The sequence below is a fragment of the Streptomyces sp. NPDC088915 genome (assembly GCF_044749825.1).
Taxonomy (GTDB): Bacteria; Actinomycetota; Actinomycetes; order Streptomycetales; family Streptomycetaceae; genus Streptomyces.
This window is the reverse complement of sequence record NZ_JBIVIR010000013.1, coordinates 173,014-288,356: the sequence shown is the minus strand read 5'-3', so window position 1 is coordinate 288,356 and position 115,343 is coordinate 173,014. Positions and strand designations below refer to the sequence as shown.

The following is a 115,343-nucleotide window of genomic DNA, read 5'->3' as shown; positions in this document are numbered from 1 at the left end:
GGGGAGGACCGGGCCGGCGGAGCGGGTGCCGACGGGGCGCTGCGGGAGGTCGAGGTGGAACCAGACGTGCTTGCGCGTGGGGGAGTAGTCGACGCCCCAGCGGTGGGCGAGGGCGGCGCAGAGCAGCAGGCCGCGGCCGTTCTCGCGGTCGGGGGAGGCGAGGGTGCGGCCGCTCTGGACCGGGATCTCGCGCTCGGGGTAGCGGTCGGAGACCTCGACGCGGATGCTGTCGTCGGAGCGCAGGCAGAGCACGTCGGCGGCGGTGCCGGCGTGGATGACGGCGTTGGTGACGAGCTCGCTGGTGAGGACGACGGCGTCGTCGACCAGCTCGGGGTGCCCCCAGCCCTGGAGGGTGTCCCGGACGAAGGCCCGTGCGGCCGCGACGGACCGCCCGACGGGCTCGAAGCTGGCAGTCGCCCGCGCGGTGATCACAGCACTCCTCGTACGCGTCTCGACGCCCGGCTCTGCCATGCTCGGTCTGTCCTTCCCGCTGCCCGGTGGTCGTGCGCGCACCACACCGTCCCCGCCGGGCGGACCGGGGCGGCTGGACAGCCGGATGCCAGGTTACTTACCTTCGCTGTCCGGGCGGATGCCGGTCGCCGCTGTTCCGCCCCTCCGGGGGTAGGGACGCCGTCGAAGCTGCCGAACTGTTATCGCCTGGTTCGGTCACGGTGAAACACTGGGCAGGCTACCGGCAGAGCCGGAGCGGTACGGTCGACCCCTTTCGGGAGGGACACGGTGGAGTCTGGCACGGCGGCGCGTCGCGGCGGAGGCAACGGTACGCGCGCGAGGGGCGGACGTTCCCGTGGGGGGACGGTCCAGGTGGACGCCGCGGCGCTGGAGCGGTTGCTCTCCGCGCTGGTGTCGATGCGGGACGGGAACTTCCGCAGGCGGCTCACGGTGTCCGGCGACGGGGTCATGGCGGAGATCTCCGCCGTGTTCAACGAGGTCGCGGACCGGCAGCTGCACGTGACCGGGGAGCTGTCGCGGGTCCGGCGGGTCGTCGGGCGCGAGGGCAAGCTGTCCGAGCGCCTGGAGGCCGGGGCCAGCGAGGGGGCCTGGGCGGCGGCGATCGAGGCCGCGAACGCGCTCGTCGACGACCTGGCCCGGCCGGTGTCCGAGGTGGGGCGGGTGCTCTCGGCGGTGGCCGAGGGCGACCTGGAGCAGCGGATGGACCTGCGGTCGGAGGGTTCCGACGGGACGGTCCGGCCGCTGCGGGGCGAGTTCCTGAAGGTGGCGCGTACCGCCAACAACCTCGTCGACCAGCTGTCGGTGTTCGCCTCCGAGGTGACCCGGGTCGCCGTCGAGGTCGGGACCGAGGGCAAGCTGGGCGGTCAGGCGCAGGTGCGCGGGGTGTCCGGTTCGTGGAAGGACCTCACGGACTCCGTCAACACCATGGCGAACCAGCTGACGGCCCAGGTGCGGGACATCGCCCTGGTGACGACGGCGGTCGCCAACGGCGATCTGTCGCAGAAGGTCACGGCGAACGTGGCCGGCGAGATGCTGGAGCTGAAGAACACCGTCAACCGGATGGTGGACCAGCTGTCGTCGTTCTCCTCCGAGGTGACCCGCGTCGCGCGCGAGGTGGGCACCGAGGGCGAGCTGGGCGGCCAGGCCGAGGTTGCCGGGGTCGCCGGCGTGTGGAAGGACCTCACCGATTCCGTCAACACGATGGCGGGCAACCTCACCAATCAGGTGAGGGGGATCGCCGAGGTGACGACCGCCGTCGCCAACGGCGACCTGTCGCAGAAGGTGCGGGTCTCGGCGCGCGGCGAGATCGCGCAGCTCGCGGACACGATCAACCAGATGACCGAGACGCTGCGGACGTTCGCCGACGAGGTGACCCGTGTCTCGGGCGAGGTCGGGGCGCAGGGTCTGCTCGGCGGTCAGGCGCAGGTGCCGGGTGCGGCGGGCACGTGGAAGGACCTCACCGACTCCGTCAACACGGTCTTCCGGAACATCACCACGCAGGTGCGTGACATCGCGCAGGTGACGACGGCGGTGGCCAACGGTGACCTGTCGCAGAAGGTCACGGTGGACGTGGCCGGCGAGATGCTGGAGCTGAAGAACACCGTCAACACGATGGTCGACCAGCTCTCCGCCTTCGGTTCCGAGGTGACCCGGGTGGCCCGGGAGGTCGGCGTCGAGGGCCTGCTCGGCGGTCAGGCGCAGGTGCCGGGCGCGGCGGGCACGTGGAAGGACCTCACCGACTCGGTGAACACGGCCTTCCGCAACCTGACCGGCCAGGTGCGGGACATCGCGCAGGTGACGACGGCGGTCGCCAACGGTGACCTGTCGCAGAAGGTCACGGTGGACGTGGCCGGCGAGATGCTGGAGCTGAAGAACACCGTCAACACGATGGTGTCGCAGCTGTCGTCCTTCGCGGACCAGGTGACCCGGATGGCCCGGGACGTGGGCACCGAGGGCCGGCTCGGCGGTCAGGCGCGCGTGGACGGCGTCTCCGGGCGCTGGCGGGAGCTCACCGACTCGGTGAACTTCATGGCCGGCAACCTGACCTCGCAGGTGCGGCAGATCGCCCAGGTGACGACGGCCGTGGCGCGCGGCGACCTGTCGCAGAAGATCGACGTGGACGCGCGCGGCGAGATCCTGGAGCTGAAGAACACCATCAACACGATGGTCGACCAGCTCTCCGCGTTCGCCGACCAGGTGACCCGGGTGGCCCGCGAGGTGGGCACCGACGGGCGGCTCGGCGGTCAGGCGCAGGTGCCCGGCGTGGCCGGCGTGTGGCGCGACCTGACCGACTCGGTGAACGGCATGGCCGGCAACCTCACCACCCAGGTCCGCAACATCGCGCAGGTCGCCACGGCAGTCGCGCGCGGCGACCTGTCGCAGAAGATCGACGTGGACGCGCGCGGCGAGATCCTGGAGCTGAAGAACACCCTCAACACGATGGTGGACCAGCTCTCGAACTTCGCCGAGCAGGTGACCCGGGTGGCCCGCGAGGTGGGCACCGAGGGCATCCTGGGCGGTCAGGCCGAGGTGCAGGGCGTCTCCGGCACCTGGAAGGACCTCACCCAGTCGGTGAACGGCATGGCGAACAACCTCACCATCCAGGTGCGGAACATCGCCGAGGTCACGACCGCGGTCGCCATGGGCGACCTGTCGAAGAAGATCACGGTCGACGCCCGGGGCGAGATCCTGGAGCTGGTGACGACCGTCAACACGATGGTCGACCAGCTGTCGAACTTCGCGGACGAGGTCACGCGCGTGGCCCGCGAGGTGGGCACGGAGGGCATCCTCGGCGGCCAGGCACGCGTGCGCGGGGTCACCGGCACCTGGAAGGACCTCAGCGACAACGTCAACCTGATGGCCAACAACCTGACCAGCCAGGTGCGGAACATCTCCCGGGTGTCGGCGGCCGTCGCCAACGGCGACCTGACGAAGAAGGTGACGGTCGAGGCGCGCGGCGAGGTCGCCGAACTCGCCGAGACCGTCAACACGATGGTGACGACCCTGTCGTCCTTCGCGGACGAGGTCACGCGCGTGGCCCGCGAGGTGGGCACGGAGGGCGAGCTGGGCGGCCAGGCCCGGGTGCCGGGGGTCTCCGGCACCTGGAAGGACCTGACCGAGTCGGTGAACTCGATGGCCTCCAACCTGACCGGCCAGGTGCGCCAGATCGCGGCCGTCACGACCGCCATCGCCAAGGGCGACCTCACCAAGAAGATCGACATCGACGCGCGCGGCGAGATCCAGCAGCTGAAGAACACCATCAACACGATGGTCGACCAGCTGTCGAACTTCGCCGAGGAGGTCACGCGCGTGGCCCGCGAGGTGGGTACGGAGGGCATCCTCGGCGGCCAGGCGCGCGTGCGGGACGTCGACGGCACCTGGCGCGACCTGACCGAGTCCGTGAACGAGATGGCCGGGAACCTGACCCGGCAGGTGCGGGCCATCGCGGCCGTCGCCACGGCGGTCACCCGGGGCGACCTCAACCTCAAGATCGACGGCGTGGACGCGGCGGGCGAGATCCAGGCGCTCCAGGACAACATCAACACGATGATCACCAACCTGCGCGACACCACCCTCGCCAACGAGGAGCAGGACTGGCTGAAGGGCAACCTGGCCCGGATCTCCGGTCTCATGCAGGGCCGGCGGGACCTGGACGACGTGGCCTCGCTCATCATGAGCGAGCTGACGCCGGTGGTCTCGGCCCAGCACGGCGCCTTCTTCGTGGCGATGCCGACCGGCTCCGCCCACGGCGACGCCGAACTGGTCGGCGAGGGCGACGGCTCGTACGAGCTGCGGATGCGGGGGAGTTACGGGTACTCCGCCGGTTCCATGCCGACCTCGTTCCGGCCCGGCGAGACCCTCATCGGGACGGCGGCCGAGGAGAAGCGGACCATCCAGGTCAACGTGCCGCCGGGCTACCTGAAGATCTCCTCCGGGCTCGGGGAGGCCGCGCCCGCGCACGTGATCGTGCTGCCGGTCCTCTTCGAGGGCAAGGTCCTCGGCGTGATCGAGCTGGCCTCCTTCCAGCCGTTCACCCAGATCCAGCGCGACTTCCTCAACCAGCTCGCGGAGCTGATCGCCACCACCGTCAACACCATCAGCGTCAACACCAAGACGGAGGTGCTGCTCCAGCAGTCGCAGGAGCTCACCGAGCAGCTCAGGGAGCGCTCGGCCGAGCTGGAGCACCGGCAGAAGGAGCTCCAGGGCTCCAACCTGGAGCTGGAGGAGAAGGCCGAGCTGCTCGCCCGGCAGAACCGCGACATCGAGGTGAAGAACACCGAGATCGAGGAGGCCCGGCAGGTCCTGGAGGAGCGGGCCGAACAGCTCGCCGTCTCCATGCGGTACAAGTCCGAGTTCCTGGCGAACATGTCGCACGAGCTGCGCACCCCGCTCAACTCGCTGCTCATCCTGGCCAAGTTGCTCGCGGACAACGCCGAGACGAACCTGACGCCCAAGCAGGTCGAGTTCGCGGAGACCATCCACGGGGCCGGTTCGGACCTGCTCCAGCTGATCAACGACATCCTGGACCTGTCCAAGGTCGAGGCGGGCAAGATGGACGTCTCGCCGACCCGGATCGCGCTCGTGCAGCTCGTCGACTACGTGGAGGCGACCTTCCGGCCGCTCACGGCGGAGAAGGGGCTCGACTTCTCGGTGCGGGTCTCGCCGGAGCTGCCAGCCACGCTCCACACCGACGAGCAGCGCCTGCTCCAGGTGCTGCGCAACCTGCTCTCCAACGCGGTGAAGTTCACCGACACGGGCGCGGTGGAGCTGGTGATCCGGCCGGCCGGCGCGGACGTGCCGCAGTCGATCCGCGAGCAGCTCCTGGAGGCCGGTTCGCTGCGCGACCCGGACGCCGACCTGATCGCGTTCTCGGTCACCGACACCGGGATCGGGATCGCGGCGAGCAAGATGCGGGTCATCTTCGAGGCGTTCAAGCAGGCCGACGGCACGACCAGCCGGAAGTACGGCGGTACGGGTCTGGGGCTCTCGATCAGCCGGGAGATCGCGCGGCTGCTCGGCGGCGAGATCTTCGCCGTGAGCGAGCCGGGGCGCGGTTCGACGTTCACCCTGTACCTGCCGCTGAACCCGACCGAGCTGCCCGCGCCGGGCTACGGCCAGGGCGCGCAGGACGGCGAGGACCCGCAGCAGGGTGCCGAGGAGGGGGCGGCCGGGGCGGTGCACCCGTTCCCGCACTTCCCGCCGGCGCCGGTGCGGACGGAGGCGCGCTCCGGGGCCGGGGCGCTGTTCCGGCACCGCCGGAAGGCGGCCGCGGAGGCGACCGGGGCGCGGGGCGCGGTGCCGGGACAGTCCGGGCAGCAGCAGCCCGTACCGGAGCGGGAGGAGCCCGAGGAGCCGGCGCCGCGCCGCACCTTCGGCTTCTCCGGCGAGAAGGTGCTCATCGTGGACGACGACATCCGCAACGTCTTCGCGCTCACCAGCGTCCTGGAGCAGCACGGGCTCGCGGTGCTGTACGCGGAGAACGGGCGGGAGGGCATCGAGGTCCTGGAGCAGCACGACGACGCGGCGGTCGTCCTGATGGACATCATGATGCCGGAGATGGACGGGTACGCGACGACGACCGCGATCCGGCGGATGCCGCAGTTCGCCGGTCTTCCGATCATCGCCCTGACGGCGAAGGCGATGAAGGGCGACCGGGAGAAGGCGATCGAGTCGGGCGCCTCGGACTACGTGACCAAGCCGGTCGACCCCGACCACCTGCTGTCCGTCATGGAGGAGTGGATGCGGCGGAAGTGACCCGGCCCGGGGCCGCGCGGTCCCGGGCCCTCCGGGGCCCCGCCCTCCCCGGGCGCGCCCCGGAAAGATCTCTGGCGGGCTGTCGCCATGGGCGTGTGAGATGCGGGGATACGGGGAACCTTCTGGTCTCCCACCGCGTTTTCCCTCCGTGCACAGTGACATCGCGGTGACAGGGTGTGGCGACGGGCGGGGTGCGGCTACGATGACCGGCACAAGGACGGACGGCGCTAGGGAGTCGTCTTCTGGGGCGGCGCCCGGCGCCTCCCCCGGTTCGGGGGACCGGGCAGAGCCGTTGCCGGGACGAGGAGGACGGGGCATGGTGCAGAAGGCCAAGATCCTCCTGGTCGATGACCGGCCGGAGAATCTGCTGGCGCTGGAGGCCATTCTCTCCGCGCTCGATCAGACGCTGGTGCGGGCATCGTCCGGGGAGGAAGCGCTCAAGGCGCTGTTGACGGACGACTTCGCGGTCATCCTGCTCGACGTCCAGATGCCGGGAATGGACGGTTTCGAGACCGCCGCCCACATCAAGCGGCGCGAGCGGACCCGGGACATCCCGATCATCTTCCTCACCGCCATCAACCACGGCCCCCACCACACCTTCCGGGGGTACGCGGCGGGGGCGGTCGACTACATCTCGAAGCCCTTCGACCCGTGGGTGCTGCGCGCCAAGGTCTCGGTCTTCGTCGAGCTCTACATGAAGAACTGCAAGCTGCGCGAGCAGGCCGCCCTGCTGCGGCTCCAGTTGGAGGGCGGCGGCGAGACCGGTCACGGCAAGGAGTCCGCCGGTCTGCTTGCCGAGCTCTCCGCCCGCCTCGCGGCCGTCGAGGAGCAGGCGGAGGCGCTGTCGAAGCAGCTCGACGACGACTCGGCCGACGCGGCCGCCGTCGCCACCGCCGCGCACCTGGAGCGCAAGCTCACCGGGCTGCGGCGGGCGCTGGACGCCCTGGAGCCGGGCGCCGGCGCCGCGCCGACCCTGCCCAGCCAGAGCTGACGCCTCGTCACGAAGCGCCCCGGTCCGACACGGTCCGGGGCGCTTCGCCGTGATGCGGCGTCAGCACCGCGCCTCCGCACGGACGACACGAACGGGTGAGGCGGACAGCCGGTTCCCACACGGGTAACCTCGGCACCATGGCTTCACGTACGTCCGGCAAGACCCAGGGCACGGCGGGCACCGCAAAGCCGCGCGCCGGCCGTACGGCGGGCGCCGCGAAGAAGGCGGCGCCCGCGAAGTCCCCCGTCAAACAGCCCGCGAAGAGTGCTGCGAAGAACGCGCCCGCGAAGAGGGCTCCGGCCAGGAAGGCCGCGCCCGCCAAGCGCGCGCCCGCGCGCAGGACGGCGGCGAAGAAGGCCCCGCCCCGCCCGGCGCCGTCCCCGACCGGGGGCGTCTACCGGCTCGTGCGCGGCGCCTGGCTCGGACTCGCCCACGCGGTCGGGGCGCTCTTCCGGAGCATAGGACGCGGCGCCAAGGGCCTCGACCCCGTCCACCGCAAGGACGGCCTCGCACTGCTCCTCCTCGGCCTCGCGCTGATCGTCGCCGTGGGCACCTGGTCCAATCTGCGCGGCCCGGTCGGCGACCTCGTCGAGCTGCTCGTCACCGGGGCCTTCGGCCGGCTCGACCTGCTGGTGCCGCTGCTGGTCGGCGGGATCGGCGTGCGGCTGATCCTCTATCCGGAGCGGCCCGAGGCCAACGGCCGGATCGTCATCGGCCTCTCCGCCCTCGCCCTCGGCGTCCTGGGCCAGGTGCACATCGCGTGCGGCTCGCCGGGCCGCGGCGACGGCGCCGAGGCCGTGCAGGACGCGGGCGGCCTCATCGGCTGGGCCGCGTCCCAGCCCCTCGTCTTCATGATGGGCGAGCTCCTCGCCGTACCGATGCTGGTGCTGCTCACCGTCTTCGGCCTGCTCGTCGTCACCGCCACCCCGGTCAACGCGATCCCGCAGCGCCTGCGTGCCCTCGGCGTCAGGCTCGGGGTCGTGGAGGCGCCGTACGACCCGGCGGAGGTCGAGGAGTACGCGCGCGGGGAGTACGACGAGGAGTGGCGGGGCGCGGAGCCCGGGCCCGTGCGGCCCGTCCGGCGGCGCGCCCCCGGCCCGGCGGAGCCGTACGACGTGGACCGGGCCGAGGCGGAGGTACTGGAGCGGCGCGGCCGCCCGGCGCGCCGCCCCTCCCGGCGGACCGGCTCCGAGGCCGGTCTCGACCCGGTGGACGTCGCCGCGGCTGCGGCCGCCGCCCTGGACGGCGCGGTCCTGAACGGCATGCCGCCGTCCCCGATCGTCGCCGACCTGACCAAGGACGTCACCAAGGACGTCACCGCCGGGCGGAGCGCCGCCGCGGCCGCCACCGGCGCCGGCGCCGCGGAGAAGGCGACCGCGCCCGTGCCGCCCGCCCGGGGCGGGGACCCGCGCGGGGGCGGGGACGTACCCGATCTGACCAAGCCCGCGCCCGAGCCGGGCGATCTGCCGACGCGGGCCGAGCAGCTCCAGCTGTCGGGTGACATCACGTACTCCCTGCCGTCGATGGACCTGCTGGAGCGCGGCGGGCCGGGCAAGACGCGCAGTGCGGCGAACGACGCCGTGGTGGCGGCGTTGTCGAACGTGTTCGCCGAGTTCAAGGTCGACGCGGCGGTCACCGGTTTCACCCGGGGGCCGACGGTCACCCGCTACGAGGTGGAGCTCGGGCCGGCGGTGAAGGTCGAGAAGATCACGGCCCTGGCCAAGAACATCGCCTACGCGGTGGCCTCTCCGGACGTGCGGATCATCTCGCCGATCCCCGGCAAGTCCGCGGTCGGCATCGAGATCCCCAACAGCGACCGCGAGATGGTCAACCTCGGGGACGTGCTGCGGCTCGCGGACGCGGCCGGTGACGAGCATCCGATGCTGGTCGCGCTCGGCAAGGACGTCGAGGGCGGCTACGTGATGGCCAACCTGGCGAAGATGCCGCACATCCTGGTCGCCGGCGCCACCGGCTCCGGCAAGTCCTCGTGCATCAACTGCCTCATCACCTCGGTGATGATAAGGGCGACCCCCGAGGACGTCCGGATGGTGCTCGTCGACCCCAAGCGGGTCGAGCTGACCGCCTACGAGGGCATCCCGCACCTGATCACCCCGATCATCACCAACCCCAAGAAGGCCGCCGAGGCCCTGCAGTGGGTGGTGCGCGAGATGGACCTGCGCTACGACGACCTGGCGGCCTTCGGCTTCCGGCACATCGACGACTTCAACGAGGCCATCCGGGCCGGCAAGGTCCAGCTCCCGCCGGGCAGCGAGCGCGAGCTCAGCCCCTACCCGTACCTCCTGGTGATCGTCGACGAGCTGGCCGACCTGATGATGGTCGCGCCCCGGGACGTGGAGGACGCGATCGTCCGCATCACCCAGTTGGCCCGCGCCGCCGGCATCCATCTGGTGCTGGCCACGCAGCGTCCGTCCGTGGACGTGGTCACCGGTCTGATCAAGGCGAACGTGCCCTCCCGGCTGGCCTTCGCGACCTCCTCGCTCGCCGACAGCCGGGTCATCCTCGACCAGCCCGGCGCCGAGAAGCTGATCGGCAAGGGCGACGGGCTGTTCCTGCCGATGGGGGCCAACAAACCCGTCCGCATGCAGGGCGCGTTCGTCACCGAGGCCGAGGTCGCGGCCGTCGTGCGGCACTGCAAGGACCAGATGACGCCCGTCTTCCGGGACGACGTCACCGTGGGCACCCAGCAGAAGAAGGAGATCGACGAGGAGATCGGCGACGACCTCGACCTGCTGTGCCAGGCCGCCGAGCTGGTCGTCTCCACCCAGTTCGGCTCCACCTCGATGCTCCAGCGCAAACTGCGCGTCGGCTTCGCCAAGGCCGGCCGGCTGATGGACCTCATGGAGTCGCGGAACATCGTCGGCCCCAGCGAGGGCTCCAAGGCGCGCGACGTCCTCGTCAAACCCGACGAACTCGACGGCGTCCTCGCCGTGATCCGGGGCGAGTCGGCCGGGTAGCGCAGGGCCGGGTGTGGGCTCGGGAAGGCGGGGTACCCGTTCGAGATCCGGCCGAGACTCATCCGTAAGAAAAGGCTGGGCAACCGTTTCCCCTGGCCGTACGTCAAGTTGGACGGAGGGACAGAAGGATGTCCCAGCCTCATGGCGTACAAACAGCACCCGCCCGGTTGCCCCACCCTTTCGTACCACCCATAGACTGAACGTCCAGCAGGTGGCTACACGCTCGAAAGGCGCTCTCGTGTCCATCGGCAACTCCCCCGAAGACGACCGGACCTTCCCGGCAGACGACCGGGACTCGATCGGTCGCGCTCTCCGGCAGGCCCGCATCGCCGCCGGTCTCACCGTCGAAGAGGTCAGTGCCTCCACCCGTGTCCGGACCCCGATCGTGCACGCGATCGAGGAGGACGACTTCTCGCGCTGTGGCGGCGACGTCTACGCCCGCGGCCACATCCGTACCCTCGCGCGCGTCGTCGGCCTCGACCCGGCTCCGCTGGTCGAACAGTTCGACGCCGAGCACGGCGGCCGTCCCGCACCCACCCCCGCCGCTCCGCTGTTCGAGGCGGAACGCATCCGCCCCGAGCCGCGCCGGCCCAACTGGACCGCCGCGATGGTCGCGGCCATCGTCGCCGTCGTCGGGTTCGTCGGCTTCACGATGTTCAACGGCGAGGAGACCCCGAAGGGGACCACCGCGGCCGACGGCGGCCCGGCGCCCGCCCCCGAGAAGGCGACCTCCGCCGCCAAGCCCAAGCCGGTCAAGCCCGTCGCGCCCAAGCCCACCGAGAGCGCGATCGCCGCGGTCCCGCAGGACAAGGTCACGATCAAGCTCTCCGCCACCGACGGCAAGAGCTGGATCTCGGCCAAGGCCCACGACGGCAAGATCCTCTTCGACGGACTGCTCATGGAGGGCCAGTCCAAGACCTTCCAGGACGACGAGCGCGTCGACCTGGTCCTCGGCAACGCCGGCGCCATCGAGCTCTACGTCAACGGCAAGAAGGTCGCCGACAAGTTCGAATCCGGCCAGGTCGAGCGGCTCACGTACACCAAGGGCGACCCCCAGGCCGGCTGAGCCGGTCCGGTCGCCGTGATGTGACCTCCGTCGCGCAGGTGAACCCTGCGCGACGGGGGAACGGCCGGGACGAAGTAGTCTTGAGCCCATGCCCGAACGCCGTACCGTCGCCCTTGTCACTCTTGGCTGCGCCCGTAACGAGGTGGACTCGGAGGAGCTCGCAGGCCGCTTGGCAGCGGACGGCTGGGAGCTCGTCGAGAACGCCGAGCAAGCGGACGTCGCCGTCGTCAACACCTGCGGATTCGTCGAGGCCGCCAAGAAGGACTCCGTCGACGCCCTGCTCGAAGCCAATGACCTGAAGGACCACGGCCGGACCCAGGCCGTCGTCGCCGTCGGCTGCATGGCCGAGCGGTACGGCAAGGAGCTTGCCGAGGCCCTCCCGGAGGCCGACGGCGTCCTCGGCTTCGACGACTACGCCGACATCTCCAACCGCCTCCAGACCATCCTCAGCGGTGGCAGCGTCGAGGCCCACACCCCGCGCGACCGGCGCAAGCTGCTGCCGCTCTCGCCCGTGGAGCGCCAGGAGGCCGCGGCCGCCGTGGCCCTGCCCGGGCACGGCGACGGCGCCGAGGCGCCCACCGGCGCCCCGGCCGACCTGCCCGAGGGCCTCGCGCCCGCCTCCGGGCCGCGCGCGCCGCTCCGCCGGCGCCTGGACACCAGCCCCGTCGCCTCCGTGAAGCTGGCCTCCGGCTGCGACCGCCGCTGCACCTTCTGCGCCATCCCCTCCTTCCGCGGCTCCTTCGTCTCGCGCCGTCCCTCGGACGTGCTGAACGAGACGCGCTGGCTCGCCGAGCAGGGCGTGAAGGAGATCATGCTGGTCTCCGAGAACAACACCTCCTACGGCAAGGACCTCGGCGACATCCGGCTCCTGGAGGGCCTGCTGCCCGAGCTGGCGGCCGTGGACGGCATCGAGCGCGTCCGCGTCAGCTACCTCCAGCCCGCCGAGATGCGCCCCGGCCTGATCGACGTCCTCACCTCCACCGAGAAGGTCGTGCCGTACTTCGACCTCTCCTTCCAGCACAGCGCCCCCGACGTGCTGCGGTCCATGCGCCGCTTCGGCGACACCGACCGCTTCCTGGAGCTCCTGGAGACCATCCGCTCCAAGGCCCCCACGGCCGGTGCCCGCTCCAACTTCATCGTCGGCTTCCCCGGCGAGACCGAGGCGGACTTCGCCGAGCTGGAACGCTTCATCACCCACGCGCGCCTCGACGCCATCGGCGTCTTCGGCTACTCCGACGAGGACGGCACCGAGGCCGCCACGTACGAGCACAAGCTCGACCAGGACGTGGTCGACAAGCGGCTCGCCCACCTCTCCCGGCTCGCCGAGGAGCTCACCGCGCAGCGCGCGGAGGAGCGGATCGGAGAGACCCTGGAGGTACTCGTCGAGTCCCTGGACGAGGAGGACGGCTGGATCGGCCGCGCCGCCCACCAGGCCCCCGAGACCGACGGACAGGTGGTCCTCGTCACGGCCGACGGCACGGACCCCGATCTGGCCCCGGGCCGTATGGTCAGGGCGAAGGTCGTCGGGACGGAGGGCGTCGACCTGGTGGCCGAGTGTCTTTTCGAGGAGGCGGGCAGATGACCGGAGTCCCGGCATCCGCGACGGGCGGGACCGGTAGGCCGACGCCCCGCGGCAAGCTGGGCGCGGCGGCCGTCAACCAGGCCAGCCTGTGGAACATCGCGAACATCCTCACCATGATCCGGCTGGTGCTCGTGCCGGGCTTCGTGGTGCTGCTGCTCCAGGACGGCGGGCACGATCCCGCGTGGCGGGCCTGGGCCTGGGCGGCGTTCGCGGTGGCCATGATCACGGACGTCTTCGACGGGCACCTCGCCCGTACGTACAACCTGGTCACCGACTTCGGGAAGATCGCCGACCCGATCGCGGACAAGGCGATCATGGCGGCCGGCCTGATCTCCCTGTCCGCCCTCGGGGACCTCCCCTGGTGGGTGACCGCGGTCATCCTGGCCCGGGAGCTGGGGATCACCCTGATGCGGTTCTGGGTCATCCGGCACGGGGTCATCCCCGCCAGCCGGGGCGGCAAGATGAAGACCCTGGCCCAGGGCACGGCCGTGGGCATGTACGTGCTCGTGCTCACCGGACCGCTGGCCACCCTCCGCTTCTGGGTGATGGCGGTGGCCGTCGTGCTGACGGTCCTCACCGGTCTCGACTACGTGCGGCAGGCCGTCGTGCTGCGGCGCCGGGGCCTCGCCGCCGAGCGGGCCGCCGCCGAGCGGTCGGAGGCGGCGGCACGGTGACAGGGGCCGCCCGGGTGCTCGCGCTGCTCGCCGAGCGCGGCCAGACACTGGCCGTCGCGGAGTCGCTCACGGGCGGCCTGGTGGCCGCCGAGCTCACCGGCGTCCCCGGCGCCTCGGCGGCCTTCCGGGGGTCCGTCACCGCCTACGCCACCGCCCTCAAGCACGAGCTCCTCGGCGTCGACGGGGACCTGCTCGCGGAGCGCGGCGCGGTGGATCCCGAGGTCGCGTCGCAGATGGCGGCCGGTGTACGGGCCCGGCTCGGCGCCGACTGGGGCATCGCGACGACCGGGGTCGCGGGCCCCGACCCGCAGGACGGGCAGCCCGTCGGAACCGTCTACGTGGCGGTCGCGGGGCCGGGCGGGGAGACGGCCCGGACGGGGGTCCCGGTGGGGAAAGTGGTCCCGTTGAGGTTGAACGGCGATCGTGGGGAAATCCGTAGGGAGAGCGTACGGATCGTGCTCGCACTGCTCCGCGAGGAACTCTCGGGAAATGGCCGGGCACAGGATACGGAACAGAACGGGGGGAATTGATGTTTGCAGCCCTGAGTGAACACGACATCGCTCCCCGCACGGCCGCGGCGCGAGGCGGTACGGTGGGGCGTGAAGGATGCGGCTACGCGGTCCGAGGAGGGAGCCACCGATGATTCTGCTCCGTCGCCTGCTGGGTGACGTGCTGCGTCGGCAGCGCCAGCGCCAGGGCCGTACTCTGCGCGAAGTCTCCTCGTCCGCCCGAGTCTCGCTCGGCTATCTCTCCGAGGTGGAGCGGGGGCAGAAGGAGGCTTCCTCCGAGCTGCTCTCCGCGATCTGCGACGCGTTGGACGTACGGATGTCCGAGCTCATGCGCGAAGTGAGCGACGAGCTGTCGCTGGCCGAACTGGCCGAGTCGGCGGCAGCGAGCGAACAGGTGCCGACGCCGGTTCGTCCGATGCTCAATTCGGTGTCGGTGACGTCGGTGGCGGGTGTGTCCACCGAGCGGGTGACCATCAAGGCGCCCGCGGAGGCGGTCGACGTCGTCGCCGCCTGAACCGAAACGAGGGTGAAGCCCCGGTTCCGTGTCCTGTGAGGGGCACCGGCCGGGGCTTCGCCCTTTTCCGGGTTTTCTTTGGGCGGGTTTGTTTGAGATGCCGGGTGCCGGTGAGGCGTGCCATGGTGGGGGAACGTTCGACTGGTTGGAGATTCCGCATGTCTGTCGTGAAGAGCACGCTGTCCGAGACCGACCTCAAGACCGTCGGCGACGCGCTCCAGGGGGCCCTCGTCGACCTGGTCGACCTCTCCCTGGTGGCCAAGCAGGTGCACTGGAACGTCGTCGGACCGCGCTTCCGCTCCGTCCACCTGCAGCTGGACGAGGTGGTCACCACCGCCCGGACGCACTCGGACACCGTGGCCGAGCGTGCGTCCGCCCTGGGCGTCAACCCGGACGGGCGAGCGTCGACCGTGGCGTCGTCGAGCGCGATCGGAACGGTGCCGGAAGGCTGGATCAAGGACGAGGAGGCGGTGCAGATCCTCGTCACCGCCCTCGGTGCCGTCACCAGCCGGATGCGGGAGCGGATCGACGCGACCGGTGACCCCGACCCGGTCACCCAGGACATCCTCATCACCCTGACGGGCGAGCTGGAGAAGCACGCGTGGATGTTCCAGGCGGAGAGCGTCTGAGGAGGACCGGGGCGTGCTGATACGTACGGTGCGCGCCGGGGCGGGCCCCGGTGCGCCCTCCCACAGGGTGATCCTGCCGGTCTAACGTCGACCGCAGGAGGCGGCCATGGTACGGCGACGGTTTCCGCCGGTGACGCCCGCGCTGATCGCGGTCGGACTGGTGGCCGGGGGACTCTGGTGGTGGGCGGTGCTGCGCCTGCTGCTCGTACCGGGCGAGGCCGGACCGGTCGAGGGAGTGATGGTCGCGGGCGGCTGGGGACTGAGCCTGCTGCCCGTGCACGTGGCCGCCTCGTCGGGGCAGCCGGGCGCACTGGTCCGGCGCATCGGCAGGACGCCGTGGCGCCGGAGGTGGGGCGCGGGCTCCGGCTCGGCGTGAGGGACGTGCTCGTCATGTGGGACGTATTCGGCGTGTGGGACGTATGTGGCGCGAGGGGTGTGACGAAGACGTGAGGCCGCCGCAGTTGTGGGGCTGCGGCGGACGGACGGTCAGACCGACGGGCTCGTATCGGCTTCCTGCCGGTGCGGGCCCCGCTGGCATTCCGGGCACCAGTACGTGACCCGGTCCCCGAGCTCCGCCTTGTGGATCCGGGCGCCGCAGCGCAGACAGGGGCGGCCCGCGCGGCCGTAGACGTGGAGCGGGGTGCCGGGGCGGCGGACGGTGGTGATCCGCTGGTCCGGGTGGTCCTTGTTGAGGTCGAGCAGGCGGTGCGCGGTCGCCACCAGACGGGCGGGGACGTCCGGCTCCAGCTCGCCCACGGGGACCCAGGGGGTGACGGCGGCCAGGAACGCCAGCTCCGACTTGTAGATGTTGCCGATGCCGGCCAGGTTGCGCTGGTCGAGGAGGGCCTCGCCGAGCGTCCTCGCCGGGTCGGACGCCAGCCTGCGCACGGCCTCCTCCGGATCCCAGTCCGGGCCGAGCAGGTCCGGACCGAGGTGGCCCACGATCCGGGACTCCTCGTCGGTGCGGACGAGCTCCAGGACCGGGAGCCGGTAGCCGTACGCGGTGGACTCCGCGTTCCCCAGGACGGCCCGGATCTGGTGGTCGGGGCCGCCGCGGGGCCGCTCCCCGGTGGCGTACACCCGCCAGGCGCCGTCCATCCGCAGATGGGAGTGGAGGGTGAGCCCGCCCTCGATCCGGGCGAGCAGGTGCTTGCCGCGCGGAGTCACGTCGAGGAGCGTGCGGCCGGTGAGATCGGCGGTGGCGAACCGGGGCACCCGGAGGTCCGAACGGGTGATCACCCGCCCCGCGAGCGCGGCGTGCAGGCGGCGGGCCACCTGCCAGACGGTGTCTCCTTCGGGCACGGTCCTCCTCGGGTCGCGGTCTTTCGGGCCACGGGCTTTCGGGTGCGGGCCCTTTTGGGCTCCTTCCGGGCCTTTCTTCGAGCTTCTTCCCGGGTGCGCGTCGGCTAGGCGCGCAGGCGCAGGCCTCTGGGGGTGGCCAGGAAGCCCGCCGCCTCCAGGGGGCGGGCCAGTGGGGAGGTCAGGGCCGCCACGCCGTTGAGCCGCTCCACCGTGACCGTGCCCAGGGAGCCCGCGCGCGCGGACGCCGCCAGGGCCTCGGCCGCCGCCGTCAGGGCGGGATCGTCCGGATCGGTCGGCCAGGACAGGAGCGTCTTGCCGCCGCGCTCCATGTAGAGCGTCAGCTCGCCGTCGACCAGGACGACCATCGCGCCCGCCTTGCGTCCCGGCTTGTGCCCGGCGCCGGTCGGCGGCTCGGGCCAGGACAGGGCGGCCCCGTACGCGTTCGCCGGGTCGGCCGCCGCGAGGACCAGGGCGCGGGGACCGGCCGCCGCCTCGACCCCCCGGTCGCGCGCGGTCGCCGCGGCCCGCAGCCGGTCCACCGCGCCGTCCATCGCGAACTGGGCCGCGCCGAGCCCCTCCACGACGTAGCCCCTGCGGGCCTGGCCGCTGTCCTCGAAGGCGGCCAGGATCCGGTACACGGCCGAGAAGCCGCCCTCCACGCCCTCGGCGGCCACCGCGCCCCGGGTGACCACGCCGTGCCGGTCCAGGAGGGTGCGGGCCAGGGCATGCGCCCGGTGCGTCGGCTCCGGTTCGAGCGGGGGCAGCAGCGACCAGCGGCCGGAGACCGTGGGCGGACCCGTGCGGAACACCGGCCGGGCGGACGCGGTCAGGGTGCCGTACCGGCCGCGGGGGACCGTGCGGCGCGCGCGGTGCGCGGTGGAGCCGGCCGTGCGGCCCGAGCCGAGCAGCGCGCGCAGCGGGGCGAGGGTGTCGTTGGTGAGCCGGCCCGACCAGGCCAGGTCCCAGAGCGCGTCGGCGAGCTGGGGATCGGTGGCGTCCGGGTGGGTGGTCGCCCGGATCTGGTCGGCGATCTGACGGAAGAACAGGCCGTACCCGCCGGAGAGGACGGTGAGCACCGACTCGTGCAGCGCGGACAGCTCCAGCGGGTGCGGCGGAGCGAGGAGCAGCGGGGCCGCGTCCGCGAGGTACAGGGAGACCCAGCCGTCCTTGCCGGGCAGCGAGCCCGCGCCCGCCCACACCACCTCACCGGTGGTCGTCAGCTCGTCCAGCATCGCCGGGGAGTAGTCCCGGACCCGGGAGGGCAGGACCAGCTTCTCCAGGGCCGAGGCCGGGACGGGGGCGCCCTGGAGCTGCTCGACCGCCCGGGCCAGACCGTCGATGCCGCGCAGACCGTGGCTCCCCAGGTGCTGCCACTGCGGCAGGAAGGAGGCGAGGGCCGCCGGGGGCACCGGCTCCAGCTCGTGCCGCAGGGCGGCGAGGGAGCGTCGGCGCAGCCGGCGCAGGACGGTGGCGTCGCACCACTCCTGGCCGATGCCGGACGGGTGGAACTCGCCCTGGACGACCCGGCCGGACGCGGCGAGCCGCTGGAGGGCGCCGTCGGTGACGGCCGTGCCCAGGCCGAAGCGCTCGCCCGCCCGGGAGGAGGTGAACGGGCCGTGCGTGCGGGCGTACCGGGCGAGGAGGTCGCCCAGCGGGTCCTTGACCGGCTCGGTGAAGGCCTCGGGGACGCCGACCGGCAGGGCCGTGCCCAGGGCGTCCCGGAGACGGCCCGCGTCCTCGATCGCCGCCCAGTGCTCCCGGCCCCCGATCCGCACCCGGATCGCGCGCCGTGCCGCCTCCAGCTCGCCCGCCCAGTCCGCCTCGGCGCCCCGCTCGGCCAGCTCGGCGTCGGTGAGCGGGCCCAGGACCCGCAGCAGGTCGGCGACGCCCTCCACGTCCTTGATCCGCCGGTCCTCCGTCAGCCACTGGAGCTCCCGCTCCAGCTCCGTCAGGACGTCCGCGTCGAGCAGCTCGCGCAGCTCCGCCTGGCCGAGCAGCTCCGCGAGCAGCCGGGAGTCCAGGGAGAGCGCGGCGGCCCGCCGCTCCGCGAGCGGCGAGTCCCCCTCGTACAGGAACTGCGCCACGTAGCCGAAGAGCAGCGAGCGGGCGAAGGGGGACGGCTCGGGGGTGGTGACCTCGACGAGGCGGACCCGGCGGGCCTCGATGTCACCCATCAGCTCCGTCAGACCGGGCAGGTCGAAGACGTCCTGGAGGCACTCGCGGACGGCCTCCAGGACGATCGGGAACGAGCCGAACTCGCTCGCCACCTGGAGGAGCTGGGACGCGCGCTGCCGCTGCTGCCACAGCGGGGTGCGCTTGCCCGGGTTCCGCTTCGGCAGCAGCAGGGCGCGGGCGGCGCACTCGCGGAAGCGGGAGGCGAACAGCGCGGAGCCGCCCACCTGGTCGGTGACGACCTGACCGATCTCGCCCTTGTCGAAGAGGGCGTCGGCCGCGCCGACGGGCGCCTTGTCCGCGTCGTACACGGCGTCCATGTGACGGCCCGGGTCGACCGGTTCGTGGTCGAGGAGGTCCAGGCCCATGTCCAGGCCCATCAGGTCGGCGTCCGGCAGGCGCAGCACGATGCCGTCGTCCGCGTGCATCACCTGCGCGTCCATGCCGTACCGCTCGGCGAGCCGGGCGCCGAGCGCCAGCGCCCACGGGGCGTGCACCTGCGCCCCGAACGGGGAGTGGATGACGACCCGCCAGTCCCCGAGCTCGTCCCGGAAGCGCTCGACCAGGATCGTCCGGTCGTCCGGCACGTGCCCGCAGGCCTCGCGCTGCTCCTTGAGGTACGCCAGGACGTTCTCGGCGGCCCACGCGTCGAGCCCGGCGGCGAGCAGCCGCAGCCGCGCGTCCTCGTCCCCGAGGGCGCCGATCTCGCGGAGGAACGCGCCCACCGCCCGCCCCAGTTCGAGCGGGCGGCCCAGCTGGTCGCCCTTCCAGAACGGCAGCCGGCCCGGCGCGCCGGGCGCGGGGGTGACCAGGACCCGGTCCCGGGTGATGTCCTCGATCCGCCACGAGGTGGTGCCGAGCGTGAACACGTCGCCCACGCGCGACTCGTAGACCATCTCCTCGTCGAGCTCCCCGACCCGGCCCCCGCCCTTCTTGGGGTCGGAGCCCGCCAGGAACACGCCGAACAGGCCCCGGTCGGGGATCGTGCCGCCCGAGGTGACGGCGAGCCGCTGTGCGCCCGGCCGGCCCGTGACCGTCCCGGTCACCCGGTCCCAGACCACGCGCGGGCGCAGCTCGGCGAAGGCGTCCGAGGGATACCGCCCCGCCAGCATGTCGAGGACGCCGGTGAACGCCGACTCGGGCAGCGAGGCGAACGGTGCCGCCCTGCGCACCATCGCGAGCAGGTCGTCCACCTGCCAGGTGTCGAGCGCGACCATCGCGACCAGCTGCTGCGCGAGCACGTCCAGCGGATTGGCGGGGATCCGCAGGGACTCGATGGCCCCCGAACGCATCCGCTCGGTGACCACGGCCGCCTGCACCAGGTCCCCCCGGTACTTGGGGAATACCACGCCCGTGGAGACCGCGCCGACCTGGTGGCCGGCGCGGCCCACCCGCTGGAGCCCGGAGGCCACCGAGGGCGGCGACTCGACCTGCACGACCAGGTCCACCGCGCCCATGTCGATGCCCAGCTCCAGGCTGGAGGTGGCCACCACGGCGGGCAGCCGGCCCGCCTTCAGGTCCTCCTCGACCTGGGCGCGCTGCTCCTTCGACACCGAACCGTGGTGGGCCCGGGCGAGCAGCGGCGGGGCGCCCTGCGCCGCCCCCGACTGGGCCATGACCTCGGCCGGGGGAGCCCCCTCGGGCAGGGGCTCGCCGGTCGCCCGCTCGTACGCGATCTCGTTGAGCCGGTTGCACAGGCGCTCGGCCAGACGGCGGGAGTTGGCGAAGACGATCGTGGAGCGGTGGGACTGCACGAGGTCGGCGATCCGCTCCTCGACGTGCGGCCAGATCGACGGCCTGTCGCCGCCCTCCTTGCCCTCCGAGGCCGGGGAGCCGCCCAGCTCGCCCATGTCCTCGACGGGGACGACGACGGAGAGGTCGAACTCCTTGCCCGACGGCGGCTGCACGATCTCCACGGCACGCCCCGGCGACAGGTAGCGGGCCACCTCGTCCACCGGCCGGACCGTGGCCGACAGGCCGATCCGGCGAGCGGGCCGGGGGAGCAGCTCGTCGAGCCGCTCCAGGGAGAGCGCCAGGTGCGCGCCCCGCTTCGTGCCCGCGACCGCGTGGACCTCGTCCAGGATGACCGTCTCCACGCCCGCGAGGGCCTCGCGGGCGGCGGAGGTCAGCATCAGGAACAGCGACTCGGGGGTGGTGATCAGGATGTCCGGCGGCTTGGTCGCGAGCGTGCGGCGCTCGGCGGCCGGGGTGTCGCCGGAGCGGATCCCGACCCGGATGTCCGGCTCGGGCAGCCCGAGCCGCACCGATTCCTGGCGGATGCCGGTCAGCGGGGAGCGCAGGTTCCGCTCGACGTCCACCGCGAGGGCCTTCAGCGGGGACACGTACAGCACGCGGCAGCGCTTGCGGGCCTCCGCCGGCGGGGGCACGGACGCCAGTCGGTCCAGGGAGGCGAGGAAGGCCGCCAGCGTCTTGCCCGAACCGGTCGGGGCGACGACCAGCACGTCGGAGCCCGCCCCGATGGCGGTCCAGGCGCCCTCCTGCGCCGCCGTGGGCGCGGTGAAGGCCCCGGTGAACCAACCACGGGTCGCGGGGGAGAACGAGTCGAGCGCGGACCTGACCATGCCCCCCATCGTGCACCCGGGCACTGACAACCGCCGGGACCTGTGGAAAACCGCCCGCGCAGCGCGGCGCCCGTCCCTCTTCCGAGTGGGTGTGTCCGGGAGGGTGCGGGCCGGGGCCCGGAGCGGCGGCCTTCCGTACGGGCCGGGGCCCGGGGCGGCGGCCTTCCGTACGGGCCGGGGCCCGGGGCGGCGGCCTTCCGTACGGGCCGGCGGCCCCGGTGCGGACCGGAGCAGTGGTCCCGTTCAGCCCCGGCGTTCGGCCCTGGCGCAGAATGGAGGCATGGCGAGCGGGGAACGGGCACGGTACTGGCAGTACCCCGAGCTGCCCGGGGTCGACCTGCTGCACGCCCGCTACATCCGCAAGGCCTTCTCCCGCCACACCCACGAGACCTTCGTCTTCGCCGCGATCACCGAGGGCGTCGAGGCCTTCCACCACCACGACGAGCTGGTCCACGCCGGGCCCGGACAGATCGCCCTGGTCAACCCCGACACCCCGCACACCGGGCACGCCGGGGTCCCCGAGGGCTGGACCTACCGGACGATCTACCCCGACGCGGAGATCGTCCGGTCGATCGCCGCCGACACCCTCGCCCTGCGCGGCTCGGTCGGCTTCACCGCGCCCGTCGTCGACGACCCGTACGCCGCACGGCTCGTCGTCGGCGTCCACCGGGCCGCCGAGGAGGGCAACGCGCTCGCCGCCGACAGCCTGCTCCGGCTCGTCACGGCCCGGCTGCTGCGCAGCCACGGCGGTCCGATCACCCCGCTCCCGCCGCGCTCGGCGGGCGCCCGGAACGCGGCACGCGCGCGTGAGGTCCTGGAGGGCCGGATGGCCGGGCCGCCGACCCTGGAGCGCCTCGCCGCCGAGCTGGACACCAGCCCCTTCGCCCTGCTGCGGGCCTTCCGCGAGGCGTACGGGATGCCGCCGCACACCTGGCTCACCGACGCGCGCGTGCGCCGGGCCCGGCAACTGCTCGACACCGGCGTTCCCCCGGCGGAGGCGGCCGCCGTCGTCGGCTTCACCGACCAGTCGCACCTCAACCGGCACTTCACCCGCAGCGTGGGAGTGCCGCCGGGGGCTTATCAGCGCGCGCGTGGCGGGGGAAAACCCGCGAGGCCCGCCGGATCCGGTAGATCCGGCTGATGCGACGGGTCTGGCTGATCCGGTCGCCCGCCGGGCCCTGCCGACCCGTCCGACCTGGTGCAAGAACGTACAAGACCCGGGGTACCCGGCAGCCGTAGCGTCCCCGGTGTGGCAGAACAGACAGCACCCCCCGTGATACGCGACGACGCCCCGGCCAAGCCCGACGCCGCCGTCGTCCGCGACGCCCTCGGCGTCGGCGTCGCCGTCGGGCTCTCCGGCTTCGCCTTCGGCGTGACCTCGGCGGGCTCCGGGCTCAGCCTCCTCCAGACCTGCGTCCTCAGCCTGCTCGTCTTCACCGGCGCCTCGCAGTTCGCCCTCGTCGGCGCGCTCGCCGCGGGCGGCAACCCCTTCACGGCCGCCGCCGGAGCGTTCTTCCTGGGCACCCGCAACGCCTTCTACGGGCTGCGGCTCTCCCAGCTCCTCGCCCTGCCGAAGGCCGTCAGGCCCCTCGCCGCGCACTGGGTGATCGACGAGACCACGGCGGTCGCGCTCGCCCAGCCGTCCCGCCGGGCCGCGCGCATCGGCTTCACCGTCACCGGGCTCACGCTGTACGTCCTGTGGAACGTCACCACGCTCCTCGGGGCGCTCGGCGCCGAGGCGATCGGGGACACCGCCGCCTGGGGACTCGACGCGGCCGGGCCCGCCGTCTTCCTGGCCCTGCTCGCCCCCATGCTCACGTCCGCGACCGAGCGGGCCACCGCGGGCCTCGCGGTCCTGCTCGGCCTCGGCCTGCTTCCCGTGCTCCCCGCCGGGGTGCCGGTCCTCGCGGCCGCCCTCGCCGCACCCGTGGTGCTCTGGGCGAAGGGCCGGCGCACCGCACGTACGCCCCGCCCCACGGCCCGACGAGAGAAGGACTCCCGATGAACGTCTGGATCGCGATCGCCCTCACCGTCGCCGGGTGCTACCTGGTCAAGCTGGTCGGCCTGCTCGTCCCCGCCGGAGCGCTGGAACGCCCGCTCGTCCAGCGGCTCGCGGCGCTGCTCCCCGTCGCCCTGCTCGCCGCGCTCACCGCGCAGCAGACGTTCAGCACAGGCGCCGACCTCGTCCTGGACGCCCGGGCCGCCGGGCTCGCCGCGGCCGCCGTCGCGCTCGTCCTGCGGGCGCCGTTCCTGGTCGTCGTGGGCGCCGCCGTCGCCGTCACGGCGGGGGTGCGGGCCCTGGGCTGGTGAGACCGCCCCGTACACCAGGCCCGTACATCCGGTCTTCTCAGCCGACGGGGCGGCCGTGCGCGCGGAGGGTGCGCAGGGCCTCGACGGTGACGATCGGGCGCCACTCCAGGGCCGAGCCGGGGGCCCAGGCGCGCCGGCGGATCGGCCAGCCGCCGTCCTCCTCCTGGTCGGCGGCGAGCCGGTCGAGCGAGCGGGCCATCTCCTCCTCCGTGAACCAGCGCGCGGCCAGCGAGTCCGGCACGCGCGCGTAGTCGTGCGGGAAGTGGTGCTCACCGGGCGCGTACCCGTCCGCCACCGGCCGGTCCTCCGACCGGTCCGGGTCGAGGACGGCGAGCCCCTGCTCCCGGACGAGCCGGCCGAGGCGGTCGGCGGCCGCCTCCGCGCGGGGGCGGTCCGGGGCCCCGTCGAGGAAGGCGACGGCCGCCTGGACCTCGTAGGGGTGGGACTTCTCCAGGGTCTCCACGGCCGACCAGCAGAACTCGGTGGCCCGGAACAGCCACGCGTGCCACACCTGGTTGCGGTGGAGCAGCCCGACCACCGGACCGGTCGAGAGCAGCGCGCCCGGCGGGGAGTCGACGACCGGGACGAACGGCGCCGAGGGGTAGTCGCGTTGGGAGGGGTGGATCGCCGGGAGGGCCCCGTCGTGCGTGGACACCGCCGTGAGGTAGCGGCAGATCCGCTCGATCCGCGGTCCGCCGCAGCGGCCGATGGAGTCCAGGACCCGCAGCGCGTGCGCGGTGTGCAGCGGCTGGCTGACCGGTCCGCGCAGGTCCGGTTCGAGCGCGTGACCGTAACCGCCGTCCTCGTTGAGGTACGCCGTGAGCGCCGTCTCGACCTGATCCGCGCCACCGCGCTGGAAGTGGTAGGCGAACCGGCGCTGTTCGAGGACGCGGGCCGTCAGCCAGATGAAACGCTCGGCGCGGGCCAGGGGGGTCGAGGACGCGGAGGGGAGGGGTTCTTCGGCCATGCTCCGACCGTAGGGCGGAAAGCCGCGGTGACAAGGCCCGCGGGGCGGGCTGCACTCTTGGGAGCGGGATACTGGGGGCATGCGGTTGACGATTTTCTGGGAACGGATGGCCGAACACTTCGGTGCGTCGTACGCCGAGTCCTTCGCGAGCGACCATGTGATGGCGGAACTCGGGGGCCGGACCGTACGGGAGGCGCTGGACGCCGGCTGGGAGGCGAAGGACGTGTGGCGCGCCGTCTGCGCCGCCGTCGACGTGCCCGCCGACAAGCGCTGACCGGTCCGTCCACCGGTCTGGTGGACGGACCGGTGGACGGACCGTCGTACGGGGACGGGCGGGGGCCGGGAGGAATGTCCGCGCGGTGCGCGAGACTGGCGGGGTGGCCCCGACTGACGACAGCGACGACACCGACAAGACCCCCGGCACCGACGAGATCCACGAAAGTCGTGGTGCCGACGAGGCCCACGGCTCCGACGAGACCGACGGCCCCGGCGAGATCACCGGCGCCCCCGGCAGGACCGGCAGGACCGGTTCGACCGACGTGACGGCTTCCGCGTCCCCGGCTCCGGCCTCTGACACCGCCACCGGCGCCGGGGGAGGTGCCGCCGTGGACACGCCTCCCGCCCCGGAGACCGGGTCCCCGGCGGGCGTCGCGCGGATGCCGCGCTGGCTGCCCCGCGCCCTCGTCCTGGCCCTCGCGCTCTACTCCTGCTTCCTGCTGGGCAACTGGGCCTTCCACCAGCTCGTCGGCCTCCTCGTCAACATCCTCCTCGCCTTCTTCCTCGCCCTCGCCATCGAACCGGCGGTCGGGCGCATGGCGGCGCGCGGTATGCGCCGGGGCCTCGCCACCTTCCTCGTCTTCCTCGCCGTCCTCGTCTTCGGCGTCGGCTTCGTCGTCCTCCTGGGGTCGATGCTCGCCGGGCAGATCGTCGACATGGTCGAGAACTTCCCCAAGTACCTCGACTCGCTGATCAAATGGATCAACGACAGCTTCCACACGGACCTGTCGCGGGTCGAGGTCCAGGACAGCCTGCTCAAGTCCGACTGGCTGCAGAGGTACGTGCAGAACAGCGCGTCCGGCGTCCTCGACGTCTCCGCCACCGTCCTCGGCGGTCTGTTCCGGCTCCTCACGATCTTCCTGTTCTCGTTCTACTTCGCGGCCGACGGGCCCCGGTTGCGGCGCGCGCTCTGCTCCGTGCTGCCGCCCGCCCGGCAGGCCGAGGTGCTGCGGGCGTGGGAGATCGCGGTCGACAAGACCGGCGGCTATCTGTATTCGCGCGGCCTGATGGCCCTCATCTCGGGCATCGCGCACTTCGTGCTCTTCGAGATCCTGGGGGTGCCGTACGCCCCGGCGCTCGCCGTCTGGGTCGGTCTGGTCTCGCAGTTCATCCCGACCATCGGCACCTATCTGGCCGGCGCCCTGCCGATGCTGATCGCCTTCACCGTCAACCCCTGGTACGCGGTGTGGGTGCTCGGCTTCGTCGTGGTCTACCAGCAGTTCGAGAACTACGTCCTCCAGCCGAAGCTGACCTCGAAGACCGTGGACATCCATCCGGCGGTGGCCTTCGGTTCGGTCATCGCGGGGACGGCGCTGCTCGGGGCCGTCGGCGCGCTGATCGCGATCCCCGCCGTCGCCACCCTGCAGGCCTTCCTCGGGGCCTACGTGAAGCGGTACGACGTGACGGACGACCCGCGCGTCCACGGGTACCGCAGGTACGGCGAGGCGGTGGTCGCCCGGCTGCAGAAGGCCCTGCACCACAAGAAGGAGTCGGCGCCGGAGGGAGAGTCCGCGTCGGGGGAGTGAGCCGTACCGGAGGCGCGTTCCGCACTGGAAAACAGGGCGAGGGAGGGATTCATTGATACTCACTTAGTTGGCTAGTGGAGAAAGTGAGTATGGTGGTGGGTGGGTGACGAGCGCGGCTCATGGGGCTGCTCGCTCGCCGGTCATCCGGTCGGTCATCCGGTCGGTCACTCGGTCGGTCGGTCGGTCGTGAGGCAAGGCGGGGGTCCGATGGCGGACAGCACGGTTCTGCGGTACGTCGCGCTGGGGGACAGTCAGACGGAGGGCGTCGGCGACGGCGACGACACCGGCGGCCTGCGCGGCTGGGCGGACCGGCTCGCCGAGCTGCTCGCCCACGACCGTCCGGGCGCGCTCTACGCCAACCTGGCCGTGCGGGGCCGCCTCGCCGGGCAGGTGCGCGCCGAACAGCTCGCCCCCGCCCTCGCGCTCCGGCCGGACCTCGCCACGGTCGTCGCCGGCTTCAACGACCTGCTGCGGCCCGGTTTCGACGCGGACGAGACGGCCGGGCACCTGGAGGAGATGTTCGCGGCGCTCACCGGACAGGGCGCGCGCGTGGCGACCCTCACCTTCCCGGACGTCGGCCGCATCACCCCGCTGGCCCGGCCGCTCGCCCCGCGCGTCCGGGCCCTCAACGCGCGCGTCCGCGAGGCCTCGCGCCGGCACGGCGTCATCGTCGTCGAGACCGGCCACCACCCGGTCGTCACCGACCCCCGGCTGTGGAGCCCCGACCGGCTGCACGCCGGACCGCTGGGCCACGCGCGCATCGCCGCCGCCGTCGCCCAGGCCCTCGATCTGCCCGGCGCCGACGACTCCTGGACCCACCCGCTGCCGCCACCGGACGTCCCCCTGCCCGCGGGCCTCCGCGCCGAGCTGCGCTGGGCCGGCTCCTTCCTGGGGCCCTGGCTGGGCCGACGGCTGCGCGGCCGGTCGTCCGGTGACGGCCGCGGGGCCAAGCGCCCGGAGCTGCTACCGGTGGGCGGGGGATGACGGAGCCGTACCGCCGCTCCGGCAGCCTGGACGCCGCACGGCGACCGTATCGGGGCGGCCGGCCGGTGTCCTCAGTGCCGGACCAGGCCGCCGACCGGGACCGGGGCGGTGTGGCCGGTCGGCGGCAGGCTCCGGGCCAGGGACAGGCCGACGTCGACCAGTGACGACCGGCGCAGGGCGGAGACGTCCGGGAGCGGTGTCCAGACCGATTCCGCGGTCTCGCCGTTCGGCTCGGGGCGGAGGCGGCCGGCGGTGAGGCGGACCCGGTAGAAGACCCCCACGTTCTGGTGCTCGACGCCGGCCCGGGCCTTGGCGGCGGGGATCGTCCGAGAGTCCACGCCCAGCAGGCGCTCGACCACCGCGTCGCGGCCCGTCTCCTCGGCGACCTCCCGGACCACCGCGTCGTACGGGTCCTCCCCGTGCTCCACCCCGCCGCCCGGGAGCGTCCAGGTGGACGTGCCCTCCGGCGACACGTGGCGGGCGAGCAGCACCCGCCCCTCCTCGACGCACACGGCGTACGCCGCCAAGCGGAAACTCACTTCTCTGCCTCCTGGAGGGCTCGGGACGGCCGCCGCGAGGGCCTCTCGACACGGTGGTCCGGGACCGCGTGGCACGCTTGACACTGAAATCGAACATCCATTCTCATGGAGGTCCGGCCCTGGGAATCGCGGGGTTGCCGCGGGGTTTTCCACAGGGCGGGCGGGACGCCGGGGCCCATTGTCAGTGGCAGGGGTTAGCGTCTTTCACATGAAGCGATCGACTCAAGCAAACCGGGTGGAACCCATGGCAGGAACCGACCGCGAGAAGGCGCTCGACGCCGCGCTCGCACAGATTGAACGCCAATTCGGCAAGGGCGCCGTGATGCGCATGGGCGACCGCACCCAGGAGCCGATCGAGGTGATCTCCACCGGCTCGACCGCCCTGGACGTCGCCCTCGGCGTCGGCGGCCTGCCGCGCGGCCGTGTCGTGGAGATCTACGGACCGGAGTCCTCCGGCAAGACGACCCTGACCCTGCACGCCGTCGCCAACGCGCAGAAGGCCGGCGGCCAGGTCGCCTTCGTCGACGCCGAGCACGCCCTCGACCCCGAGTACGCCAAGAAGCTCGGCGTCGACATCGACAACCTCATCCTGTCCCAGCCGGACAACGGCGAGCAGGCCCTCGAGATCGTCGACATGCTGGTCCGCTCCGGCGCCCTCGACCTGATCGTCATCGACTCCGTCGCCGCGCTCGTCCCGCGCGCGGAGATCGAGGGCGAGATGGGCGACTCGCACGTGGGTCTCCAGGCCCGCCTGATGAGCCAGGCCCTCCGGAAGATCACCAGCGCGCTCAACCAGTCCAAGACCACCGCGATCTTCATCAACCAGCTCCGCGAGAAGATCGGCGTGATGTTCGGCTCGCCGGAGACCACGACCGGTGGCCGCGCCCTCAAGTTCTACGCCTCGGTGCGCCTCGACATCCGCCGCATCGAGACCCTCAAGGACGGCACGGACGCGGTCGGCAACCGCACCCGCGTCAAGGTCGTCAAGAACAAGGTCGCGCCCCCCTTCAAGCAGGCGGAGTTCGACATCCTCTACGGCCAGGGCATCAGCCGCGAGGGCGGTCTGATCGACATGGGCGTGGAGCACGGCTTCGTCCGCAAGGCGGGTGCCTGGTACACCTACGAGGGCGACCAGCTCGGCCAGGGCAAGGAGAACGCCCGCAACTTCCTGAAGGACAACCCCGACCTCGCCGACGAGATCGAGAAGAAGATCAAGGAGAAGCTGGGCGTCGGCGTCCGTCCCGAGGCCCTGTCGGCCGAGCCGAGCGCGGACGCGGCGGCCACGGACGCGGCCGGCGCGACCGGTGCGGACGACGCCAAGAGCGTCCCGGCAGCCGCGGCCAAGACCGCGAAGGCGACCAAGGCCACCGCGGTCAAGAGCTGAACCGGTGACCGGTCGTACCGAATGGCCGGGTGACGGCCCCGACTCGTCGAGGGCCGAGAAGGAGCCGTCACCCCAGGATCCGGCTGAGCGGGCGCGCGCGATCTGCCTGCGCCTGCTCACCGGGACCCCCCGCACGCGCAAGCAACTGGCCGACGCGCTGCGCAAGCGGGAGATCCCTGACGAGGTGGCGGAGGAGGTCCTCTCCCGCTTCGAGGACGTCGGGCTCATCGACGACGCCGCCTTCGCGGGGGCCTGGGTGGAGTCCCGCCACCACGGCCGGGGCCTCGCCCGCCGTGCCCTCGCCCGGGAGCTGCGCACCAAGGGCGTCGAGCCCGCCCTCATCCAGGAGGCGGTGGAGCAGCTCGACTCCGAGCGGGAGGAGGCCACGGCGCGCGAACTCGTGGCCCGCAAGCTGCGTGCCACCCGCGGCCTGGAGCGCGACCGGCGGCTGCGGCGGCTCGCCGGCATGCTCGCCCGCAAGGGATACCCCGAGGGCATGGCCCTCCGCGTCGTCCGCCAGGCGCTGGAGGCGGAGGGCGAGGACACGGACGGGCTGGACGAGTCCTTCTGATCCTTCCGGCACGGGAACGTCTTCTGTCACGGGGGGCAGAAGGATCTGTCCGGTTCGGCAGGCGGGGGGGGGGCCTGGCCGGCCGTGTCAGTCCCGGGTCGCGGGGAGGAGGACCGGGAGGCCGGCGGCCTTCCAGGCCTGGAAGCCGCCGATGAGGTCGGTCGCCCGATGCAGGCCCAGGCGGCGCAGGGACTCGGCCGCGAGCGAGGAGGCGTAGCCCTCGTTGCAGAGGACCACCACCCGCAGGTCGTGGCTGTCGGCCTCCGCCGCGCGGTGGCTGCCCAGGGGGTCCAGCCGCCATTCCAGTTCGTTGCGCTCCACGATCAGCGCGCCCGGGACCAGCCCGTCCCGTTCCCGCAGGGCCGCGTAGCGCGTGTCCACCAGGAGCGCGTCACCCGCCTCGTACGCCTCGTAGGCGGCCCGGGGCTCGATCCGGTCGAGGCCCGACCTGACCTGCTCCAGGAGTTCGTCGATGCCCATCCGCGTCTCCCTCTCCACCCGTTCCCGTCGCTCCTCGCTCACTGCCAGTCCTCCGGGCGCTCGACCTGCTCCAGGCGGAGCACCGCGCCCGTCCGGCTGAAGCGCCGGATCAACGGGAGCGGCGGATGGTAGGCGTGCACCGACACCGCGTGGGTGTCCGGGGACTCGTTGAGCACCTCGTGCACGTGGTGGCGGCCGAAGGCCCGGCCCGCGCCCTCTCCCAGACGGCGGGAGCGGTCCACCCCGTCGGCCAGTTCCAGGGTCTTCCAGCCGCTCGCCGGCAGCCGGACCGCGAGCGCGTTCTCGGTCAGCGTCCCGCGCGCGGTCGCGAAGGCGCCCTGCGACTCGGCGTGGTCGTGCCAGCCGGTGCCGGTGCCGGGCGGCCAGCCGATGAGCCAGGCCTCGCTGCCGCCGGGGCCGTCGAGCCGTACCCAGGTGCGGCCCTCGGGGTCGAGCGGGAGGGAGGCGATCAGCTCCCGGTCGGCGGCCGTGCGCCGGACGAAGTCGAGCAGCTCGGTCGCCGTCGGAGCGGACGGAGAGGCGGAAGAGGCCGAAGAGATCGGAGCGGCCTGAGCGGTCGGGGCGGTGGTGGTGGGCGGAAGTGGGGTGGCGTGCTGGGACACGGGTGACCGTCCTGGGGTTCGCGAAGGGCGCGCGACGGCACACGGCACACGGCGCACACGGACCCGCGTCGGCGGACGACGTGGTGGGGTGCGGCGGGAGTGCGGCGGGGCGCGCGGGAAAGGGGCGAGATCAGCAGGACGGGCGACACACGCAGCCCGCATAGCGGAGGAGGTCCATGTGGACCCTCCGCCACAGGCGCACATCGGTGTCGGTCACGCTCCGGAGTACACCACGCGTCCCCGGCGGAATCAATGCATGTCCGCCGTGCGGTCACTCTTCGCGGACGTCTCGCAGGACGTTCCGGCGGACGCCTCGGCGGGTTCCCGGTCGGTGAGGGGGCCGCCGCGGACCGCGTCCGCCGCCGCGTACAGCTCCTCGGGGCGCACCCCGGAGAAGGCGGCGACGAGGTGCCCGTCGGGCCGTACGAGGAGGACGGCGTGGGCCGGAGCCCCTGGATAGGCCTCCGACACGAGGACCTCGGCCTTCACCGGCAGGGCGTCCACGGCCTCTTCGAGGCGGGGCATCACCCCGGCGGTCCGCCAGTGACGCCGGTCCCACACCCCCGTGCCGGGCGCGATCAGGAGGACCAGGAGGCGGCCCTGCCCGAGCCGGTCCCGGAGTCGTACGGTCGTGCCGTCGGGAGCGGTCACGCGGACGTCCTCGACGGGAGCGCCCGGCGGGGTGCCGACCGGGATCTGCCCGTCGGCGTACGGAGGCGCGAGGGGGGAGTGCGGGTACGCGGGGGGCGCGCCCAGCGGGCCGCGCCCCACGTGGCCGTCGGTCAGGAGCGCGTCGTGGCCGCGCGCGGCCCCTGGCAGGTACGTCCGCAGGCCCCCGCCGCCGCGCAGCACCGGCAGCGACTGGTCCGCCGCCCGCAGCCGGGTGGCCACGGCCGCCCGCCGCTCGCTCTGGTAGCTGTCGAGCAGCCGGTCCGAACCGCCGTGGTGCCAGGTGAGGGCGAGTTTCCAGGCGAGGTTGTCCACGTCCCGCAGGCCCTCGTCGAGCCCCTGGGTGCCGACCGCGCCGAGCAGGTGCGCCGCGTCCCCGGCGAGGAGGACCCGGTCGACCCGCCAGCGCCGGGCGAGCCGGTGGTGCACGGTGTGCACGCCGGTGTCGATGAGCTCGTACGGGGGCGTCACCCCGTCGCACCAGCCGGCCAGGGTCTCGCGGATGCGGGCGATCAGCGCGTCCGGGGTGACCAGGTCGCCGCGCGGCGGCAGCAGCCAGTCGATCCGCCACACGCCGTCGGGCAGCGGGCGCGCGCCGATCTCCTCGGCGGCGCCGCGCCACGGCGGCTGACGGTGCAGCAGGGCCTCGCCGGGCCAGGGGAGTTCGGTGCGCAGCGCGGCGACGGCGTGCCGTTCCACCGCCGTGCGGCCGGGGAAGCGGATCCCGAGCAGCTTGCGCACCGTCGAGCGGGCGCCGTCGCAGCCCACGAGGTGGCTGCCGCGCCACCAGGTGCCCGCCGGGCCCCGGGTGTGGGCGACGACCCCGTCCCGGTCCTGCTCGACGGTGTCGAGCCGGGCCTCGGGGACGAGTTCGATCAGCTTCTGCCGGGCGATGGCGTCGCGCAGGCCGCGGGCCAGGGCGTGCTGGGGGATGTGCAGCGGGGCGGCCGGGGCTGCGGGCGCGGCGGGGTCCTCGGACCACTCCTCCGTACCGCCGAGGCCCAGGTCGAGGTCCAGGTGACGCACCACCTGGCGGCGGCGCATGCCGCGCCAGCCGACCCAGCGGACGCCTTCGTCACGGAGGGTGGTGCAGCCGAGGCGCTCGACCATCGCCGCCATGTCGGCGCGCAGGACGACGCTGCGGGCCGGCCGTGGCTCCTCCTTGCCGGAGCCCTCGTCGAGGACGACGCTGGGCACGTCCTGCGCGGCGAGCGCGAGGGAGAGCGCGAGACCGACCGGTCCCGCGCCCACGATGATCACCGGGTCCACGGCGCGGCTCCTGAAGGCCGGACGGTCATGAGGGCAGCACGGTCGAGTGTGGCACGGGCCCGGTGGTTGATCACAGACCGTATGCAACCCACTGGGGGTGCTTGCGTCAAGCGACGGGGTGGGCGCGGTGCGGCCGACCTGAAGTCGGTGCCGCGAACGGCGGGATCGGGGGCGTGCCGCCGATCCCGGGGCGGTGCAGCGAACGGCTGCGGCAGGGCGCGGCACCGGGTCCGTGCCGCCGACTCCGTGCCGCCGACTCCGTACCGCCGGATCCGTGCCGTCGAATGTGGGACGGGGGCACGCGCGAAGGGGCGGGCGGGAGCGGCACCTCGTGTCGGTGCCGTTCCCGCCCGCCCCTGTCGTTCCGGGCACTGTGGCCAACCCGGTCGTTCCGGGCCCCCGTGGTCGGCCCCGTCGTTCCGGAGCCCCGCGGGGTCACGCGCCGCTGACGGCCTCCGCCGGGGTCTCGCCGGTCTTCGTGACGGCGCTCTCGGTGACGCCGGCCGTCTTCCGGCCCCGCCGCAGCCGCTGCTCCAGCCAACCGGCCAGGGTGGTCAGGGCGAAGTTGAGGGCGATGAAGATCAACGCGATGACTGCGAAGGTGGCGATCGTGTTGGCGCCGTAGTTGGCCGTGATCTGCCGGTTCTGGCTGAGCAGCTCGGGGAAGCCGAGCAGGGCGCCGCCGAGCGCGGTGTCCTTGACGATCACGACGAGCTGGCTGACCAGGGCCGGGAGCATGACGGTCACGGCCTGCGGGAGGAGCACGTACAGCATGGTCTGGCCCTTGCGCATGCCGAGCGCGACGGCCGCGTCGCCCTGGCCCCGGGGCAGCGAGAGGACGCCGGCCCGGACGACCTCGGCGATGACCGAGGCGTTGTAGAGGACCAGGCCGGTGACGACCGCGTACAGCGGGCGGAAGTCGGAGCTGACGGGCGTGAACTGCGCGTACACGGCGCTCGCGAACATCATCAGGAGCAGGACCGGGATGGCGCGGAAGAACTCCACGACCGTGCCGACGGGCACCCGCACCCAGCGGTGGTCCGAGAGCCGGCCGATGCCGAGGAGGGCGCCGAGCGGCAGCGCGATCAGGATGGAGAGCGCGGCGGCCTTGAGGGTCTCGACCAGACCCGGCAGCAGGTACGTCGTCCAGACCCGGGAGTCGGTGACGAACGGGCTCCACTTGTCGGCCGAGAGCTGGCCCTTGTCGCCCAGGGCGGAGAGGACCCACCAGGCCAGCACGGCGAGGACCGCGAGGAAGCCGACCGTGTAGAGGACGTTGCGCCGTTTGGCGCGCGGGCCGGGGGTGTCGTACAGGACGGAGCTCATCGCTTCACCGCCAGTCGCTTGGCCGCCCAGCCCAGGACGAGGCCGGTGGGGAGGGTCAGGACGATGAAGCCGAAGGCGAAGACCGCGAAGACCGCGAAGAGCGCGTCGGCCTCGTTCTCGATCATCTTCTTCATCAGGAGCGCCGCCTCGGCGGCGCTGATGGCCGCCGCCACGGTGGTGTTCTTGGTGAGGGCGATCAGGACGTTGGCGAGCGGGGTCACCGCGGCGCGGAAGGCCTGCGGGAGCACCACCAGGGTCAGCACCTGGAAGAAGCTCAGGCCCAGCGCGCGGGCCGCCTCGGCCTGGCCCGGCGGCACCGTGTTGATGCCGGAGCGCAGCGCCTCGCAGACGAACGTGCCGGTGTACGCGACCAGTCCGAGGATCGCGAGGCGGAAGCCGATCGTCTCGGAGTCGTCGGCGCCGAGCGTGATCCCGAGGGTCTGGTCGAGGACGAGCGAGCAGGCCACGATGACCACGGTCAGCGGGGTGTTCCGGACGAAGTTGACGTACGCGGTGCCGAAGGACCGCATGAGCTGGACCGGGCTGACCCGCATGGCGGCCAGGGCGGTGCCCCAGACCAGCGAGCCGATCGCCGAGTAGAGGGCGAGTTGCGCCGTCACCCAGAAGGCGCCGAGCAGGTCGTACTGCCCGGAATCAAGAAAGTCGAACACGATGCCCCGCGCTCTCCCCTGGTGGTCGGTCGGTGTGGAGGCCGCCGTGCGGACGGCGGCCGGTGCCGGCGTGACGGCCGCCCTCGTGCGGGGCGGCCGTCACGCCGGAGGCGGGGTCGGTCAGCCCGCGACCTTGGGCGCGGGCTCGGACTTGTAGCCGGAGGGGCCGAAGTGCTGGTCGACGAGCTTCTTCCAGGTGCCGTCGGAGACCATCTTCTCCAGCGCCTTGTTGATCTTGCCGCGCAGCTCGTCGTCGCCCTTCTTGAGGCCGATGCCGTAGTTCTCGTCGCTCATCCGCAGACCGACCAGCTTGAACTTGCCCTGGTTCTCCTTCTGCGCGGCGTAGCCCGCGAGGATGGAGTCGTCGGTGGTGAGGGCGTCGACGCGCTTGTTCTCCAGGCCGGTCAGGCACTCGGAGTAGCCGCCGAGCTGGCGCAGGTCGGCCTTGGGGGCGAGCTTGTCGTGGACGTTCTGCGCGGACGTCGAGCCCGTGACCGAGCAGAGCTTCTTGGAGTTGAGGTCCTCGACCTTGGTGATCGAGGCGTCGTCGGCGCGCACGAGCAGGTCCTGGTGGGCCAGGAAGTACGGACCGGCGAAGTCGACCTCCTTCTTGCGCTTGTCGTTGATCGAGTAGCTGGCGACGATGAACTTCACGTCGCCGTTCTTGATCAGGTTCTCGCGCTCGGCGCTCGGCGCCTGCTTGAAGTTGATCTTGTCCTCGGCGTAGCCGAGTTCCTTGGCCACGTAACGGGCGACGTCGACGTCGAAGCCGGCGTGCTTGCCGTCCGGGGTCTTCAGGCCCAGGCCGGGCTGGTCGAACTTGATGCCGATGGTGATCTTGTCACCGTTGCTCCCGGAGTCGGACCCGCCACCACAGGCCGTCGCGGTCAGCGCGAGCAGGACGACGGCAGCGGCGGCGGCGGAGGTGTTGCGAAGCTTCATCGAGGAAAGTCCCTTGCGTAGGCGTGAGTTGGGAAGAGTAAATCCGAACTCGCTCAGTGGTGAAGGATCTTGGAGAGGAAGTCCTTGGCGCGGTCGCTGCGCGGGTTGCTGAAGAACTCCTCGGGGGAGGCCTGTTCGACGATCTTCCCGTCCGCCATGAAGACGACCCGGTTGGCGGCGGAGCGCGCGAAGCCCATCTCGTGGGTGACGACCACCATCGTCATGCCCTCCTGGGCCAACTGCTGCATGACCTCCAGGACCTCGTTGATCATCTCGGGGTCGAGGGCCGAGGTCGGCTCGTCGAAGAGCATGACCTTCGGGCCCATCGCGAGCGCGCGGGCGATGGCCACGCGCTGCTGCTGGCCGCCGGAGAGCTGGGCCGGGTACTTGTCCGCCTGCGTGCCCACGCCCACCCGGTCGAGCAGCGCGCGGGCCTTCGCCTCGGCGTCCTTCTTCTCCGCCTTGCGGACCTTGATCTGCCCCAGCATCACGTTCTCGAGCACCGTCTTGTGCGAGAACAGGTTGAACGACTGGAAGACCATGCCGACGTCGGACCGCAGCCGGGCGAGCTCCTTGCCCTCCTCCGGCAGCGGCTTGCCGTCGATGGTGATGGTGCCGGAGTCGATGCTCTCCAGCCGGTTGATCGTGCGGCACAGCGTCGACTTGCCGGACCCCGAAGGTCCGATGACGACCACGACCTCGCCGCGGGTGATCGTCAGATCGATGTCCTGGAGGACATGCAGTGCGCCGAAGTGCTTGTTCACGCCGGACAGTACGACCAGATCGTCCGCGGCACGCGGGGTGTCCTCCGAAACCTTGGACACTGACTCTCCGCTCATCGGCCTCTTGCTCCGTCCTCCTCGGTTGGGGAGGAGACTAGAGACCCGATGTGACGAGCGTCATCACATCTGAGCGGAAATTGAGGATAACGATCCGGCCGCAACCGGACACACCGCGTGAAGGCGACACCGGCCGCCGTACCAGGTGCATCACGGAAACGCCCACGTGACGGGGGGACACTTGACTGTGACGCCGGTGTTCGGTGTTCATGCTCCGGTACCACCTGGTACACAGAGACCCGGCAACCGGCGCGCGACACCGGGAACGGCGCGAAGCTGCGGAAGAGACCACGGAAGATCACGGAGGAGGTACGCATGCGACTGCTGCTCGTGGAGGACGACGACCACGTCGCCGCCGCCCTCTCCGCGATCCTCGCGAAGCACGGCTTCGCCGTCACCCACGCCCGCAACGGCGAGGAGGCGCTCCAGGCCGTCCTGCCCACCGCGCACGGCGAGCGCCCCTCGTACGGGGTGATCCTGCTCGACCTCGGCCTGCCCGACCAGGACGGCTACCAGGTCTGCGGCCGCATCCGGAAGCTCACCACCACCCCGGTGATCATGGTGACCGCGCGCGGGGACGTGCGCTCCCGGATCCACGGGCTCAACCTCGGCGCCGACGACTACGTCGTCAAGCCCTACGACCCCGGCGAGCTCCTCGCCCGCATCCACGCCGTCAGCCGCCGCAGCCCCGGCCCCGAGGAGACCGGCACGGCCGCCGGGACCACCGACGGGACCCGGCTGCGGCTCGGCTCCGTCACCATCGAGCTGCCCACCCGCCGGGTCAGCGTCGAGGGTGAGAGCGTCCAGCTGACCCGCAAGGAGTTCGACCTCCTCGCCCTCCTCGCCCAGCGGCCCGGCGTCGTCTTCCGCCGCGAGCAGATCATCAGCGAGGTCTGGCACACCAGTTGGGAGGGGACCGGCCGCACCCTGGAGGTGCACGTGGCCTCCCTGCGCTCCAAGCTGCGGATGCCCGCCCTGATCGAGACCGTGCGGGGCGTCGGCTACCGCCTGGTCGCCCCCGCCGCGTAACCCCCCGGCGGCTCCTCCGTGCGCACCCGACTCCTCCCGCTGCTCATCGTCCTCATGGCCGGCGTGCTGCTCGCCCTGGGCTTCCCGCTCGCCGCCAGCCTCGCCGCCTCCGAGCAGCAGCGGGTCGTCGTCGACCGGCTCGACGACGCCGCGCGCTTCGCCGCCCTCGCCCAGTTCGTCGGCGAGAACAGCTTCGGCACCGACGAGCGGCACGCCACGCTCGGCGGCGAACTCGCCAGCTACCACGACGTGTACGGCATCCGGGCCGGGATCTTCTACCGGAACAACCGCGCCATGGCCGCCGCCCCCGAGGACTGGGTCGTCCCGTACGACGGGGAGGGCCGGCGCGCCTTCAACGAGGCGCTGCTCGGGCGGCGCAGCCACGATCCGCCCCAGGTGTGGCCCTGGCAGCGCGGCGCGCGGCTCACCATCGCCTCCCCGGTCGTCCGGGACGGCGACGTCGTCGCCGTCGTCGTCACCGACTCGCCCACCGGCCGGCTCCGCTCCCGCATCCTGCACGGCTGGCTGCTGATCTTCGCGGGCGAGGCCGCCGCGATGCTGCTCGCCGTCGGCGCGGCCTTCCGGCTCACCGGCTGGGTGCTGCGGCCCGTCCGCGTCCTCGACGCCGTCACCCACGACATCGCCACCGGCCGGATGAACTCCCGGGTCGCCGCCGCCGGGGGACCGCCCGAGCTGCGGCGCCTCGCCCGCTCCTTCAACGAGATGGCCGACCACGTCGAGGAGGCCCTCGAACAGCAGCGGGCCTTCGTCGCCGACGCCTCCCACCAGCTGCGCAACCCGCTCGCCGCGCTCCTCCTGCGGATCGAGCTGCTCGCCCTGGAGCTGCCCGAGGGGAACGAGGAGATCGCCTCCGTACGGACCGAGGGCAAGCGCCTCGCCCGCGTCCTCGACGACCTCCTCGACCTGGCGCTCGCCGAGCACGCGGCGGCCGAGCCGCAGCTCACCGACGTCGGCGCGCTCACCGCCGAGCGGGTCGCGTCCTGGCGGCCGGTCGCCGAGGACAAGGGGGTCGTCCTGGCGGAGGAGTGCGGGGCGGTCACGGCCTGGGCGGACCCGGTGGCCCTCTCCAGCGCCCTCGACGCGGTGATCGACAACGCGCTGAAGTTCACCCCGGCCGGGGAGGAGGTCACGGTCACGGTCGCCCCGGAGGGGGCGCACGTCGCCGTCGTCGTCGCCGACCGCGGGCCCGGCCTCACGGAGGAGGAGCTCGGCCGGATCGGGGACCGCTTCTGGCGCTCGGGCCGGCACCAGAACGTCAAGGGCTCGGGCCTCGGCCTCTCCATCGCCCGCGTCCTGCTGACGGCGGGCGGCGGCGGGGTGGCCTTCACCCCGAACGCGCCCCACGGCCTGCGGGTGACGGTCACCGTCCCCCGGCACGCCCCCGCGGAACGGCAGGACCAGGGCTTCACGGGGCGGTAGGGCGGGGTCAAAGCCTCACTTCGCCGAGCGGTGGCGCGGGATCGGGGCTTTCGCCGAGCGGCCGTACGAGGTCAGGGCTTCACCGAGCGGTAGTAGCGGCTGGCGCCCTCGTGGAGCTCCAGGGGGTCCGTGTAGACGGCCGTGCGCAGGTCCACCAGCTGGGCCGGGTGGACCTGGCGGCCGATCCCGTCCCTGCTCCTGATCACCGTACGGGTGAAGCCCTCCACCAGGTCCGCGTCGGCCTCCTCGGTGGTGACCAGGAGGTTCGCCACGGCCAGCGTCTCGACCGACTGCCCGTCCTGCGCCTTCGCGTACGCGTCGGCCGGGATCACCGCCGAACGGTAGTGGCGGGTCGAATCGCCGACGTCGTGCAGCTGGGACACCAGCTCAGCGTCCAACGGGATCAGCCGGACCGAGGCGCGCTCGGACAGCTTCTGCACCGCTTCGGTGGGCAGCCCGCCCGACCAGAAGAAGGCGTCCAGCTCATCGCGCTCCAGGAGCCTCGGCATCGTGTCGATGCCGGCCGGGACCGCCCGGACGTCCCGGACGGGGGCCAGGCCCGCCGCCGCGAGGACCCGGTCCGCGATCAGCCGCACGCCCGACCCGTCCTGGCCCACGCCGACCCGCAGGCCCTTCAGGTCCTGCACCTTCCGCAGCGACGACCCCTTGCGGACCACGAGCTGTACGTAGTCGTCGTACAACCGGGCGCAGCCGCGCAGCCGCTCGAAACCGGGCCTGCGGTCGCGCTGGTACTGGGCCACCGCGTCGGCCGTGGCGACGGTGAAGTCCGCCTTGCCCGTCGCCACCCGGGCCAGGTTCTGCTGGGAGCCCTCGCTGTCCGTGAGCTTTATCGACACCTCGGGCAGGTCCTGGGCCAGGGCCTGCCGCAGGAGCTTCCCGTAGCGCTGGTACACCCCGGTGGGGACCCCGGTGCTGAAGGTGACCGTGCCGCTGGGGGCGGGGGAGCCGAAGGGGGCGAGCCACCACACCAGCATCCCGCAGAGCGCGAGCAGCGCGGCCGTGGCCGTCAGGGCACGGCGGCGGGCGGCGCGGGAGAGGGAGGCGAACATGGGGCCGATCCTGCCAGCCCACCGCCGCTCCTGGCCAGGGACGACCGCGGGCCGTCCGGCGCCCTCCGGGACCGGAGTGCGCTCCGCCGAAGCGGTGAGCGGGCCGCCGGAGCGCGCCGCGCCGTGTGTCCTGCCGGGGCGGCGGGATCCCGGCGGTTAGCGTCGGAAGGCGTTCGGTGATCTTGAGGACAGTCCCCTGTCCGCCCCTGGCGTCCCCCTCCGAACGCACCGGTCCCGCCCGCGCCCGTCCGTTCCTGCCGGTATCCGTCCGATCCTGTCGGTCCCTGTCCGATCCTGCCGGTCCCCCTCCGTCCCCGCCGGTATCCGTATCCGTCCGTCCCCGTCCCGCCTCATCCCGCCACGGCGGTGAGGCGGCGCACCACCTCGTCCCGGCCCAGGACGCCCGCCACGGCGAACAGGTCCGGGCTCCGGGTGGCGCCGGTCAGCGCCACCCGGACCACGTTCGCCACCACCCTCGGCGGACCCGCCCAGCGGTCCGGTTCCCGGCGCCAGGCGGCCGTGTCCGGGGCGAAGCCGTGCCGCCCGGCCAGCGCGCGCAGCGCCCCGTACCACTCCTCCGGCGTGCCCGCCCCGGCCCCGTCCCGGGCGAACCCGGCCGCGATCCGGCGCACCAGCTCCGGGGCGAGGCCGCCGAAGCGGTCGTCGGCGGCGGACGGCACCGGGCCGAAGAGCTCCGCGAAGAAGAAGCCGTAGCGGTCGCGGAAGCACGACCAGCGGTCCAGGTCCTTCCGGGCGGGCGCGCCCTCCGGCCGCCCCGCGGCCACCGCCGCCAGGGCGAGCCCCTCGTGGCGGACGAGGACGGACGCCAGCTCCGGGTCGTACTCCTCCGCCCAGGCGAGCAGGTGCGCGTACAGCTCGCCCGGGGTGAGCGAGGCGATGAACTCCCGGCTCAGGGAGTGCAGTTTGGGCAGGTCGAGCAGCGGGCCCGACGGGCGCATGCCGTCGAGCCGGACGGGGGCGGCGAGCGCCTCGGCCGTGGGGACGTCCATCAGCCGGATGTTGGCGAGGCCGCGCAGGTAGTGCTGGACGGCCGCCGGCGGATAACCGGCGGACAGGTAGTAGTCCACCGACGCCTCGGGGTCCTTGCGCTTGCTCAGCTTGCGGCGCGACGGCCCCTCGGCCTTCATCAGCGGCGCGAGGTGCGCGTACGCCGGCGGCGCGAAGCCGAGGGCCGTGTGCAGCTGGAGGTGGACCGGGGTCGAGGACAGCCACTCCTCGCCGCGCACCACGAGCGTGACCCGCATCAGGTGGTCGTCCACGACGTGAGCGAAGTGGTAGGTCGGCAGCGGGAGTTCCTCCTGCGAGGACTTCAGGAGCACGATGTCGTTGCCGTTGTCCTGCAGGGTGACCGAGCCCCGGATGCGGTCCGCGAAACGGATCCGGCCGGGGAACTCGTACGGGCAGCGCAGGCGCACCACGTACGGCTCGCCGGCCGCGAGCCGCCGCGCCGCCTCCTCCGGGGCCAGCGTCCGGCACGGCGCCCACCGGCCGTAGTAGCCCAGCGGGGAGCGGCCCGCGCGCTGCTCCTCGGCGCTCCGGGCCAGCCGCTCCTTGTCGCAGAAGCAGGGGTACGCCCGGTCGCCGCGCAGCAGTTCCCGCACGTGGCTCAGGTAGACGTCCCGGCGCTCCGACTGGAGGTACGGGCCCCACTCCCCGTCCCCGGCGGCCCCGCCCTCGTCCGGGGCGAGCCCGAAGGCGCCGAGCAGCCGGGAGAACTCCTCGGCGGCGCCCGCCACCCGCCGGGCGCGGTCGGTGTCCTCGACGCGCAGCACGTACGTGCCGCGCGACTGGTGGGCGAGCGCCCGGGCCACGGCCGCCGTGTAGAGGCCGCCGATGTGCAGGTGTCCGGTGGGGCTCGGGGCGAAGCGCGTCACCTCGGCACCGTCCGGCAGGTCGCGCGGCCGGAACCGCCGTTCCCAGTCGTCCGGTTCCGGAAGGTCGGGCGGGAACATCGCGTTGATGACGGACAGGTCGAGCACGGTGGACTCCCTCCTGGGGTTCCTGGAGGGATCCACCGTAGGCCGGTGACCGGGCGGATCGAGGGGCGCGGGGGCGCGAGGCTGCGGAACCCCGAACCCTCTTGCGCGTTGTGGGCTGCGGGAGGCACGCGCGGTCAGTAGCGTCCCGAGGACCGTTCGGTACGCGGTTGTTCGGTACGGCGACCGCTTCGTACGGCGACCGCTTCGTACGCAGGCCGTTCCGTACGGCGGCCGTTTCGTACGCAGGCCGTTCCGTATGGCAGCCGTTCCGTACGGCGGCCGTTCCGTGCGGCAAGTGTTCCGTGCGGCGACAGGACGACAAGGGGGTGCGATGGGCGGCACGCGTGCGGTGGGTCTGCTCGCGCTCGGCTCCTTCGCCATGGGGACCGACGCCTACGCGATGGCGGGGCTGCTCCCGGACATCGGGGCCGACCTGGGCGTCTCCGTCTCCCTCGCGGGCCAGTCCGTCACCGCCTTCACCCTCTGCTACGCCCTGGCCGCGCCGTTCCTGTCGGCCGCGCTCGCCCGCCGGGGCACCCGTGCGGTCGTCGTGACCGCCCTCGCCGTCTTCGTCCTCGCCAACGCCGGTACGGCCCTGGCCGGTTCGTACCCCGTGCTCCTCGGCACCCGGGCCCTCGCCGGTGCCGGAGCCGGCCTCTTCACCCCGGCCGCCGCCACCGCGGCCGTCGCGCTCGTCCCGCCCGAGCGGCGCGGGCGCGCCCTCGGCCTGGTCCTCGGCGGGATGAGCGCGGGCACCGTGCTCGGCGTCCCGCTGGGCCTGCTCGTCGCGGCCGGCGCCGGCTGGCGGGCCGCCCTGTGGCTGGTCACCGGACTCGGCGTGCTCGCCCTGCTCGGCACCGCGGTCGCCCTGCCGCCGGTGCGGGGGGCCGCGGCGCCGTCCCCGCGGGAGCGGTTCGCGGCCCTCGCCCGGCCCCGGGTCGCCGTGGTCGTCGCCGTCACCTTCACCCAGACCGTGGCCAGCCTCGGCCTCTACACCTACCTCGAACCGGTCCTCCACCGGACCGCCGACGTCGGCAGCACCGTGCCGTACCTGTGGGTCTGGGGGATCGGCGGGGTCTGCGGCAGCCTCCTCGCCGGGACCCTCGTCGACCGGACGGGGCGGCCCGCCCTCCTCTCGGTCGCGCTCCTCGGCACCCTCGGCGGCGCCCTCGCGCTGCTGCCGTGGACCGGATCCCCACCCGGCCTCGTCCTCCTGCCCCTGCTCCTCTGGGGCGCGGTCGGCTGGGCCTTCGTCGTCCCGCAGCAGCACCGGCTGCTCGCCGGGGAGGGGAGCGGGAAGGCCGGATCGGGAGCCGCCGCCGTCGGTCTCAACAGCTCCGCCACCTACCTCGGCGGCGCCGTCGGCTCCGCGCTCGGCGGCCTCGCCCTCGCCCGCGGGCTCGACGCCCGCTGGCTCCCGCTCCCCGCCGCGGGGGTCGCGCTCGCGGGAGTCCTCCTCCACCTCGTCGCGGTTCCCGCCCTCGCCCGGCGCGCCGCGCGGACCGCCCCAGGCACCAAGGACCATGACGACGGGACCGGAGGCGCGGGCGCGACCGCGGCCGGGTCCCCGGAAAGGAACGCCCCATGAAGTTCGGCGTCAATCTGCCCAACTACGGGCCCGAGGCCACCCCCGACGCCCTCGCCGACTGGGCGCTGCGGGTGGAGGCGCTGGGGTACGACTACGCCATGGTCTCCGACCACGTGGCGCTCACCCCGGACGTGCAGCACCTCTTCCCCGCCCCGTTCTACGACCCCTTCGCGACCCTCGCCTGGCTCGCCGGCGTCACCAGGACCGTGGGCCTCGGGACCACGGTCACGATCCTCCCGTACCGGCACCCCGTGCACACCGCCCGGGTCGCCGCCAACATCGACCGGTTCAGCAACGGGCGCCTCGTCTTCGGCGCGGCGGCCGGCTGGGCGGCCAGGGAGTTCGCCGTCCTCGACGTCCCGTACCGCAAGCGCGGCGCGATCAGCGACGAGTACCTCGCCGCCATCAAGGCCTGCTGGCGGGACGAGGTCGCCTCCTTCGACGGCGCCCACGTCTCCTTCCGCGAGGTGCACACCGGACCGCTGCCCGTGCAGCGGCCCGGTCCGCCCGTCTGGGTCGGCGGCCACAGCTACGGCGCGCTGCGCCGGGCCGTCCGCCTCGGGGACGCCTGGCACCCCACCTCCGTCTCCGGCGACTGGCTCCTCGGCGTGGGGCTGCCCACGCTCCGCCAGGTCGCGGAGGAGCAGGAGCTGCCGGTGCCCGCCGTCTGCCCCCGCATCAAACTCCGGGTCACCCCCAGGCCGTTGGGCCCCGGGCGGCTGCTCGGCGAGGGCACCCTGGCCCAGATCGCCGACGACCTCGGGCTGCTCCAGGACGTCGGCGCCCGGGCCGTCGTCCTCGACCCCACCTACCCGGGCGACCACCGCGAGCCGGGGCGCACCGCGCGGGACCTCGACGTCCTGGAGACCCTGGTGAAGGAGGTCGTCGACGTGGACGCGGGGTCGGTGCGGTGACCGTCCGGACGTGACGTCCGACCCCGTACGGGCAGCGGCTCCGTACGGCCACCGGCTGCGTACGATGAGCGAGGGGCGCCCCGGACGCCGGGACGCCTCCTCGGAGACGGGAGGGGGAGCGGGACGTGGCCGATCCGGACCTGCGCAAGCTCCGCGTGCTGAGGGAGCTCAGCGAGCGCGGCACCGTCAGCGCGGCCGCCCAAGCGCTCCACCTCACCCCGCAGGCCGTCTCGCAGCAGATCAGCGCCCTGGGGCGGGAGTTGGGCGTGCCGCTCACCGAACCGTCCGGGCGCCGGCTGCGCCTCACGGGGGCGGCGCGGATCGTGCTCCGGCACGCCGACGCCGTCTTCACCCAGATCGAGCAGATGCGCGCGGAGCTCGCCGCGCACCGCAGCGGCGAGCACGGCGAGGTGGCCGTGGCCGGCTTCTCCACCACCCTCTCGGCGCTCATCCTGCCCGCCGTGGCCCGGCTCCGGGAGACCCGGCCGCTGCTGCGCACCTCGCTGGCCGAGGTCGACCCGCCGGAGAGCTTCTCCCTGCTGCACCGGGGCGAGACCGACGTCGTCATCTCCGCCGACACCGCCCGTAACCCGGGCCCGGCGGGCGACGAGGGCCGCTCCGGCGGGCGGTTCCACCGGGTCCCGCTCTGCGAGGACCCCTTCGACATCGCCCTCCCCGCGGGCCACCGGCTCCTCGGGAGTCCCCGGCTGCTCCTCGCCGACCTCGCCGAGGAGACCTGGATCTTCGCCACCACCGGCATGTGCCACGACATCGGCGTGGCCGCGTGTACGGCCGCCGGGTTCACCCCGCAGGCCTCCCACGCCATCGGTGACTGGGACGCCACCCTCGCGGCGGTGCGGCTCGGCCTCGGGGTCGCGCTCGTCCCGCGGATGGCCAAGCCGGCCCCGCGGCCCGAGGTGACGATCCGCGCGTTCAGCGAGCGGGCCCCCTCCCGCACGGTCTTCGCGGCCGTACGGGAGGGCAGCCAGACCTCCCCGGAGATCGCCGCCGTCCTGGACGCGCTGCGCACCGTCGCCAGGGCGGCCGTGGCCGCCTGACCGGGCGACCGTCCGGCTCACGGCCTGCCGGTACGCGATCCTCCACGGCACGTGGAAGGTACCGTCCAGCAGACGTTGCTGGATCCGCCCGGCCGCCGGTGCGAGGCTCGTTGCCGTACCGCGGACCGCTCCGCGCGCCCCCTTTCTCTTCCTCTGCCTTCCCTCTGTCCTTCCTCGTCCTTCCTCTGCCCCTGCCGAGCCCTTCCGGAGAGCGGGAAACACCCATGTCCAAAGCCACCTACGCGCGGCTGGCCGCGCTGAGCCTCATCTGGGGCTCCGTCTTCCTGTGGATCAAGATCGCCGGGTACGGCTTCTCGCCCGTGCAGATGGTCCTCATCCGGCTCGCGCTCGGCGCCGTCGTCATCCTCGCCATCGGATACGCGAGGGGGCTCCGGCTGCCGAAGGAGAGGGCCGTCTGGGGCCATCTGACCGTGGCCGCGCTGCTCGGCAACGCGATCCCCTGGACCCTGTACGCCGAGGGCGAGATCGAGGGCTCCAGCAGCGTCGCCGCCGTCGTCAACGGCAGCGCCCCGATCTGGACCCTGGCGGCCGCGCTGCTGCTCGGCCAGGAGAAGCGGGTCTCCGGCTTCAAGGCGGGCGGCGTCCTGCTCGGCCTCGGCGGCACCGCGCTCATCGCCTCCCCGTGGAACGCGTCCTCGGCCGGCACCGGCTGGAGCATCCTCTGCTTCGTCCTCGGCTCGGTCAGCTTCGGCGCCAGCTTCGCGTACATGGGCAAGTTCCTGGTGGGCAAGGGCGTCCCGCCCCTGATGCTCGCGGGCGGCCAGCTCGGCGCCGCCACCGTGCTGCTCCTGGTCGCCTTCCCGTTCCTGGGCCTCCAGAGCGTCACCTGGCGCACCGACTCGGTCGTCTCGGTCCTCGTCCTCGGCGTGGTCTGCACGGGCTTCGCCGCGCTGCTCAACTTCGAGCTGATCATCAAGGACGGGGCCACGGTCGCCTCCACCGTCACCTATCTGATGACCGCCGTGGCCGTGGTGCTCGGCGCCGTGGTGCTCCGCGAGCCGCTCGGCTGGACCGTGTGGCTGGGCGCGGTGGCGGTCCTCGCGGCCACCGGCCTGCTGCGCCGCAAGCCGCGCCCGGCGGCGGAGGGGAAGGCGCCCGCACCGGCCGGACCTGCCGTACGGCCCGCTCCGGAGGAGCAGGCGCCCGAGCCGGCCGTACGGCCCGCTCCGGAGGCCCGGCCGCAGACCGCCGGAGCCGCCGATTGAACCCAGGCCGGGCCACGGCGTCGGAATCAGGAAAAAGCAAGGCGATACCCGGCCGTTCTCGGCGGCCGGGCGGACGCCATTCCCTCCGTACCCCCATGAAATGCCGGGCCGCCGTCCGCAACATTGTGTTCATTCAATGTACGGGTGGTGGGTGGTAGCGTCGCAAGTGGAAACACCCGGCCTCTGTGGGGGAGACGCACGTGGCTTTTGTGGTCGAACTCGTTTTCCGTGGTAAAGAGACGGACCGGCTGAGTTTTGGAGAAGCTCACCGGGCCTATTGGAAAAGGATGGCCGCGCGCGGCCTCCTGCTCGGTGGCGGTCCCTGGCGGGACGGCACCGGGGAACTCCTGGTCTGTGAGGCCCGGGACCGCCGCACGCTCTTACGGGTGCTCTACGCCGACCCGTACGCGCAGGCGCAGGTCATCGGGGAACTGAGGGTCCGGGAATGGAACGCGGTGATGGGCCACGTGGTGCTCGCCGGCCTGGAGCGCTCCACCGGCGGTGCCGGGACCCACGAACGAATACGCGGGGGCGTCCCGGCGCCCGTCCCGTCGTACGCCCCGCCGGTCGTGCCGGCGCCCGTGCCGCCGGTCGTCCGCGGGGGGTCCGCCGTCCGCGAGGAACCCGCCGTGCGCGAGGAGCTGACCGCCCACGAACGGCGCATCGCCACGATGATGCTCGACGGCCTGACCAACAAGCAGATCGCCGAGGCCTTCACGGTGTCGACCCGGGCCGTGGAGCTGCACATCACCCGGATCTACCGCAAGCTCGACATCCGCCGGCGCGCGCAACTGGCCGCTGCCATCGACCGGTTCGAGGCCGCACTGGCCTGAAGCCGCGCTCGCGCACGTCCGTTCCGTACCGCACTCGCATCCGTACCCGCACTCGCATCCGCACTCGCACCCGATGGGAAGTCGTCATGCCGCTGGTCGAGATAACCGTTCCCGAGGGCACCCTCTCCGAGGCCGCCGCGGAGGTCCTGCAGCAGCAGGTCGCCGACTCCGTGCTGAAGGCCATGGAGCTGCCCCGTACCGACTTCTTCACCGCCGCCACCTGGGTGTACGTCCGCGAGGCCGCCAAGGGCCTCGCGACCACCGGCGCCGGCACGCCCCCGGGCGTCCTGGTCGTGGTCACCCCCTTGGAGGGCTTCCTCACCCCCGGGCGCAACGAGGCCCTCTCCGTCGAGGCGACCAGATGGGTGCGGGAGGCGACCGGGCCCGACACCGTCGTCTGGCTCGTCGTGAACGAGGTCCCGGAGGGCAACTGGGCCGTGAACGGCGCACTGACCCGCCGCGCGAAGATCGACGAGTTCGTCGCCGAAGCGGAAGCCGAGGCCGAGGCCGCCGCGGCGGCCGAAGCCGGCCGAGACAGCTGAATTCCCTTCACGGAAAACATTTCCGCATTCCGGACGCCGCGGCGCCGCACCCATTCCGGGTGCGGCGCCGTTCGCTTTTGCACGGTCCGGACCACCGGGTGCGGAATCCCGTATCGATGTTCGATCCACTCCGCCCGTACGGTGATGTCAATGGCACCGACGGATCGGAGAGAAGCGCTCATGGCTCTGCATTCGGCGCCGCGACTCGGGGTGGTGGTTCCTTCCGGAAACGCCGCCGCCGAACCCGAGATCGCCGCCCTCGCCAGTCCCGCGTTCAACGTCCACACCTCGCGATTCCCGGTACTTCCCGGAAAGGACCTGCGGGGCCGTCTCGAAAAGTACAACGAGGTCCTTCCCGAAGTCCTGGGGAATTTCGGCGGGCTCCGCCTCGACGCGGCCGTCGTCTCCTGCACCGGCTCGCACTACCTCCTCACCCCGGACGGCGACCGCGCCCTCTGCGCGGAACTCTCCGAGCGGATCGGGGCGCCCGTGCGGTCCGCCGCGCTCGCCATCCTCGACACCGCGCGGGCCGTGGGCGCCGAACGGCTCGTCCTGATCTCGCCGTACGAGCCCTGGCTCACCGAACTGTCCCGCGCCTACTGGGAGTCGGCCGGACTGAAGGTCGACGAGGTGGTCAAGATCCGGGCCGGCGCCCGCTTCTCCCCGTACGACGTGGCCACCGGCGAACTCGTCGCCCAGGTGCGGGAGGCCCGGCTCCCCGAGGACGCGACGCTGCTGTTCACCGGCACCGGCATGTTCACCTTCGACGCGCTCGCCGAGCTCGGCCGGGACGGCGGGCAGACCCTGCTCACCTCCAACCTGGCGAGCGCCTGGTGGGCCCGGGACGCCCTCGGCCTCCCCGCCGCAGGCCCCGACGCGCATCCGCTGCTGCGCCGCCTCGCCGAACGGACCGGCGGCGGCCGGGACGCCTCCGGCCGCGACCCCGTGACCGTGCCGTGAGCGGTGACGCCGTGGGCGGTGGCGTCCCGGGCGGGGGCGCCGCGAGCGGTGCCGGAACCGCTCACCCGCCGGTCGCCGTCGTCGGCGCCGGGCCGGTCGGTCTGACCGCCGCCCTCGTCCTCGCCCGGGCCGGCGTCCCCGTGACCCTCCTGGAGGCGCGGGAGGAGCTGGCCACCGAGTCCCGCGCCTCCACCTTCCACCCGGCCACCCTCGACCTCCTCGACGAACTCGGCGTGGCGGCGGCCCTGCGCCGCCGGGGCCGTACGGTCGACCGGATCCAGTGGCGCGACCTGGACGGCGGCGTGCACGCCGAACTGGACTACGCCCTGCTCGCCGGACACACCGGCCACCCCTACCGGCTCCACGTCGAACAGGCCCGGCTCACCCCCCTGCTGCTCGCCGAGCTGACCGCGACCGGCCTCGCCGACGTACGGTTCGGGGCCGCCGTCACCGGCGCGACGGAGACCGGCGGCGGGGTGCGGCTGCGCACCGAGGACGCGGCGGGGCGGACCACCGTCACCCACCACCCGTACGTCCTGGCGGCCGACGGCGCCCGCAGCCGGCTGCGCGCGCTCGCCGGGCTCCCCGGCACCGCCGAGGTGTACCCGGACTACGCGCTCCGCGTCGTCACGCAGACCCCGCTCGACGAGCTGGTCCCGGGGCTCGCCGCCCTCGCGTACGTCCGCGACCCGCGCGGCTCGTACAGCGTGCTCGGGATGCCCGACCACTGGCGGTTCATCTTCCGGATCCCGCGCGGCACGGACCGGGACGGGGTGCTCGCCCCCGACGCCGTACGGGCCCGGATCGAGCACGCCCTGCCCGGCCCCGCCGGACGGGCCGTACGGATCGCCGACGCGCACACCTACCGGCTCGCGCGGTTCCTGCTGCCGCGCTACCGGGCCGGCCGGGTCCTCTTCGCCGGGGACGCGGCCCACCTGACCTCCACGGCGGGCGGACTGAACATGAACTGCGGCCTCCACGACGCCGTGGAGACCGGCCGGGCCCTCGCCGCGGTCCTGCGGGAGGGGCCGGGAGGCGAGGCCCTGCTCGACGCGGTCCTCGAACGGCGCCGCTCCGTCGTGGAGACGGCGGTCATCCCGCGCAGCGAGGCCCGTACGGCCGGCATCGGCAGTCCGGCCGAACTCCCCGCGCGGCTCGCCGCCCTGCGGCGGACCGCCGCGGACCCCCGCTCGGCCACCGACTACCTGCTCAAGGCATCACTTCTCGACGTCGCACCACGACCCCTGAAAGGTGAGGCACATGCGGATCTGGTTTCACAAGCACACCGTTGAAGGACGCCTGCCGCTGCTCGACCAGTGGTATCGCGAGCACCTCGACGCGATCGCCGCGCCCGGCACCACCGTCGACATCAAGACCCTGCCGGCCGACACGTACCCCGACCGCACCCCCTTCGGGCTCGTCGGCCACCACTCCGCCCAGGTGCTCTTCAGCCGCCACTTCTCCGAGTCCGCGCTCGTCGCGGAGCGGGAGGGCTACGACGCCTGGGTGATCGCCGCCGGCCAGGACCCCGGCCTGCGCGACGCCCGCCACCTCGCCTCCATCCCCACCCTCGGGTACGGCGAGACGGCCTTCTTCCTCTCGGCGCTCACCGGGCAGCGCTTCGGGGTCCTCGGCTTCATGCCGCCCCTGGAGGAGCCCATCCGGGCCAACATCCGCCAGTACCGCCTGGAGTCCTCGCTCAGCTCCTACGAGGTCGTCCCCGGCGGCTGGGACTCGGTGCACCGCTCCCTGGAAGGGGACTTCGACGAGTTTGTCGAGGTGTACTCGGCCGCCGCGCTGCGGGCCGCGAAGGCCGGGGCCGAGGTCATCGTCCCCGCCGAGGGCATCCCCAACGAGATCCTCTGGCACCTCGGCATCCACGAGCTGCACGGGCTGCCGGTGATCGACCCGGCCGGACTCGCCGTCAAGCTCGCCGAGACCCTCGTCCAGCTGGGCGAGCTGAAGCTCTTCCAGCGCAGCGGCCACGGCTACTGGTTCAGCCGCCCCGACGAGCCGGTCGCCAAGCACCTGGAGAAGGTCTTCCTCGGCTCGCCGCTCTAGGCCTTCCCGCGGGACTCGCCCAGCGCACCCGCGCCCCGCAGCGCACCCGCGCCCCGCGTGCCCGCGCCCCGCGTGCCCGCGCCCCGCGTGCCCGCACCTCGCGTGCCCGCGCCCCGCAGCACACCCGCGCCCCCCGCACACCCTCCACACCGTCACGCCCCGCACGCCGACACGTTCCCGAGGGAGTCACCCCATGACGTACGACGCCTACGGCCGCAACACCGCGGCCACCGACCCCGCCGCCCCCTACTACCGCCCCCGCCGGCTGCGCCGCACCCCCGCCCTGCGCCGGTTCGCCGCCGAGACCCGCGTCGGCCCCGCCAACCTCGTCCAGCCCCTCTTCCTCCGCGAGGGCCTCACCGAACCGCGCGAGATCCCCTCCATGCCGGGCGTCTTCCAGCACACCCGCGACACCCTCCGCAAGGCCGCCGCCGAGGCGGTCGCCAACGGGGTCGGCGGACTCATCCTCTTCGGCATCCCCGAGCACAAGGACCCCACCGGCACCGGCGCCGTCGACCCCGACGGCATCCTCCAGGTCGCCCTGCGCGACGTCGTCGCCGAGGTCGGCGACTCCACCGTGATCATCGGCGACATCAACCTCGACGAGTACACCGACCACGGCCACACCGGCGTCCTCGACGCCCACGGCGACGTCGACAACGACGCCAGCATCGAGCTGTACGCGCGGGCCGCCGTCGTCCAGGCCGACGCGGGCGCCCAGATCGTCGCCCCCAGCGGCATGATGGACGGCCAGGTGCGCCGCATCCGCGAGGCCCTCGACCGGGCCGGACACCAGTCCGTCGCCATCCTGGGCTACTCCGCCAAGTACGCCTCGCACTTCTACGGCCCCTTCCGGGACGCCGTCGAGTCCACCCTGCGCGGCGACCGCAAGGGCTACCAGCAGTTCCCCGGCAACATCCGCGAGTCCCTCCTGGAGGTCTCGCTCGACGTCGCCGAGGGCGCCGACCTGGTGATGGTGAAGCCCGCCCTCGCCTACCTCGACATCGTCCGGCTCATCGCCGACCACGTGCAGGTGCCCGTCTCCGCCTACCAGGTCTCCGGCGAGTACTCGATGGTCGAGGCGGCCGCCGCCAAGGGCTGGATCGACCGCGACCAGGTCGTCCGCGAGAGCCTCGCCTCCATCCACCGCGCCGGCGCCACCCAGATCATCACCTACTGGGCCTCCGAGTTCGCCCAGAGCCTGGACCGGTGACCCGGTGACCTCGCCCTCCACCATGCTGGTCCTCGGCATCAGCCACGCCAGCGCGCCGCTCGACCTCCTGGAGAGACTCGCCGGCACCGAACGGCCCGCCGAGGACCTCGTCTCCGACGCGACCTCCGTCGACGGGATCGACGCCGCCGTCGTCGTCTCCACCTGCAACCGCCTGGAGATCTACGCCGAGACCCGGGGCACCCCCTCCGACCCGGGTCAACTCGACGGTCTCGGCGAACTGTTCGCCCAGCACACCGGCGTCGACCACGAGGAGATCGCCCCGCACCTCTACCGCCACCACGCCGACGGGGCCGTGCGCCACCTCTTCGCCGTGGCCTCCGGGCTCGAATCGGTCGTGGTCGGCGAGGACCAGATCCTCGGCCAGGTCAAACTGGGCCTCGAACGGTCCCAGCGGCTCGACCGGACCGGCCGGGTCCTCGCCAAGGCCGTCCAGACCGCCCTCAGGGTCGGCAAGCGGGCCCGCAACGAGACCGGGCTCAACGAGGCGGGCCGCTCGCTCGCCACCGCCGGCCTCGCCTTCTTCGAGCGCCGGGTCGGCTCGCTGCACGGCAAGACCGCCCTGGTCATCGGCGCCGGCGCGTTCGCCGGGGTCGTCGTGGCCGCGCTGCGCCGCTCCGGCCTCGACCGGGTGCACGTCGCCAACCGCACCCCGGAGAAGGCCCGGCGCCTCGCGGAGACCACCGGGGGAGAGGGGTACGACCTCACGGACGTGCCCCGGCTCCTCACCGAGGTGGACGTGGTCGTCGGCGCCACCGCCGCCACCGGCCACCTCGTCACCGCCCGGGACGTCGAGGACGCCCTCGCCGCCCGGGACGGCCGCGAACTGTTCCTGCTCGACCTGTCCCTGCCGCACAACATCGCGCCCTCGGTGTCCGGCCTGCCCGGCGTCACCTTCGTCGACCTGCGCGCGATCGCGGAGGAGGGCCAGGAGGACGAGATCTCGGCGGCCAGCGTCCGGGCCGCGCGCGAACTCGTCGACGCCGAGGTCGAGCAGTTCCGCACCGGCCTCCGGCTCGCCGGGGCCACACCGGTCCTCACCGCCCTGCGGACGGCCGCCACCGAGGCGGCCGAGGCCGAACTCGACCGGCTCGCCCGCCGCCTGGAAGGGCTCGACGGCGCGGCCCGCCGGGAGATCGGCCGCAGCGTGCGCCGCATCGTCGACAAGGCCCTGCACCAGCCCACCGTCCTGGTCCGCGAACTGGCGGCGGACCCGGACGGCGCCCGGCACATCGCCGCCTTCACCCGCCTCTTCGCGGCGGCGGAGGACACCGGGGTGACCGGCGCGCACGACCCGAACCAGAAGAACGACCCGAACGAGCAGAAGATCGAGGCCATCGCATGAGTGACATCTCGGCCCTCTGGGAAGCCGAATCCATCGCCGTCATCGGCGCCAGCGAGCGCCCCGGCGCCCTGGGCCGCAAGCCGCTCGACTACCTCCTCCGGTACGGCTACAAGGGCCGCGTCCTGCCGGTCAACCCGCGCTCCCCGGAGATCCTCGGCGTCCCCGCGTACCCCAGCGTGAAGGACGCCCCCGGCCCCGTCGACCTGGCGCTGATCATGGTCTCCGCCGAGCGGGTCCCCGGCGCCGTCGACGACTGCGTGGCCGCCGGCGTCAAGCTCGCCGTCATCGCCTCCTCCGGCTTCGCCGAGACCGGCGAGGAGGGCGCCCGCCTCCAGGCCGAGGTCGTCGCCAAGGCCCGCGCCGGGGGCCTGCGGATCATCGGCCCGAACTGCATCGGGGCCGTCGGCTACGAGAACCGGGTCCTCGCCACCTTCAGCCCCCTCTTCGGCGCCGAGTCCGTGCCCTTCGAGCCCGGCACCCTCGCCTTCGTCAGCCAGAGCGGCGCCCTCGGCTTCGGCGCCGCCAGCCTCGCCCTGGAGCGGGGCCTGCGCCCCGGCTGGGTCGTCAGCACCGGCAACGACGCCGACGTCACCGCCCTCGAAGTCCTCCGCGAACTCGCCGCCGTCCCCGAGGTCACCGGCCTCCTCGGCTACCTGGAGGACACCCCGGACATCGGGACCCTGCGCGAACTGGCCGGCTCCGGCAAGCCCGTCGCCCTCCTCAAGTCGGGCCGCACGGAGGCCGGTGGCCGGGCCGCCGCCTCCCACACCGGCGCCCTCGCCACCGACGACCGGGTCCTCGACGCGGCCCTGCGCGGCCTCGGCATCGTCCGCGTCGAGGACATTGACGAACTCCTCGACGTGGCACGGGCCTTCGAGTCCGAGCGCCGCCCCACCGGCAACCGGGTCGCCGTCGTCACCACCTCCGGCGGCTCCGGCATCCTCGCCGCCGACGCCGTCGAGGCCCACGGCCTGGAGCTGAGCGCCCTGGAGCCCCGCAGCAAGGAGGCGCTCGCCGAGATCGTCCCCGCCTTCGGAGCCATCGACAACCCGGTCGACATCACCGCCACGGTCCTCAGCGACCCCTCCCTCTTCGACCGCTCCCTCGACGTCCTGATCGCGGACGAGACCGTCGACATCATCGTCGCCGCCTTCTGCGTGATGGCCGGCCCCGACGTGGAGAAGGCCGTCAACGCCCTCTCCCGCGCCGCCGAGAAGGGCGGCAAGCCGATCCTCGTCGCCCGCACCGGGGCCGACTTCCTCGCCCCCGACGCCCCCCGCGACCTGCGCGAGGCCGGACTCCCCGAGTACCCGACGCCGGCCCGCGCCCTGCGCGCCGCCGCCGCCCTCTGGGAGGTCGGCCGCCCCCGTACGCTCCCGGACGCGCCCCGCCCCGGAGCCGTGTCCGGACCCGCCGCCGGAGTCACCGAGCCGGAGCTCAAGAGCCTCCTCGCCGACGCCGGCATCGCCGTGCCGAAGGGCCGGATCGCGAGGGACGCGGCGGACGCGGCGGCGGCCGTGACCGAGGTCGGCGGTACGGCGGTGCTCAAGGCCGTCGTCCCGGGCCTGCTCCACAAGACCGAGGCCGGCGGCGTCGAGCTCGGCGTCACGGCCGGGGCCGCGCCCGAGGCCTTCGCCCGGCTCGCCGCCCTCGGCGGGCAGGTGCTCGTCGAGGAACAGGTGGACGAGGGCGTCGAGTTGATCGTCGGCGTGCACTCCACCGACCTCGGCCCCGTCCTCACCGCCGGTCTCGGCGGGATCTTCACCGAGGTCCTGGACGACGTCGGCCACCGGCTCCTGCCGCTGGCCCCGGGCGAGGGCGCCGAACTCCTCGCCGGGCTGCGCGGCGCGAAGGTACTCGCCGGGGCCCGGGGCCGGGCCGCCGTGGACGTGGAGGCCGCCGCCGACCTCCTGCACCGGGTCGGCGCACTGGCCCAGGACTGGCCGACCGGCTTCGCCCTCGACCTCAATCCGGTCCGGGTCCTGCCGAAGGGCGCGGTCGTCCTGGACGCGGCGCTCACCTTCGAGACCTCCGCCGACGAGGAGGCCTCCTCCTCCGACGCGGCCCTCGTCTCCGGCGCGGCTCTCGTCTCCGAGGAGGCCGGCCGATGAGCGGGAGCACGGAGACGAACAGCAGGGCGCTCTTCGAGCGGGCCCGCAAGGTCACGCCCGGCGGCGTCAACTCCCCGGTCCGCGCCTTCGGCGCCGTCGGCGGCACCCCCCGCTTCATCGCCTCCGCCGAGGGCCCGTACCTCACCGACAGCGACGGCAACGAGTACGTCGACCTGATCTGCTCCTGGGGCCCGATGATCCTGGGCCACCGCCACCCGGCCGTCGTCGAGGCGGCCACCCGGGCCCTGGAGCACGGCACCTCCTTCGGAGCGCCGTCCACCGGCGAGGTCGAACTCGCGGAGGAGATCACCGACCGGGTCGCCCCCGTCGAGCAGGTCCGCCTGGTCTCCTCCGGCACCGAGGCGACCATGTCCGCGATCCGCCTCGCCCGCGGCTTCACCGGCCGGAGCAAGATCGTGAAGTTCGCGGGCTGCTACCACGGCCACGTGGACGCCCTGCTCGCCTCGGCCGGCTCCGGCCTCGCCACCTTCGCACTGCCCGACACCCCGGGCGTCACCGGCGCCCAGGCGAGCGACACGGTCGTCCTGCCGTACAACGACCTCGCGGCCGTCGAGAAGGTCTTCGCCGAGATCGGGGACGAGATCGCCGCCGTGATCACCGAGGCGGCCCCCGGCAACATGGGCGCGGTCCCGCCGCTGCCCGGCTTCAACGCCGGCCTGAAGGAGATCACCGCCCGCCACGGCGCGCTCTTCGTCTCCGACGAGGTGATGACCGGCTTCCGGGCCAGTCGTTCCGGCTGGTACGGGCGGGACGGCGTCGCCCCCGACCTGCTGACCTTCGGCAAGGTCATGGGCGGCGGCTTCCCGGCGGCGGCCTTCGGCGGCCGGGCCGACGTCATGGGCCACCTCGCCCCGGCCGGACCCGTCTACCAGGCGGGCACCCTCTCCGGGAACCCGGTCGCCACCGCCGCCGGTCTCGCCACCCTGCGGCACAGCACTCCCGAGGTGTACGAGCGGCTCGACCACGTCTCCGCCACGATCGGCGCCGAGGTCTCCGCCGCCCTGACGAAGGAGGGCGTGGCCCACCGGGTCCAGTACTCCGGGACCATGTTCTCCGTCTTCTTCACCAGGGACGAGGTCGTGGACTTCGACGGGGTGCGCGCCACCGAGTCGTACCGCTACACGCCCTTCTTCCACGAGCTGCTGCGGCGCGGCGTCTACCTGCCGCCCTCGCCGTTCGAGGCCTGGTTCGTCTCGGCCTCGCACGACGACCGGGCCGTGGGCCGGGTGGTCGAGGCGCTCCCGTTCGCGGCGGCGGCCGCGGCGGCGGCGAAGCCCTGACGGAGGGGCCGGAGACGGAGAGAGCCCCCGTGGTCGAGGACCGCGGGGGCTCTCCCTCCTGTGCGAACGTCACGCGGCGAGGTTCACCCGCACGTCGACGTTCCCGTCGATCGCCTTCGAGTACGGGCAGCGCCCGTGCGCCGCGTCGGCGAGCCGGCGGGCCTCGGCGGGGTCGAGACCGGGCAGTTCGACGGTGAGGACCACCGACAGGTGGAAGCCGCCCTCCTCCTTGTGCAGGGAGACCTCGGCGACGACCGTGTCGTCCGCGAGCGCGACCTTCGACTCGCGCGCGGAGACCCGGAGCGCGCTGTGGAAGCAGGCGGCGTACCCGGCGGCGAAGAGCTGCTCGGGGTTGGTGGCGGTGCCGGACCCGCCCACGGCCTTGGGGCTCGACAGCGGCAGGTCCAGCAGCCCGTCGGAGGAGCGGACGGCGCCGTTGCGCCCGTCTCCGGTGGAGGCGACCTCGGCGGTGTAGACGACGGCCATGCGTCATGCCTTTCGAAAAGGGGACGGGGAATTCCCCCAGTCTCGGACGGAGCCGAATTCCCGGCGCTACGGATCTCCGCAGTCCTTTCCGCACGGCCCCCGAATACCGTGGAAAACGTCAACCAGTCTTATGCGGATAGGGAGTTCACCATGGCGGGACCGCTGGCCGGAGTGCGCGTACTGGAATTCGCAGGCTCGGCGCCCACCGCGTTCGTCGGCACCGTCCTGTCCGGTCTCGGCGCCGACGTCGTACGGATCGACCGCGCGCCCGCGCCCACCGCCACCCCCGACGCCGTACGGGCCGACCGGGCCCCCGCCGCCCCCGATGCCGTACGGGCTCCCGACGCCCCCCGCCCGCCCGAGAACCCCCTCTCCCGGGGCCGCCGCTCCGTCGCGCTCGACCTCAAGAGCCCCGAGGGCGTCGAGCGGGCCCTGGCGCTCGCCGAGCGCGCCGACATCCTGGTCGAGGGCTTCCGCCCCGGGGTCGCCGACCGGCTCGGCCTCGGTCCCGAGGCGGTCCACGCCCGCAACCCGCGCCTGGTGTACGGGCGGCTCAGCGGCTGGGGCGGGCACGGCGAGTGGGCCGGCCGCGCCGCCCACGACCTGGCGGTCCTCGCCCTCACCGGCGCCCTGGACACCGACCCGGCCACCGGGGACCCGGTGCTCCCCCCGACCGCGTACCTCTCCAGCTTCGCCGGCGGCGCCAACGTCCACGTGCAGGGCCTGCTCGCCGCGCTCCACGCGCGGGAGCGCTCCGGCCGGGGCCAGGTCGTCGACACCGCCCTCGCGGACGGCGCCGCCCTGATCTCCACCCTGATCCACCAGTGGCGCGAGGTGCCCGGCAACCACACCGTCACCGACGCCCCCCACTACTCCCTCTACGCCGCCGCCGACGGCCGCCACCTCGCCGTCGCCGCCATCGAGCCCAAGCTCTACCGGGCCCTCCTGGAACAGCTGGGCCTCGCGGACGCCGAGGACCTGCCGGACCGCGCCGACCCGGCCTCCTGGCCCGGGCTGCGGGCCCTGATCGGCGCCCGCTTCGCGACCCGGGACCGGGACCACTGGGTGAAGCTCTTCGACGCGGTGGACGCCGGGGTGGCCCCCGTCCTCACCCCCGAGGAGGCCGCCGCCCACCACCAGCTGGCCGCGCGCGGGGCCTTCGTGGCGGTCGGCGACTCCGTACAGCCCGCCCCGCCCTCCCGCTTCGACCGCACCCCCGCCGACGCGCCGGGCCGCGCCCCGCTCCCCGGCGAGCACACGGAGGAGGTCCTCGCGGAGTGGACCCGCTGAGCGGTCCGACCCCCCTTTTTTCGCGCCCCCTACGCCTCCGGCTACGACTCCAGGTAGCGGAGCACCGCCAGGATCCGCCCCTGGACGTCGAGGAAGAGCAGCACGCCGCCGAGCAGTGCCTGGCCGAGCAGCTCGTCCCGGCCCAGGGTGCCCCGGACCGCCCCGGCGGCGAGCAGCCAGGCCAGGAACGCGCCGAAGCCGAGCAGGGCGACGACCACCCCGCAGAGCAGCCCCGTGCCGACGCGGACCGTCAGATAGCGCAGGACCTTCCGGTCGGAGGCCTCGTAACGCTCCGGGAAGCGGTCGCCGAAGAAGACGGAGCGGCGGGCCCGTTCGAGGGCGGCCAGCCGCCGGGCGCCGGCCGTCAGGACCTCCAAGGCGGCGGGCCGGGTCCGCGGCCCGAGCAGGAGCGGGCCGAGGAACGCGCCGGTGACGAGGAGGCGGAGGGCGCCGGCCAGGGCGGTCGCGCAGCCGAGGAGGGTTCCCAGGACGCGCGACGGAAGGAGACGGAGGGGCGCCCGGACGACGGCCCCGTCCTCCCCGATCCCCGCCAAGTCCCCCTGCACCGAGCCCCCTTGCGCGCACGCCGACACCAGTGGGCCCGCGGGAGCCGGACAAGATCGCCGGCCCGGCGTGGGGAGCGGAGTCCGTACGGGGAGCGGAGCCGGTACGGAGAGCGGAGTCGCTACGGGGAGCGGAGCCGTACCGCCGGGGCGGAGGGCCGGGCTCACGAGGCGCGCCGGTGCCGGGCCCCGGCGCGGCCGCGCAGCCGGACCGCCACGTAGGCCGCGACGGCGGTCAGGGCGAGGACCAGGACGGCCTTCGACAGGACGCCGACGTATCCCTCCACGAGGTCCCACCGGTCGCCCAGCCAGCAACCGGCCGGCACGAGGACGCCGTTCCAGACGAGACCGCCGAGCGCGGTGAGCGCGACGAAGCGGGGCACCGGCATCCGCTCGACACCGGCGGGCACCGAGATCAGGCTGCGGAAGATCGGCACCATCCGGCCGAAGAGGACCGCCTTGGTGCCGTGCCGGGCGAACCACTCCTCGGTGCGGACCAGGTCCGAGGCCTTCACCAGGGGCAGCCTCGCCCAGATCGCGTGCATCCGCTCCCGGCCGAAGAGCGCCCCGATCCCGTAGAGCGCCACCGCCCCGACCACCGAGCCGAGCGTCGTCCAGAACAGCGCCGACGCCGGGCTCAGCACGCCCTGCCCGGCGGCGAAACCGGTCAGCGACAGGATGATCCCGCTGGGCAGCGGCGGGAAGAGGTTCTCCGGGGCGATGGCGAGCCCGGCTCCCGGACCGCCCAGCGTGTCGGCGAGCCCGGCGGCCCGGCCGGCGACACCGCCCGCGGGCTCACCGGCCGGGGCCGGGGGCGTGGAGTGGACGAGGGAGGCGATCGGCATGGCAGGACTCCAGGACTCCAGGACTCCAGGACTCCAGGACTCCAGGACTCCAGGACTCCAGGACTTGAGGGCGACGGTCGGGGCTCCGGGGACCTGCGCCCCGGCACCCCTCCACGCCAGGAATCCGGCCTCCCCGCCGGTACGGGGCTTCCCGCCCGACCGCCCTGCGGAAAACCGCGGGGTGCGGGGGAGGCCGCCGGGGACGCCGGGCGGGCCCGGACGCCGGGGCGGGGGCCGCTCCGGAGCGCCTACCCTTGACGCATGACGAGCAGCAGCGACCGGAGCACCGCAGTGAGCGTTGACGGCACCAAGACCTACGAGATCCGCACCTACGGGTGCCAGATGAACGTCCACGACTCCGAGCGGCTCTCCGGTCTGCTGGAGGAGGCGGGTTACGTACGGGCCCCCAAGGGCGCCGACGGCGACGCCGACGTCGTCGTCTTCAACACGTGCGCGGTCCGCGAGAACGCCGACAACAAGCTGTACGGCAACCTCGGCCGGCTCGCCCCGATGAAGACCACCCGCCCGGGCATGCAGATCGCCGTCGGCGGCTGTCTCGCCCAGAAGGACCGCGACACCATCGTCAAGAAGGCCCCGTGGGTCGACGTGGTCTTCGGCACGCACAACATCGGCAAGCTGCCGGTCCTCCTGGAGCGCGCCCGCGTCCAGGAGGAGGCGCAGATCGAGATCGCCGAGTCCCTGGAGGCCTTCCCCTCCACGCTGCCGACCCGGCGCGAGTCCGCGTACGCCGCCTGGGTCTCGATCTCCGTCGGCTGCAACAACACCTGCACCTTCTGCATCGTCCCGGCCCTGCGCGGCAAGGAGGAGGACCGCCGGCCCGGCGACATCCTCGCCGAGATCGAGGCGCTGGTCGCCGAGGGCGTCTCCGAGATCACCCTGCTCGGCCAGAACGTCAACGCGTACGGCTCCGACCTCGGCGACCGCGAGGCGTTCTCCAAGCTGCTGCGCGCCTGCGGGCAGATCGAGGGCCTGGAGCGGGTCCGCTTCACCTCCCCGCACCCCCGCGACTTCACCGACGACGTGATCGCGGCGATGGCCGAGACGCCGAACGTGATGCCGCAGCTCCACATGCCGCTCCAGTCCGGCTCGGACACGATCCTCCGGGCGATGCGCCGCTCGTACCGGCAGGAGCGCTTCCTCGGCATCATCGAGAAGGTCCGCGCGGCCATCCCGCACGCCGCCATCTCCACCGACATCATCGTGGGCTTCCCCGGCGAGACCGAGGAGGACTTCCAGCAGACGATGCACACCGTCCGCGAGGCCCGCTTCGCGAACGCCTTCACCTTCCAGTACTCCAAGCGCCCCGGGACCCCGGCGGCCGAGATGGAGGGGCAGATCCCCAAGGAGGTCGTGCAGGACCGCTACATGCGGCTCGTGGCGCTCCAGGAGGAGATCTCCTGGGAGGAGAACAAGAAGCAGGTCGGCCGCACCCTGGAGGTCATGGTCGCCGAGGGCGAGGGCCGCAAGGACGGCGCCACCGACCGCCTCTCGGGCCGCGCCCCCGACAACCGCCTCGTCCACTTCACCAAGCCGGACGGGGACGTGCGCCCCGGCGACGTCGTGACCGTCGAGATCACCTACGCCGCCCCGCACCACCTCCTCGCCGAGGGCCCGGTCGCGTCGGTGCGCCGCACCCGCGCGGGCGACGCCTGGGAGAAGCGCACCGCCGAGAAGCCGAAGGGCGTCCTCCTCGGCCTCCCCAAGATCGGCGTCCCGGCCCCCCTCCCGACGGCCGACGCCCCGGCCTGCGGAGCCCACTGACCCGACGCCGCGTGCGGCGGGGGCGCGGCGGTGTGTGCGCCGGGAGCGAGCCCTCGTGTACGCCGGGAGCAAGCCCTCGTGTACGTCGGGGGTGAGTTCTCGTGTACGCCGGGGGCGCGGCCCCGTGTCCCGCCGTCGCCCCGGAACCCGGGTCCCGGCTCCCGGTTCCGGACTTCGCGCGGGACGGGCGCCGGGCGAGTGTCCGGAAGTGCCGGGACGGGTGGTGAGCGGGCGTCCGGAGGTTTCCGGGCCCGCCCCGATCGTCCCGGGAGCCGTTCCTCCGGGGATGCCGTCCCCGGTCGTCCCGGGAGCCGTTCCCCCGGGATGCCGTCCCCGGCCGGCACCGGTCCGGGGCGCAGTAAGGTGCGGATCATGCTTGTCGCCGCAGCCGTCTGTCCCTGCCCGCCGCTCCTCGTGCCCGAGGTCGCGACCGGCGCCGCCCCCGAGCTGGACGCCGTGCGGGCCGCCTGCGCGGACGCCGTCGGGCTGCTCGCCGCCGCCCGCCCGGACCGGCTCTACGTCGTGGGGCCCGCGGCCGACGGAGCCGGAGGCGTCTTCCCGGCCGGTGCCACCGGCTCCTTCGCCGGATTCGGCGTCGACCTCTCCGTACGCCTCGGTGACGGCCCGGCCGGCGACCGCCCCCTCCCCGTCCCCCTCGCCGTCGGGGCCTGGCTCCTCGACCGGGCCCGCTGGGCCGGCGCGCCCGTCGAGGGCCTGGGAGTGGGGGAGCGGACCCCGGCCGAGGCCTGCGCCGACACCGGCCGCGGGCTCGCCGCCTCCGCCGACCGCGTCGCCCTCCTCGTGATGGGCGACGGCAGCGCCTGCCGGACCGTGAAGGCCCCCGGCTACCTCGACGAGCGGGCCGCCGGCTTCGACGCGGAGGCCGTCCGCGCGCTGGGCGCGGCCGACGCGTCCGCGCTGCTCGCCCTCGACGCGCGGCTCGCGCACGAGCTGAAGGCGTCCGGCCGGGCCCCCTGGCAGGTCCTCGCGGGCGCCGCCGAGGGCGCCGGACTCGCCGGCCGGCTGCTCCACGAGGACGACCCGTACGGGGTCGAGTACGCCGTGGCCGCCTGGTCCTGAGCGCCTTCGGAGCGCTCCGGGGGCGCCCCTGGACACGACGACGACGGCGGACGGCCGCGGAGCACGTCGCTCCGCGGCCGTCCGCCGTCACCCCGAAAGAGCTGCCCGCCGAGCCGGGAAACCGTCAGGCGGCCGGCGGTGGCGTCACACCACCGCCACCGGGGGCGCCACCGGTCCCGGGAGCGCCACCGGCCCCCGGCATCCCGCCGGTCCCGGGCGTGCCGTCGGTCCCGGGCGTGCCACCGGTCCCGGGCGTGCCGCCGGTCCCCGGAGCGCCGCCCTCCTTGTGGCCCATCCGGTCGATGGCCTCCTTGGCCTTGCCCGTACCGGAGTGGATCTTGTCGCTGTACTTGCCCTTGGTCTTCTCGTCGACCACCTTCGCGGCCTTGTCCAGGCCCTGGTCGATCTTCTCCCCGTGCTGCTGCGCCAGATCGGCGACCTTGTCCTTGGCCGGGGCGAGCTTGGCCTTCAGCGAATCCAGGAGACCCATGGGGCACCTTCCCTCCACGGACCCCCGCGGGCCCGTCCTCGTGTCCTGCCCCCAGCACCCGGGGGCCTGCCTACGCGCCTTCGGCCGCCCGGGCGCCCTTGTACGGTCCGCGTGCCCGCTCTTCCCCGAAGAACTCGCTCCTCCGGAAAACGCGCGACCCGTGTCCGTCCTCTTGCGCCGCTCAGGGCGAGAACCTACGGCAAAACCTTGACAAAACACCCATATCCATCCCTCAGCCTACTCGGAGGGAGGGGCCCCCGCGACGACCGGCGGCGGGGCGCCGCGCACGGGGCAACGAGCCCGGCCGCAGCCCGTCACGCGACCCGTTCGGGGACGGGCCCGGAGGTTTGGGAGACTGGGTCGGTGAGAAGCGCAGCTCCCGCCCCGCGGGTCATCGCCGTCGTCGGCCCCACGGCAGCCGGAAAGTCCGATCTGGGTGTGTTCCTGGCCCAGCAGCTCGGCGGCGAGGTCGTCAACGCCGACTCGATGCAGCTCTACCGGGGGATGGACATCGGGACCGCCAAACTGACGCCCGAGGAGCGCGGCGGCGTCCCGCACCACCTCCTCGACATCTGGGACGTCACCGAGGCCGCCAGCGTCGCCGAGTACCAGCGCCTCGCCCGCGCCGAGATCGACCGGCTGCTCGCCGCCGGCCGCACCCCGGTCCTCGTCGGCGGCTCCGGCCTGTACGTACGGGGGGCCGTCGACGCCCTGGAGTTCCCCGGCACCGACCCCGCCGTCCGGGCCCGGCTGGAGGCCGAGCTCGACGAGCGCGGCTCCGGCGTCCTGCACGCCCGGCTCGCCGGGGCGGACCCCGAGGCGGCCCGCGCGATCCTGCCCAGCAACGGGCGCCGCATCGTCCGGGCCCTCGAAGTGATCGAGATCACCGGCAAGCCCTTCACCGCCCACCTCCCCGGCCCCGACTCCGTCTACGACACCGTCCAGATCGGCGTCGACGTGGCCCGCCCCGAACTCGACGAACGGATCACCACGCGCGTGGACCGGATGTGGGAGGCCGGCCTCGTCGACGAGGTGCGCGCCCTGGAGGCCCGGGGCCTGCGCGAGGGCCGCACCGCCGCCCGGGCCCTCGGCTACCAGCAGGTCCTCGCGGCGCTCGCGGGGGAGTGCACCGAGGACGAGGCGCGGACCGAGACCGTCCGGGCCACCAAGCGGTTCGCCCGCCGCCAGGACTCGTGGTTCCGCCGCGACCCGCGCGTGCACTGGCTCAGCGGGGCCGCCGACCGCCGGGGGGAACTCCCGCGAGAGGCGCTGTCGTTGGTCGAACGAGCGGTTACAGCCTGATCACGTGATGGCATCGGGACGCCCTGCCCGTCATTTCGGCGGTCGGGAGCGTGCCATCATCGAGCATCGATCGACCAAGTGGAGTCCGAGTGGGGAGGGCGCGTGGCGATGGAGGCCGGCCCTCGCGACAGAGAACAGCACGACGCGGTCCTGGGCGGCCCGGCGGCGGACCCGTCGGGTGAGGCACCGGGACGCCCCGGGCGCCCGGTGGACGACGCTCCGGTCGGGACCCCGGGACTGACCCCGGACGGCCCCGACGACGCGGTCGGCACCGCCGTCGAGGTGGACGCCGACGAGGTCGAGGTCGAGCTGCGCCCCCAGCGGCGGCTGCGGATCTGGCAGCTCGCCCCGATCGTGGGCCTCGCCGCCGTCGGCTCGCTGATGTTCGCCTTCCCGCTCGCCTTCGGCTCCGGGGACGGCGGCGCCGTCGTCGCCATGCTCGGCCTGCTGATCAGCTCCTGCGCGGCGGGCTGGGGCGTGATGGCCGCCCGCAAGGTCGGCCACACCTGGCCCGGCCTCCCGGCGCGCGGCTCCGGCGAGCGCCCCGACTGGCGCGTCCTCGCCCTGTACGTGGCGACCATCGGAGCCCTGGTCACCCTCGCGGTCTGGCGCGTGGCCCGCCTCCGCTGAACCCGCGCTCCCGCACCGTGGCCCGCCTCCGCTGAACCCGCGCCCCGTACAGTTGATCTCGTGACCAGCACGCAGACCTCCCCGCTCCGTTTCCTCAAGGGCCACGGCACCGAGAACGACTTCGTGATCGTCCCCGACGCGGAGAACGCCCTCGACCTGCCCCCCGCCCTCGTCGCCCGGCTCTGCGACCGGCGCGCCGGCGTCGGGGGCGACGGGCTGCTGCACGTCGTGCGCAGCGCCGCCCACCCCGAGGCCCGGCACCTGGCCGACGAGGCCGAGTGGTTCATGGACTACCGCAACGCCGACGGCTCGGTCGCCGAGATGTGCGGGAACGGGGTGCGGGTCTTCGCCCGCTACCTGGAGCACGCCGGACACGTCACCGCCGGCGAGGTGGCCGTCGCCACCCGGGGCGGGGTCAAGCACGTCCACCTCGACAAGGACGGCTCCGTCACCGTGGCCATGGGCCGCGCGGTCCTCCCCGAGGCCGGCGCCACGATCACCGTCGACGGCCGCAGCTGGCCCGCCCGCAACGTGAACATGGGCAACCCGCACGCGGTCGCCTTCGTCGAGGACCTCGACCACGCCGGGACCCTCTTCACCGAGCCCGCCCACGCACCCGCCTCCGTCTACCCGGACGGGGTCAACATCGAGTTCGTCGTCGACCGCGGCCCCCGCCACGTCGCCATGCGGGTCCACGAGCGCGGCGCCGCCGAGACCCGCTCCTGCGGCACGGGCGCGTGCGCCGTCGCCGTCGCCACCGCCCGCCGGGACGGCGCCGACCCCGCCGCGACCGGCACCCCCGTCACGTACACCGTCGACGTCCTCGGCGGGACCCTGGTCATCACCGAGCACCCCGACGGGCGGATCGACATGACCGGCCCGGCCGTCATCGTCGCCGAGGGCACCCTCGACCCCGCCTGGCTCGCCGAGGGCGCCGAGAACGCCGCAGACCCCGGAATCGAAACGGTCAGCGACTGAATTATCGCTCGAATGGGTGATCCGATTCACGCTGAGCGAGAGCGTGACTGCGCCGCGTGGTGGGGTCGGTAGCATCAAGCACCGGCCCCCGGGCACGCCTGGCCCGCCCACCGCCGGTCTGTCGCCGGAGGTGCCCCATGAGCGCAGAGGCCACCAACCCTGTGAGCGCGGCGGAGGACGCCGCCACCGACGTGACCGTCCGCAGGCGCGGACGCGCCCGCATCGACCTGCGCCGGCTCGGCCGCGCCGCCCTGCTGGGCGCCACCGCCGGACCGGCCCCCCGCGACCGGCTTCCCGATGCCATCGGCCACGTCGCCGAGGCGCACCGCGCCCACCATCCCGAGGCCGACCTGACGGTGCTGCGCCGGGCGTACGTCCTCGCCGAGTCCTCGCACCGCGGCCAGTTCCGCAAGAGCGGCGAGCCGTACATCACCCACCCGCTCGCGGTCACCCTCATCCTGGCCGAACTCGGCGCCGAGACCACCACCCTGACCGCCTCCCTCCTCCACGACACCGTCGAGGACACCGAGGTGACGCTCGATCAGGTGCGCCGGGAGTTCGGCGACGAGGTCGCCTACCTCGTCGACGGCGTCACCAAGGTCGAGAAGATCGACTACGGTGCCGCCGCCGAACCCGAGACCTTCCGCAAGATGCTCGTCGCCACCGGCAACGACGTCCGGGTCATGTCGATCAAACTCGCCGACCGCCTCCACAACATGCGCACCCTCGGCGTGATGCGCCCCGAGAAACAGGCCCGGATCGCCAGGGTCACCCGGGACGTCCTCATCCCGCTGGCTGAACGGCTCGGCGTCCAGGCCCTCAAGACCGAGCTGGAGGACCTCGTCTTCGCCATCCTCCACCCCGAGGAGTACGAGGCCACGCGCGCGCTCGTCGCCGGCAACCCGCACGCCCCCGACGCGCTCGGCGCCGTCGCGGAACAGGTCGACGCCGTCCTGCGCGAGGCGGGCATCGGCGCCGAGGTCCTCGTCAGGCCCCGGCACTTCGTCTCCGTCCACCGCGTCCGCCTCAAGCGCGGCGAACTGCGCGGCTGCGACTTCGGCCGGCTCCTCGTGCTCGTCGCCGAGGACGCCGACTGCTACGCGGTCCTCGGCGAGCTGCACACCTGCTTCACCCCGGTGATCTCCGAGTTCAAGGACTTCATCGCGGCGCCCAAGTTCAACCTGTACCAGTCCCTGCACACCGCCGTCGCCGCCCCCGACGGGGCCGTGGCCGAGGTCCTCATCCGGACCCACCGGATGCACAGGGTCGCGGAGGCCGGGGTCGTCGCCCTCGGCAACCCGCACGGGGGACAGGAGACGACGGAACAGCCCGAGGGCACGGCGCCCCCGACCGAGCGCCAGGGCATCCCCGCGTCCCCCACGACCTCCGCGTCGCCCGCGTCCCCCACGACCTCCGCGTCCCCCGCGACCTCCGCGTCCCCGGCGACCGAGGACGGCGAGCGCGTCGACCCCACCCGTCCCGGCTGGCTCTCCCGCCTCCTCGAATGGCAGCAGTCCGCCCCCGACCCCGACACCTTCTGGACCTCGCTGCGCGCCGACCTCGCCGAGGACGACGAGATCACCGTCTTCCGCGCCGACGGCGGCGCCCCCGGCACGATCAGCCTGCCCGCCGGCGCGAGCTGCGTCGACGCCGCCTACGCCCAGCACGGCGAGGCCGCCCACGCCTGTCTCGGCGCCCGCGTCAACGGGCGCCTCGCCCCGCTGAGCACCGTCCTGGGCGACGGCGACACCGTCCAGCTCCTGCTCGCCCAGGACCCCGTGTCCGGCCCGTCCCCGGAGTGGCTGGACCACGCCCGCACCCCCGCCGCCCGGATCGCCATCACCGGCTGGCTGCGGGACCACCCCGAGGGCGCCGCCCCCGCCGACCCCCGGCACCAGCCCGGACCCGGCGACCGACCCGGCGACCGGTCCGACGACCGACCCGACAACCGGCCCGGGACACGGCCCGAACCCCTCCCGGCCGCCGACCGCCGCTCCGGCGCCGAGCTCCACGCCGACCTGGACGGCGAACGGCCCGCCGCCGTCCGCCCGGCCGGGTGCTGCACCCCCGTACCCCCCGACGAGATCACCGGCTTCCGGGTGCGCGGCGGATCGGTCACCGTCCACCGCTCCGGCTGCGCCTCCGCCGACGCCATGCGCCGGGTCGGCCGCGCGCCCGTCGCCGTCCGCTGGGGCGACACCGCCCAGGGCAGGGTCACCCTCGTCGCCGAGTCCTTCGGCCGGCCCGGACTCCTCGCCGACCTCACCGAGGCCATCGCCACCGCCGGGGCCGCGGTCGTCTCCGCGACCGTCGAACCGCCCAGCGAGCAGCGTGTCCGCCACACGTACACCCTCCACCTCCCCGACGCGGCCGAGCTCCCCGCCCTCATGCGGGCCATGCGGGACGTGCCCGGGGTGTACGACGTGAGCCGCGCCCGCCACCGCGCGTCACCCCGCCCCCGCCCGCACCGGACGTGAGGGAACACGACCGTGACCGGGCGGACCCCTCCTGCGGACGGGCAGGTGACCCCCGGGGGTGAACCCCTTCGGGTGGCGGGCGGGCGAGCCGCCCCGGCGCGCGGCGAAAGCCCTGGTAGCCGTAGGGCCAACCCCCCGGAAAGGCCCTGGTCCATGCCGTTCGCCCGCTCCCCCGTGCCGTTCGACCGCACGCCCCTGCCCCGCGCCCGGTGGCTCCGCTCCGCCGCCCTGGTCGCCTCCTCGGCCGGGCTCCTCGCCGCCTCCCTGCCCGCCCCCGAGCCCCTCGGCATCGGCGACCCGCTCTTCCCGCACCTCGGCAACCCGGGCTACGACGTCCTCGCGTACACCCTCGACGTCGCCTACCCCGGCGTGAACACGAAGCCGCTCTCCGCCGTGACCCGGATCGACGCGCTCGCCACCGACGACCTGGAGCGGATCAACCTCGACTTCACCCACGGCGAGGTCTCCGCCGTCACCGTCGACGGCCGGCCCGCCGCGTACACCAGCCGCGGCGAGGACCTGGTCGTCACCCCCGCCGAGCCCGTCGACGCGGGCGAACCGGTCCGGATCACCGTCACCCACACCAGCGACCCCTCCGGCCCCGCCGACACCGGCGGCTGGGTCCGCACCGGCGACGGCCTCGCCATGGCCAACCAGGCCGACGCCGCCCACCGGGTCTTCCCGTCCAACGACCACCCGGCGGACAAGGCGTACTTCACCTTCCGGATCACCGTCCCCGACGGACTCACCGCCGTCGCCAACGGCCTGCCCGCCGGCCGCGTCCGCCACGGCTCCCACACCACCTGGACCTACCGCACCGGCCACCCCATGGCCACCGAGCTCGCCCAGATCTCCATCGGCCGCTCCACCGTCGTCCACCGCGCCGGCCCCCACGGGCTGCCCCTGCGGGACGTGGTCCCCACCGCCGACCGGGAGCTCCTGGAGCCCTGGCTCCGCAGGACGCCGGGACACGTGGAGTGGATGGAGCGGCAGGTCGGCCCGTACCCCTTCGAGACGTACGGCGTGCTCGTCGCCGACGCCGCCACCGGCTTCGAGCTGGAGACCCAGACCCTCTCGCTCTTCGAGCGCCGCCTCTTCACGGAGCCGGCCCTCCCCGAGTGGTACGTCGACTCGATCATGGTCCACGAGCTGGCCCACCAGTGGTTCGGCGACAGCGTCTCGCCCCGCAGCTGGTCCGACCTGTGGCTCAACGAGGGACACGCCAGCTGGTACGAGGCCCTGTACGCCGAGGAGACCGCCGACAGGCCCCTGGAGAAGCGCATGAAGGCCGCCTACGCCGCCTCCGACGGGTGGAGGGCGGCCGGCGGGCCCCCGGCGGCCCCCGAGCCGCCCTCGCCGGACCACAAGATCAGCCTCTTCCGGCCGATCGTCTACGACGGCAGCTCCCTCGTCCTCTACGCGCTCCGCCAGGAGATCGGCACCGACGCCTTCCGGCGCCTGGAGCGCGCCTGGGTCGCCCGGCACCGCGACGGGAACGCCACCACCGCCGACTTCGTCGCCCTGGCCGGCCGGACCGCCGACCGCGACCTCACCGGCTTCTTCCAAGGCTGGCTGTACGGGGAGAAGACCCCGCCCATGCCCGGGCACCCGGACTGGCGCAGCAACCCGGCCCGGAGCACGGGGAGCGCCCCGGGGCGCGGGTGACGGGCGCGGCGGGCGCCGGGAATCCCGGGTGACGGGCCCCGGCGGGTGCCGGGAAACCCGGGTGACGGGCCACGGCGGGGCGTGTCACCATCGTCCGGTCGGCGGCGCGGCCGGGTCCGGGAATCTTCCGGCGCCCGCGCGCGTTGTCATCGGCACACACTCTTTCTCTCAGACGTAAGGATCCAATGACCTCCTCTTCATCCCCTTCCCAGGACAACCAGAGCTTCGCGGAGACGAGCCGTACCGAGAGCCTTCGGGCCGATGCCCTGATGGAAGAGGACGTCGCCTGGAGCCACGAGATCGACGGAGAGCGGGACGGCGACCAGTTCGACCGCTCCGAGCGCGCGGCCCTGCGCCGCGTCGCCGGCCTCTCCACCGAGCTCGAGGACGTCACCGAGGTCGAGTACCGCCAGCTGCGCCTGGAGCGCGTCGTGCTGGTCGGCGTCTGGACCTCGGGGACCGTGCAGGACGCGGAGAACTCCCTCGCGGAGCTCGCGGCCCTCGCCGAGACGGCGGGCGCCCTCGTGCTCGACGGCGTGATCCAGCGCCGCGACAAGCCGGACCCGGCCACCTTCATCGGCTCGGGCAAGGCGCGCGAGCTGCGGGACATCGTGGTCGAGACCGGCGCCGACACCGTCGTCTGCGACGGCGAGCTCAGCCCCGGCCAGCTCATCGCCCTCGAAGACGTCGTCAAGGTGAAGGTGGTCGACCGGACCGCCCTCATCCTCGACATCTTCGCCCAGCACGCCAAGTCCCGAGAGGGCAAGGCGCAGGTCGCGCTCGCGCAGATGCAGTACATGCTGCCGCGGCTGCGCGGCTGGGGCCAGTCGCTCTCCCGGCAGATGGGCGGCGGCGGCGGTGGCGGCATGGCGACCCGTGGTCCCGGTGAGACCAAGATCGAGACCGACCGGCGCCGCATCCGCGAGAAGATGGCGAAGATGCGCCGGGAGATCGCCGAGATGAAGACCGGCCGCGACGTCAAGCGGCAGGAGCGGCGCAGGAACAACGTGCCGTCGGTCGCCATCGCCGGATACACCAACGCCGGCAAGTCCTCCCTGCTCAACCGGCTCACGGGCGCGGGCGTCCTCGTGGAGAACGCGCTGTTCGCCACGCTCGACCCGACCGTCCGCCGGGCCGAGACGCCCACCGGCCGGGTCTACACCCTGGCCGACACCGTCGGCTTCGTCCGGCACCTGCCGCACCACCTGGTCGAGGCGTTCCGCTCCACCATGGAGGAGGTCGGCGACTCCGACCTCATCCTGCACGTGGTGGACGGCTCGCACCCCGCCCCGGAGGAGCAGCTGGCCGCCGTGCGCGAGGTCTTCCGGGACGTCGGCGCGGTGGACGTGCCGGAGATCGTCGTCGTCAACAAGGCGGACGCGGCGGACCCGCTGGTCCTCCAGCGACTGCTGCGCATGGAGAAGCACTCCATCGCGGTCTCGGCCCGCTCGGGTCAGGGCATCGACGAGCTGCTCGCGCTCATCGACGCCGAGCTGCCGCGGCCGAAGGTCGAGATCGAGGCCCTCGTGCCGTACACGCAGGGCGGTCTGGTCTCGCGGGTGCACGCCGAGGGCGAGCTGGAGTCCGAGGAGCACACCCCCGAGGGCACCCTGCTCAAGGCCAGGGTGCACGAGGAACTGGCGGCGCTCCTGGCGCCGTTCGTGCCCGCCGCGCACTGACCCCGCCGCACGCGCCGAAGGCGCCGGTCCCCTCCCGCGCGGGAGGGGACCGGCGCCTTCGGCCGTTCCGCGGTGCGGGTCAGCGGGCGTACTTCTTGCTGACCGCCTCGTGGACCGCCTTGGCGCCGCTGCCCAGTTGCGGTCCGGCGAGCCAGCCGTTGCTGCCGGCCGGGCCGATCGAGGTGTTCGACACCAGCGCCGTCCTCCCGTTCGGCAGCACCCGGAACCAGCCGCCGCCGGACGAACCCGCGGTCATCGTGCAGCCGATCCGGTACATCACGGGGGTCGCGGGCGCCGTGGTGAGCCGCGTGGCCCGGTCCAGGCACTTGTGCATGATCACGCCGTCGTACGGGGCGGCCTGCGGGTATCCCCAGGCGCCGATCGTCCCGGCCCGCGCGGGCGCCGGGGCGGAGAAGTCCACCGGCAGGGCGGCGCCGACGGTCTCCTCCAGGGACTTGCCGCCCCGCTGCGGCTTCACGTGCAGCACGGCGTAGTCGTACGGCCAGGCCTGTTCGGTGCCGCCGGACCTGATCCACTCGCCGGAGGTCACGGCCCAGTCGGCCCAGTACTGGCCGTACGGGTACACCTCGTGCGGCTGTGCGCCGTTCAGCGCGGCGGGGGACCTGCCCAGGTCGTTGAAGGCCGGCACGAAGGTGATGTTGCGGTACCAGCCGCCCTTCCCGCCCGCGTGGACGCAGTGGCCGGCCGTCCAGACCAGGTTCGACTTCCCGGGCCGGCGGGGGTCCTTCACGATGGTGCCGGAGCAGACCATGTGGCCCTGCGGCGCGTCGAAGAAGATCTTGCCGACCGGGGCCGCGTTGCGGTGGTACGGCGTCTTCTCGCGCTGCGCCCGCACGGGCCGGGGCGCCGGGTCGGTGCCGCCGGTGCCGGCCTGCGCCGTGATCGACTGGTCCGGGCTCTTCGCGGACCGCATGCGCGCCGGGTCCCAGAGCCCCTCGATCACCGGGTTGACGAAGTCCTCGGCCTCACGCAGCCAGGTCTCCTTGTCCCAGTTCTTCCACTCGCCGTCCTTCCACTTGTCCGGGTCGACGCCGTGCTTCCTGAGCTTGTCGGCGAGATCCTCGGTGAGGCCGGAGCCGCCGTCTCCGCCGTCTCCGCCGTCGGACGCGGGTGCGGAGCCGCTCGCCCCGGCGGCCGGCTCGTCGGCGGCCGGGGTCTCGGTGGGCCCGCAGGCCGTGGCGGTCAGCGCGAGCGCCGTGACCAGGCCGAGGGCGGCGGGTATCAGTCGTACGGAGCGCATGTGGTGAGTTCCCCCTGAGGTGTGTCCCGCCGGGACGTGTCCCGTGCCGGGGCCGGCCGGGGTCCGGCGCGGCCCGCGGGACGGGTGCGACATGGGTGGAGGCGGGACCCCGGGGGTCCCGCCTCCGTGCCGGACCTACCGGCCGGCGTACTTCTTGCTGACCTCGTCGAAGATGCCCTTGGCCTCCGGGCCGAGGCGCGGCCCCGCGAGCCAGCCAGCCGTCGACGGGCCGATCGAGGTGTTCGACACCAGCGCCGGCTTGCCGTCGCTGCCCTCGGCCACCCAGCCGCCGCCCGACGAACCGCCGGTCATCGTGCAGCCGATCCGGTACATCGTCGGCTGGTCCGCCTTCAGGGACAGCCGGCCCGGCTTGTCCTGGCACTGGAACATCTTCTGGCCGTCGAACGGCGCCGCCGCCGGGTAGCCGGTCGCCGTCAGGCTCGCGACCCTCGGCACGGCGGGCGCGTTGAACTCCACCGGCAGCGCCGAACCGACCGTCTCCTCCAGGGACTTGGCGGGGGAGCCCTTCTCCGGGGTCACCTTGATGACCGCGAAGTCGTAGGGAGCGCCCGCGCCGCCCGTGCTCGCGCCCTCGGCGATCCACCGGTCGGAGGTCTTGACCCACTCCGCCCACCACACGCCGTACGGGGCGATCTGCTCTCGCGTCGCCTTCTCCAGGTCGGAGGTCGCCAGCGCCGAGTCGTTGTACGAGGGCACGAAGGCGATGTTGCGGTACCAGCCGCCCTTCTTCCCCTTGTGCACGCAGTGACCGGCCGTCCAGACCATGTTGGACTCGCCCGGGTGCGCCGGGTCCTTCACGACCGTGGCCGAGCAGACCATGGAGCCCTCGGGGCCGTCGAAGAAGACCTTGCCGGACTCGGGGGCGTTGTCGTGGTACTTCGCGTCCACGGCCTTCGCCCGCACCGGGTCCGGAGCCGGGTCGGTGACGCCCTTGTCGCCGGAGATGTCCTCCTCCTCGACCGGCTTGTCGGGGCGCTCGGCCTCCCGCATCCGGTCCGGGTCCCAGAGGTCCTCGATGATCGGGTTGACGAAGTCCTTGGCCTCACGCAGCCACTTGTCGCGGTCCCAGTTCTTCCACTCGCCGTCGCGCCACTTGTCGAGGTCGATCCCGTGTTCCTTCAGGCGGTCCTTCAGGTCCTCCGGAATCTTGATCTTCTCGGCCGGGCCCGGGCTCGTGGGGGCGCTGGGCTTGTCCCCCGCGTTCTCCTCGCTCGGCCCGCAGGACGTAACGGTGAGCGTCAGCACCGCGACGGCGGAGGCCGCCGTCAGCAACGGACGAATCGGTCGCATCTCGTGATCCCCCTGGGACTACGTCAACTTGTTCTGCTCGTTCAGCTTGTTCTGCTCGTGCACGAGCCTGCTCGTGAGCCCGTTCATGGGCTTGCTCGTGGGCGGGCAGTGGCCGGATCCTGGCGGACCGCGGCCGACGGCCTCCACTATGCCGGTGCCGGAGGGGACGGTACGCGCCCCACCGGTGGTTCCGGGCACCGTTCGGCCGTTGCCGTGCCGTGATCCGGGACACGCCAAGAACTTGCCTCCGGCCCGTGATCCCGGGGAGTTCCCGTCGTTGGTACGTACGGGGGACACAACGGAGGCGCCCGGCACGGCCCTTGCGGCCGCTCCACGACGTCCCGATGTGCAACGCAACTGTTACAGCGGGAGGACACCGAGCCGTGGCCGTGACCGAATCAGCTCCGGCCGTCCCGGCGGAGCCGCACGCCCCGCCGACCCCGACGGCCGCGTCGAGCGAACCGGATGAACGGGTCGAAAGCCCCGAAGGGCATGAAAAGGGGCAGGCGTCCGGATCGGGCCAGGCGTCCCCGTCGGGGCGGACCGTCCGGGGGACCGGGTACGAGGGGATCCTGCGCCGCCAGTCCCTGCGCGAGTCCGCCGCCCGCACCTACGCCCGCTCCCTGCCGATCGTGCCCGTGCGTGCCCGGGGGCTGACCATCGAGGGCGCCGACGGCCGCCGCTACCTGGACTGCCTCTCCGGCGCCGGGACGCTCGCGCTCGGCCACAACCACCCCGTGGTCCTCGAAGCCGTCAAGAAGGTCCTCGACTCGGGCGCCCCGCTCCACGTCCTCGACCTCGCCACCCCCGTCAAGGACGCCTTCACCTCCGAACTGTTCGCCACCCTCCCGGGCGAACTCGCCGACGACGCCCGCGTCCAGTTCTGCGGACCGGCCGGCACCGACGCCGTCGAGGCCGCCCTCAAGCTCGTCCGCACCGCCACCGGTCGCGACGGCCTCCTCGCCTTCACCGGCGCCTACCACGGCATGACCGCCGGAGCCCTCGCCGCCTCCGGCGGAGCCCCCGACGTCCGCGTGACCCGGCTGCCCTACCCGCACCCGTACCGCTGCCCCTTCGGCGTCGGCGGCGAACGCGGCGCGGAACTCTCCGCCCGCTGGACCGAGAGCCTCCTCGACGACCCCAAGAGCGGCGTCACCACCCCCGCCGGAATGATCGTCGAGGCCGTCCAGGGCGAGGGCGGCGTCATCCCCGCCCCCGACGACTGGATGCGCCGGATGCGCCGCGTCACCGCCGACCGCGGCATCCCCCTCGTCGTCGACGAGGTCCAGACCGGAGTCGGCCGCACCGGCGCCTTCTGGGCCGTCGAACACAGCGGCGTCGTACCCGACGTGATGGTCCTCTCCAAGGCCATCGGCGGCTCCCTCCCGCTCGCCGTCGTCGTCTACCGCTCCGCGCTCGACGCCTGGGAACCCGGCGCCCACGCCGGCACCTTCCGCGGCAACCAGCTCGCCATGGCCGCCGGCACGGCCACCCTCGCGTACGTCCGCGAGAACCGGCTCGCCGAACGGGCCGGCACCCTCGGCGCCCGGATGCTCGGGCAGCTCCAGGGCCTCGCCGCGGCCCACCCGTGCGTCGGCGACGTCCGCGGCCGCGGCCTGATGATCGGAGTCGAGCTCGTCGACCCCGACGCGGCCGGACCGGACGACGCCGTCCCGCCCGCCGCCCCCGCCCTGGCCCTCGCCGTCCAGCAGGAGTGCCTGGCCCGGGGGCTCATCGTCGAACTCGGCGGCCGCCACTCCGCGGTGGTCCGGCTCCTGCCGCCGCTCACCCTCACCGACGAGCAGGCCACCGCCGTCCTGGACCGCTTCGCCGACGCCCTCGCCGCCGCCGAACGGACCCGCGCCCCCCACTCGCCCCCCTCCCGCCGGGCCCCCGCACCCACGCCCGCCCCCGTGCCGTCCCACTGACCCTCGGACCGCGCCCCCGGCCCCACCCCCCAAGGAAGCCCGTGAACGCCACGCCCACCTCCCCGGCGCCCACCACCGCCCCCCTCCTCACCACCGAGCCCCTCGGAACCGGAACCTTCACCCCCGGGGCGCCCGGCTCCGAACACGCCGGTCCCGAGCGTCCCGGCTCCGAGCATGCCGGTCCCGAGCGTCCCGGCTCCGAGCACTCCGGCTCCGAGTGCCGCGGTTCCGGGCGGCCCGACTCCGGCGACCCCACCGTCCCGCGCCAGCACCTCGGACCGCTCGACCCCCGGTCCTCCCGGTCCGCCGCCGACCCCCTGGACGACCCCGACCCGGAGCGCGCCGCCGACGCGGCCGCGGTCGAGAACCTCCTGCGCTGCTGGGTCCGGGAGAAGAACCTCCCCGCCCCCGACTCCGCCACCCTGCGCATCCCCCTCGACGCCAGCGGCACCGCCCTCCTCGTCCCCGTCCCCTACTGGTCGCCCACCGGCTGGCACCGCTTCGGCGCCCCCGTCCTCGAAGGGCTCCCCTCCTCGGCGCCGTCCGTCGACGCCGTCACCGTCGCCGCCCTCCTCAGCCGGGAGACCGGCCGCCCCGAGGGCACCGAACTCGTCGGCCGGGTCGCCGACTCCGCCCGCCGCACCGCCGACTTCATCGCCGCGCGCCGCCACCGGCCCCAGCCGCACCCGGACGCCGACCTGTTCCTCGCCGCCGAACAGTCCCTCCTGCTCGGCCACCCCCTCCACCCCACCCCCAAGAGCCGGGAAGGCCTCACCGAGGCCGAGAGCCGCCTCTACTCACCCGAACTGCACGGCGCCTTCCCCCTCCACTGGTTCGCCGTCGACACCTCCCTCCTGGCCTCCGACTCCGCCTGGACCGAACAGGGCCGACCCGTCACCGCCGAGCAGCTCGCCCTCGGCCTCGCGGAGGGACTCGTCGTCCCCGCCGGCACCGCCCCCCTGCCCCTCCACCCCTGGCAGGCCCGCGAACTCCGCCACCGCCCCGACGTCCGCGCCCTGCTCGACGGCGGCCTCCTCCACGACCTCGGCCCCCACGGCGCCCCCTGGCACCCCACCTCCTCCATCCGCACCGTGCACCGCCCCGGCACCCCGGCCATGCTCAAGCTCTCCCTCGGCCTGCGCATCACCAACTCCCGCCGCGAGAACCTCCGCAAGGAACTCCACCGCGGCGTCGAGGTCCACCGACTGCTCCGGACCGGCCTCGTCGACGAGTGGCAGGCCGCCCACCCGGGCTTCGACATCGTCCGCGACCCCGCCTGGCTGGCCGTCGACACCCCGGACGGCACCCCCGTCCCCGGCCTCGACGTCATGATCCGCCACAACCCCTTCGGCCCCGGCGACGACGCCGTCTGCATCGCCGCCCTCACCGCCCCCCGCCCCTGGCCCGGAGCCACCGCCATGCGCTCCCGGCTCGCCGACGTCATCGGCCGGCTCTCCGCCCGCACCGGCCGCCCCACCGCCGCCGTGGCCGCCGAGTGGTTCCTCCGCTACCTCGACCACGTCGTCCGCCCCGTCCTCTGGCTCGACGGACACGCCGGCATCGCCCTGGAGGCCCACCAGCAGAACACCCTGGTGCTCCTGGACCCGGACGGCTGGCCGGTCGGCGGCCGCTACCGCGACAACCAGGGCTACTACTTCCGCGAGTCCCGCCGCAGCGAGCTGGAGAGCCGCCTCCCCGGCATCGGCGCCCACAGCGACACCTTCGTCTCCGACCAGGTCACCGACGAGCGCTTCGCCTACTACCTCGGCATCAACAACGTCTTCGGCCTGATCGGCGCCTTCGGCGCCCAGCGCCTCGCCGACGAGCGCGTCCTGCTCGCCGCCCTCCGCAGCTTCCTCACCTCCGCCACCGGTCTGGGCTCGCCCCTCCCGCACCGGCTCCTGGAAGCCGCGACCCTGCGCAGCAAGGCCAACCTCCTCACCCGCCTGCACGGCCTGGACGAACTCGTCGGCCCGGTCGACACCCAGTCCGTCTACGTCACCGTCACCAACCCCCTCCGCACCTGACCGCTCCTCCACCCCCGATCCCCGTCGACGCCCCCACGCCCCACGCCCTCGCGTCCCGACCGCACCGCCGAGAGGAGAGCGACACCGTGTCACCCACCCGCCCCCCGGCCGACCCACCGGGGGACGACACCCTCGACCTGAGGGTCGACGACCTCGTCGCCCTCCTCACCCGGGGAGCGCCGCCGCAGCCCCCGGCCGGCGACACCCCCACCGGCGATGCCCCCGCCACCGCCACCCCCGCCACCCCGGTCACCGGCACTCCGGCCGGTGACACTTCCACCGGCGGCATCCCGGCCTCCGGCATCCCGGCCACCGGCATCCCGGCCTCCGGCATCCCGGCCACCGGCACCCCGCCCGGCGCCCTCTTCCGCGGTGGCCGTCCGCACCGCGAGCTTCTCGACGGCGACCTGCTCGACTCCGTCGCCTCCTGGGGGCCCACCACCACCCCGGTCGGTTCCTTCCGGCTCGTCCCCGTCCATCCCGAACGGGACCTGCCGCTCCTCACCCGGTGGATGAACGACCCCGCCGTCGCCGCCTTCTGGGAGCTCGCCGGACCCGAGACCGTGACCGCCGACCACCTCCGCGCCCAACTGGAGGGCGACGGCCGGAGCGTCCCCTGCCTCGGCCGGCTCGACGGCACGCCCATGAGCTACTTCGAGATCTACCGCGCCGACCTCGACCCGCTCGCCCGGCACTATCCGGCACGCCCCCACGACACGGGCGTCCACCTGCTGATCGGAGGCACCACCGACCGGGGCCGGGGCGTCGGCACCACGCTCCTGAGGACCGTCGCCGACCTGATCCTCGACCACCGTCCCCGGTGCGCCCGGGTCGTCGCCGAACCCGACCTCCGCAACACCCCCTCCGTCTCGGCCTTCCTCGGCGGCGGCTTCCGCTACGCGGCGGAAATCGACCTTCCCGACAAGAGGGCCGCCCTCATGATCCGTGACCGCGCCCTGCGGCACGTCCTCTGAACAACCACCTCCCTTGCGTACACCGCTCGTCCCACAGCGGTCCCCACCCCGAGGAGTCCTCGTGTCGACATCCCCTGCACCCCACGACTCCGCACCACCCACCCCTTCCGTCCCCGCCCCTGCCCCCACCTCCGTCCCGGCTCCCGCCTCCGCACCCGACACCCTGCCCCCCGCACCCGGCACCCCGATCCGCGTGCCCGTCGGCACCCCGGCTCCCGCGCCCGGCGCCCCGGACCCCGCACCCGAACCGCTCGCGCCTCCCGAGCTGCTCGCACCCCCCGAGCTGAACGCCGCCGCCTGGACCCGTGCCTCCTCCCGTCTCCTCGCCAAGCTCCTCGCCGAGTTCGCGTACGAGGAGGTACTCGAACCCGTCCCCGTCGAGGACGGGGAGAGGAGCGGGGACGAGGACGGTGCCCCCGACCGTCACGCGCTGCGGCTGGACGACGGCACCACGCTCACCTTCCGCGCCCGCCGCGGCGCCTACGGGAGCTGGCGCGTCGCCCCCGACTCGATCGCCCACGAGGGCCGGCCCCTGACCGACCCCTTCGACCTCCTGGTCCGCGCCCGAGGTCTCCTCCGGCTCGACGGCGCCACCCTCGGCCACCTCATCCGCGAACTCTCCGCCACCCTCGCCGCCGACACCCGCCTCGACCACACGGCCCTCACCGCGAACGAGCTGGCCGACCTCTCCTACGCGGAGCTCGAAGGCCACCAGACCGGCCACCCCTGGCTCGTCCTCAACAAGGGCCGCATCGGCTTCTCCGCCTCCGACACCGCCCGCTGGGCCCCCGAGGCGCGCCGCCCCACCCGGCTGCCGTGGATCGCCGTCAGCAAACGCCTCGCCGCCTACCGGGGCGTCCCCGGCCTCGACACCCCCGACCTCCTCTATGCCCGGGAACTCGACCCCGAGGTCCGCGCCGCCTTCCGCACGGCCCTCACCGCCCGCGGCCACGCACCCGACGACCACCTCCTGCTCCCCGTCCACCCCTGGCAGTGGGACGAGATCCTGCTCCCGCTCTACGCACCGGCCGTCGCCGCCGGAGACATCGTCCCCCTCCCCACCGACGGCGACCTCCGTCTGCCGCAGCAGTCCGTCCGCACCTTCCTCAACACCAGCCGCCCCGACCGGCACACCGTGAAGCTCCCCCTTTCGGTGCTCAACACCCTCGTCTGGCGCGGACTGCCCACCGAGCGCACCCTCGCCGCCCCCGCCGTGACCGCCTGGGTCCACGGGCTGCGCGACGCCGACCCGTTCCTGCGGGACGAGTGCCGGGTGATCCTCCTCGGGGAGGTGGCCTCCGTCACCGTCGAGCACCCGCTGTACGACCGGCTGCCCGAAGTCCCGTACCAGTACAAGGAACTGCTCGGCGCGATCTGGCGCGAGCCCCTGGAGCTGCCGCCGGGCGAGCGGGCCCGCACCCTCGCCGCCCTCCTCCACACGGACCCGGCCGGCCGGGCCTTCGTCGCCGAACTCGTCGAGCGCTCGGGACTCGCACCCGCCGACTGGCTCCAGCACCTCTTCACCGCTCTGCTCCCTCCCCTGCTGCACTTCCTCTACCGCTACGGCACGGTCTTCTCGCCCCACGGCGAGAACGCCATCGTCGTGTACGACACCGACGACGTCCCCGTGCGCCTGGCGATCAAGGACTTCGTGGACGATGTGAACATCAGTGCCCACCCGCTTCCCGAACACGCCACCCTTCCGGACGACGTCCGTGGCGTCCTGTTGACGGAGGAGCCCGGTTTCCTGACCCAGTTCATCCACTCGGGGCTCTTCGTCGGCGTCTTCCGCTACCTGGCGCCGCTCTGCGAAGAGCAACTCGGGGTTCCCGAGCGGGACTTCTGGGCCCTCGTCCGCGCCGAGATCCTGCGCCACCAGGCGCGCTTCCCGGAGCTCAAGGAGCGCTTCGAGCTCTTCGACCTCCTCACCCCCCGCATCGAGCGGCTCTGCCTCAACCGCAACCGTCTGCACCTGGACGGCTACCGGGACCGGTCCGAGCGCCCCCACGCGGCCGTCCACGGGACCGTTCCCAACCCGCTCGCGTGACCAGGCTGTCAGTACCGCCCCGTAGGGTGGGAGGGCTATGACGAAGCCATCCCTCCCCGACCTCCTGCATGCCGCCGTGTCCGCCGTCGGCGGCACGGAGCGGCCCGGCCAGGTCGCCATGGCCGAGGCCGTGGCCGAGGCCATCGACGAAAACTCCCACCTCCTCGTCCAGGCCGGCACCGGCACCGGCAAGTCGCTCGGCTACCTCGTGCCGGCGCTGGCCCAGGGGGAGCGGGTGGTGGTGGCCACGGCCACCCTGGCGCTGCAGCGCCAGCTCGTCGAGCGCGACCTCCCCCGGACGGTCGACGCGCTGCACCCGCAGCTGCGCCGGCGCGCCCAGTTCGCCATGCTCAAGGGCCGGTCGAACTACCTCTGCCTGCACCGCCTCCACGAAGGGGTGCCGCAGGACGAGGAGGAGGGGCTCTTCGACCCCTTCGAGGCAGCCGCGCCCACCAGCAAGCTGGGCCAGGACCTGATGCGCCTGCGGGACTGGTCGGACGAGACGGAGACCGGCGACCGGGACGACCTGACGCCGGGCGTCTCCGACCGGGCCTGGTCCCAGGTCTCGGTCTCCTCCCGGGAGTGCCTCGGCGCGAGCAAGTGCGCGTACGGGGCGGAGTGCTTCGCCGAGGCGGCCCGTGAGCGCGCCAAGCTCGCCGACGTCGTCGTCACCAACCACGCGCTGCTCGCCATCGACGCCATCGAGGGCGCCCCGGTGCTCCCGCAGCACGAGGTGCTGATCGTCGACGAGGCCCACGAGCTGGTCTCCCGCGTGACCGGCGTCGCCACCGGGGAGCTCACCCCCGGCCAGGTCAACCGCGCGGTGCGCCGGGCCGCGAAGCTCGTGGACGAGAAGGTCGCCGACCAGCTCCAGACCGCCGCCGAGGGCTTCGAGCGGGTCATGGAGCTGGCGCTGCCGGGCCGCCTGGAGGAGATCCCGGAGGACCTCGCGTACGCCCTGATGGCGCTGCGGGACGCGGCCCGAGCCGTGATCACGGCCCTGGGCTCGACCCGCGACCGGTCCGTTCAGGACGAGGACGCCGTGCGCAAGCAGGCCATGGCCTCGGTGGAGACCGTCCACGGCGTCGCGGAGCGGATCACGCAGGGGTCCGAGTACGACGTCGTCTGGTACGAGCGGCATGAGCCCCGCGGCGGAGCCGCATATCGACACAGCGGTGCCTCGCTGCGGGTGGCGCCGCTCACCGTCTCCGGTCTGCTCCGGGAGAAGCTGTTCACCGAGCGGTCCGTGGTGCTCGCCTCGGCCACGCTCAAGCTGGGCGGCGACTTCAACGGCGTCGGGGCCTCGCTCGGCCTCGCCCCCGAGGGCATCGCCGGTGACGACCTGCCCGTCTGGAAGGGTCTCGACGTCGGCTCGCCGTTCGACTACCCCCGGCAGGGCATCCTGTACGTCGCCAAGCACCTCTCCCGCCCCGCGCGCGACGGGGACCGGGGCGACATGCTCGACGAGCTGACCGAGCTGATGCAGGCGGCCGGCGGGCGGACCCTGGGCCTCTTCTCCTCCATGCGCGCGGCGCAGCAGGCGGCGGAGGAGCTGCGGACCCGGGTGCCGGAGTTGCCGATCCTGCTCCAGGGCGAGGACACCCTGGGCGAGCTGATCAAGAACTTCGCCGCCGACCCGAAGACCTGTCTCTTCGGCACGCTGTCGCTCTGGCAGGGCGTGGACGTCCCGGGCCCGAGCTGCCAGCTGGTCGTCATGGACAAGATCCCGTTCCCGCGCCCGGACGACCCGCTGATGAGCGCGCGGCAGAAGGCCGTCGAGGAGGCCGGGGGCAACGGCTTCATGGCGGTCGCGGCGACCCACGCGGCCCTGCTGATGGCCCAGGGCGCGGGCCGTCTCGTGCGGGCCACCGGCGACCGGGGCGTCGTGGCGGTCCTCGATCCCCGGCTCGCCACGGCCCGTTACGGCAGCTACCTCAAGGCCTCGCTGCCCGACTTCTGGTACACCACCGACCGCAACCAGGTGCGGAAGTCGCTCGCGGCCATCGACGCCGCCTCGAAGGCGGCGAGCGTCTGAGACCGGGCCCGTGGGAAAACGGGCCCGGACACGGCAGGGCCCCGGAACCGGCGCAGGGGTTCCGGGGCCCGGTCAGAGCCGACGGCGTGCGGTCACACCCGTCGCAGCACCGCCACGACCTTGCCGAGGATGGTGGCCTCGTCGCCGGGGATGGGCTGGTACGCGGCGTTGTGCGGCAGCAGCCAGACGTGGCCGTCCTCGCGCTTGAAGCGCTTGACCGTGGCCTCGCCGTCCAGCATCGCGGCGACGATGTCGCCGTTCTCCGCGACGGGCTGGCGGCGGACGGTGACCCAGTCGCCGTCACAGATGGCGGCCTCGATCATCGAGTCGCCGACGACCTTCAGGACGAACAGCTCGCCGTCGCCGACCAGCTGCCGGGGGAGGGGGAAGACGTCCTCGACGGATTCCTCGGCCAGGATCGGGCCGCCGGCGGCGATGCGGCCGACCAGCGGGACGTACGACGCGGCGGGCTTGCCAGTGGTGTCCGTGGGCTGGGTGCTCGGCTGGTCGGAGCCGCGGACCTCGTACGCCCGGGGGCGGTGCGGGTCGCGGCGGAGGAAGCCCTTGCGCTCCAGCGCCATGAGCTGGTGCGCCACGGAGGAGGTGCTGGAGAGGCCCACCGCCTGCCCGATCTCGCGCATCGACGGCGGGTAGCCGCGCCGCTGGACCGAGTCGCGGATGACCTCGATGACCCGGCGCTGCCGGTCGGTGAGGCCGGAGCTGTCGGCCCGGATGCCGGGAGGTCGCCCGGGGAGGGCGCGGGCGGGGCGCCCGGGCTCCTCGCCGTTCATGGTTACGTCACTCATGGCGTGCACCGCCTCGAGTCGGCCCTGGGAGCGGTCCTGGGCGGTGATGGTGGCACTGTCTGCGGTGGTGGTCACGTCGTCGGCCCCTCTCGAATGGTCTCCCTGGCTGGCACAACGGTAGTAGCTTTCGAAAGGTTGCGCCAAACACACGTTCGAGTGAAAATTCGCGAATTGCCTTACGTCCGTATGGGGTGAGGTGTATGCGCACAGCCGCTCGGAGGCACCGCGCCGCCGCCCCGAATCGGGCCTTCCGGTAGCCTTCGCCGCTGGGTCGTGATCACCCGCGGTCGCCCTTGGTCGGTCGGCGGTCCCCTCAGTGTCACACCCGCCGGGGCGGAATCCCGGGAGCGGGCGCGCCGCGACACGCGGAAGGCCCGGAAAGCGCCCCCGACCCAAGATCTAGTGGTTGGATGTCACCGGCCGCCCAGGGGTAGTGGTCCCGGTCTGCCGGGGGTGCTCGCATCACCTATGCTGGTGGTCGCTTCGCAGGGCCTTGACGGGTCGCGCGAGGCTTGTCAGTCGTGCCGTGAGGGAGGCTCTGGAACCAATGCACTGCCCCTTCTGCAGGCACCCCGACAGCCGCGTCGTCGACAGTCGCACCACCGACGACGGGACGTCCATCCGACGCCGTCGCCAGTGTCCCGACTGCTCCCGTCGTTTCACGACGGTGGAGACCTGCTCGCTCATGGTGGTGAAGCGTTCCGGCGTCACCGAGCCCTTCAGCCGCACCAAGGTCATCTCCGGCGTGCGCAAGGCGTGCCAGGGGCGGCCGGTCACCGAGGACGCCCTCGCCAAGCTCGGCCAGCGGGTCGAGGAGGCGGTGCGCGCCACCGGCAGCGCCGAGCTGACCACCCACGACGTGGGCCTGGCCATCCTCGGCCCCCTGCGGGAACTCGACCTCGTCGCGTACCTGCGCTTCGCGTCCGTCTACAAGGCCTTCGACAGCCTGGAGGACTTCGAGGCCGCCATCGCGGAGCTCCGCGTGCGGCCCCCCGTCGAGAACCCCGGGACCGGCGCGACCCCAGAGGTCCCCGTTCCCGCCACCGCCGCCGACTGACCGGCGGTCCGGGCCGCCCCGCGGCCCGGTGCGACCGGCCGCCGTCGCGCGGCCCGGCAGACGTGCCCCGAACGGCCCCGTGGCCCTCGTGGCAGCAGTACTGAACGACGTACAGAAGACGGTGCCCTGGGACTATCTGGGCGCCAAAGTGTGTTTTGCCCGTATATGGGAGGCGGCATGACAGAGACGGCGAGCGGCCCGGCACGTGGTTCCCGCACCAAGGGAGCCAAGTCGGCGAGCAGGGGCCTGCGCATCGAGCGCATCCACACCACCCCCGGCGTGCATCCGTACGACGAGGTGACGTGGGAGCGCCGGGACGTCGTCATGACCAACTGGCGCGACGGCTCGGTCAACTTCGAGCAGCGCGGCGTCGAGTTCCCCGACTTCTGGTCGGTGAACGCGGTCAACATCGTCACCAGCAAGTACTTCCGGGGCGCGGTCGGCACCCCGCAGCGCGAGACCGGTCTCAAGCAGCTCATCGACCGGATCGTGAAGACGTACACGAAGGCCGGCGAGGAGTACGACTACTTCGCCTCGCCCGCCGACGCCGAGATCTTCGAGCACGAGCTGGCCTACGCCCTCCTGCACCAGATCTTCAGTTTCAACTCGCCGGTCTGGTTCAACGTCGGCACCCCGCAGCCCCAGCAGGTCTCCGCCTGCTTCATCCTGTCCGTCGACGACTCCATGGAGTCCATCCTCGACTGGTACAAGGAAGAGGGCATGATCTTCAAGGGCGGCTCCGGCGCCGGCCTGAACCTCTCCCGCATCCGCTCCTCCAAGGAGCTGCTCTCCTCCGGCGGCAACGCCTCCGGCCCGGTCTCCTTCATGCGCGGCGCCGACGCCTCCGCCGGAACGATCAAGTCCGGCGGCGCCACCCGCCGCGCGGCCAAGATGGTCATCCTCGACGTCGACCACCCCGACATCGAGGACTTCATCGAGACCAAGGTCAAGGAGGAGGAGAAGATCCGCGCGCTGCGCGACGCGGGCTTCGACATGGACCTGGGCGGCGACGACATCACGTCCGTCCAGTACCAGAACGCCAACAACTCCGTCCGCGTGAACGACGCGTTCATGAAGGCCGTCGAGACCGGCGGGAAGTTCGGTCTGCGCGCCCGCATGACCGGCGAGGTCATCGAGGAGGTCGACGCCAAGGCGCTCTTCCGCAAGATGGCCGAGGCCGCGTGGGCCTGCGCCGACCCGGGCATCCAGTACGACGACACGATCAACCGCTGGCACACCTGCCCCGAGTCCGGCCGCATCAACGGCTCGAACCCGTGCAGCGAGTACATGCACCTGGACAACACGTCCTGCAACCTCGCCTCGCTGAACCTGATGAAGTTCCTCAAGGACGACGGCAAGGGCAACCAGTCCTTCGACGTCGAGCGCTTCGCCAAGGTCGTCGAGCTCGTCATCACCGCGATGGACATCTCCATCTGCTTCGCCGACTTCCCCACCCAGAAGATCGGCGAGAACACCCGCGCCTTCCGCCAGCTCGGCATCGGCTACGCCAACCTCGGCGCCCTCCTGATGGCGACCGGCCACGCGTACGACTCCGACGGCGGCCGCGCCCTCGCCGGCGCCATCACCTCCCTGATGACCGGCACCTCGTACAAGCGCTCCGCCGAACTCGCCGCCGTCGTCGGCGCGTACGACGGCTACGCCCGCAACGCCGAGCCGCACCAGCGCGTCATGAAGCAGCACGCCGACGCCAACACCACCGCCGTCCGCGTGGACGACCTGGACTCCCCGATCTGGGCCGCCGCCACGGAGGCCTGGCAGGACGTGATCCGCCTCGGCGCCAAGAACGGCTTCCGCAACGCCCAGGCCTCGGTCATCGCCCCCACCGGCACCATCGGCCTCGCGATGTCCTGCGACACCACCGGCCTCGAGCCCGACCTCGCCCTGGTCAAGTTCAAGAAGCTCGTCGGCGGCGGCTCGATGCAGATCGTCAACGGCACCGTCCCGCAGGCCCTGCGCCGCCTGGGCTACCAGGAGGAGCAGATCGAGGCGATCGTCGCCCACATCGCCGAGCACGGCAACGTGATCGACGCCCCGGGCCTCAAGACCGAGCACTACGAGGTCTTCGACTGCGCCATGGGCGAGCGCTCCATCTCCGCGATGGGCCACGTCCGCATGATGGCCGCCATCCAGCCGTGGATCTCGGGCGCCCTCTCCAAGACCGTGAACCTGCCGGAGACGGCCACGGTCGAGGACGTCGAGGAGGTCTACTTCGAGGCCTGGAAGATGGGCGTCAAGGCGCTCGCGATCTACCGCGACAACTGCAAGGTCGGCCAGCCGCTCTCCGCCAAGAAGAAGGAGAACGAGAAGGCCGAGGTCACCGCGAAGTCCGAGGCGACGATCCGCGAGGCCGTCGAGAAGGTCGTCGAGTACCGCCCGGTCCGCAAGCGCCTGCCCAAGGGCCGTCCGGGGATCACCACCTCCTTCACCGTCGGCGGCGCCGAGGGCTACATGACCGCCAACTCCTACCCGGACGACGGTCTCGGCGAGGTCTTCCTGAAGATGTCGAAGCAGGGCTCGACCCTCGCCGGCATGATGGACGCCTTCTCCATCGCCGTCTCCGTCGGCCTCCAGTACGGCGTCCCGCTGGAGACGTACGTTTCGAAGTTCACCAACATGCGCTTCGAGCCGGCCGGCATGACGGACGACCCGGACGTGCGGATGGCGCAGTCGATCGTCGACTACATCTTCCGCCGCCTGGCGCTCGACTTCCTGCCCTTCGAGACCCGGTCCGCCCTCGGCATCCACTCGGCCGAGGAGCGCCAGCGCCACCTGGACACCGGCTCGTACGAGCAGCCCGAGGACGACGAGGTCGACGTCGAGGGCCTGGCCCAGTCGGCGCCCCGCACCCCGGAGCTGAAGGCCGTCGCCACCGCCCCGGCCCCCAAGGCCGAGGTCCCGGCCCCGAAGCAGGCCCACACCTCGGCGGAGCTCGTCGAGATGCAGCTCGGCATCAGCGCCGACGCCCCGCTCTGCTTCTCCTGCGGCACGAAGATGCAGCGGGCCGGCTCCTGCTACATCTGCGAGGGCTGCGGCTCCACCAGCGGCTGCAGCTGATCCGCCCGTGAGAGGGGCGTCGACCGACCGGTCGGCGCCCCTTTCGCGCGCCCGGAGGAGTCGGTCAGGAAGTCATGGATCCCAGCAGCGTGCCGAAGGCCTGGGGATCGGCGTCGAAGCCCCGGGGGAGCGGACGGTACGTCCAGCCGTCCGGCCCGGTGCGGGTGAACTCCACGACCGTCGCCGACAGGGCGTCCGGGACGTCCGCGAAGTCGTGGGTCAGGAGGTCGGTGTAGCCCTCGCGGACCCGTACGCCCGTGCCCGCTATGTCACCGAAGGAGAGCCGCCCGCCGCTCTGCTGTATGGCCACGCCCACCACCACGCGCGCGTACCTCGGCGCGAGACGGTCCAGCTCCACGGTCATGGCCTCGTCGTAGCCGAAACCCTGGCCCGTACGACTGTCGCGGTGGAGCGTGATCGTGCCGTCCGGGGAACGGCTGCCGAAGTGCACCAGCTGGGCCGGGGCGCCGTGCGGGTCGTCGGCGGTGAAGACGCCGGCGACGAGGTCCAGGTCGTGGACCGGGGCGCCGGCCGGGGCGGGGTCCCACTTGAGCGTCACCTCGACGCGCCCCACCCCTTTGTTGAGTCCGCTCATGGTGCTTCCCCTCTCCGCGCGCCCCCGCGCGCCTCGCCTCGTACCGTCGACCCGGTCGAAAGTCCTCGGCCGGAGCACTTGGTCGCGTACCGATCACTCATGGTGTCATGCGCCTCTGACAGAGGGGCCGGCGCTCGAAGGGGAGAACGGCGACGAGCCGGATCTCGACGTCTCTCTGGCTCGAATAGGTCGGGCTGGCGGGAGGATGAGGAACTCGCTTTCTTCATAAGGGTCCTGATGTCCCTTCACCGGCTGCCCGTCCGGTGCGTTCCGTCCGGGAGCGGGGGAGCGCGGGCCGGAGCGCGTGCGCCCGCCGGGGACTGCCGGGGTGCTCTCCGGCCCCGTACGATGGCGCGGTGCTGGTCAAGTGGATTCGCTGCACCGTGGTGGACCGTCGGGGGTTCGAACGGGGGCAGCGGAAATGGGCGGGGCTGCTCGGTGAGCCGGGCTTCCGGGGGCAGGGCGGCGGGTGGAGCCGGAGTCGGCCGGACGTCGCCCACGTCTTCGCGTTCTGGGAGAGCCGGGCCTTCTACGACTCCTTCATGGCGCGGTCGCACGACCGGCTCGCGGCGTCGCAGGTGGGCACGTTCCGGGACGGCCAGGCCAAGCTGTTCGACCACCGCTTCGACGTGAAGACGGGGTTCGAACCGCGCTTCTCCGACGCCGACGTGGCACGCGTGGCGCACTGCCGTGTCCACGAGGACCGCGCCGAGCACTTCGCGCTCATGCAGGAGAAGGTGTGGAACCCGGCGATGGCCGGATCCCCCGGCATGCTGCGGGGCATGTTCGGGGAGGCGCCCGGCAGCGAGTTCCTGGTCCTCTCGATGTGGCAGTCCACCGCCGAGCACGGCAAGTACCGGGAGGAACGGGTGGAGCGGCTCGGGCTGCGGGCCCGGACCGCGGCCGACGTGGCGGCGCTGAACGGGGACGTGGTGCGGCTCGAACCGTCCTGGACGGTCTGAGGACACCCGCCGCCCGCCCCGCCGGCGGACCCCTCGGCCGAGCCTTCCGGAGAGTGACGATCTAGGGTCGGGGTATGGCACGACCGCGGCGCATCGTCCTCGTACGACACGGAGAGTCCGAGGGCAATGCCGATGACACGGTGTACGAACGGGAGCCCGACCACGCCCTGCGGCTCACCGATGCCGGACGGCGGCAGGCGGAGGAGACGGGGGAGCGGCTGCGGAAACTCTTCGGCGAGGAGCCGGTCAGCGTCTACGTCTCGCCGTACCGGCGCACCCACGAGACCCTCCGCGCCTTCCGGTTCCCCCCGGAGCAGGTCCGGGTGCGCGAGGAGCCGCGGCTGCGGGAGCAGGACTGGGGCAACTGGCAGGACCGGGAGGACGTACGCCTCCAGAAGGCCTACCGCGACGCGTACGGACACTTCTTCTACCGCTTCGCCCAGGGGGAGTCGGGCGCGGACGTCTACGACCGGGTCGGAGCCTTCCTGGAGAGCCTGTACCGCAGCTTCGAGGCGCCCGACCACCCGCCCAACGTCCTCCTCGTCACCCACGGACTGACCATGCGCCTCTTCTGCATGCGCTGGTTCCACTGGACGGTCGCGGACTTCGAGTCGCTGTCGAACCCCGGGAACGCCGAGACGCGTGTCCTGCTGCTCGGTGAGGACGGCAGATACCGTCTGGACAGGCCGTTCGAACGCTGGCGTACCCCCGAACCGTACGGCCGCACCGGATAGAGTGGCAGACCGATGACCGCTGACTCCTCACCCGACCGGCGCTTCGACCGCGCCCTGGCCAGCCTGCGCGGGCTGTCCGTGGGAGACGCCCTGGGCTCCCAGTTCTTCGTCCCCGTCCACTACCCCCTGCTGAAGCGGCGCGAGCTGCCTCCCGGACCCTGGCAGTGGACCGACGACACCGAGATGGCCTGCTCCGTCCTGGCCGTCCTCGCGCGACACGACCGGATCGACCAGGACGCCCTGGCCCTGTCCTTCGCGCACCACCACGACTTCGACCGGGGCTACGGGCCCGCTGTCAACCGGATGCTCAGGCTCATCCGGGAGGGTGGCGACTGGCGGGAACTGGCCGCCGCGCTCTTCAAGGGACAGGGGTCCTGGGGGAACGGCGCCGCGATGCGGATCGCCCCGCTCGGAGCCTGGTACGCGGACGATCCGGAGCAGGCGACCCACCAGGCCGAGATCTCCGCGTACACGACCCACCAGCACCGCGAGGCCGTGGTGGGCGCCATGGCCGTCGCCGCCGCTGCCGCCCTCGCCGCCGACCCCGCCGGGCCGCCCACGCCCGAGGCGCTGCTCGACGGGGTGATCGCCCTGGTGCCGCGCAGCGCGGTCGGGGCGGGTCTGCGCAGGGCCCGCGACATGCTCGACTACGGCGACCCCGGCACGGTCGCCGCCGTGCTCGGCAGCGGGCGGCGTACGAGCGCGCACGACACGGTCCCCTTCGCCCTCTGGTCGGCCGCGCGGGCGCTCGGCGACTTCGAGCGGATGTTCTGGACGACCGCGCAGGTCGGCGGGGACGTCGACACGACCTGTGCCATCGCGGGAGGCGTGGTGGCCGCCACGGCGGTCGGCGTGCCCCCGGCGGACTGGCTGGGACAGACCGAGGAACTTCCCGACTGGGTTCCCGTCACGGCCTCCTGAGACAGTGATCCGGTGCCGCCGGGTCCCGGGGGAGATGCCCGCCGGGCCCGGTGGCCTTTTCTGTCCCGGGCCTTCGCGTATGTGACTTTCTGTGTGGTGGTGAGGGCTGTCGCCGATCGCTTCGGGTGATCCCGGCGTTGATTCTTCTCCCGTTTCAGGCAGGTGAGATGGGATAGATAGTTGTTCGGTTCCGTGGTTCCTTCCGGCGTGATGGCGCACCGGTTCGTGTGTGCGGGAGCGAATACGGGGGCGGCCGGGGCGCGGTGTGTGGTGGGGCCGGGCGATGGAGCGACGGGGCTTTTCGGGAGCTTGGCGGGAATCCGGGTATCGCGGGCGGTGCCGGGCGGCGTAACCTGTCTGGCGCCATGCCGTACGAACCCCCCACCCACACCGTCGAGCGATCGCTCCGAGCCACCACCGGCGCCAGGATCGTCGCCGGAGTCGACGAAGTCGGGCGCGGGGCGTGGGCCGGTCCCGTCACGGTCTGCGCGGCCGTCACCGGACTGCGTCGGCCCCCCGAAGGGCTCACCGACTCCAAGCTGATCACCCCCAAGCGCCGTGCCTCCCTCGCGCTGGAGCTGGAGCAGTGGGTCACGGCGTACGCGCTCGGCGACGCCTCCCCGCAGGAGATCGACGACCTCGGAATGACCGCGGCGTTGCGGCTCGCGGCGGTCCGGGCCCTCGAAGGCCTGCCCGTGCGGCCCGACGCGGTGATCCTCGACGGCAAGCACGACTACCTCGGCAGCCCCTGGCGGGTCCGTACGGTGATCAAGGGCGACCAGTCCTGCATCGCCGTGGCCGCCGCCTCCGTCCTCGCGAAGGTCCGCCGGGACACCCTCATGGCGGAGCTGGAGGCCGGTACCGGGTCGGGGGAGTACGTGCCGTACGCCTTCGGTGCCAACGCGGGCTACCCCTCGCCGGTCCACCGGGCTGCCCTCGCGGAGCTGGGCCCCACCCCGCACCACCGGCTCTCCTGGTCCTATCTGGACGCGCTGCCCCGGTGGCGCCACCTCAAGAAGGTCCGCCTCTCCGTCGAGGCGGCCGCGCTGGAGAGCGGGGGCCAACTCGGCTTCGACTTCTGAACTTCCGGTCACGGAGCCGCCGAAAAGCTGCTCACGCGCCCGGGGTGCACCTGTGTGCCCACCCGCCGATGCCCCGCGCAGCGGCGTTTGATAGACATCCACCCATGCCTCTCATCCCCGAGGAGCCTCAGATTCACGAGAGCGCCCAGGGTCCCCGCGCCACCGCGGCCGCCGGCCGCCCCGCGTCGACCCCCCGTCCCGTACCCGGTCCGCGTTCCGCGGCCTCCCCGCGCCCCGGACGTCCCGTTCCCGGACCCGCCCGGCCCGCGCCGCCGAAGCCGCGCCCCGCGGCCGGGAAGTCTCCGGCCGGTGGCACGGAGAATCGTTCCGACCAGCGAACCGCCCCGCAGCTCCAGCTGATCCCGGCGCCCGTCGACGGCGCGCTCGACGCCGCCGAGGAGGCCCTGGACCTGCTTCTGGAGAACGGCCGGGCCCCCGGTGAGGTCCTGGTGCTCACCACCGGCGAGCAGCACCCGTGGGCGGCGCACGAGCTGTCCTTCGGCGAAGCCGCCTACTGGGCCCAGCAGGACACCGGCGACGACGTGTTCTTCGCCGACGCCTCCGCCGTGGACCGCGCCGCCTCCCGGCCCGTGGTGATCGTCGCCGTCAACGGCGGGGACGACGAGGCGACCGCCCGCGCCCTGCCGACGGCGATGGCCCGCGCGGGCGCGCTGCTCGTCGTCTGCGGCGACCCGCAGCGCGTCACGGCGGTCCTCGGAGCGGGCGCCGGCGTCTGACCGGCGGCCCGTGCCCCTCGGCCGACCGACCGTTCCTCCGCCGGGCCGCACCGGGCCCGGCGGGGCGGGTGGATCGGGGGAGCGGATGGCGCCCGCGCATCGTTCGTGTGCTGTGTGCTGTGTGCTGTGTGCTGTGTGCTGTGTGCTGTGTGCCGCCCGTGCGCTCAGCGCGCGGCGGCCCGGCGCAGCGGTTCGACCGCGCCGCTCGCGGTCCTCGGCGTGATCCGGTCGAACTCGGCCGGTCCGTCGCCGAGCGGCACGGGAAGCGAGTCGGAGCTCGGTCGGCGGCCTCCCCGGCCCTCGCCGAGCACCTGCCAGCCCCCTCGGGTCAGCGTGATGTACGCGCCGCAGCGCAGCCCGTGCAGCGTGCAGGCGTCCCGGAGCCCCCACATCCAGGCCCCGTCCTCCTCCGTCCAGCGCTCGTCCCCCTCGCGGCAGTACAGCAGCACCGCGGTCCGTACGGGCGCACGCCTCCGCAGGTCGTGGGGGATGACGCGCCGCAGGTGCGCCAGGAGCACGTTGCGGAACTCCCAGCCGTCCGCCGGCGCGGAGCGGCGGACGAACGAGGCGCTGGCCGCGATCCGTTCCTCGTGGTCCAGGACCGCGAGGACCGCCGTCGCGGGCGCGGGCGCGTGACGGGAGTGCAGACCGCCGACGACCTCGCGCGGGTTGCGCAGCAGGGGGACTCCCGCCGCGGCCCACTCGGAGGGCTCGAGTATCCGGGCGAGACGGCTGGGGGACCCGGACGAAGATCTGGTCGAGGCGGCTGTGGGCGGAGCGAATCCGAGGGTCACGGTCCTCCCTTCGGATACGCGCCCGCTGGGCGGGCAAGGTCGGATGAGGGCGCACCACGGCACAGTCCTTCCGGACCGCTGACGGGCCTTGTGGGGCGGTGGTCCAATTCTTGCGGGCCCGTGCGCGAGCGGCAATGAGCAATTGAGACCGCTGACGGGAATGCGTTGGTATGCCACTCATATCCCTGCCCAGTTGCCCATTGTTCACTCCCCGTTCGTCTGACGGTTTCACCTCTCGGTGACCGGCACGGGGCGGGCACCGGGTGGACACGAGCGGAAACCTCCCTTCCGTTCGTGACCGGGCGTCACGCTGGGTGAGTTCGCCGATTGTCAGTGGCATCGGGTTGCATGGGTGCATGGACACCCTGGAGCTCCGCGCCGAAGCCGATGCCGTTCTCGCCGAGCTGGTCGGCGCCCCCGAGGGGACGGCGCGGCTGCGGGAGGACCAGTGGCTGGCGGTGGCCGCCCTGGTGGAGGAGCGGCGGCGGGCCCTGGTGGTGCAGCGCACCGGCTGGGGCAAGTCGGCGGTGTACTTCGTCGCCACCGCCCTGCTGCGCCGCCGCGGCTCCGGACCCACCGTGATCATCTCGCCGCTGCTCGCGCTCATGCGGAACCAGGTCGAGGCGGCGGAGCGGGCCGGCATCCGGGCGCGCACCATCAACTCGGCCAACCCCGAGGAGTGGGACACGATCTACGACGAGGTCGAGCGCGGTGAGACCGACGTCCTGCTCGTGAGCCCCGAACGCCTCAACTCCGTGGACTTCCGCGAGCAGGTGCTCCCCAAACTCGCGGCCACCACGGGCCTCCTGGTGGTCGACGAGGCGCACTGTATCTCCGACTGGGGCCACGACTTCCGTCCCGACTACCGCCGGCTGCGCACCATGCTCACCGAGCTCGCTCCCGGGGTGCCGGTCCTGGCCACCACCGCGACCGCCAACGCCCGGGTGACCGCCGACGTGGCCGAGCAGCTCGGCACCGGGGCCGGCGAGGCGCTGGTGCTGCGCGGCTCCCTGGAGCGGGAGAGCCTGCGGCTCGGCGTGGTCCGGCTGCCGGACGCCGCGCACCGACTGGCCTGGCTCGCCGAGCACCTGGACGAACTGCCGGGCTCCGGGATCGTCTACACGCTGACGGTCGCCGCCGCCGAGGAGGCCACGGCCTTCCTGCGACAGCGCGGCTTCGCGGTCGCCTCGTACACGGGCCGCACGGAGAACGCCGACCGGCTCCAGGCCGAGGCCGACCTCCAGGAGAACCGGGTCAAGGCGCTCGTGGCGACCTCGGCCCTCGGCATGGGCTTCGACAAGCCCGACCTCGGCTTCGTGATCCACCTCGGCTCGCCGTCCTCCCCGATCGCCTACTACCAGCAGGTGGGCCGGGCCGGCCGCGGTGTCGAGCACGCGGAGGTGCTGATGCTGCCGGGGAAGGAGGACGAGGCGATCTGGCGCTACTTCGCCGACACCGCCTTCCCGCCCGAGGCGCAGGTCCGCCAGACCCTGGCGGCCCTCGCCGACGCGGGACGGCCGCTGTCCGTGCCGGCCCTGGAGGCGGCGGTGGACCTGCGGCGCACCCGGCTGGAGACGATGCTCAAGGTCCTCGACGTGGACGGCGCCGTGCGACGGGTCAAGGGCGGCTGGGAGAGCACCGGACGGCCCTGGACGTACGACACCGAGCGGTACGCGTGGGTGGCGCGGCAGCGGGCCGCCGAGCAGCAGGCCATGCGCGACTACGTGAGCGCCTCCGGGTGCCGGATGGAGTTCCTGCGCCGGCAGTTGGACGACGAGGGTGCGGCCCCGTGCGGCCGCTGCGACAACTGCGCGGGCGCCTGGGCCGACACCTCCGTGTCGCAGGAGACGCTGACGGGCGCGACCAGGGAGCTGGACCGCCCGGGCGTGGAGGTGGAGCCGCGCCGGATGTGGCCGACCGGGATGCCCGCCCTGGGGATCGAGCTCAAGGGCCGCATCCCCGCCAGCGAGCAGTGCTCCACCGGAAGGGCCCTGGGACGGCTCTCGGACATCGGCTGGGGCAACCGCCTCCGTCCCCTCCTCGCCGAGAACGCACCCGACGGGCCGGTCCCGGACGACGTCCTCAAGGCGGCGGTGGCGGTCCTCGTCGACTGGGCCCGTTCCCCGGGCGGCTGGGCGCCGGGCGTTCCGGACGCCTCCGCCCGGCCGGTGGGGGTCGTCGCCGTGCCGTCCCTGGCCCGTCCGCACCTGGTCGGCTCCCTCGCCCGGGGCATCGCGGACATCGGCCGCCTGCCCTACCTAGGGACCCTGGCGTACACCGGGCCGGACGGCGCGCACGCGGTGCGCCGCAGCAACTCCGCACAGCGCCTCAGGGCGCTCTCCGGCGCCTTCGCCGTCTCCGAGGAGCTGTCCGGCGCCCTGGCCGCCGCCCCCGGCCCCGTGCTGCTCGTGGACGACTTCACCGACTCCGGCTGGACCCTCGCGGTCGCCGCCCGACTGCTCCGCCGGGCGGGCGCCGCACAGGTGCTCCCCCTGGTCCTCGCCGCGGCAGGCTGACCTGCCGGGCCCTGGGCGAGCTGCTGACTCCGTCCTTCTCCGGCCCCGGCGGGCGTCTCGGACCGGAGAGTGACAGCCCGGCCCGGGCGGGCGCTTCCGGTCAGGGGAGGAGGGCCCTCACCGACTCCACCGTGTCCGCGTCCGCAGGGAGCTTGTCCTCGCGGTAGCGGATCACGCGGGCGAAGCGGAGGGTGACGCCCGCGGGATAGCGGGTGGAGCGCTGGACGCCGTCGAAGGCGATCTCGACGACCAGCTCGGGGCGTACGGTGACGCCCCACGGCTCCTCCGCGACCGTCAGCTTCCGCAGACGCTCGGTCTGCCAGGCGAGCAGGGCGTCGGTCAGGCCCTTGAACGTCTTGCCCAGCATGGCGAAGGAACCGTCGGCCGTCCGCGCGCCCAGGTGCAGGTTGGAGAGCGTTCCGGTGCGCCGCCCATGGCCCCATTCGGCGCCGAGGACCACCAGGTCCAAGGTGTGCACGGGCTTCACCTTCAGCCAGGAGGTACCCCGGCGTCCCGCGCTGTAGCCCGCGTCGAGGGACTTCACGACCACGCCCTCCTGGCCCCGTTCGAGCGCTTCCGCGGCGAACGCCGCCGCGGCCGCGCGCTCCTTCGGGTCGGCGGGGTCCGCCACCACGATGCGGCGCACGCGCTGGGCCTCTGGCACCAGCCGGTCGAGCAGCGCGCGCCGTTCGGCGGCCGGGGCGGCGAGCAGGTCCTCACCGTCGGCGTACAGCACCTCGAAGAAGACCGGTGAGAGCGGCACCGCCGTCTGCGCGCCCGCCACGTCGAGGGTGGATCCGGTCCGTCCGGACGTCTCCTGGAACGGCCGCGGCCGGCCCCGCTCGTCGAAGGCCAGCAGCTCCCCGTCCAGCACCACCTGACGTACCGGCAGTGCGCGGACCAGCGACACCACCTCGGGGGTCCGGTCGGTGATGTCGGCGAGCGTCCGGGTGAAGACGCGCACGTCGTCGCCGTCGCGGTGCACCTGGATGCGGATCCCGTCGAGCTTCTCCTCCAAGGCGCAGGGCCCCGTCCTGGCGAGGGCCTCGTCGATGTCCTTGGCGGTGTGGGCCAGCATCGGCAGGACCGGGCGCCCCACCGTGAGCCGGAACCCGGCGAGGGCGGACGGCCCCCTGGAGAGCAGCACCTCGGCGACGGCGGCCGGCGAACCGCTCAGCATGACCGCCTGCCGGACGTCGGCGACCGGCGCCCCGGCTGCCGAGGCCAGGCCCTCCACGGCCACGGCGTCGAGGGCACCCTGCCGCAACTCGCCGCTGATCAGCCGGAAGAGGAACAGCTGTTCCTCCTCGGTGGCCGCGCCCATCAGCTCGTCGAGGAGCCTCTTCCGTTCGCCCTGCGCGCCCTTGCCGGACACGGCGGCGATCCGGGTGAGGAGCGCGTCCACCTCCCGCACCCCGAGCCGGGGCTCGGGGGAGGGCTCCCGCCGTTCCTTGAGGGTGTTCCAGCCGACACCGATCCTGCGCTGGGGCAGCCGCCCGGACATATACATGATCACGATGGGAGCGTCCGCGGGATCGGCGGCCCGGAACAACTCGGCCAGCAGCGCGACCTTCTCCGTCCGCGCGGAGGCGGCGCCGATGTCCCGGGACGCCCGTGCGATGTCGGCGAGTCTCATGCGGAAAGCCCTCTCAGTCGGTACGACCCCGTTCGCGCAGTCTGCTCATCCGCGCCCGCGCGGTGTGCCACGGCACACCGAACCACGGCACACCGAACCGCTTGGCATCCCTCCCGCTCGGCATCCCGCCGTCCCGGCCGCGGGCTCTCGAACGGGCGGCCCGCGCCCGCGGACCCGCAGACGAGGCCTCGAACGCGGCACCGGTGAGGAAGCGGCGAACCCCACCCTCCCCGCCGCCGTTCACCTCGAACGGGTCTCAGATCGTCCGTACCGACATCGCGTACGAACGCCCGCTGCACAGCTCCAGGTGTCCGACCTCGGCCTCCAGCGCGTCCTTCGGCACCTCGGAACTCTCGGAGAACAACTGCACGTCCACGGTCCCGTCGGTGATCTCCCACACCCCGGCGACCCGCCCCCGGTGCACCACCACGGGTGTGATCCAGCCCGACGTACGGCTCACCGCCTTGCGCCGCTCCGCCCGCAGGACACGGGTGTCGGACGTGCCCGGCCCCAGCACGTACTGGTCGAACCCGGCCAACAGGCGCACCTCCTCCGACGGCCTGGCCGACGCCAGCGCGTCCACGTCCTCGGCGCGCACGTAACACGCCGTTCCGTCCACCTCCACCTTCGTCAACTCCTGGCCGAGCGAGGCGAACCAGCCGCGCACCACCGTCTTGCGGTGCGCGTTGCGCGTCAGCCAGGCGTCGAAGGTCTCCGGTGTCGCCGGCCCGTGTGCCCCGAGGTAAGCGGGGATGACGGTCCGGGCCGCCTCCTCCGGCTCGATCGTCCCCGACCAGCCGGGCACCCGGTCGCGCGGTGAGGCGAAGGTGACGCGGTTGCCCTGGTTCGGTCCGTGGCACAGCTTTCCCGTCCAGGCCAGCGGCTTGAGCACCATTCCCCAGCCGGACGTCAGCTGCGTCTCCAGAGCGGCGAACTTGCCATCGGCGACCAAGGCCTCGGTGAGCTCCTGACGGGTGAGGACCCTGCCGGTGAGAACGTCGTCGACGACCTCGCCGAGAGCCGCCATCTCCGTCGGCGTGACCCCGAACGTCCTTTGCCAGGCGGGCTTCTCCCAGGTCCGTGCCGCCGCCATCAGCGACAGGTAAGCCGCCATGTGCTCGGCCGCCACGAGGTGCAGCGTGCCCCGCATGACCCAGGTCTTGACCACCTCGCGGGTCTCCAGGGCCTCCTCCACGGCGCCGGCCCTCGGTCTCCGCTGCCGGGTGGCGAGGGCGAGTTCCGCGGACGAGGCCACCTGTGCCTGCACCCCCGCGAGTTCCCGCACCAGCTCCGTGACGGAAGCCGTGCGACGGGGCGCGAGGCTCTGTCGCCGCAGCCGCCAGGCGAGCACCTGATCCTGAGTCACCTGCATGAGCGCTCCTCGGTGTAGGTCGCAGATCGCCTGCCATCCTGCCCGAACGACGTGCCGGAGCCCGTCCGTTCCTCCGGAGCGGGGAGAGAGGTCCGCCACCCCGGCACAACCGGATGAACGTGGCCCGCGCCGCCTCGCAGCGCGACCGGATCTTCGAGAAAATCGTGTGGGTCATGCCTCCATGCAACCTGACGCCTCGGACATCGTGGGCACTGGCATCCGAATCTGTGGATAACTCGAAAGTCCGGCGGATGCCCCGATCCGCAAGTTATCCACAGGGGTTTCGGATTTCGGGAGAACACGACACCGTCCTGACCATGAACGCGAATCGCCACGAAACCAGCGGACCCACCCGTACCCAGCAGATCACCCTGCGAGGCCCGGCCGAACTGGCCGACGCCCTGCCGTTCATGCTGGGCTTCCACCCCACCGACTCCGTCGTCCTGGTCGCCCTCCACGGCGAGCGCGGCCGCTTCGGCGGCCGGGTCAGGCTCGGCATCCCGAGCTCGCCCCGCGAATGGGCGTCCACCGCCGACCACCTCGCCGAGTGCCTCGTCGAGGGAGGCGCCCGGGTCGGCGCCCGCCCGGACGGCATCGTCGTCTTCCTCTGCCAGGACCCGGTCCCCGGTGAGACGGGCCGCCGCGTCATGGAGCGGCTGCGCCCCTTCGCACAGCGACTGCGCACCGCCTGCGGCGCCCTCGACATCCCCGTCTACGAAGCCCTCTGCATCTCCGACGGCCTCTACTTCTCCTACTGCTGCCCCGACGCGCGCTGCTGCCCGCCCGACGGCACCCCGCTCGCGCTCAGCGGCACGACGGTGATGGCGGCGACCGCCGCGTACGCCGGAGTGCAGCTGCGGGGCACCCTGCGGGACATGGAAGCCCGGCTGAAGCCGGCCGGCGGTCCGGGAGAGGAGGAGCAGCGGGCCGCGCTCGACGCGGCCGCCGCCTCGATCGTCCCCCGCGTCCTCGAAGGCTCCGAGGACCGGGGACGGGTGGAGGTGCGCGAGGAGACCCTGCGCCTCGCCCGCGAGATCCTCCGCCGGTTCACCCGCCCGAAGTCCCCGAAGTCCCCGAAGCCGCCGACGGGCACGGCGCACCCGGCGGGTGTGACGACCCCCGGAAAGGCCGGCGCCGACACGACCGCGGGCGACGCGGCCGACGACGCCCTGATCACGTCCGGCGAGGCCGCCGCACTGATCCTCGGTCTCCAGGACCGGGTCACCCGGGACCGTGCCGCCGAGTGGATGGAGGGCTGGGAGGGCACCGCCGCCCTGCGACTCTGGCGCGTCCTGGCCCGGCGCTGCGTCACCCCCTACCAGGAGCACGCCGCCGCGCCCCTCACCCTCGTGGGCTGGACGGCCTGGTCCACCGGCGACGAGCCGACGGCCCGGGTCGCCCTCGGTCTCGCCCTCGACGCCGATCCCGAATACGTCTTCGCCCAACTGCTCCACCAGGCGTGCAACGAGGGTCTCGACCCCGAGTCGCTCCGCTCCTGCCTGAGGAGCGAGCGGGACTCACGGGCCGCCCCGCAGCAGACCGCCCCCGCCTCCTCCCGGCGGGTCCGGATGCGCACCTCCCACCGGCAGGGAACCCGTCCGGCCCTCGGCAGGGCCGGGCGGCAGACCGGAACGCGGGACCGGCGCGCGGCGGCCGGAGTCCGGCCCGGCGGGCCCGCCGCCGACCGGCCGGGAAGCGGTTCCCCGCGCCAGGGTGGACAGCGCGGCAGCAGGAGCGGTCGATGACGACCGTGACCCGGCCGCCCGCGGACGCGTTCAGCTCTCTGGCGGAGACGTACGAACCGTGCCGCCGACACTCCGCCGGCCGCCCGGTCCGCACAGAGAGCATCCCGCACCCGCCATGGCCCCCAGCCCCGTCCCGGCCCCCGGCCGCCCCACTCGCCCCCCGATCGGCCGCGCCTCCGGCACCGCGCTCCCGCGCGCGGCAGGTCCGGTGGAACTTCCCCCGGTGCACGGCGCGCTCGTCTGCGTCGCCCTGCCCGCCCTCGCCGTCTGCGCCGAGCACGGCCAGCTCACCGGTGAGGGACCCGAGGGCGTGTACGCGGCGGGGCGGCGGCTCCTCTCCCGATGCGTCCTGCGGGTGGCGGGCCGGGAGCCCGTCGCCCTCCAGGGCCGCATGGCCGGCGCCGACCGGGCGGTCTTCCTCGGCGTCCTGCGCGCCCCCGGAGAAGCGGGGCCGGATCCCGGTCTCACCGTCGAACGCACGCGGAGCGCCGACGGCACCGAACGGATCACCCTGCGGAGCGCGGCCGCCCGGCCCCTCCGGCTCCCCGTGGAGATCGCTCTGGGCACGGATCTCGCGGACCTGGGCGCGGTGGCGACCGGCAGACCCGGGCCCGAACTCACGGCGAGCGTCCACGGAACCGGACTGCGCTGGACCGGGAGCGACGGACGGTCCGCCGCCGTCACCGCGGATCCTGCGCCCGCGGACTCCTTGGCGGCGGCCGGAGTCCTGCGCTGGGAGGCCGAGTTGGCTCCCGGAGCCACGTTCACGATCCGGCTCCGGGTACGAGGAGAAGCGGCCGGCCGCCCCGCGGGCTCCACGGGAGCGGGCACCGGACGGCCGGGCGGCCACCTTCTCGCCGAGGCCCGGGCCGAGGCCGACGACCCGCGCCCCGGTGAACTGCTGCGCGCGTCCGTCGAGGACCTGCGGGCCCTGCTCCAGCGCAGCCCGGAGCACCCCGCGGACCCGTACCTCGCCGCAGGCGTCCCCTGGCGCTGCGGACCGGTCACCGCCGAGGCGCTCTGGGCGGCCCGCATGGCACTTCCCCTCGGCACCCGGCTCGCCGTCACCACCCTGCGCGCCCTCGGCCGCACCCAACTCACCGGAGAAGGAGCCGAGTCCGGTCGTATCCCCGGGCCCCTCAGGGACGCGGGCCCGCATCTTCCGCCCCGCTGCACGGGCATCGAGGCCACGCTCGCCTTCCCGGCGGTGCTCGCCGAGGCCCGCCGCTGGGGGCTGCCGTCGGCGGACCTGGAGGAGCTGCTTCCCGTCGCGGAGCGCTGCCTCGACTGGCTGCGCCGCGCCGCCGGCGCGGACGGCCTCGTACCTGACCCGGGGCCCGCCGGACCCCGGCGTGCCGAGACGCAGGCGCACGCCCACCGGGCGGCGCTGCTCGGCGCGGACCTCCTCGACGGCTGCGGGAGACCCGGCGGGGACGCGCTGCGCGACACGGCGAGGACGATGCGCGAGCGGTTCCGGCGCGAGTTCTGGATCGACGACCGGGCAGGGGGCCGCCCCGCCCTCGCCCGTACGGCGGACGGCAGGACCTGGCCCCGGCCAGGAGGGTGGGCGGCGCACCTCCTCGACACCGGACTGATGGGCGGCGGCCGGTACGCGCAGGGCCTGCTGGACGGGGCGGAGACCGAGCGGGTGGCCCGGCTGCTCGGCACCCCGGCCCTCGACTCCGGCTGGGGACTGCGCGGTCTGGCCGCCAAGGATCCGGACCACAATCCCTTCGGCCACCGCACGGGCGCGGTCAGGACGCACGACACGGCGGTCGCCGTGGCCGGCCTCGCCGCCACGGGGCACGAGAAGGAGGCCGCCTCCCTGCTCCGGGGACTGCTCGACGCGGCGGAGGCCTTCGACCACCGTCTCCCCGAGATGTACGCGGGCGAGCAGCGGACGACGGGCGGACGCCCGGTGCCCCACCCGGCCGCGTGCCGACCGGCGGCCGTCGCGGCCGCCGGGGCGGTGCACGCCCTGCTCGCCCTCGCCGGGGTCCGGCCCGACGCGCCCGGCCGGTCCGTCTCGGTGCACCCGCTGTCCTCCGCGCCCCTCGGAGCGATCCGCCTGTCGGGGCTCGTGGTCGCGGGCGAACCGTTCGCCGTGCGGGTGAGCAGGCTCGGTCTCGGTATGGTCGAGGAGGCCGCAGAGGGCCTTCAACTGGGGGTGTGACGGGATGGCGGGTACGGACACGAGGGAAGCTTCGCGGCGTCCCGGAGAGCACGTCGGGGAAGTCGTCCCCGAAGATTCCACGGGACGTGTTTATCGTCAGGAAGACGACTATGATCGCGGCATGCCTCCCTACGACCCGTCGGCCTTCCCGCCCTTCGCCGTCACCGTCGATCTGGTCGTGCTCACCGTGCGGAGTCACGCGCTCTGCACCCTGGTCGTACGGCGGGGAGAGACCCCGTTCCAGGGACGTTGGGCCCTGCCCGGCGGCTTCGTGCGGGCGGACGAGGACCTCGGCGCCGCGGCGGCGCGCGAGCTGGTCGAGGAGACCGGCCTCTGCGCGTACGACCCGGCCGCCCCGCCTCCCGTACCGAGCAACGGCGCGCACCTGGAGCAGCTGGCGACGTACGGGGCGCCGGACCGCGATCCCCGGATGCGCGTGGTGAGCGTCGCGCACCTGGCCCTCGCCCCGGACCTGCCCGCCCCCAGGGCGGGCGGCGACGCCAACAGCGCCCGCTGGGCCCCCGTCGAGGAACTGCTCGGAGAGGACGCGGCCGCCGGTGCCGACGGCGGGGGAGCGGGCACGCTCGCCTTCGACCACTCCCGGATCCTCGCCGACGGGGTGGAGCGCGCCCGCTCCAAGATCGAGTACTCCTCCCTGGCCACGGCCTTCTGCCCGACGGAGTTCACGGTCGGAGAGCTGCGGCGGGTCTACGAGGCCGTCTGGGGCGTGGCCCTGGACCCGCGCAACTTCCACCGCAAGGTGACCGGCACGCCCGGCTTCCTGGTCCCGGCCGGTGGCACCACGACCCGTCAGGGAGGGCGCCCCGCCCAGCTCTTCAGGGCAGGTGGAGCCACCCTCCTCAACCCGCCCATGCTGCGTCCCGAGATCTGAGGGGCGGGGACATCCGGCGCCCCGGAGCACCAACCCTGCGCGGAAAGCCCGAAATGTAGCGTTATCTTGCTGCGGTAGCGCCGCCCTGCCGCGGAGCGGTGTCACCTACCGCGAGAGAAGCGATGCTCCAGGCAATCGGACTGACCAGCACCCCCCGCGGCGATCGCCCGCCCGCCGTGAACGATCTGACCTTCGAGGCCAGGCCGGGCGCCGTGACCGCTCTCCTCGGGCCTTCGGGTTCCGGCAAGACCACCGCTCTCCGGCTCATGCTCGAACTCGAGCCGGGGCGCGGGATCACCTACTTCCGCGGTCGGCCGCTGCACCGCATCGCCCACCCTTCCCGCGAGGTCGGCGTCCTCCTCGGCGACGTGCCCGGCCATCCCTCCCGCACGCTCCGGGGCCAACTCCGGATGCTCTGCGCCGCCACGGGGGTTCCCGCCTCGCGGGCCGAGGAGCTACTGCGGAGCACGGGACTCGCAGGCCTGGAACGCCGGCCGATCGGCACTCTGCCGATCGGCGCGGACCGCCGACTCGGCCTCGCCTCGGCCCTGTTGGGAGACCCCCACACGCTCCTGCTCGACGAACCGGGCGCCGGTCTCTCCGCGTCCGAGAGCGCATGGCTGTACGAGTTCCTGCGTTCCCACGCCTCCGAGGGCGGCACGGTGCTCTACACCACGGCCGACCCCAAGGACGCCGCCCGCAACGCCGACCGGGTCGTCACCCTCGACGGCGGTCGGCTCGTCGCCGCGCAGGAGGCGGCCGAGTTCGCCCGTACCCGGCTGCGTCCCCGGGTCACGGTCCGCACTCCGCACGCCGCGCGCCTGGCGGTGGCCGTGACTCAGGAGGCGAGGGCCGCCCGCCGACCGGTCGAGGTGGTCACGGAGGACGGCAATCGGCTGTCCGTCTACGGCAGCGACTGCGCGTCCGTCGGTGACACGGCCTTCCGGCACGGCGTACCGGTCCACCGCCTCGCCGACGAGACGGGCGACACCGGCGCGAACGATGTGACGGGAGTCGATGCCACCGCGGGAGCCGGGCAGGAGCGTGGCACCCCAGGAGGCCCCGTCACCGGGCCCCGCACCGCCGCGCCCGCAGCACGGGGCGTCGAACCGGCTCCCGCGATCACCGGCCGCGACGCCCCGGTGGAGCGGCCGGTCGCCGCCCGACGGCCGATGCGCTCGCCCCTGCGCCCGCTCCGCTACGAGGTCCGCCGGCTGCTGGGCGTGCCGTCCACGCCGCTCGTCGTGACGGGCGTCCTCCTCGTCTCCGTGACGCTCGCCCTGCTCCTCGGGCGGGGCGGTCGCGCCGCGCTGCCCGCCGTCCTCGCCGGCTGGCCCGCGATCTCCCCGCTGCCGCCCGCCGCCCTGGGGGCCGGACTGCTCGGCGCCTTCTCCTTCGCGGAGGAGTACCGCTATCCCGCGCTCACCACGGGCCGCGGAACCGTGCCCCGCAGGCCGGGCCTGCTGCTCGCGAAACTCGCCGTGGCCGCGGTCGTCGCCCTCGCGCTCGGGGTGCTCGTCGTGGCGGTCGACCTGGGGGCCCTGCGGCTCTTCTACGGCGGCGAGTTGATTCCCGTACCGAGGAAATGGCCGACTCTCTGGGCGAATTGGGTGGGCCTGCTCGTCGGCTGCGCCTGGGCCGGGGCGCTCGGCGCCGGGGTGTTCCGGGCCGCCGCGGCCGGAGTGGCGGCGGTGCTCGCCGTACCGGTCGCCTTCGTCCCGCTGTTGCAGAAGGTGCTGACGGGGCCGTCGGTGCGGTCGGCCGCCGGACTCCCGGCGCGGCTGCGCGAGTTCGCGGGCCCGCACTGGTCCCCGGCCGCGGACCGCTGGCTGGCCGGGGGGCTGCGAGTGCTGGGGCAGCCCGCGGGAGTGGCGCTCTCCCTGACGTTGACGGGGTTGTTCTGCGCTTATGTGTTCACCGGCCTTCGTCGCAGAGCCCATTGGTGACCGTACGCGGACCGAAAGGCTCCGGGTCGCCGCCAACTGTCAGGCGATATGCGCCTTATGTCCGATTGATCGTCAATTGTGTAAGGGGTGCCGATCACCCTTTCGTGTGCTTTTCACCAAAGACCTCAAGGGCTGTGGAGGCAGCGCCGACAAAGGATGCGTGAGTACCCTTGCGCACGCCATGATGACCGCCGCCCGCTCCGTCGACTCCGGCCTCGGCACCCCGGGCGATCTCGACCGCTACCCCTACACGGAGGCTCCCGCCGCCGGACGGGCGGCCCCGTCCACCTGGGAGGGGGTGGACACGGACCTGGGCCGCGTCGGTCGCAGAAGCGCGGGCAGCCGGGGGCGCGGCCTGCACGGGCAGCTGGTCCAGCAGCTCGGCCAGATGATCGTCTCCGGCGACCTCGGGGCCGACCGGCCGCTCGTTCCCGAGGAGATCGGCCAGCGGTTCGAGGTCTCGCGCACCGTCGTGCGCGAGTCGCTCCGCGTCCTCGAGGCCAAGGGGCTCGTCAGCGCCCGCCCCAACGTCGGCACCCGGGTCAGGCCCGTCAGCGACTGGAACCTCCTCGACCCCGACATCATCGAGTGGCGCGCCTTCGGCCCGCAGCGGGACGACCAGCGCCGCGAGCTGAACGAGCTGCGCTGGACGATCGAGCCCCTGGCCGCCCGCCTCGCCGCCGGACACGGCCGCGAGGACGTGCAGCAGCGCCTCGCCGACATGGTCGAGATCATGGGCCACGCGTTCGCCCAGGGGGACGGCATCACCTTCTCCCGGGCCGACACCGAGTTCCACTCCCTCCTCATCCAGCTCGCCGGGAACCGCATGCTGGAGCACCTCTCCGGCATCGTCGCCGCCGCGCTCCAGGTCTCCGGCGGTCCCGTCACCGGCTGTGACCGGCCGGGTGAGGCCTGCCTCGCCCACCACGCCCGGATCGTGGACGCGCTCGCCGCCGGTGACGCGCAGGGCGCCGAGACGGCCATGCGGCAGCTGCTCACGGTCCACCCCGAGGTGGAGCGTGTCGTCCCGGCTCCCCGCGAACACTGACCCTCGGGCCGTGGGCGGGAGCGAAGGGACGCACGCGCCGCGTGCCGCCGGATCCGAGCGCCGCCCGGGGAGCCCGGTGGGGCCGCTCCCGAGCGGCGCCCAGGTCTCGATGGCGTGAATGTACGCTTTTCATATGACCTGGGCGCTTCGTCGTGCATGAGGTGTGACTCGGGCCACGAAGATTGGGCGTAACACTCCTCCGAGCCGTGCGATGACCTAAGAGGTGACGGCCGAGGAAGGAATACAGCAGCCGACGGAGGCGCTGTGCAGTTCCCCGGTCCAGCCCGCGCCGTCGGCACATCCCCCGTCGACGGTCGTCGGCTCCAGCCCGATCCAGGGCGGGGCCGGAAGCCGTTTCCATCGTTCCGAGAGGTTGTTCGTGTCGGCCAGCACATCCCGTACGCTCCCGCCGGAGATCGCCGAGTCCGAGTCTGTGATGGCGCTCATCGAGCGGGGAAAGGCTGATGGGCAGATCGCCGGCGATGACGTGCGTCGGGCCTTCGAGGCTGACCAGATTCCGCCAACCCAGTGGAAGAATGTTCTGCGCAGCCTCAATCAGATCCTCGAGGAAGAGGGTGTGACGCTGATGGTCAGTGCAGCGGAGTCGCCGAAGCGCGCCCGCAAGAGCGTCGCAGCGAAGAGCCCGGCCAAGCGCACCGCCACCAAGACCGTCACCGCCAGGGCGACCGTGACGAAGTCCGCCGTCCCGGCCGCGGCCCCCGCCGCCGAAGGCACCGATCCGGCCGACGAGGCCGGTTCGACCGCCAAGAAGGCGGCCGCGAAGAAGACCGCCACCAAGAAGACGGCGGCCAAGAAGACCGTCGCCAAGAAGACGGCGGCCAAGAAGACCGCGTCCAAGAAGGACGCCGACGAGCTCATCGAGGGCGAGGAGCTCCTCGAGGACGTGGCTCCCGGCAAGGGCGAGGACGAGGAGACCGAGGGCGAGGCCAAGGGCTTCGTCCTGTCCGACGAGGACGAGGACGACGCTCCGGCGCAGCAGGTCGCGGTCGCCGGCGCCACCGCCGACCCGGTCAAGGACTACCTCAAGCAGATCGGCAAGGTCCCGCTGCTCAACGCCGAGCAGGAGGTCGAGCTCGCCAAGCGCATCGAGGCCGGCCTGTTCGCCGAGGACAAGCTCGCCAACTCGGACAAGCTCGCTCCGAAGCTCAAGCGCGAGCTGGAGATCATCGCCGAGGACGGCCGCCGGGCCAAGAACCACCTCCTGGAGGCCAACCTCCGTCTGGTGGTCTCCCTCGCCAAGCGCTACACCGGTCGCGGCATGCTCTTCCTGGACCTGATCCAGGAGGGCAACCTGGGTCTGATCCGCGCCGTCGAGAAGTTCGACTACACCAAGGGCTACAAGTTCTCCACGTACGCCACCTGGTGGATCCGTCAGGCGATCACCCGCGCCATGGCCGACCAGGCCCGCACCATCCGCATCCCGGTGCACATGGTCGAGGTCATCAACAAGCTCGCGCGCGTGCAGCGCCAGATGCTCCAGGACCTGGGCCGTGAGCCCACCCCGGAGGAGCTGGCCAAGGAACTCGACATGACCCCGGAGAAGGTCATCGAGGTCCAGAAGTACGGTCGCGAGCCGATCTCCCTCCACACCCCGCTGGGCGAGGACGGCGATAGCGAGTTCGGCGACCTGATCGAGGACTCCGAGGCGGTCGTCCCGGCCGACGCGGTGAGCTTCACGCTCCTCCAGGAGCAGCTGCACTCCGTCCTCGACACGCTCTCCGAGCGCGAGGCGGGCGTCGTCTCGATGCGCTTCGGCCTCACCGACGGCCAGCCGAAGACGCTGGACGAGATCGGCAAGGTCTACGGCGTGACGCGAGAGCGGATCCGTCAGATCGAGTCGAAGACGATGTCGAAGCTGCGTCACCCGTCGCGCTCGCAGGTGCTGCGCGACTACCTCGACTGACGCGACCGGTACGACCCGCTCCGGTCGGCCTCGCGGATCCGTACGAGGCGCGGAGCGGTACACCGAAGGGCCCGGCCCCCCGAAAGGGGGAGCCGGGCCCTTCGGGTGTGCGCCACGGCTCCGGGTGCTGGACGCTGGGTGAACCGACATCACCGGAGAGTCAGGAGGCTCCATGCGTGGTTCCCTCACTCGAGCATTGACGGGTGCCCTGGGACTGATCACCGCGGCGGCGGGACACCTCGCCCTCGCCGCCCCCGTGGTCGCCGACAGCGTCGTGGTGGGCGGCCGCCAGGTCGGGATCACGGACGCGCCGTGGGTCGTGGCGTTGTCCAGCCGTGACCGGTTCGGGGGTACGCGCGCGGGACAGTTCTGCGGAGGCGTGGTCGTCGCGCCCACCAAGGTGCTCACCGCCGCCCACTGCCTGGGCCGGGAGGTGCTCGGCGGCGAGCCGTGGGAGGTGCGCGACTTCGCGGTCATCGCCGGCCGCGCCTCGCTGCGCGGCCAGGGCGGCCGGGAGGTCCGGGTCTCCGACACGTGGGTCGATCCGGGCTACGACCCGACGACCAACTCGGGCGACCTGGCGGTCCTGACGCTGGCGAGCGCGCTTCCCGAGTCGTACGCGATCGGCGTCGCCCGCGCGGGAGACGCCGCGTACGCACCCGGTACGGTGGCGGACGTCTACGGCTGGGGGGACACGACCGGCAGGGGGAGCTACGCCTCCGCGCTGCGGACGGCGCGCGTCCAAGTGCTGCCGGACACGGCGTGCGAGCGGGCGTATCCGGGCGGTTCCGGCGTCCGGTACCGGGGCGACACGATGGTGTGCGCGGGCGATCCGCGGGGCGGCAGGGACGCGTGCCAGGGGGACAGCGGCGGTCCGCTGGTGGCCGAGGGGCGCCTCATCGGCCTGGTGTCCTGGGGCAGCGGCTGCGGGGAGGCGGAGAACCCGGGCGTCTACACGCGGGTTTCGGCGGTGCTCCCGGAGCGCTTCTGAGACCCGCTCAGGGAGCGGCCCGGGAGCCGGGCCCGTAAAAGCCGCCGGGACGGACCTCGTAAAGGCTGCCGGGACGGACCTCGTAAAGGCTGCCGGGACGGATCCCGGAGAGGTCTTCCGGACGGACCCCGGAAGACCTCTCCGGAGCGAGGCCCGGAAGCTCTTCCGGGAGCGTCCCGGATACGAGAACGGGCGGCCACTCCCCGCAACGCGGGGGTGACCGCCCGTCGTCCGGTCAGCGACCGGCCCTGGGCTCGTCGTGGATGCGGGGCGTCAGTGCTCGTCGCCCACCGTGCGGGCCGGCACGTCCGTCAGCCGGTCCGTCTCATCCTGTATCTCAACGGCGATCTTCTTGAGTTCCGGCTCGAACTTACGTCCGTGGTGGGCGCAGAAGAGCAAGTCACCTCCGCTGGTCAGGACGACACGCAGGTAAGCCTGGGCGCCGCAGCGGTCGCAGCGGTCAGCGGCCGTCAGGGGGCTCGCGGGGGTCAGAACAGTAGTCACGTCGCCTCTTCTCTAGCTCGACGAGCTGTCGTACCAGGGTCAACATCCAACCAGGCCGAAAACGTTCCCGCTCGTGGCTTTTCCTTGAAACTTCTTCCCAAGGTGGCTGTCTGCTGCCGGTTGGCGGCGAATGAGCCGTATTGCGTCGCTCTACGGATTTCGCATTGCTTGTCTCGGTCAGGCCCTCCCGGCGTGGTTGCCGGTTGTTCATGAGGACGTGCCCGGAGCCTAAATGGTTCATGCCTGGAAGGGAACGTGATGTTCACGTCACCCGATCGAGGGATCGAACATGCATGCGACTCTGGACTAGCATGAGGAATCGGGGAGGGTGGCGTGACAACGGCTCTACCAGGCATCGGTACCCTCTGAAGCCGGTGACCGACGCCGGGCCTTACCCACCGGGCCAGATTTCAAATTCAGCGAGGAGCGAACCGCGTGACCGCCGAAACGTCCGTGCCGTCCAGTGCGCTGCTGACCGCAGACCGTGACGGTTCCAACTACACCGCGCGGCACCTGCTCGTACTCGAAGGGCTCGAAGCGGTCCGCAAGCGCCCCGGCATGTACATCGGGTCCACCGACAGCCGCGGCCTGATGCACTGCATCTGGGAGATCATCGACAACTCGGTCGACGAGGCCCTCGGGGGCTACTGCGACCACATCGAGGTCGTCCTCCACGAGGACGGCTCCGTCGAGGTCCGGGACAACGGCCGGGGCATCCCGGTCGACGTCGAGCCGAAGACCGGCCTCTCGGGCGTCGAGGTCGTCATGACCAAGCTGCACGCCGGCGGAAAGTTCGGCGGCGGCTCGTACGCGGCCTCCGGCGGTCTGCACGGCGTCGGCGCCTCCGTGGTCAACGCCCTGTCGGCCCGCCTCGACGTCGAGGTCGACCGGAACAGCGCGGTCCACTCGATCAGCTTCCGCCGCGGCGTCCCCGGGGTCTTCACGGAGCAGGGCCCCGACAGCCCCTTCGACCCGGCCAACGGCCTCCGCAAGGGCAAGCGGATCCCCAAGACCCGCACCGGCACCCGCATCCGCTACTGGGCGGACCGGCAGATCTTCCTCAAGGACGCCAAGCTCTCCCTGGAGACGCTCCACCAGCGCGCCCGGCAGACGGCCTTCCTCGTGCCCGGCCTCACCATCGTCGTCCGCGACGAGCGGGACCTGGCCGGGGTCGGCAAGAGCGAGGAGACCTTCCGCTTCGACGGGGGCATCAGCGAGTTCTGCGAGTACCTCGCGCAGGACAAGGCCGTCTGCGACATCCAGCGCCTCACCGGGCAGGGCACCTTCAAGGAGACCGTCCCGGTCCTCGACGAGCGCGGCCACATGACCCCGACCGAGGTCACCCGTGAGCTCGCCGTCGACATCGCCCTGCGCTGGGGCACCGGCTACGACACCATGGTCAAGTCCTTCGTCAACATCATCGCCACCCCCAAGGGCGGCACCCACGTCTCCGGCTTCGAGCAGGCCGTCACGAAGACGGTGAACGAGGTGCTGCGCTCGGCCAAGATGCTGCGCGTCGCCGAGGACGACGTCGTCAAGGACGACGCCCTGGAGGGACTCACGGCCGTCGTGACCGTGCGCCTCGCGGAGCCGCAGTTCGAGGGGCAGACCAAGGAGGTCCTCGGCACCTCCGCCGCCCGCCGCATCGTGGCGAACGTGGTGGCCAAGGAACTCAAGGCCTTCCTCACCTCCACCAAGCGGGACGCCAAGGCGCAGGCCCGCGCCGTCCTGGAGAAGGCGGTCGCCGCGGCCCGGACCCGGATCGCGGCCCGTCAGCACAAGGAGGCGCAGCGCAGGAAGACCGCGCTCGAGACCTCCTCCCTGCCGGCCAAGCTCGCCGACTGCCGCAGCGACGACGTGGAGCGCAGCGAGCTCTTCATCGTCGAGGGCGACTCGGCCCTCGGCACGGCCAAGCTCGCCCGCAACAGCGAGTTCCAGGCCCTGCTGCCGATCCGCGGCAAGATCCTCAACGTCCAGAAGTCGTCCGTCGCCGACATGCTCAAGAACGCCGAGTGCGGCGCGATCATCCAGGTCATAGGAGCGGGCTCGGGCCGCACCTTCGACATCGACGCGGCCCGCTACGGCAAGGTCATCATGATGACCGACGCCGACGTCGACGGCTCCCACATCCGTACGCTGCTGCTCACGCTCTTCCAGCGCTACATGCGGCCCATGGTCGAGGCGGGGCGGGTCTTCGCGGCCGTCCCCCCGCTGCACCGCATCGAGCTCGTCCAGCCCAAGCGCGGCCAGGACAAGTACGTCTACACGTACTCGGACAACGAGCTGCGGCAGACCCTCCTCGAGTTCCAGCGCAAGGGCGTCCGCTACAAGGACTCCATCCAGCGCTACAAGGGCCTGGGCGAGATGGACGCCGACCAGCTCGCGGAGACCACGATGGACCCGCGCCACCGCACCCTGCGCCGGATCAACATCGGCGACCTGGAGGCGTCGGAGCAGGTCTTCGACCTCCTCATGGGCAACGACGTCGCGCCCCGCAAGGAGTTCATCACCAGTTCGGCGGCGACCCTCGACCGCTCGCGCATCGACGCCTGACGGCCTCCACCCGTGGATGGGGCCACACGCTCCGTCCACGGGCCGTGCGGTACGCATATCAGCACGGTTTTGTCAGGCAGCCTGGGAAAAGAGTCACCTGATGAGGTGAAGTGAGGGAGGAGAAGAGTCCGGGAAGTTCCTGCTCTGTCCATCCTTGTGCACACGCGGCCGAAACGGTTCGCTGACAAGGAGAGTTGGACCGGTGGAGCAGGTGGAGAAGCAGGAGGGGCGCGGCGCTTCGGCGGTGCCGGTCGACGACCCCTGGGACGACGCGCCGGCCTCGGGCCGGAACGGACGGGCGCAGGCCGGGACGACCGGCGACGGCCGTCCGGGCACGGTGCCGCGACAGCGGGTCCCCAGCGCGGCCGAGATCTATCTGGAGGTCCAGCGGAGTCCCGCCTTCCAGGAAGTGCGCGGTCGCTACCGCCGGTTCGTCTTCCCGGCCACCCTCGCCTTCCTGGCCTGGTACCTCGCCTACGTCGTGGCGGCGACCGCCGCGCCGGGGCTGATGGCCCGGCCGGTGGCCGGAGCGGTGAACGTGGCGATGGTCGCGGGCCTCGGCCAGTTCCTCACCACCTTCCTGCTGACCTGGGCGTACGCGCGCCACGCGCGGCTGCGCAGGGACCGGGCGGCGCTGGAACTGCGCTGGGACACGCAGGAGATGACCCGAGGGACGGTGCAGCGGTGACCGGAGACCACCAGACCCTGGCGCTCGGGCTGTTCAGCGTCTTCGTGGCGGTGACCCTGGGCATCACCACCTGGGTGAGCCGCAGCCGGCACGGTTCGGCGGAGGAGTTCTACGCCGGAGGGCGCCTCTTCTCGCCCATGGAGAACGGCTTCGCCATCGCCGGCGACTACATGTCGGCGGCGTCCTTCCTCGGCATCTCCGGCCTGATCGCGCTCTACGGCTACGACGGCATGCTGTACTCCGTCGGATTCCTCGTCGCCTGGCTCGTCGTCCTCCTCCTCGTCGCCGAACTGGTCCGCAACTGCGGGCGGTTCACGCTGGCCGACGTCGTCGCCGCGCGGATGGCCGAGCGCCCCGTGCGGATCGCCGTCGGGACGTCCTCGGTGGCCGTCTCCGTGCTGTACCTGGTGGCGCAGATGGTGGGGGCCGGAAGCCT

General features: G+C 73.2%; 92 protein-coding genes (2 of these 92 only partly in view). 65 read left to right on the top strand and 27 right to left on the bottom strand.

The annotated features are described in order from the left end of the window. Positions 1 to 471 carry the 5' end (the start) of a SpoIIE family protein phosphatase gene (locus ACIP5O_RS24130; RefSeq protein WP_401296548.1) on the bottom strand. It extends 2,175 nt beyond the left edge of the window, so 471 of the gene's 2,646 nt are visible here — the first part of the coding sequence; the start codon lies at positions 469 to 471; its stop codon lies beyond the left edge, outside the window. Positions 472 to 738: 267 nt separating this feature from the next. Between ACIP5O_RS24130 and ACIP5O_RS24125 the strand changes: the two genes are divergently transcribed. The 10 genes from ACIP5O_RS24125 to ACIP5O_RS24080 all read left to right on the top strand — a co-directional run bounded on the left by ACIP5O_RS24125 (position 739) and on the right by ACIP5O_RS24080 (position 15,541). Continuing rightward, a complete protein-coding gene (locus ACIP5O_RS24125; RefSeq protein ID WP_401296546.1) occupies positions 739 to 6,225 on the top strand; it encodes a HAMP domain-containing protein in 5,487 nt (1,828 codons plus the stop codon). Positions 6,226 to 6,541: 316 nt separating this feature from the next. Next, positions 6,542 to 7,216: a two-component system response regulator gene (locus ACIP5O_RS24120; protein WP_125656437.1), complete on the top strand. Its 675-nt coding sequence runs from the start codon at positions 6,542 to 6,544 to the stop codon at positions 7,214 to 7,216. A gap of 137 nt (positions 7,217 to 7,353) precedes the next feature. Further along, the gene (locus ACIP5O_RS24115; protein WP_401296544.1) at positions 7,354 to 10,191 is read left to right on the top strand and encodes a DNA translocase FtsK; all 2,838 of its coding nucleotides are present in this window, start codon (positions 7,354 to 7,356) and stop codon (positions 10,189 to 10,191) included. A gap of 238 nt (positions 10,192 to 10,429) precedes the next feature. Continuing rightward, a complete protein-coding gene (locus ACIP5O_RS24110; RefSeq protein WP_401296542.1) occupies positions 10,430 to 11,257 on the top strand; it encodes a helix-turn-helix domain-containing protein in 828 nt (275 codons plus the stop codon). Positions 11,258 to 11,345: 88 nt separating this feature from the next. Further along, positions 11,346 to 12,839, top strand: a complete 1,494-nt coding sequence (gene rimO / locus ACIP5O_RS24105; protein WP_401296541.1) for a 30S ribosomal protein S12 methylthiotransferase RimO — start codon at positions 11,346 to 11,348, stop codon at positions 12,837 to 12,839. After that, positions 12,836 to 13,513, top strand: coding sequence for a CDP-diacylglycerol--glycerol-3-phosphate 3-phosphatidyltransferase (gene pgsA / locus ACIP5O_RS24100; protein ID WP_401296539.1), 678 nt, complete (start codon positions 12,836 to 12,838; stop codon positions 13,511 to 13,513). Before rimO ends, pgsA begins: the two co-directional genes overlap by 4 nt. Beyond that, on the top strand, positions 13,510 to 14,043 hold the full coding sequence (locus ACIP5O_RS24095) for a CinA family protein (RefSeq protein ID WP_401296537.1): 534 nt from the start codon (positions 13,510 to 13,512) through the stop codon (positions 14,041 to 14,043). Before pgsA ends, ACIP5O_RS24095 begins: the two co-directional genes overlap by 4 nt. 109 nt (positions 14,044 to 14,152) lie before the next feature. After that, positions 14,153 to 14,536: a helix-turn-helix domain-containing protein gene (locus ACIP5O_RS24090; protein WP_401296535.1), complete on the top strand. Its 384-nt coding sequence runs from the start codon at positions 14,153 to 14,155 to the stop codon at positions 14,534 to 14,536. A 158-nt stretch (positions 14,537 to 14,694) separates the two neighbouring features. Then, positions 14,695 to 15,165, top strand: coding sequence for a Dps family protein (locus ACIP5O_RS24085; RefSeq protein ID WP_401296534.1), 471 nt, complete (start codon positions 14,695 to 14,697; stop codon positions 15,163 to 15,165). A gap of 106 nt (positions 15,166 to 15,271) precedes the next feature. Then, positions 15,272 to 15,541 (top strand): hypothetical protein, encoded by a 270-nt coding sequence (locus ACIP5O_RS24080; protein ID WP_401296533.1) that lies wholly within the window; start codon positions 15,272 to 15,274, stop codon positions 15,539 to 15,541. A 110-nt stretch (positions 15,542 to 15,651) separates the two neighbouring features. On the opposite strand, the gene ACIP5O_RS24075 is transcribed toward ACIP5O_RS24080, so the two are convergent. Next, positions 15,652 to 16,467, bottom strand: a complete 816-nt coding sequence (locus ACIP5O_RS24075) for a DNA-formamidopyrimidine glycosylase family protein (RefSeq protein ID WP_401296531.1) — start codon at positions 16,465 to 16,467, stop codon at positions 15,652 to 15,654. Positions 16,468 to 16,571: 104 nt separating this feature from the next. Beyond that, the gene (locus ACIP5O_RS24070; protein ID WP_401296529.1) at positions 16,572 to 21,221 is read right to left on the bottom strand and encodes a DEAD/DEAH box helicase; all 4,650 of its coding nucleotides are present in this window, start codon (positions 21,219 to 21,221) and stop codon (positions 16,572 to 16,574) included. Between the two features lie 280 nt (positions 21,222 to 21,501). Between ACIP5O_RS24070 and ACIP5O_RS24065 the strand changes: the two genes are divergently transcribed. The 3 genes from ACIP5O_RS24065 to ACIP5O_RS24055 all read left to right on the top strand — a co-directional run bounded on the left by ACIP5O_RS24065 (position 21,502) and on the right by ACIP5O_RS24055 (position 23,531). Continuing rightward, on the top strand, positions 21,502 to 22,362 hold the full coding sequence (locus ACIP5O_RS24065) for an AraC family transcriptional regulator (RefSeq protein ID WP_401296527.1): 861 nt from the start codon (positions 21,502 to 21,504) through the stop codon (positions 22,360 to 22,362). Between the two features lie 108 nt (positions 22,363 to 22,470). After that, positions 22,471 to 23,226 carry an AzlC family ABC transporter permease gene (locus ACIP5O_RS24060; RefSeq protein ID WP_401296525.1) on the top strand — a complete coding sequence of 252 codons (756 nt, stop codon included), beginning with the start codon at positions 22,471 to 22,473 and terminating at the stop codon, positions 23,224 to 23,226. Next, positions 23,223 to 23,531 (top strand): AzlD domain-containing protein, encoded by a 309-nt coding sequence (locus ACIP5O_RS24055; protein ID WP_356547241.1) that lies wholly within the window; start codon positions 23,223 to 23,225, stop codon positions 23,529 to 23,531. Before ACIP5O_RS24060 ends, ACIP5O_RS24055 begins: the two co-directional genes overlap by 4 nt. Positions 23,532 to 23,568: 37 nt before the next feature. Here the strand turns inward: ACIP5O_RS24055 and ACIP5O_RS24050 are convergent, their stop codons facing one another. Further along, positions 23,569 to 24,498 carry a hypothetical protein gene (locus ACIP5O_RS24050; protein WP_401296523.1) on the bottom strand — a complete coding sequence of 310 codons (930 nt, stop codon included), beginning with the start codon at positions 24,496 to 24,498 and terminating at the stop codon, positions 23,569 to 23,571. Between the two features lie 79 nt (positions 24,499 to 24,577). On the opposite strand from ACIP5O_RS24050, the gene ACIP5O_RS24045 reads away from it, so the two are divergent. The 3 genes from ACIP5O_RS24045 (at position 24,578) to ACIP5O_RS24035 (ending at position 27,284) form a co-directional block, all read left to right on the top strand. Further along, the gene (locus ACIP5O_RS24045; protein ID WP_125658947.1) at positions 24,578 to 24,772 is read left to right on the top strand and encodes a DUF3046 domain-containing protein; all 195 of its coding nucleotides are present in this window, start codon (positions 24,578 to 24,580) and stop codon (positions 24,770 to 24,772) included. A gap of 382 nt (positions 24,773 to 25,154) precedes the next feature. Beyond that, a complete protein-coding gene (locus tag ACIP5O_RS24040) occupies positions 25,155 to 26,300 on the top strand; it encodes an AI-2E family transporter (RefSeq protein ID WP_401296565.1) in 1,146 nt (381 codons plus the stop codon). A gap of 207 nt (positions 26,301 to 26,507) precedes the next feature. Next, a complete protein-coding gene (locus ACIP5O_RS24035; RefSeq protein WP_401296521.1) occupies positions 26,508 to 27,284 on the top strand; it encodes an SGNH/GDSL hydrolase family protein in 777 nt (258 codons plus the stop codon). A 71-nt stretch (positions 27,285 to 27,355) separates the two neighbouring features. On the opposite strand, the gene ACIP5O_RS24030 is transcribed toward ACIP5O_RS24035, so the two are convergent. Then, on the bottom strand, positions 27,356 to 27,823 hold the full coding sequence (locus tag ACIP5O_RS24030) for an NUDIX hydrolase (RefSeq protein WP_401296519.1): 468 nt from the start codon (positions 27,821 to 27,823) through the stop codon (positions 27,356 to 27,358). Positions 27,824 to 28,067: 244 nt separating this feature from the next. On the opposite strand from ACIP5O_RS24030, the gene recA reads away from it, so the two are divergent. Together recA and recX are read left to right on the top strand one after the other, a co-directional pair. After that, positions 28,068 to 29,207, top strand: coding sequence for a recombinase RecA (recA, locus tag ACIP5O_RS24025; RefSeq protein ID WP_401296517.1), 1,140 nt, complete (start codon positions 28,068 to 28,070; stop codon positions 29,205 to 29,207). Between the two features lie 4 nt (positions 29,208 to 29,211). Further along, entirely contained in the window at positions 29,212 to 29,778 is a 567-nt protein-coding gene (recX, locus tag ACIP5O_RS24020; RefSeq protein ID WP_365547182.1) for a recombination regulator RecX, read from the top strand. An 87-nt stretch (positions 29,779 to 29,865) separates the two neighbouring features. On the opposite strand, the gene ACIP5O_RS24015 is transcribed toward recX, so the two are convergent. The 8 genes from ACIP5O_RS24015 to ACIP5O_RS23980 all read right to left on the bottom strand — a co-directional run bounded on the left by ACIP5O_RS24015 (position 29,866) and on the right by ACIP5O_RS23980 (position 36,597). Then, positions 29,866 to 30,258: a rhodanese-like domain-containing protein gene (locus tag ACIP5O_RS24015; RefSeq protein WP_401296563.1), complete on the bottom strand. Its 393-nt coding sequence runs from the start codon at positions 30,256 to 30,258 to the stop codon at positions 29,866 to 29,868. 38 nt (positions 30,259 to 30,296) lie between these two features. Beyond that, the gene (locus tag ACIP5O_RS24010) at positions 30,297 to 30,818 is read right to left on the bottom strand and encodes a cysteine dioxygenase (RefSeq protein ID WP_401296561.1); all 522 of its coding nucleotides are present in this window, start codon (positions 30,816 to 30,818) and stop codon (positions 30,297 to 30,299) included. A 193-nt stretch (positions 30,819 to 31,011) separates the two neighbouring features. Continuing rightward, positions 31,012 to 31,083 carry a putative leader peptide gene (locus tag ACIP5O_RS24005; RefSeq protein ID WP_310851512.1) on the bottom strand — a complete coding sequence of 24 codons (72 nt, stop codon included), beginning with the start codon at positions 31,081 to 31,083 and terminating at the stop codon, positions 31,012 to 31,014. A gap of 47 nt (positions 31,084 to 31,130) precedes the next feature. Beyond that, positions 31,131 to 32,819 carry an FAD-dependent monooxygenase gene (locus tag ACIP5O_RS24000; protein WP_401296515.1) on the bottom strand — a complete coding sequence of 563 codons (1,689 nt, stop codon included), beginning with the start codon at positions 32,817 to 32,819 and terminating at the stop codon, positions 31,131 to 31,133. A 435-nt stretch (positions 32,820 to 33,254) separates the two neighbouring features. After that, positions 33,255 to 34,145 (bottom strand): amino acid ABC transporter permease, encoded by an 891-nt coding sequence (locus ACIP5O_RS23995; protein WP_401296514.1) that lies wholly within the window; start codon positions 34,143 to 34,145, stop codon positions 33,255 to 33,257. Then, positions 34,142 to 34,816, bottom strand: a complete 675-nt coding sequence (locus tag ACIP5O_RS23990) for an amino acid ABC transporter permease (protein WP_401296512.1) — start codon at positions 34,814 to 34,816, stop codon at positions 34,142 to 34,144. Before ACIP5O_RS23990 ends, ACIP5O_RS23995 begins: the two co-directional genes overlap by 4 nt. A gap of 120 nt (positions 34,817 to 34,936) precedes the next feature. Next, complete coding sequence (locus ACIP5O_RS23985) at positions 34,937 to 35,758, bottom strand: glutamate ABC transporter substrate-binding protein (protein ID WP_401296510.1); 822 nt, start codon at positions 35,756 to 35,758, stop codon at positions 34,937 to 34,939. 53 nt (positions 35,759 to 35,811) lie between these two features. Next, entirely contained in the window at positions 35,812 to 36,597 is a 786-nt protein-coding gene (locus tag ACIP5O_RS23980) for an amino acid ABC transporter ATP-binding protein (protein WP_356547224.1), read from the bottom strand. A gap of 315 nt (positions 36,598 to 36,912) precedes the next feature. On the opposite strand from ACIP5O_RS23980, the gene ACIP5O_RS23975 reads away from it, so the two are divergent. Beyond that, positions 36,913 to 37,626, top strand: a complete 714-nt coding sequence (locus ACIP5O_RS23975) for a response regulator transcription factor (protein WP_401296508.1) — start codon at positions 36,913 to 36,915, stop codon at positions 37,624 to 37,626. An 18-nt stretch (positions 37,627 to 37,644) separates the two neighbouring features. Beyond that, positions 37,645 to 39,066 (top strand): ATP-binding protein, encoded by a 1,422-nt coding sequence (locus tag ACIP5O_RS23970; protein WP_401296506.1) that lies wholly within the window; start codon positions 37,645 to 37,647, stop codon positions 39,064 to 39,066. A gap of 71 nt (positions 39,067 to 39,137) precedes the next feature. Here ACIP5O_RS23970 and ACIP5O_RS23965 read toward each other — a convergent pair whose 3' ends face one another. Together ACIP5O_RS23965 and ACIP5O_RS23960 are read right to left on the bottom strand one after the other, a co-directional pair. Next, on the bottom strand, positions 39,138 to 40,136 hold the full coding sequence (locus ACIP5O_RS23965) for a TAXI family TRAP transporter solute-binding subunit (protein ID WP_401296504.1): 999 nt from the start codon (positions 40,134 to 40,136) through the stop codon (positions 39,138 to 39,140). 350 nt (positions 40,137 to 40,486) lie between these two features. Further along, positions 40,487 to 42,136, bottom strand: a complete 1,650-nt coding sequence (locus tag ACIP5O_RS23960) for a glutamate--tRNA ligase (protein WP_401296502.1) — start codon at positions 42,134 to 42,136, stop codon at positions 40,487 to 40,489. A gap of 331 nt (positions 42,137 to 42,467) precedes the next feature. Here ACIP5O_RS23960 and ACIP5O_RS23955 point away from each other — a divergent pair, with 331 nt between their 5' ends. The 13 genes from ACIP5O_RS23955 to hemL all read left to right on the top strand — a co-directional run bounded on the left by ACIP5O_RS23955 (position 42,468) and on the right by hemL (position 57,306). Then, complete coding sequence (locus ACIP5O_RS23955) at positions 42,468 to 43,724, top strand: MFS transporter (protein ID WP_401296500.1); 1,257 nt, start codon at positions 42,468 to 42,470, stop codon at positions 43,722 to 43,724. Next, complete coding sequence (locus ACIP5O_RS23950; RefSeq protein ID WP_356547213.1) at positions 43,721 to 44,638, top strand: TIGR03619 family F420-dependent LLM class oxidoreductase; 918 nt, start codon at positions 43,721 to 43,723, stop codon at positions 44,636 to 44,638. Before ACIP5O_RS23955 ends, ACIP5O_RS23950 begins: the two co-directional genes overlap by 4 nt. A 125-nt stretch (positions 44,639 to 44,763) precedes the next feature. Continuing rightward, entirely contained in the window at positions 44,764 to 45,696 is a 933-nt protein-coding gene (locus tag ACIP5O_RS23945) for a LysR family transcriptional regulator (RefSeq protein ID WP_356547211.1), read from the top strand. Between the two features lie 224 nt (positions 45,697 to 45,920). Beyond that, positions 45,921 to 46,922: an EamA family transporter gene (locus ACIP5O_RS23940; protein ID WP_401296498.1), complete on the top strand. Its 1,002-nt coding sequence runs from the start codon at positions 45,921 to 45,923 to the stop codon at positions 46,920 to 46,922. A 185-nt stretch (positions 46,923 to 47,107) separates the two neighbouring features. Then, entirely contained in the window at positions 47,108 to 47,755 is a 648-nt protein-coding gene (locus ACIP5O_RS23935; RefSeq protein ID WP_401296496.1) for a LuxR C-terminal-related transcriptional regulator, read from the top strand. 86 nt (positions 47,756 to 47,841) lie between these two features. Then, on the top strand, positions 47,842 to 48,297 hold the full coding sequence (locus ACIP5O_RS23930; protein ID WP_401296495.1) for a hypothetical protein: 456 nt from the start codon (positions 47,842 to 47,844) through the stop codon (positions 48,295 to 48,297). Between the two features lie 180 nt (positions 48,298 to 48,477). Next, entirely contained in the window at positions 48,478 to 49,257 is a 780-nt protein-coding gene (locus tag ACIP5O_RS23925) for an arylmalonate decarboxylase (RefSeq protein ID WP_401296493.1), read from the top strand. After that, on the top strand, positions 49,254 to 50,549 hold the full coding sequence (locus tag ACIP5O_RS23920; protein WP_401296491.1) for an FAD-dependent oxidoreductase: 1,296 nt from the start codon (positions 49,254 to 49,256) through the stop codon (positions 50,547 to 50,549). Before ACIP5O_RS23925 ends, ACIP5O_RS23920 begins: the two co-directional genes overlap by 4 nt. Continuing rightward, positions 50,518 to 51,318, top strand: a complete 801-nt coding sequence (locus ACIP5O_RS23915; RefSeq protein WP_356547203.1) for an aspartate/glutamate racemase family protein — start codon at positions 50,518 to 50,520, stop codon at positions 51,316 to 51,318. Before ACIP5O_RS23920 ends, ACIP5O_RS23915 begins: the two co-directional genes overlap by 32 nt. A 193-nt stretch (positions 51,319 to 51,511) precedes the next feature. Next, a complete protein-coding gene (hemB, locus tag ACIP5O_RS23910; RefSeq protein WP_388666799.1) occupies positions 51,512 to 52,531 on the top strand; it encodes a porphobilinogen synthase in 1,020 nt (339 codons plus the stop codon). Between the two features lie 4 nt (positions 52,532 to 52,535). Beyond that, a complete protein-coding gene (hemA, locus tag ACIP5O_RS23905; RefSeq protein WP_401296489.1) occupies positions 52,536 to 53,894 on the top strand; it encodes a glutamyl-tRNA reductase in 1,359 nt (452 codons plus the stop codon). Further along, the gene (locus ACIP5O_RS23900) at positions 53,891 to 56,005 is read left to right on the top strand and encodes an acetate--CoA ligase family protein (RefSeq protein WP_401296487.1); all 2,115 of its coding nucleotides are present in this window, start codon (positions 53,891 to 53,893) and stop codon (positions 56,003 to 56,005) included. Before hemA ends, ACIP5O_RS23900 begins: the two co-directional genes overlap by 4 nt. Next, positions 56,002 to 57,306 (top strand): glutamate-1-semialdehyde 2,1-aminomutase, encoded by a 1,305-nt coding sequence (gene hemL, locus ACIP5O_RS23895; protein ID WP_401296485.1) that lies wholly within the window; start codon positions 56,002 to 56,004, stop codon positions 57,304 to 57,306. The genes ACIP5O_RS23900 and hemL overlap by 4 nt, the downstream gene beginning before the upstream one ends. A 69-nt stretch (positions 57,307 to 57,375) precedes the next feature. Here the strand turns inward: hemL and ACIP5O_RS23890 are convergent, their stop codons facing one another. Further along, positions 57,376 to 57,792, bottom strand: coding sequence for an organic hydroperoxide resistance protein (locus tag ACIP5O_RS23890; protein WP_365547247.1), 417 nt, complete (start codon positions 57,790 to 57,792; stop codon positions 57,376 to 57,378). Positions 57,793 to 57,942: 150 nt separating this feature from the next. Between ACIP5O_RS23890 and ACIP5O_RS23885 the strand changes: the two genes are divergently transcribed. Next, positions 57,943 to 59,082 (top strand): CaiB/BaiF CoA transferase family protein, encoded by a 1,140-nt coding sequence (locus ACIP5O_RS23885; RefSeq protein ID WP_401296483.1) that lies wholly within the window; start codon positions 57,943 to 57,945, stop codon positions 59,080 to 59,082. Between the two features lie 41 nt (positions 59,083 to 59,123). On the opposite strand, the gene ACIP5O_RS23880 is transcribed toward ACIP5O_RS23885, so the two are convergent. Both ACIP5O_RS23880 and ACIP5O_RS23875 read right to left on the bottom strand, forming a co-directional pair. Next, positions 59,124 to 59,648 carry a hypothetical protein gene (locus tag ACIP5O_RS23880; RefSeq protein ID WP_401296482.1) on the bottom strand — a complete coding sequence of 175 codons (525 nt, stop codon included), beginning with the start codon at positions 59,646 to 59,648 and terminating at the stop codon, positions 59,124 to 59,126. A 161-nt stretch (positions 59,649 to 59,809) separates the two neighbouring features. Continuing rightward, positions 59,810 to 60,490: a DedA family protein gene (locus ACIP5O_RS23875; RefSeq protein ID WP_401296480.1), complete on the bottom strand. Its 681-nt coding sequence runs from the start codon at positions 60,488 to 60,490 to the stop codon at positions 59,810 to 59,812. Positions 60,491 to 60,751: 261 nt separating this feature from the next. On the opposite strand from ACIP5O_RS23875, the gene miaB reads away from it, so the two are divergent. Together miaB and ACIP5O_RS23865 are read left to right on the top strand one after the other, a co-directional pair. Then, a complete protein-coding gene (miaB, locus tag ACIP5O_RS23870) occupies positions 60,752 to 62,272 on the top strand; it encodes a tRNA (N6-isopentenyl adenosine(37)-C2)-methylthiotransferase MiaB (RefSeq protein WP_401296478.1) in 1,521 nt (506 codons plus the stop codon). A gap of 372 nt (positions 62,273 to 62,644) precedes the next feature. Beyond that, on the top strand, positions 62,645 to 63,352 hold the full coding sequence (locus tag ACIP5O_RS23865) for a hypothetical protein (protein ID WP_401296476.1): 708 nt from the start codon (positions 62,645 to 62,647) through the stop codon (positions 63,350 to 63,352). Between the two features lie 124 nt (positions 63,353 to 63,476). On the opposite strand, the gene ACIP5O_RS23860 is transcribed toward ACIP5O_RS23865, so the two are convergent. Next, a complete protein-coding gene (locus tag ACIP5O_RS23860) occupies positions 63,477 to 63,842 on the bottom strand; it encodes an antitoxin (RefSeq protein ID WP_401296475.1) in 366 nt (121 codons plus the stop codon). 363 nt (positions 63,843 to 64,205) lie between these two features. Here ACIP5O_RS23860 and miaA point away from each other — a divergent pair, with 363 nt between their 5' ends. From miaA to hflX, 6 genes are all read left to right on the top strand, one after another. Continuing rightward, positions 64,206 to 65,144, top strand: a complete 939-nt coding sequence (miaA, locus tag ACIP5O_RS23855) for a tRNA (adenosine(37)-N6)-dimethylallyltransferase MiaA (protein WP_401296474.1) — start codon at positions 64,206 to 64,208, stop codon at positions 65,142 to 65,144. Between the two features lie 108 nt (positions 65,145 to 65,252). Further along, complete coding sequence (locus tag ACIP5O_RS23850) at positions 65,253 to 65,774, top strand: hypothetical protein (RefSeq protein ID WP_401296559.1); 522 nt, start codon at positions 65,253 to 65,255, stop codon at positions 65,772 to 65,774. Positions 65,775 to 65,834: 60 nt separating this feature from the next. Next, positions 65,835 to 66,752 (top strand): diaminopimelate epimerase, encoded by a 918-nt coding sequence (gene dapF / locus ACIP5O_RS23845; protein ID WP_401296472.1) that lies wholly within the window; start codon positions 65,835 to 65,837, stop codon positions 66,750 to 66,752. Between the two features lie 137 nt (positions 66,753 to 66,889). Continuing rightward, a complete protein-coding gene (locus ACIP5O_RS23840) occupies positions 66,890 to 69,229 on the top strand; it encodes an HD domain-containing protein (RefSeq protein ID WP_401296470.1) in 2,340 nt (779 codons plus the stop codon). Between the two features lie 153 nt (positions 69,230 to 69,382). Continuing rightward, positions 69,383 to 70,894: a M1 family metallopeptidase gene (locus ACIP5O_RS23835; protein ID WP_401296468.1), complete on the top strand. Its 1,512-nt coding sequence runs from the start codon at positions 69,383 to 69,385 to the stop codon at positions 70,892 to 70,894. Between the two features lie 185 nt (positions 70,895 to 71,079). Next, positions 71,080 to 72,573 carry a GTPase HflX gene (hflX, locus tag ACIP5O_RS23830; protein ID WP_125667654.1) on the top strand — a complete coding sequence of 498 codons (1,494 nt, stop codon included), beginning with the start codon at positions 71,080 to 71,082 and terminating at the stop codon, positions 72,571 to 72,573. 79 nt (positions 72,574 to 72,652) lie between these two features. On the opposite strand, the gene ACIP5O_RS23825 is transcribed toward hflX, so the two are convergent. Both ACIP5O_RS23825 and ACIP5O_RS23820 read right to left on the bottom strand, forming a co-directional pair. Next, positions 72,653 to 73,834, bottom strand: coding sequence for a trypsin-like serine peptidase (locus tag ACIP5O_RS23825; protein WP_401296467.1), 1,182 nt, complete (start codon positions 73,832 to 73,834; stop codon positions 72,653 to 72,655). A 135-nt stretch (positions 73,835 to 73,969) separates the two neighbouring features. Beyond that, a complete protein-coding gene (locus ACIP5O_RS23820; protein WP_401296465.1) occupies positions 73,970 to 75,145 on the bottom strand; it encodes a trypsin-like serine peptidase in 1,176 nt (391 codons plus the stop codon). A gap of 569 nt (positions 75,146 to 75,714) precedes the next feature. Between ACIP5O_RS23820 and ACIP5O_RS23815 the strand changes: the two genes are divergently transcribed. From ACIP5O_RS23815 to ACIP5O_RS23795, 5 genes are all read left to right on the top strand, one after another. Continuing rightward, positions 75,715 to 77,073, top strand: coding sequence for a diaminobutyrate--2-oxoglutarate transaminase family protein (locus ACIP5O_RS23815; protein ID WP_401296557.1), 1,359 nt, complete (start codon positions 75,715 to 75,717; stop codon positions 77,071 to 77,073). A gap of 41 nt (positions 77,074 to 77,114) precedes the next feature. After that, complete coding sequence (locus ACIP5O_RS23810) at positions 77,115 to 79,100, top strand: IucA/IucC family protein (protein WP_401296463.1); 1,986 nt, start codon at positions 77,115 to 77,117, stop codon at positions 79,098 to 79,100. Positions 79,101 to 79,186: 86 nt separating this feature from the next. Further along, positions 79,187 to 80,074, top strand: a complete 888-nt coding sequence (locus tag ACIP5O_RS23805; RefSeq protein ID WP_401296461.1) for a GNAT family N-acetyltransferase — start codon at positions 79,187 to 79,189, stop codon at positions 80,072 to 80,074. Positions 80,075 to 80,339: 265 nt separating this feature from the next. Next, on the top strand, positions 80,340 to 82,121 hold the full coding sequence (locus ACIP5O_RS23800) for an IucA/IucC family protein (protein ID WP_401296555.1): 1,782 nt from the start codon (positions 80,340 to 80,342) through the stop codon (positions 82,119 to 82,121). Positions 82,122 to 82,158: 37 nt separating this feature from the next. After that, the gene (locus ACIP5O_RS23795; protein ID WP_401296459.1) at positions 82,159 to 84,156 is read left to right on the top strand and encodes an ATP-dependent DNA helicase; all 1,998 of its coding nucleotides are present in this window, start codon (positions 82,159 to 82,161) and stop codon (positions 84,154 to 84,156) included. A 92-nt stretch (positions 84,157 to 84,248) separates the two neighbouring features. On the opposite strand, the gene lexA is transcribed toward ACIP5O_RS23795, so the two are convergent. Next, on the bottom strand, positions 84,249 to 85,037 hold the full coding sequence (lexA, locus tag ACIP5O_RS23790) for a transcriptional repressor LexA (protein WP_356547164.1): 789 nt from the start codon (positions 85,035 to 85,037) through the stop codon (positions 84,249 to 84,251). A gap of 472 nt (positions 85,038 to 85,509) precedes the next feature. Here lexA and nrdR point away from each other — a divergent pair, with 472 nt between their 5' ends. Together nrdR and ACIP5O_RS23780 are read left to right on the top strand one after the other, a co-directional pair. After that, entirely contained in the window at positions 85,510 to 86,019 is a 510-nt protein-coding gene (gene nrdR / locus ACIP5O_RS23785) for a transcriptional regulator NrdR (protein WP_383434977.1), read from the top strand. A 177-nt stretch (positions 86,020 to 86,196) separates the two neighbouring features. Then, complete coding sequence (locus ACIP5O_RS23780) at positions 86,197 to 89,094, top strand: vitamin B12-dependent ribonucleotide reductase (protein WP_401296457.1); 2,898 nt, start codon at positions 86,197 to 86,199, stop codon at positions 89,092 to 89,094. A gap of 64 nt (positions 89,095 to 89,158) precedes the next feature. Here ACIP5O_RS23780 and ACIP5O_RS23775 read toward each other — a convergent pair whose 3' ends face one another. Further along, a complete protein-coding gene (locus tag ACIP5O_RS23775) occupies positions 89,159 to 89,689 on the bottom strand; it encodes a TerD family protein (RefSeq protein WP_401296455.1) in 531 nt (176 codons plus the stop codon). A gap of 356 nt (positions 89,690 to 90,045) precedes the next feature. Here ACIP5O_RS23775 and ACIP5O_RS23770 point away from each other — a divergent pair, with 356 nt between their 5' ends. The 5 genes from ACIP5O_RS23770 to ACIP5O_RS23750 all read left to right on the top strand — a co-directional run bounded on the left by ACIP5O_RS23770 (position 90,046) and on the right by ACIP5O_RS23750 (position 94,125). After that, positions 90,046 to 90,651 (top strand): YdbC family protein, encoded by a 606-nt coding sequence (locus ACIP5O_RS23770; protein WP_125663805.1) that lies wholly within the window; start codon positions 90,046 to 90,048, stop codon positions 90,649 to 90,651. A gap of 74 nt (positions 90,652 to 90,725) precedes the next feature. Continuing rightward, entirely contained in the window at positions 90,726 to 91,385 is a 660-nt protein-coding gene (locus ACIP5O_RS23765; RefSeq protein ID WP_356547156.1) for a histidine phosphatase family protein, read from the top strand. Between the two features lie 12 nt (positions 91,386 to 91,397). Beyond that, positions 91,398 to 92,306 (top strand): ADP-ribosylglycohydrolase family protein, encoded by a 909-nt coding sequence (locus tag ACIP5O_RS23760; protein ID WP_401296452.1) that lies wholly within the window; start codon positions 91,398 to 91,400, stop codon positions 92,304 to 92,306. 365 nt (positions 92,307 to 92,671) lie between these two features. Continuing rightward, positions 92,672 to 93,388: a ribonuclease HII gene (locus ACIP5O_RS23755; protein WP_401296450.1), complete on the top strand. Its 717-nt coding sequence runs from the start codon at positions 92,672 to 92,674 to the stop codon at positions 93,386 to 93,388. 104 nt (positions 93,389 to 93,492) lie between these two features. Further along, complete coding sequence (locus ACIP5O_RS23750) at positions 93,493 to 94,125, top strand: hypothetical protein (RefSeq protein ID WP_356547150.1); 633 nt, start codon at positions 93,493 to 93,495, stop codon at positions 94,123 to 94,125. 164 nt (positions 94,126 to 94,289) lie between these two features. On the opposite strand, the gene ACIP5O_RS23745 is transcribed toward ACIP5O_RS23750, so the two are convergent. After that, positions 94,290 to 94,919, bottom strand: a complete 630-nt coding sequence (locus tag ACIP5O_RS23745) for a hypothetical protein (RefSeq protein WP_401296448.1) — start codon at positions 94,917 to 94,919, stop codon at positions 94,290 to 94,292. Between the two features lie 356 nt (positions 94,920 to 95,275). Here ACIP5O_RS23745 and ACIP5O_RS23740 point away from each other — a divergent pair, with 356 nt between their 5' ends. Continuing rightward, complete coding sequence (locus ACIP5O_RS23740; protein WP_401296446.1) at positions 95,276 to 97,435, top strand: RecQ family ATP-dependent DNA helicase; 2,160 nt, start codon at positions 95,276 to 95,278, stop codon at positions 97,433 to 97,435. 100 nt (positions 97,436 to 97,535) lie between these two features. Here ACIP5O_RS23740 and ACIP5O_RS23735 read toward each other — a convergent pair whose 3' ends face one another. Both ACIP5O_RS23735 and ACIP5O_RS23730 read right to left on the bottom strand, forming a co-directional pair. Continuing rightward, complete coding sequence (locus ACIP5O_RS23735) at positions 97,536 to 99,071, bottom strand: ATP-dependent DNA ligase (RefSeq protein WP_401296444.1); 1,536 nt, start codon at positions 99,069 to 99,071, stop codon at positions 97,536 to 97,538. Positions 99,072 to 99,327: 256 nt separating this feature from the next. Beyond that, complete coding sequence (locus ACIP5O_RS23730) at positions 99,328 to 100,443, bottom strand: winged helix DNA-binding domain-containing protein (RefSeq protein ID WP_401296442.1); 1,116 nt, start codon at positions 100,441 to 100,443, stop codon at positions 99,328 to 99,330. A 317-nt stretch (positions 100,444 to 100,760) separates the two neighbouring features. On the opposite strand from ACIP5O_RS23730, the gene ACIP5O_RS23725 reads away from it, so the two are divergent. The 7 genes from ACIP5O_RS23725 to ACIP5O_RS23695 all read left to right on the top strand — a co-directional run bounded on the left by ACIP5O_RS23725 (position 100,761) and on the right by ACIP5O_RS23695 (position 111,162). Next, complete coding sequence (locus tag ACIP5O_RS23725) at positions 100,761 to 102,188, top strand: DUF4192 domain-containing protein (protein ID WP_401296440.1); 1,428 nt, start codon at positions 100,761 to 100,763, stop codon at positions 102,186 to 102,188. Positions 102,189 to 102,303: 115 nt separating this feature from the next. Next, on the top strand, positions 102,304 to 104,361 hold the full coding sequence (locus ACIP5O_RS23720; RefSeq protein WP_401296438.1) for a glycogen debranching N-terminal domain-containing protein: 2,058 nt from the start codon (positions 102,304 to 102,306) through the stop codon (positions 104,359 to 104,361). A 121-nt stretch (positions 104,362 to 104,482) separates the two neighbouring features. Next, complete coding sequence (locus ACIP5O_RS23715; protein ID WP_401296436.1) at positions 104,483 to 105,253, top strand: NUDIX domain-containing protein; 771 nt, start codon at positions 104,483 to 104,485, stop codon at positions 105,251 to 105,253. Between the two features lie 122 nt (positions 105,254 to 105,375). Then, positions 105,376 to 107,199, top strand: coding sequence for an ATP-binding cassette domain-containing protein (locus ACIP5O_RS23710; protein ID WP_401296434.1), 1,824 nt, complete (start codon positions 105,376 to 105,378; stop codon positions 107,197 to 107,199). 160 nt (positions 107,200 to 107,359) lie between these two features. After that, positions 107,360 to 108,247 carry a FadR/GntR family transcriptional regulator gene (locus ACIP5O_RS23705; protein ID WP_401296432.1) on the top strand — a complete coding sequence of 296 codons (888 nt, stop codon included), beginning with the start codon at positions 107,360 to 107,362 and terminating at the stop codon, positions 108,245 to 108,247. Positions 108,248 to 108,626: 379 nt separating this feature from the next. Continuing rightward, positions 108,627 to 110,171, top strand: coding sequence for an RNA polymerase sigma factor (locus tag ACIP5O_RS23700; protein ID WP_401296430.1), 1,545 nt, complete (start codon positions 108,627 to 108,629; stop codon positions 110,169 to 110,171). A gap of 172 nt (positions 110,172 to 110,343) precedes the next feature. Next, a complete protein-coding gene (locus ACIP5O_RS23695) occupies positions 110,344 to 111,162 on the top strand; it encodes a S1 family peptidase (RefSeq protein ID WP_401296428.1) in 819 nt (272 codons plus the stop codon). Between the two features lie 273 nt (positions 111,163 to 111,435). On the opposite strand, the gene ACIP5O_RS23690 is transcribed toward ACIP5O_RS23695, so the two are convergent. Then, complete coding sequence (locus ACIP5O_RS23690; protein ID WP_030211728.1) at positions 111,436 to 111,666, bottom strand: hypothetical protein; 231 nt, start codon at positions 111,664 to 111,666, stop codon at positions 111,436 to 111,438. 435 nt (positions 111,667 to 112,101) lie between these two features. Here ACIP5O_RS23690 and ACIP5O_RS23685 point away from each other — a divergent pair, with 435 nt between their 5' ends. From ACIP5O_RS23685 to ACIP5O_RS23675, 3 genes are all read left to right on the top strand, one after another. Continuing rightward, positions 112,102 to 114,219, top strand: coding sequence for a DNA topoisomerase IV subunit B (locus ACIP5O_RS23685; protein ID WP_356547127.1), 2,118 nt, complete (start codon positions 112,102 to 112,104; stop codon positions 114,217 to 114,219). 202 nt (positions 114,220 to 114,421) lie between these two features. Next, positions 114,422 to 114,907: a DUF485 domain-containing protein gene (locus ACIP5O_RS23680; RefSeq protein WP_401296425.1), complete on the top strand. Its 486-nt coding sequence runs from the start codon at positions 114,422 to 114,424 to the stop codon at positions 114,905 to 114,907. Further along, positions 114,904 to 115,343: the 5' end (the start) of a cation acetate symporter gene (locus ACIP5O_RS23675; protein WP_401296423.1), read on the top strand. Its footprint extends 1,153 nt past the window's final position; only the first 440 of its 1,593 coding nucleotides appear in the window; the start codon lies at positions 114,904 to 114,906; the stop codon falls past the right edge of the window. The genes ACIP5O_RS23680 and ACIP5O_RS23675 overlap by 4 nt, the downstream gene beginning before the upstream one ends.

What these genes read in the sequence shown, in the direction of transcription:
- ACIP5O_RS23720 (WP_401296438.1), top strand. Translation starts at nt 102,304, where the DNA reads ATGGCCCCCAGCCCCGTCCCGGCCCCCGGCCGCCCCACTCGCCCCCCG.
- ACIP5O_RS23775 (WP_401296455.1), bottom strand. Translation starts at nt 89,689, where the DNA reads ATGAGCGGACTCAACAAAGGGGTGGGGCGCGTCGAGGTGACGCTCAAG.
- ACIP5O_RS23955 (WP_401296500.1), top strand. Translation starts at nt 42,468, where the DNA reads ATGGGCGGCACGCGTGCGGTGGGTCTGCTCGCGCTCGGCTCCTTCGCC.
- hemB (WP_388666799.1), top strand. Translation starts at nt 51,512, where the DNA reads ATGACGTACGACGCCTACGGCCGCAACACCGCGGCCACCGACCCCGCC.
- ACIP5O_RS23710 (WP_401296434.1), top strand. Translation starts at nt 105,376, where the DNA reads ATGCTCCAGGCAATCGGACTGACCAGCACCCCCCGCGGCGATCGCCCG.
- hemL (WP_401296485.1), top strand. Translation starts at nt 56,002, where the DNA reads ATGAGCGGGAGCACGGAGACGAACAGCAGGGCGCTCTTCGAGCGGGCC.
- ACIP5O_RS23980 (WP_356547224.1), bottom strand. Translation starts at nt 36,597, where the DNA reads ATGAGCGGAGAGTCAGTGTCCAAGGTTTCGGAGGACACCCCGCGTGCC.
- ACIP5O_RS24120 (WP_125656437.1), top strand. Translation starts at nt 6,542, where the DNA reads ATGGTGCAGAAGGCCAAGATCCTCCTGGTCGATGACCGGCCGGAGAAT.
- rimO (WP_401296541.1), top strand. Translation starts at nt 11,346, where the DNA reads ATGCCCGAACGCCGTACCGTCGCCCTTGTCACTCTTGGCTGCGCCCGT.
- ACIP5O_RS23760 (WP_401296452.1), top strand. Translation starts at nt 91,398, where the DNA reads ATGACCGCTGACTCCTCACCCGACCGGCGCTTCGACCGCGCCCTGGCC.
- ACIP5O_RS23795 (WP_401296459.1), top strand. Translation starts at nt 82,159, where the DNA reads ATGACGAAGCCATCCCTCCCCGACCTCCTGCATGCCGCCGTGTCCGCC.
- ACIP5O_RS24040 (WP_401296565.1), top strand. Translation starts at nt 25,155, where the DNA reads ATGCCGCGCTGGCTGCCCCGCGCCCTCGTCCTGGCCCTCGCGCTCTAC.
- ACIP5O_RS23900 (WP_401296487.1), top strand. Translation starts at nt 53,891, where the DNA reads ATGAGTGACATCTCGGCCCTCTGGGAAGCCGAATCCATCGCCGTCATC.
- ACIP5O_RS24065 (WP_401296527.1), top strand. Translation starts at nt 21,502, where the DNA reads ATGGCGAGCGGGGAACGGGCACGGTACTGGCAGTACCCCGAGCTGCCC.
- nrdR (WP_383434977.1), top strand. Translation starts at nt 85,510, where the DNA reads ATGCACTGCCCCTTCTGCAGGCACCCCGACAGCCGCGTCGTCGACAGT.
- ACIP5O_RS23780 (WP_401296457.1), top strand. Translation starts at nt 86,197, where the DNA reads ATGACAGAGACGGCGAGCGGCCCGGCACGTGGTTCCCGCACCAAGGGA.
- ACIP5O_RS23735 (WP_401296444.1), bottom strand. Translation starts at nt 99,071, where the DNA reads ATGAGACTCGCCGACATCGCACGGGCGTCCCGGGACATCGGCGCCGCC.
- ACIP5O_RS24050 (WP_401296523.1), bottom strand. Translation starts at nt 24,498, where the DNA reads ATGGCCGAAGAACCCCTCCCCTCCGCGTCCTCGACCCCCCTGGCCCGC.
- ACIP5O_RS23715 (WP_401296436.1), top strand. Translation starts at nt 104,483, where the DNA reads ATGCCTCCCTACGACCCGTCGGCCTTCCCGCCCTTCGCCGTCACCGTC.
- ACIP5O_RS23730 (WP_401296442.1), bottom strand. Translation starts at nt 100,443, where the DNA reads ATGCAGGTGACTCAGGATCAGGTGCTCGCCTGGCGGCTGCGGCGACAG.
- ACIP5O_RS23820 (WP_401296465.1), bottom strand. Translation starts at nt 75,145, where the DNA reads ATGCGACCGATTCGTCCGTTGCTGACGGCGGCCTCCGCCGTCGCGGTG.
- ACIP5O_RS23995 (WP_401296514.1), bottom strand. Translation starts at nt 34,145, where the DNA reads ATGAGCTCCGTCCTGTACGACACCCCCGGCCCGCGCGCCAAACGGCGC.
- miaB (WP_401296478.1), top strand. Translation starts at nt 60,752, where the DNA reads ATGACGAGCAGCAGCGACCGGAGCACCGCAGTGAGCGTTGACGGCACC.
- ACIP5O_RS23865 (WP_401296476.1), top strand. Translation starts at nt 62,645, where the DNA reads ATGCTTGTCGCCGCAGCCGTCTGTCCCTGCCCGCCGCTCCTCGTGCCC.
- ACIP5O_RS23915 (WP_356547203.1), top strand. Translation starts at nt 50,518, where the DNA reads ATGCGGATCTGGTTTCACAAGCACACCGTTGAAGGACGCCTGCCGCTG.
- ACIP5O_RS24090 (WP_401296535.1), top strand. Translation starts at nt 14,153, where the DNA reads ATGATTCTGCTCCGTCGCCTGCTGGGTGACGTGCTGCGTCGGCAGCGC.
- ACIP5O_RS24035 (WP_401296521.1), top strand. Translation starts at nt 26,508, where the DNA reads ATGGCGGACAGCACGGTTCTGCGGTACGTCGCGCTGGGGGACAGTCAG.
- ACIP5O_RS23885 (WP_401296483.1), top strand. Translation starts at nt 57,943, where the DNA reads ATGGCGGGACCGCTGGCCGGAGTGCGCGTACTGGAATTCGCAGGCTCG.
- ACIP5O_RS23975 (WP_401296508.1), top strand. Translation starts at nt 36,913, where the DNA reads ATGCGACTGCTGCTCGTGGAGGACGACGACCACGTCGCCGCCGCCCTC.
- ACIP5O_RS23695 (WP_401296428.1), top strand. Translation starts at nt 110,344, where the DNA reads ATGCGTGGTTCCCTCACTCGAGCATTGACGGGTGCCCTGGGACTGATC.
- ACIP5O_RS23925 (WP_401296493.1), top strand. Translation starts at nt 48,478, where the DNA reads ATGGCTCTGCATTCGGCGCCGCGACTCGGGGTGGTGGTTCCTTCCGGA.
- ACIP5O_RS23725 (WP_401296440.1), top strand. Translation starts at nt 100,761, where the DNA reads ATGAACGCGAATCGCCACGAAACCAGCGGACCCACCCGTACCCAGCAG.
- ACIP5O_RS23755 (WP_401296450.1), top strand. Translation starts at nt 92,672, where the DNA reads ATGCCGTACGAACCCCCCACCCACACCGTCGAGCGATCGCTCCGAGCC.
- ACIP5O_RS23825 (WP_401296467.1), bottom strand. Translation starts at nt 73,834, where the DNA reads ATGCGCTCCGTACGACTGATACCCGCCGCCCTCGGCCTGGTCACGGCG.
- ACIP5O_RS23930 (WP_401296495.1), top strand. Translation starts at nt 47,842, where the DNA reads ATGCCGCTGGTCGAGATAACCGTTCCCGAGGGCACCCTCTCCGAGGCC.
- ACIP5O_RS23860 (WP_401296475.1), bottom strand. Translation starts at nt 63,842, where the DNA reads ATGGGTCTCCTGGATTCGCTGAAGGCCAAGCTCGCCCCGGCCAAGGAC.
- ACIP5O_RS23850 (WP_401296559.1), top strand. Translation starts at nt 65,253, where the DNA reads ATGGAGGCCGGCCCTCGCGACAGAGAACAGCACGACGCGGTCCTGGGC.
- ACIP5O_RS23835 (WP_401296468.1), top strand. Translation starts at nt 69,383, where the DNA reads ATGCCGTTCGCCCGCTCCCCCGTGCCGTTCGACCGCACGCCCCTGCCC.
- ACIP5O_RS23750 (WP_356547150.1), top strand. Translation starts at nt 93,493, where the DNA reads ATGCCTCTCATCCCCGAGGAGCCTCAGATTCACGAGAGCGCCCAGGGT.
- ACIP5O_RS23965 (WP_401296504.1), bottom strand. Translation starts at nt 40,136, where the DNA reads ATGTTCGCCTCCCTCTCCCGCGCCGCCCGCCGCCGTGCCCTGACGGCC.
- ACIP5O_RS23940 (WP_401296498.1), top strand. Translation starts at nt 45,921, where the DNA reads ATGTCCAAAGCCACCTACGCGCGGCTGGCCGCGCTGAGCCTCATCTGG.
- ACIP5O_RS23765 (WP_356547156.1), top strand. Translation starts at nt 90,726, where the DNA reads ATGGCACGACCGCGGCGCATCGTCCTCGTACGACACGGAGAGTCCGAG.
- ACIP5O_RS23840 (WP_401296470.1), top strand. Translation starts at nt 66,890, where the DNA reads ATGAGCGCAGAGGCCACCAACCCTGTGAGCGCGGCGGAGGACGCCGCC.
- ACIP5O_RS23890 (WP_365547247.1), bottom strand. Translation starts at nt 57,792, where the DNA reads ATGGCCGTCGTCTACACCGCCGAGGTCGCCTCCACCGGAGACGGGCGC.
- ACIP5O_RS24015 (WP_401296563.1), bottom strand. Translation starts at nt 30,258, where the DNA reads ATGGGCATCGACGAACTCCTGGAGCAGGTCAGGTCGGGCCTCGACCGG.
- ACIP5O_RS23985 (WP_401296510.1), bottom strand. Translation starts at nt 35,758, where the DNA reads ATGAAGCTTCGCAACACCTCCGCCGCCGCCGCTGCCGTCGTCCTGCTC.
- hflX (WP_125667654.1), top strand. Translation starts at nt 71,080, where the DNA reads ATGACCTCCTCTTCATCCCCTTCCCAGGACAACCAGAGCTTCGCGGAG.
- ACIP5O_RS24080 (WP_401296533.1), top strand. Translation starts at nt 15,272, where the DNA reads ATGGTACGGCGACGGTTTCCGCCGGTGACGCCCGCGCTGATCGCGGTC.
- ACIP5O_RS23740 (WP_401296446.1), top strand. Translation starts at nt 95,276, where the DNA reads ATGGACACCCTGGAGCTCCGCGCCGAAGCCGATGCCGTTCTCGCCGAG.
- ACIP5O_RS24055 (WP_356547241.1), top strand. Translation starts at nt 23,223, where the DNA reads ATGAACGTCTGGATCGCGATCGCCCTCACCGTCGCCGGGTGCTACCTG.
- ACIP5O_RS23875 (WP_401296480.1), bottom strand. Translation starts at nt 60,490, where the DNA reads ATGCCGATCGCCTCCCTCGTCCACTCCACGCCCCCGGCCCCGGCCGGT.
- recA (WP_401296517.1), top strand. Translation starts at nt 28,068, where the DNA reads ATGGCAGGAACCGACCGCGAGAAGGCGCTCGACGCCGCGCTCGCACAG.
- ACIP5O_RS24085 (WP_401296534.1), top strand. Translation starts at nt 14,695, where the DNA reads ATGTCTGTCGTGAAGAGCACGCTGTCCGAGACCGACCTCAAGACCGTC.
- ACIP5O_RS24070 (WP_401296529.1), bottom strand. Translation starts at nt 21,221, where the DNA reads ATGGTCAGGTCCGCGCTCGACTCGTTCTCCCCCGCGACCCGTGGTTGG.
- ACIP5O_RS24115 (WP_401296544.1), top strand. Translation starts at nt 7,354, where the DNA reads ATGGCTTCACGTACGTCCGGCAAGACCCAGGGCACGGCGGGCACCGCA.
- pgsA (WP_401296539.1), top strand. Translation starts at nt 12,836, where the DNA reads ATGACCGGAGTCCCGGCATCCGCGACGGGCGGGACCGGTAGGCCGACG.
- ACIP5O_RS23950 (WP_356547213.1), top strand. Translation starts at nt 43,721, where the DNA reads ATGAAGTTCGGCGTCAATCTGCCCAACTACGGGCCCGAGGCCACCCCC.
- ACIP5O_RS24045 (WP_125658947.1), top strand. Translation starts at nt 24,578, where the DNA reads ATGCGGTTGACGATTTTCTGGGAACGGATGGCCGAACACTTCGGTGCG.